The sequence below is a fragment of the Acinetobacter sedimenti genome, from assembly GCF_022601685.1.
GTDB lineage: Bacteria > Pseudomonadota > Gammaproteobacteria > Pseudomonadales > Moraxellaceae > Acinetobacter > Acinetobacter sedimenti.
The window spans coordinates 115343-206533 of the sequence record NZ_JAKUML010000002.1 but is presented as its reverse complement, the minus strand read 5'-3'; the positions used below and the strand labels follow the sequence as shown (position 1 = coordinate 206533).

The window sequence follows — 91191 nt, the reverse complement described above, 5'->3', positions numbered from 1 at the left end:
ATCCAGGTCTACGTTTTGCGATCCGTGAAGGCGGTCGTACAGTAGGTGCTGGTGTTGTTGCGAAAGTAACTGCATAAGTTACTGCTCGGATAATTTAAAGATATTTCAGGTCGGAAATGCGTTTCCGATCTGCTTTATAGGTCAGTAGTTCAATTGGTAGAGCGTCGGTCTCCAAAACCGAATGTTGGGGGTTCGAGTCCCTCCTGGCCTGCAAATGAGAATTTAAATCATTGATTTTAATAATTTTATATTTTTACAACCCTCATTAGTGCCCACATCAAAATTTGAATTGAATGGTTGCTATTAGGATAAAATAGAACAATTACTATGTAGCTTTTGCAGTTTGATCAATGCTTATATTGCAGAAATCACTCAACGTCTGAATCACCGCCCAAGAAAAAGACTCGGCTTTAAAAGTCCGAGTCAGGTATTATGGCAACAACATGGTGTTGCACTTCAATTGCTAATCTAAGAAATATAAATATAAAAAATAGATATCCCCTAAACAGGGGGTGTTATTTATTAATAATTACAATATAATAAAGTAATTAAACTTTTATAATACGATTCAAACCAAGATAGTACAGGGGACGACCATGAAAAAATCAATACTCAGCCTAGGAATTATGACATGTCTATGCGCAGGGCTTAGTCATGCAGGATTTTTAGATAATGCACTGAAAGTTGCTTCTGCAATTCAAAACAAAGATACAGCTTCAGCATTAAACCATGCAGCTAATATGGCTACAACACAGAAAGAACAGCAGCAAACTGCGCAAGCAACGAACCAGTATCAAGCAGCTATGGATGTTGCGCCATTGAGCGTTTCTCAATTAAGTGGTATGGATTGCGCTGCATTGGCGGTGACGGCTGCAGCTGCGGATCGCGAAAAGAAAAGTTTGGTATCACAAGCTGAAACATATGACAACCTCAATACACAAGCACAACAAGAAGCGGCAACAAGCAGCAATAAAAAAATGCTTGGTGGTCTGATGTCTTTCGCTGGTAAAGTCATGGCAGAAACAGGTCGAGGTTCTGAATATTCAAATACTTTGGCGAATGTTGGTAATAACTTATCTAACTCACAGGCAGAAATTCAATTGCAAGGTATGGATGCGCAACAAATTGTTGCAATGCATAAAAAGCATGATACTGATTTAGAAAATATCAAGATTTATCAAAAAGCAAAATCTTGCAAATTCTGAGTGTAATATTTAGGCGCATTTGAGTTGCTACAGAAATAACTTTTTAAACCACTTTAAAGACTCCAGCTTTAAGGTGGTTTATTATTTTTCGACTTTGATAATGGTGTTGGTGAGTACATTCATCAGGACATAGCGATCTTTGACTTTGACCCATTGTTGATAGCGTGATGGCTCAGAGAGGTTTTGACCATTTTTAAAATCAACACGTTCTGCATTGCGAAACTCTTCGGGTAATGGCATACCTGCTTTTAATCGTCCATCACCACGGTGACGCTTTTTCTCTTTAGATTTTCCTTTTTCTTGCTGATATTGTTCGTGTTGCATCTGTTCTGATGCCTCATCATGTTGATGTTTTTCATGTGGCGCAGCATGGCTCACATTGACCGCCAATAAGGGCAATACAATCAAAATCATTCCAGCAAGTTGTTTCATGAAGCAACCTATCTCTTTTCTATTTACGCAGATCTCTAATGAACAGCATCATAACCGATGCTTGCTGACGAGTGATGAATTTGGCTTTAGTTTTACGTGAAAACTATGTAGAAATAATGGATTTCGCATTTTTCTTACATATTCAGTCGTTTTACGCTTTGATTAGGCGTTTTCGATAGACCTGTGAATTACGTTGATAGTTGTACATGGCTTGACGCACGCTCGGCAATTCGCTGAGTTCAACTTTTTCAAAGCCTTGCTCCATAAACCAATGCCCTGTATGTGTAGTCAGCAAATACAGGTGTTGAATGCCTTGTGCTTTGGCACGTTGCTCAAGGAATTGTAGCACTTGTACGCCACGATTGGACTTGCGATAGTCTGGATGCACGGCGACACAAGCGATTTCCGCTGATGTTATTCCAGTTGCTGTTTTATTTTCACTTTCATTGTCGAGCGGATACAGCGCAGCGCAGGCAAGGATCATACCATCACGTTCGATCACGGCAAAATGTTCAATCTCATCTTCAAGGCGTTCACGTGAGCGATAGACCAAAATGCCTTGTTCTTCGAGTGGACGCAGTAAGTTCAATAATCCGCCGACATCATTAATCGTTGCTTGACGTACTGCTTCATAGCCCATCGCTGTGACTAGCGTACCTAAACCATCACGTGTAAACAGCTCACCGAGTAACGCACCATTTTGATGATAAGACAATAAATGACAACGATTAACCCCAGCACGGCAAGCTTGTACCGCACCTGATAAATGCAAATATTGTTCACTATTTGCCGAGTCGATATGACTTAAATAGTGTTGCGCTTGCTGTGGATTCAGTTCACGGACTAGGCGTTGATCGCTATCGAGGAAGCCACGTTGCTCACCGAGGAAAATCAATTTATCCGCTTCTAAATCTATGGCAGCACGTGTCGCCACTTCTTCGGCACGCAGGTTAAACACTTCGCCAGTAGTTGAGTAGCCTGTTGGACCTAGCAAAGCGATTTGACCATGTTGTAGATTGTGATTGATCGCATCGCTATCAATTGCACGTACTTCACCTGTCAGTTGAAAATCGACACCTTCGTGGATTCCAAAAGGTTTTGCGGTGACGAAATTACCCGACACCACATCAATGCGTGCGCCGTACATTGGCGAGTTTGCCAAGCCCATAGAGAGTAAGGCTTCGATCTGCAAACGAATCGAGCCCACTGCATTGAGTACCGCAGGCAAAGACTCACGAGTGGTAATGCGACGATGTTTTAAAAATGGCGTGTCGAGATTGAGCTGTGCGAGATTATGATTAATCTGCGGACGGGCACCATGCACCAGTACTAGACGAATTCCAAGCGCATGAAGTAGTGCAATATCATGAATAATATGCTGAAAATTATCAGACTGGAGTGCTTCACCGCCAAACATCAGGACAAATGTTTTGTTTCGATGCGTGTTAATGTACGGTGCGGCATGACGAAACCAATGGACATAGCTAGGTGTGGAAGAATCAGGCACAGATGACTGTCCAACAGAAGCATTGATCTGTAAAAGATTTTCTTGTGTATTGGCTTGAACTTGTTTTGTCACGACTTGTCCTAACTCTAGCGTGGTATTTAACTTTCCAAGCATATCAAAAAGCGATTAGGATAAGTAATAAATCATCATGTGGTTATTTGCAAGGGTGCGATTTGCGGTGAATATTTTAATTTTAGGCTGTGGACAGATTGGTCAAGCATTGGCTGAGCAACTTACTCAAGACACTTACAATAATGATCAAGCTCAGCATCAAATCATCTGTGTCAGTCGAACAGCAAAAACATTTTCCTACGATAATATTCAACATCTTGCGCAAGACATTCAAAGTTTAAATTTTCAAGATTTAGATCTATCCCATCAGCCGAGCTTTGATTGGGTTTATGTAATCGTTTCCCCTGATGAACGAAATGTGGATTCCTACCAACGGATTTTTATTGATACTGCTCGCTCAGTATTTCAGGCATTGCAACATCATCCTGTGCAGAAAGTCATTTTTATCTCATCGACAAGAGTTTATGGCGAAGATCAAGGGCAATGGATTAATGATGAAAGCATTCCGAATACAGATGATTCTATTGGTCAGACCTTGATTGCAGCAGAGCAACTGTGGTCAGCCTATTGGCAAGAAAAATTAACCATCATCCGCCCGAGTGGTTTATATCGGGAGCATAGTGGATTTCTAAAAAAGAAAGCTTTGGAAACCCATCAGCTTCACGAAAATCATTGGACGAACCGGATTCATCGCACGGATTTGGTCGGTTTTTTACAGCATTTAATTTCGGTAGAAAATATCGAATCAAGCTATATCCTGAGCGATCAACGTCCGACTTTACAGCACGAATTATTCAATATAATCCGTGCAGAAAATCTGTTTGAACCGCTAAGAATTCATCCTGATGCAAAGACAACAGGCAAACGACTACGTACGGAACGTTTTACGCAGTCAGGCTATAAGCTGAAATATCCTGCGCATCCTTTATTGACCAAGACAATTCCCACCTAGCCTTAATGCCAGTCAGTTAAGCATTTTTAATCCTCCCCAGCCCTCCTTTTTCAAAGGAGGGAGTATTTCGACATTCAATACAGTGTTGAATTCAATGGTATGCCCCTCTTTTCAAAGATGAGAAACATTGTTTCGCAAGGGGGAGATTTATCAATCAGTAATAATGAAATTCCGCTTAACTGATCAGCATTATATCTTAAACCTGTTTTTTCATTCGCTCACGGATAAAGGTAATGATCGCAGGTAAAATACTCAGGAAAATAATACCGAAGATGACGAAGGTGAAATTGTCTTTGACCGCAGGAATATTACCGAATAGATAACCCAAAGTAATAAACGATGCCACCCAACAAATCGCACCGATCACGTTATAACTTAAAAAATATTTATAATTCATCGAGCTGACTCCAGCAACAAAGGGTGCAAAAGTCCGTGCAAAGGGAATAAAACGTGCGAAAATAATCGTTTTTCCGCCATGCTTTTCAAAGAAAGCTTGGGTTTTCAACAAGTATTCTTTATTGATCCAACGTGACTCGATGTTAAAGACACGAGGGCCGATATATTTACCAATATGATAGTTCAAGGTGTCGCCAAGTACAGCAGCGATAAACAATAAAAAAGTCAGTAAAAATGGATCCATTGCCCCTGTAGCAGCAAGCGCGCCCGCAGCAAACAGCAAGCTATCACCCGGTAAAAATGGCATGACGACTAAGCCAGTTTCGACAAAGATGATCAGAAATAATATGCCGTAAATCCATACGCCATAATTGGTGACGAATTCGACCAAGTGTTGATCGACATGCAAAATAAAATCGAGCAAATACATTGCGGTTCATTCAAATAAAAATTTGCCTAATGCTAGCAGGTGTAGCGTGCGCTTGCATTAGACAATCTGTGATTTTTTATGAATCGTCAAAGTACTTCAAATCTGCTACATCGTTAGCCTCGTTCGCAGTACAACTCGGACACCTTCACTCGTTTGCCTTGTATCAGAAGTCAATGACTTCGACGATATTTCTGAGTTTATCCCGTATTACGTAATCCTGCCGCAATCCCAGCAATAGTCACCATCAGCGCATGATCGATGGGTGTCTGCTCTAACCCTTGTTCAAGGTATTGCCGACGACGGCGCATCAGCTCTGCTTGTAATAGATGTAATGGCAATAAATAGGTTTTGCGCACACGCATGGATTGATCAAAATTGTCTTTATCATTTTTGAGTGCAGACTCAGATTTAAGCTGTAATAAAGTCTGCACAGCCTTATCAAGTCGATCACGTAGAGTTTGCCCTAGTTCGATCAACGCAGGATCATTAGTCAGATGAGCCTCGTAATATTGTGCAATACGTGGATCAGCTTTTGCCAAGACCATTTCCAACATATCAATCAAAGTGTTGAAATAAGGCCACTTTTCCAGCATGGTCAATAGCGTGTCTTTTTGTTGTGCATCGAGTGCATGTTCAATCGCAGCACCTGTGCCAAGCCATGCAGGGAGCATCAAACGGATTTGCGTCCATGCAAATACCCACGGAATCGCACGTAAAGACTCAATGCCACCACCGACTTTACGCTTCGCAGGACGTGAGCCCAACGGTAACATTTGAAGCTCTAATTCTGGCGTGACTGTACGTAGATAACGCACAAATTCGGGATGTTCACGCACCGTTTTACGATACAATTGCACTGATTCTGCGGTCATCGTGTGCATTAAATCTCGCCAAGCAGGCTCAGGCTTTGGCGGTGGTAGTAAGGTCGCTTTGAGGGTTGCAGCACAATAAATTTCTAAATTCTGAATGGCGATTGGCTCTAAACCAAATTTAAAACGGATCATCTCGCCCTGTTCGGTGACACGAATAGCACCTTTGATCGAACCTGGTGGCTGTGCATAGAGGGCTTGATGAGTTGGCGCACCACCACGACTGATTGAGCCACCACGACCGTGAAATAAGGTCAATTGAATGCCGTGCTTTTGCGCAACTTCTGTGAGCTGTTCCTGTGCACGGTATTGCGCCCAGTTTGCCGACATAAAGCCCGCATCTTTGGCAGAATCCGAATAGCCAATCATCACCTCATGTTTGCCTTGAATGCGTTGTTTGTACCACGGAATATTCAGTAATTGGTCAATACTTGATGCGGCACGATCAAGGTCATCTAAAGTTTCAAAGAGTGGCACGACACGTAGCGGTTTCGTTACGCCAGCTTCTTTTTGCAGTAGCATCACAGCCAGTACATCACTTGGATATTCTGCCATCGAAATGATATATGCGCCAAGTGACTCATGTGGTTGTTGTGCCAACATCTTCACAGTAGCCAAGACTTCCTGCACTTCATCATTGGCGAGGGCATCATCTTTGCTAATTTCGAGCTGATGCGGAAGTAACGGACGTTTATTGGCAAGTTCCTGTATCAACCAAGTTTGCTTCGCTTGTTCGCTCCAAGTAGAAAATTCACCCAAACCAAGAAAAGCAGTAATCGCACTCACAGCTTGACGATGACGAGTGGATTCCTGGCGAATGTCTAACTTTAACAGTTCAATGCCAAAACAATTGGCACGACGAATCACATCAAGTAGAAAGCCATCTGCGATATTTTGCATTTTACTATCTACAAGCGATTGATAGCAGTCGTGTAAAGGCTCAAGCAACTCAGATGTAGACTGCAAAACGCCTGTGTCATCTAAATTGCTTTGTCCATGCAGTCGTGTGTCTAACCATTTCAAAGTGAGTTGCAAGCGATCTCGTAGATCACGTAAACGCTCACGATACGGCTCAACATGGTGATTTACTTTCTCTGCGAATTCCTCCGTGCATTGTTGCATGGAGAGCTCCCAACGCAGATTTTCAATATCTTTTAAAAATAAATCCGCTGCTTTCCAACGTGAAAGTAATAGCACTTCTTCGGTCACTCTGTGCGTGACATTCGGATTGCCATCACGATCGCCACCCATCCATGAAGCAAAGCGAATCGGCGCACTATCCAGTGGCAAACGCTCTCCGCAGTGCTTCAATACCAACTGATCAAGTTCACGGATGAATTTCGGTACAGCCGTCCAAAGGGTTTGTTCGATAGTGGTAAAGCCCCATTTCGCCTCATCGACAGGTGTAGGGCGCTTCTGACGAATTTCATCGGTCTGCCAAGCAGCGGTGATTTCTTGTTGTAACTCGGATTCGAGCTGTGCTTGCTCAATCGGCGTGAGTTTGCGTTGATCGAGTTCTGCAAGACAACGGCTAATATCATCATATTTCTGAATCAGCGTGCGTCGGCTGACTTCAGTTGGATGTGCTGTCAATACCAGTTCAATATGCAAATTACAGATGCTGTCAAATAGCGTTTGCTTATTAATATTTTCAGATTGAGTGAGTTTAAAAAGTTGTTGTAAGACGTTGCTTTGATTGAGCATATCGCCATCTAAATCAAATTGATTACGACGACGCTGACGCACACCATGATACTGCTCAGCGATATTGGCAAAGTTGAGAAAATGAGTAAAAGCACGGCTCAATGGGAGTGCGTCTTCATCACTTAAATGTTGTAAAAAATCTTCAAGCTCTTGCTGAGCTTGCGCATCGCCATCTCGTGCGCCTTTGGCATATTTGCGAATATGTTCGACCTGATCATAGAGTGTCTGTCCGACGTGTTGTTTTAATGTGTCACCCAAATAAGTTCCCAGTAAACGCACATCATCTCGTAGTTCAACATCTATTTCGGATTGACTCATGATCTGGTTAGCTCCTCAAAGTTTGGGTAAAAATCTCAACAAACGCTTTGCTTTAATGTACTTACTAATCTACTTTGTTTAATTTACTTGGCTTAGTCTACTCGCTTTGGTGATCTTGCCACAAATCTGTCCTGCTAAAGTCTGATATAGATTGTATGTAAAAGTGTACGACGTGACCGAAAACGATTGTTGACGTCAGCTCTTCAAGGATGTGAAAGCAAAAAGTATGCAATGTTGCAGGAGGAAGGGATAAAGAAATTTAATGCAAAGGATAAACTTTAAAAAAGATGCTTAATTGCTTTTTAATTTTGGCTTGGATTTGTTCATGATTCGGTACAGGATCAATCCCCCAAATAACCCGATCATGATGGACATCGGTCATTAGACTGCAAAACAAATCAATGGCAACGGATTCATCATCCATTTCGATCAATTGATGTTGTTGAAATTGTTGAAATAACGAGAGCAAGTTCGTACGAGTTTGTTGTGGTCCTGCATTATAAAATAAGCTTACCAATTCAGGGGCTTGGCTCGCTAGACTGGTCAACAGTTGATGCAGTTTGATCGCCTCTTCACTATAAAGCATCTTTAAAAATGCCACTGCCAAATCCGTTAAATGCGCTTCGACCGACTTGTTTGGATCAAGTTGATAAAAATGTTTAGGCAATCGTTGATCGCAAACCATCGCAATCGCTGCACCGAACAATTGCGCCTTATCTTGGAAATGATTGTATACCGTGAGTTTGGATACACCTGCTTGCTTGGCAATGCTGTCCATGCTTGTGCCTTCATAGCCAGTACTTAAGAAGCTTTGTGTGGCAGCTTCCAAAATGGCTTGGCGCTTTTTCAAATCTTTAGGACGACCAACTTGAGGTTGCATGTTGAACATTTCTCAAATACAGCAAAAATAAAATCGGAGTTTTTACACAACAGGGCACAGTTACATAATTGACTGTACTGCCGTGAAAAAAGCTCTAGCTTACAATAGCAACAATTATTATACTCTATAGTATAGAAATTGCGAAGCATTGTGATAAAACATCGCTCGCATGGAATCGCAAAAGCGTGGATCGACGCGGAAATAAAGAGTGCAAAACATGAAAAAACGACAGCATTTTGGGGCTTGGACAACGACCAGTATTGCAATATTGCTTAGCTTGGTTATGGTTGGGTGCAATAAACAAGAGCAAGAACCCGAACAGCTTAAAATCGTCATGGTGACTCAGCCAAAAACCAGTAACCAACAGCTACACAGCTATGCAGGCGAAGTCCAAGCACGTCAACAAACCAATCTTGCATTCCGTGTCGGGGGGCAAATTGTTGAAAGATCGGTGGATATTGGCGATCGTGTGAGTGTCGGGCAAGTGCTCGCTCGCTTAGATGTCAAAGATGCCAATCTTGAGTTGAATGCTGCTCGGGCACAGTTAGAACAGGCACAATCTGCATTGGCAAATGCACAAGCGGAGCTCAAACGATTTGGACAATTACTGCCTGCAAATGCGGTGAGCCGTTCACAATATGATAGTGTTGAAAATCAATATAAATCGGCACAGTCGAGCTTAAAACAAGCCCAATCCAACTATGCCATGGCGCAAAACCAAAGCCAATACAATCAACTTCGTGCCAACAAAAATGGCGTGATTACCAACCGTGAGATTGAAGTTGGGCAAGTGGTTGCTGCGGGTCAGACGGCGTATCAGCTTGCGTTAGATGGCGAGCGTGAAGTGGTGATCGGTGTTGCAGAAAATGCGGTGCGTGATTTGCGTGTCGGTCAGTCGGCAACAGTTAGCTTATGGTCTGCGCCTGATCAGCGTTATGATGCGTATGTGCGTGAGATTTCTCCTGCTGCGGATCAAAGTCGTACTTTCCAAGTCAAAGTTGCATTGCGCGATCAAAGCCAAGCGATTCAACTTGGACAAAGTGCGAGGGTCTTCTTTCAAACTTCACAAGATGCACAGCTAAGCATTCCATTATCAAGTGTATCTGCGATTGATGAAAAACCGTATGTGTGGGTGATCAACCCCAATCAAACTTTAAAGCGGACGTGGGTGCAACTGGGCGAATATAAGCATGATCGTGTGCCTGTACTTGCAGGTTTAAAGCCTGATCAATGGGTCGTGGTTGGTGGGGTGCATTTGCTCCGTGAGAAACAAAAAGTACGTCTAGTTGATGTCAATAACAGACCAGTTTCTCTTGAAGATAATACAATACAGCAAAGCAATAATCAGACACAAACCAGCCCAATTCAGAAAGCATCAGCTTCGACTCAAAAAACCATATCGGAGGGTTAAATCATGTCATTTAATCTTTCAGAGTGGGCACTGAAAAATAAAGGCTTAGTCTTTTATTTTATGGTGCTTTTGGCGGTTTTAGGTTTTATTTCTTATTCCAATCTATCGCAAAGTGAAGACCCACCGTTTACCTTTAAGGTGATGGTGGTGCAGACCTATTGGCCAGGTGCAACGGCTGAAGAAGTGTCCCTACAGGTCACAGATCGTATCGAAAAAACGCTGATGGAAACTGGCAAATATGATCGTATCACGGCGTATTCACGTCCCGGTGAGTCGATGGTGACTTTTGTTGCCAAGGATTCCATGCGTTCGGCGCAGATCCCTGACGTATGGTATGACGTGCGCAAAAAAGTCGGTGATATGAAACATGAATTACCGCAAGGCGTACAAGGACCATTTTTTAATGATGAGTTCGGAGATACCTACGGCAATATCTATGTGTTGACTGGTGCAGACTATAACTATGGCGTCTTAAAAGAATATGCAGATCGCTTACAACTTCAGTTGCAACGTGTGGCGGATGTTGGGAAAGTTGAACTGGTTGGTTTGCAAGATGAAAAAGTTTGGGTAGAAATTTCCAATACCAAAGCGGTCAATATGGGGATTCCTGTCACTCAGATTCAACAAGTTTTAAATGCACAAAACAGTATTAATTCAACAGGTTATTTTGAAACGGGTTCGGATCGCATCCAGCTTCGGGTGAGCGGTGAAATCAATTCGGTGGATGAACTTCGTGAAATGCCACTTTTGGTTGGTGATCGTACGATTAAGCTCGGTGATGTGGCTGAGGTTTATCGTGGTTTTAGCGAACCTGCACAACCTCGTATGCGCTTTATGGGTGAGAATGGTATTGGTATTGCGGTATCCATGCGTAAAGGTGGGGATATTCTTGCTTTAGGGGAAAATCTTGAAGCGGAGTTTGCTCGCCTACAAGATACCTTGCCAGTTGGTATGAGCCTGAGCAAAGTATCGGATCAACCTGTTGCGGTTGAGCGTAGTGTCAATGAGTTTATGAAAGTATTGGCAGAAGCGGTGATTATCGTTTTGCTTGTGAGTTTCTTCTCTCTAGGCTTTCGTACTGGCTTAGTGGTGGCATTTTCTATTCCTCTGGTCTTAGCGATGACCTTTGCAGGCATGAATATCTTCGATGTGGGATTGCATAAAATCTCACTGGGCGCACTGATTCTTGCGCTCGGGCTTTTGGTCGATGATGCCATTATCGCTGTGGAAATGATGGCGATCAAAATGGAGCAGGGCTATAGTCGGCTCAAAGCAGCAGGCTATGCATGGACGAGTACAGCATTTCCAATGTTGACAGGGACACTCATCACTGCAGCAGGCTTCTTACCGATTGCGACTGCGCAATCAGGGACTGGCGAATACACACGTTCGATCTTCCAAGTGGTGACTATTGCTTTGGTGGTGTCTTGGGTTGCAGCGGTCATATTTGTGCCTTATCTCGGTGCAAAACTATTGCCTGATTTTCAGAATATGCGTCAGCAAGCGCCGTGGTATCAACGTCTATGGGCAAAATTACGTAAACAGCCTGCACCGCAGGCTGTTGAGCATAATGAGGATCACGACCCATACCAAACTAAGTTTTACCAACGCTTTCGTGAGATGGTCAATGCTTGCGTTGAGTATCGCAAAACAGTGATTGTGGCGACTATCTTAGTGTTTGTCGGCTCTTTGGCTTTATTTAAAACTGTGCCACAGCAGTTCTTCCCGCCATCTAACCGTGCAGAGATTTTGATTGATCTCAAGCTTGAAGAAGGTGCGTCACTTAAAGCAACAGAACAAGCAGTACAAAAAGTTGAGCAATTCTTAAAAACTCAAGATGGTATTGATAACTATGTGGCGTATGTCGGTACAGGGTCGCCACGTTTTTATCTACCGCTTGACCAGCAGTTACCTCAAGCCAGTTTTGCACAATTCGTAGTGCTTGCGACGACCTTGGAAGAGCGTAATGAAATTCGTCAAAATCTAGATAAGCAATTGCGTGAAATCCTACCGCAAGTCCGTACACGTGTGTCTTTGCTTGAGAATGGCCCTCCTGTTGGCTATCCAGTGCAATATCGTGTGTCAGGTGAAGATGTCGGTGAGGTGCGGAAGTGGGCACAACAGCTTGCTTCAACATTGGGTGAACAAGCAGACGTCACCAATGTACACCTTGATTGGGGCGAACCAAGTAAAATCATTTATCTCAATGTTGATCAAGATCGTGCACGTCAGATGGGTGTAAGTAGTCAGAACTTGGCAAACTTCCTGAGTAGCTCATTGACAGGCAGTGTGATTGATCAGTATCGTGAAAAGCGTGAGTTGATCGAAATCCGTATGCGTGGTGAAGCTGATGAGCGGATTGATGTTGGTGCATTGGCGAGTCTTGCCGTGCCAACCAATAATGGTGGTAGTGTGCCATTGGCGCAGATTGCCAATATCGAATATCGCTTTGAAGATGGGTTAATTTGGCATCGCAACCGCTTGCCAACCATTACCGTGCGTGCAGATATGCGTACCGAAAAGCAACCTGCAACATTCATTGCAGAAATGACTGAGCAAGTTGATGAACTCCGTCAGCAAGTGCCAAATGGATACTTGATCGAAGTCGGTGGTACAGTCGAAGAGTCAGCACGTGGTCAAAAGTCTGTAAATGCAGGCATGCCATTGTTCTTGGCAGTAGTATTTACCTTGTTAATGCTACAGCTGAAGAGTATTTCTCGCTCGATCATTGTGTTGCTCACCGCACCATTAGGCATAATCGGTGTCACAGTATTCTTATTGCTCTTTGGCAAGCCATTTGGTTTTGTGGCGATGCTCGGGACGATTGCGTTATCAGGTATGATCATGCGTAACTCATTGATTCTGATTGATCAAATCGAAAAAGATATTGCGACAGGTTCTGATCGGTGGACTGCGATTATCGAATCAGCAGTACGTCGTTTCCGACCGATCATCTTGACGGCGTTGGCTGCAGTATTGGCAATGATTCCACTGTCTAGAAGTATTTTCTTTGGACCAATGGCGGTTGCGATTATGGGTGGGTTGATTGCGGCAACTGTGCTGACACTATTCTTCTTGCCTGCGGTCTATGCAGCATGGTTCAAAGTCAAGAAAGACGAACATATCGAAAATAGGGCGTAGTATGCAAAAACTACTATCTTCTCTTGCCGATATGTAGTATTTTTGCAATACATTTAGGTCTGTTAAGGTTGCATTAACGCTCGTTTAATGTTGCTACAGACCTTGTAGAGCATTCTATACAACGTGGTATGGACTAGAAATAACGCTCGCATATTGAGGTAGAGATGGGTCAGGAACAGCAAAAACGACAGCAAAAGCAGATATTACTTGCTTATGTGATGATGTTTCTGTCCGTGTTTACTTTTGTGTCGATTATTTTTGCGTACTTATTGGCGATGCGTCTAACACATACAGAAGATATCGAAGTTTGGCTCAATTCGCATGCGTTGTGGATCGTCAGAACTTTACTGATCTTTATCTGTATCGCACTATTTGCTGCACTTTGGTTTATTCCTTTATATTTTTTCATTTGGGATCAACATATATGGGTTACCGCTTGCACCATTGCAGGGGTGATTTTTACCATCGTCGCTTGGCTTTATTTGTTGAACGCTTGGTTGAAAGGCTTAATTAAGTTTTTTCAGCGCAAATCAGTTTACTAAACTTTTATTTTCCCTTTAATAATGCCAATACCTTGTAGGGCATTGGCACATTTATTTTGCAAAAATTTCTGATTTTTCCTTGTAAAAAACCAAATCGCCCCAATGATTAGCGCATTCGAATTGTAATTTTTCCATTTTAATCTTTCAGTATGAACAGTATGGATTTTCATGAACAGTGATTTTCGATATTGTTTTTCAGTATGACACGTGAGGAGTACCGCTGTTCATGGCAAAGCGTGACTATTATGAGGTTTTAGGTGTTGCTAAAACCGCCAGCGATGACGAAGTAAAAAAAGCCTACCGCAAACTGGCGATGAAATACCACCCAGACCGCAACCCTGATAATGCTGAAGCAGAAGAAAAATTTAAAGAAGCGACAGAAGCTTACGAGATTATTTCTGATCGTGAAAAGCGTAGCATGTATGACCGTATGGGTCACAGCGCTTTTGAAGGTGGTTTTGGTGGCGGTGGTGGCTTCGGTGGTGGTGGTTTTAGTGCTGAAGATATTTTTAGCCAATTTGGTGATATTTTTGGTGGTGCATTTGGTGGTGGCAGTCGTGGTCAGCAACGCCAACGTCGTGGTTCAGACCTTCGCTATGTGATGGAACTCAGCCTTGAAGAAGCGATCAAAGGCGTCAAGAAGACCATTACTTTCTCAGCGCCTGCACCTTGTAATACTTGCGATGGTAAGGGTGCCAAGAATCCAAATGATGTAGAAACGTGTAAAACCTGTCATGGTGCAGGTCAAGTACGCATGCAACAAGGTTTCTTTGCGGTACAGCAGACCTGTAGTACCTGTCGTGGCGTAGGTAAAACCATTAAAAACCCATGTAATACCTGTCATGGTAGCGGTATCCAAGATCGTCAACAGACCTTGGAAGTGACCATTCCTGCAGGTGTAGATAATGGTGATCGTGTCCGTCTAACAGGAAAAGGCGAAGCGATGCGTGATGGTCAGTCAGGCGATCTTTACGTGGAAGTGGTGGTACGTGAGCATGAAATCTTCCAACGTGATGGTGCAGACCTCTATATGGATGTGCCAGTCAGTATTGCTGATGCAGCACTTGGACGTGAGTTGGAAATCCCAACACTCGATAGTCGTGTGAGTTTAAAAATTCCAGAAGGAACGCAAACAGGCAAAATGTTCCGTCTACGTGGTAAAGGTGTTAAACCTGTACGTAGCACAATGGTGGGTGACTTGCTTTGTCGTGTTGTGGTAGAAACGCCAACCAATCTCAATGAAAAGCAACGTGAATTGCTCCGTGAATTTCAACAGACTTTGGGCGAAAACAACTTACAAAACGATACGAAGAAAAAGAAAGGTTTCTTTGACAAAGTTTCGGACTTGTTTGACTAAGCTCAGCGGTGTCTATCTTAAAATGCTTGCATCTTGCAGGCATTTTTTATGCAAGTTTCACACGGAGTTTGTGAAGAATGCTGAAATTCAACATAAAAATGCAGTGATGTATAGGATTTCACCTTTCAGCATGGCAAAGTTTTGTTATAGTAAAGCACAATTTTTTATCGATAGATTTTGATTCGAGGCAGTTATGGCAAATTCACCACGTATAGGCATTCTCGGTGCAGGTGGTCGCATGGGACGTACCTTAATTCAAGCGGTTCAACAAGCGGGCTATCAACTCGCAGCAGCAGTTGAGCGCCCTGAAAGTAGCTTGGTCGGGACGGATGCGGGTGAGTTGGCAGGTGTGGGTGCGCTCGGTGTCAAAGTGGTTGGCAGTATCGAAGAAGCCTTACCACAATGCGATGTAGTGATTGACTTTACCGTGCCTGCGGCGACAGAGCAGCATTTGCAAGCATGTCAGAAAGCGAATGTGGCGATGGTCATTGGGACGACTGGTTTTAATGATGCGCAAAAAGCCTTGCTTGATGAAACAGCGAAATCTATTCCTGTGGTGTATGCAGCGAACTACTCAGTTGGTGTCAATGTATCGATCAAACTCCTAGAGCTTGCGGCAAAAGCCTTTGGTGATACGGTGGATATCGAAGTGGTTGAAGCCCATCACCGTCACAAAGTTGATGCGCCATCTGGCACAGCGCTGATGATGGGTGAAGCTGTTGCAGGCGCACTTGGACGTGATCTCAAAGAAGTTGCAGTGTATGGCCGTGAAGGTATTACAGGTGCACGTGATCGCCAAACGATTGGCTTTGAAACCATTCGTGGTGGTGATATTGTTGGTGAACATAATGTGATGTTCATTGGGGAAGGTGAGCGCTTGGAAATCAAACACATGGCAACCAGTCGGATGAACTTCGCTGGCGGTGCTGTTCGTGCAGCGGCATGGGTGATTGGCAAGTCTGCGACACGCTATGACATGCTTGATGTATTGGATTTGAAATAAGACATCAATAGGTGGTTACAAAGACACCTTTTGTCATACATTTCTGCACAGCTTTAACAGAAATGTAGCGGACAAAGCAGGGCGGTTTATCTATACTGCTATGGGATGTTTAAACCGCCTCAGTAATAGTGTTGAGAAACATGGGCGATATAGGGCGACAACCCTGAAAACAAAAATGATCGTATAACGACAGTATTGGACAAGATTGGATCCCAAGGATATGTTAAAACACCTCAATGCAATTCTCATGTTGCTGTTTATCAGTAGTATGTTGCTCAGCACAGCAACCCATGCCAAAAGCAAAGAACGACTCGGTATAAACAAGCAAGGTATTAAAGTTTGGACATATCAAACCAAAGATAATCCAATGCTCGAATATCGTGCGGAAACTGTCTTAGACACGACTCTAGAGAATGCGACAGGTTTGATCTTGGATGTTGAGCGTGGCAAAAAGTGGGTGCCATATATGTCTGATATTCAAGTGATTGAACGTGATGATAAGGCGGGTGAGTTTATTATTTATTGCCGAATGGACTTTCCATTTCCGCTGAACGATCGTGACTTAGTCATTCAAGGCAATTACCGCAAAGACAGTAATGGTCGCATTATCATTAAGAATAAAGCGATCAACGATCCGCGAGTACCCATTAAAAACAATGTGATCCGCATTACCCATTATGAGGGAGATTGGATCATGACTAAGCTTGGCGCAAAACAGGTCAAAGTGACGACATCAGGCTTTGCAGATCCTGCAGGTTCGATTCCGACCAGCTTTGTGAATACCTTTGTCGAGCAACAACCGTATCAAATGTTGCAAAAAATGAAACAACAAATCAAAACGGTGAACTACACTGCAAAAGACTTACCGTCGATCTTGAAATGATGATTTTAAATAGACTATGACATTGGCATCTCCGAGAAAATGAGATGTCTTAAAGATATTGAGTAGATTCCGTTTTGAGCTTACAGTTCAAAACGGATTTTTTTAATCAATTAAGCTACATTAATCACCATGCCACTAAGGACGAGCGGAGCAACTGACATGAAAAGTATTGCACATTATCCATTATACCTCGCCAATAAAGCCGTTGAAACACAACAGCTTTTGGACGTCGATGATAAATATCAGCAACATGTCTTTGCCAAAGTCAGTCTTGCCGATGAGCGTATCGTAGAGCAAGCCATCGTTGCCGCTGTAAAAGCGGAATCCGCAATGACTCAGCTAAAGCCTTATCAAAAGCAAAGCATTCTATTGCACTGCGTTGAGCAGTTTAAAAAGCGTCGTAACGAGCTCACAGAAATTTTGATTCTTGAAGGTGGTAAGCCACTAAAAGCTTCGCAAGCTGAAGTTGAGCGTTTAATTAATACATTTCAATTAGCCGCAGATGCTACGACACAACTGAGTCAAGGCGATGTGATGCCTTTGGCGGTGACACCTGCTGCAGGGCAATATCGAGGTATGGTGCAACATGTGCCGATCGGTGCGATTGCCTTGATTAGTCCGTTTAATTTTCCTTTGAATTTGACTGCACACAAAATTGCACCTGCGATCGTAGCAGGTTGTCCATTTGTGCTTAAACCTGCGAGTCTAACGCCGATTAGCGCATTGATCATTGGTGAGATTTTGGCACAAACGGATTTACCTGAAGGCGCATTTTCGATCTTGCCAAGTACTCGTGATGCCGCAGATCAGCTTGTCACTGATGATCGCTTAAAACTACTTAGTTTTACAGGTTCGGATCAAGTCGGTTGGGACATGAAAGCACGTGCAGGACGTAAAAAAGTCACACTTGAACTGGGTGGCAATGCAGCGGTGATGATTGAACCTGATACGGTTATTGATGATGCGTTGATTGATCGTCTGATCACTGGTGGTTATGCACACGCAGGGCAGGTTTGTATCAGTGTGCAACGTGTGTTAATTCATCAAGATATTTATGCAGAACTAAAAAATAAACTGGTTGAAAAGCTTCGCAATATCAAAGCACAAGATCCAAAGCAAGATGACACCATCGTTGGGCCAATGATTAAGCACAAAGAGGCAAAACGCCTAAAACAATGGTTGGATGAAGCAACTGGCAAAGGTGCGACATTGCTATCTGGTGGTTCTTTGGATGGCGTGTTGTTTGAACCGTCGTTACTTGAGGGTGTGAGTCCTGACTGTCAAATTTATAAGGACGAAGCGTTTGGACCGGTGATGATTTTGGAGCCATATTTAGACTTCACTGCGGGCATTGAAAAAATCAATTCAAGCCGATTTGGTCTACAGGCGGGTGTTTATACACAGAATCTCAATAAAATGATGCAGGCATGGGACGAGCTTCATGTTGGCGGTGTGATCATTAACGATGTGCCGACGTTCCGTGTCGACAATATGCCCTATGGTGGTGTCAAAGATTCTGGGCTTGGACGAGAAGGCATTCAATCCGCCATTGCGGATATGCAGGAGCCACGTTTATTGGTGATCAAACAACCCAATTAATTAGGTCAAAAGCATCAGCACAAGTTATTCAAGACAAATGAATCAGAGCAAGTTAATCAGAAGTGAAAGGAAAATTTCAGTTTCAGTTTTGATTTTAAATTCAGTTAAACTATCGGAATCGTGTAATTAGGAACAACCTATGAAAAGTTGGAAGCAAATCAACACAGCACTGTTGATGTCAGGAGCTCTTAGTGGCTTGGCGCTACTCAGTACGACTGCACAAGCAGATATGCTTGGTGTATATGGCAGTGTGGATTATTGGAATCTGCAAGGTGAGTATAACGAAGCACCTCAAGATGCAAGTTTAAGAAGCGCAGATAGCTTGTCGCTAGATGACAAAGGGCAAGCACAAGTTTCATTGGCTTTTGAGCATCCAGTGCCATTGATTCCAAACGGAAAAATTCGTTATACAGGGATAGATGTTGATACTGAAGAACAGAACCTCGCAGGCGATGCACTCTATAATATTGATTTGGATTCAACAGATTTCATTTTGTATTATGAAATTTTAGACAATATCGTCAGCGTTGATGTGGGTGTGGCTGCGAAGCAACTTGAAGGTGATGTGACTTATAACAGTACCGTAGGTGCAGATAAGGTTGAGATTAGTGAAACTGCGCCGATGCTCTATGCATCAGCAGGTGGGAAACTACCATTTACAGGATTGAGTGCAAAGGCTGAACTGCTTGCAACCAACTATGATGATACGCAAATCACTGATGCATCAGCGGAAATTAAATATAACTTTGTTGAAAATCTATTAATCGATCTTGGCGCAAAAGCAGGCTATCGTATCTTGAATATTGAGCTCGATGATCAAGATGGCTTTGATACCAAGTTCGATTTTGATGGCCCGTATATTGGCTTAGAAGCACATTTTTGATTTTTTATAATTTAAAACCATGGTTTTGCACGTCACTGGCTAACGAAGATCAATTTAAAAAATGGATGCGAATGCATCCATTTTTTATTTTTCGGCTTGGTGTTTTGATATTACGTTCCACGTGAAACATTCAAGATCGCTTTAAGAATCGTTGCAAAATTATAATGTATTCCAAAATTGACGGAATGATTTTGCGGTATTGATCCAATGCTGTTTGGCAGACTGATGAATCGTCGTCATATTGATAAAGCCGTGTGGCTGATCTGCGATATTCACAAAATGGGTTTTTACCCCTGCATGTTTGAGTTTTTGTGAATACAGCTCGCCTTCGTCATGTAACACATCAAACTCAGCTGTCATCACGTATGCAGGTGCTAGGCCTTCGAGTTTACCAAATAGCGGTGAGATAATCGGATCATCAAGTTCAACTTCGTGTCGATCAGGATAAAATGCAGTGACATGATCGATATCTTCACCTGTCAGCACCAAGCCATCTTTATATTTGTAGAATGAAGAATAACGGCTTTTAAAGTCAACCGCAGGATAGATGAGAAGCTGTGATTGCGGTGCAAATGGTTGATCTTTTGTGACTTGTGCGACCACCGCACTGATGTTTCCACCTGCGCTGTCACCTGCAATCGCGATACGATTCGGTGCAATGTTAAATTCTTTTTGATGTTCAAAAGCCCATTGTAACGCTTCGACACAGCATTTGATTAATTGCTGTGGTGAATGCTCTGGAGCAAGCGGATAATCGATGCTCAGCACTTGTACATTGGCGTGTTTTGCTAGCAGTCGACAAGCCTCATCATGCGTATTTAATCCGCCAACCACAAAACCACCGCCATGATAGAACACGATCATCGGCAAAGTTTGTTTTGGATTAGGGTGATAATGTCGAGCTGGTGTCATGCCCGAATCAAGTGGTAAATGTAAATCTTTGACCTGGGCGATTTTGGTTGGGTTGCTTTGAAACGCAGTCATTTGATCGAGAAAAAGTTTTCGACTTTTTCGATAATCTGCTTTGACAAAACCCGAATGCCCTTGTTTGTGCTGTACGGCTAAAATACATTGATAAAACGGATGAAGTGCTGCAAATGGATAATGATAACCAAGCATACGGGCAAGTCTGCGTTGAACGGGTTTAGGTGCACGGTCAATGGCTTTGGCACTGTGTCCTTGCGTTTTTAGCATGAGCTTTTGCAGATCAAATAGCTTACTCATAATTACTCCATATTGCTGTTTTTCTTGTCATAAAATAGCTGTGCTCTACACTGTTTATCCATAGTTGCACAGTTCGGTAAATCTCGTTGCACAAGGCACGTCGATTCTATACAGAGCATCGCATATTGCGCTTTAAGCTTGAGATATAGTCAATACAATAACTTGAAAACTTGCATTGTCAAGTTTAAGTTTTATGAATTGATGAATAAAAAATAGGAGGAATGGCCATGTATAAGATCGTTTTGGTATCATTGGTCACTGCAATCTCAGCTGTAGGTTGTGTGGTTGCACCAACTGATTATGAACGCTATCCACGGTCAGGCGGAGTATATGGATATCCAGATCGCTACCCTGATGGACGTTATGATAACCGTAGAGAATATGAGCGCCAACGTCAGTACGAAATAGATCGTGCTCGTCAGCGTCAGATTGAATATCGAGAGCGTCAAGAGCGTCTTGAACGAGAGCGTGACCGTAAAAAGCATTATGAACAACAACGTCAACGTGCTGAATGGGAGTGGAAGCGTCGGGAACAACAGGCTCGTGAAGAACGTGCAAGACAAGATAAAGCTCGCTTAGAGCGTGAACGCCGAGATCGTCTTGAAGCACAGCGCAAAGCGCAAGCAGAGAAAAAGCGTTATCAAGAGCAACGTGAACGTGCAGAGCGAGAGCGTAAAGCACGAGAAAAAGCGAAGCATGAACATGAGCGAAAAGAACGTCTTGAAAGACAACGTGATCAAGCACGTGACAAAGCGGAAGAGCAACGCAAACGGTTGATCGAAGCGAAAGAACGGGCGGATAGAGCACGATTTGAACGAATCCACCGATAAGCTACGGTGAATCATTTGAAAAAATATTTGGTGCTAGTTTATTGAAATTAAATTAAAAAAATGATTGTTGCATAAAACTTAATCGACCATCATGTCCCTGATATTAAAAAAAATGTCGCAATTATGATAATCTGCGGCATTTTTTACAGTATGCTACAAATGAAGCATCGGAGATATAAGGGGATTTCTGTGACCAAACAACGTGAAAATCAGCGTGAAAATTGGTCTGCCCGATCTGGTTTTATTTTGGCTGCCATCGGATCGGCGGTTGGATTGGGTAACATTTGGCGCTTTCCATATGTAACTTATGAGAATGGCGGTGGTGCCTTTCTTATTCCATATTTAATTGCACTCTTCACAGCGGGTTTACCGCTTTTATTTTTAGACTATGCCATTGGGCATAAGTATCGTGGCGCTCCGCCAACAGCGTATAAACGTGTTGCAAAACCGATGGAATCTGTCGGTTGGTGGCAGGTCATGGTAACACTGGCGATTGGTGTGTACTATGCCAGCGTATTGTCCTGGGCAGGTAGCTATATTTTCCTCTCGTGGGGGCAGAAGTGGGGCGAAGATACCGAAGCGTTCTTCTTCAATACTTATCTGCAAACTGGAGAAGGCTTAGCATTTGGATTTGTACCGCACCTCTTTTTTGGTTTGCTCGTGGTATGGGCTGTAACGATGTTCATTCTGTATGGTGGCATCAAAAAAGGTGTAGAAGTTGCCAATAAAATTTTCATTCCATTATTGATTGTTTTATTTACGATTTTGGTGATTCAAGCATTACGTTTGCCAGGTGCAACGATTGGCTTAGATGCGTTATTCACACCAAACTGGGCAGCGATGGCAAACTATAAAGTATGGCTTGCAGCATATGGGCACATCTTCTTCTCGCTTTCTGTTGGTTTCGGGATCATGTTGACCTATGCGTCGTACTTAAAACCAAAATCAAATGTGACAGGTTCAGGCGTTGTGGTCGGGCTTGCCAATTCATCGTTTGAGTTACTTGCGGGGATCGGTGTCTTCGCTGCACTTGGCTTTATGGCGCAGAGTGCGGGTGTAGAGTTTAAAGAAGTGGTCAGTGGCGGTATCGGCTTGGCATTTATTGCCTTTCCAAAGTTGATTTCAAGCCTTGGCGCTGGTGCAGATTTATTCGGCTTCTTGTTCTTTACATCACTCGTTGTTGCAGGGATCACCTCAATGGTAAGTATCTTGCAAGTGCCGATCAGTGCGTTTCAAGATAAGCTAGGCTGGTCACGCAAAAAGTCTGTGACAATCATTGCAGGCGGTTCGGCAGTAGTTTCAATTTTGTTGTTCTCAACACATAGTGCAATCAAGTTTGTCGATATTATTGATCACTTTGCCAATAATATTGGTATCGTCTTTGGCGCATTGCTTTCGATCGTGATGATTACATGGTTTAAGCGTTCGAAATTGCCTGAGCTTGAGCAACATGTAAATGCAATTTCAAGTATTCAATTGGGTCAAGGCTGGCGTTTTATGATGACCGTTGTTACACCATTGACGCTTTTAGTTGCATTTGTATTGTCACTGATTGCGTTGATCACGACGGGTTATGGTGATTATCCAGTATTTATGCAACTCATCTTTGGTTGGGGTATCGTGCTGATGTTCATACTCGGTGCGCTTGCGCTTAGTCGATTGAAAGATCGTCAATAAGGGAAAAGGAGAGCATATATGTCTAGTATTGCATTGATTATGATGATTATTTCAATCGTTGTGTTGTGGGGTGGGCTGGCTTTGGCAATGATACATTTGGCGAAGCACCCTGATCCTGAAGATTGATTTGAAGCATTGATTTTTAAACTGATTTACTGATTTGTAAAATCGCTACTTCCTTCTACTTCTGAGGATTATGCGATAATGGTGATGAAAATTTCTAATCAAGGTTTTAAATGATAACTCTTATCATTTGTTGCTAAAGTGCGTTAGAATATGCCGATCTTAGGGTCGGTTAGCCATCACAATGTCAGATTTTTTTAGTACCAATGTACTCATTGCCTTTCTTGTCACAGTCTTGGCGAGTTTGGCAACCGTAGTCGGCGGTGCGTTGGTGTTATTCTTTAAGCAGCCGAGTCCTCGGCTGCTTTCTTTTGGGCTTGCATTTGCAGGCGGAGCGATGGTTTATGTATCGCTCACTGAGATTCTCACCAAATCGGTTGACTCATTTTCACAATCTTATGATTCACAAATTGGCTTTGCATTTGGCACTTTTGCTTTTCTTGCAGGGATTCTACTGGTCATTTTATTAGATCGTTTTATTCCCAATCCGCATGATGCTTTAGACAGTGCGCATTTGAGTGCTGAAAATGATACAGGGCTATACCGTACAGGTTTGCTGACTTTATTTGCCATCACAGCGCATAACTTTCCTGAAGGTTTAGCGACGTTCTTTGCGACTTTGGAAAATGCCACACTTGGCGTGCCACTTGCTGCTGCGATTGCGATTCACAATATTCCAGAAGGTATTGCCATCGCTGTACCTGTCTATGCTGCAACGAAAAGTAAATCAATGGCGTTGCTTGCCAGTTTTATATCTGGGCTTGCTGAGCCACTGGGTGCGTTGATTGGTTATAGCATTCTTGCACCATTTATGAATCCAGTCGTTTTCGGTACAGTCTTTGGGTTGATTGCAGGGGTGATGGTGTTCTTGGCGCTGGATGAGCTACTTCCTGCGGCGAAGCGTTATTCCAAAGGACATGAAACGGTGTATGGCTTAGTCACAGGCATGTCGATGTTGGCGATTAGTATGGTTCTATTTAAGTTTATGTAAATTAAGTTTATGTAAAATCGTCAGGCACTTTAATTTTGCTACTGCGTTAACTGCGCTCGAAGTACGCTTTGTACATCTTCGCTCAGTTGCCTTGTAACCAAATTAAATTGCACTCACTATTTCTGAAATGCAGATATGATGCAAAAAAGCATCGTTCATTGCAAACGATGCTTTTTGATTTTGAACAATTTTTCTTTAAACCTTTTGAACTTTAAATCTTTTCAATCAAGCTTTTCGATTAAGCCACTTTCTCAATCAAGCAATAGTAGAAACCGTCGCCACCACCTTGTTGCGGTAAAAGTTGACGACCATATTGCTGAGCAATCCCCCAATCGGCTTGGATTGTGATATGTTTGGCATCGGTATGTTGAGCAAAGAAATTTTGCATTTGCACTTCATTTTCCGCTTTTAAGATCGAACAAGTGATATAGAGCATTTGCCCGCCTACTTTAAGCTGTTGCCACATATTCTCTAAAATTTCAGTCTGTAGCGCAGTAGTTTGTGCAATATCTGTAGATTGACGAAGTAGGCGAATATCAGGATGACGACGCAATACACCAATCGCTGTACACGGTGCATCAATAATAATGCAATCAGCTTCGGTAGCATCCGATGATTCATTAATTTGCCATGCTGTTGCATCGGCACAGACGACGTTGACCTGTTCATCACGTGCTGATGATGTAAGCTGTAAACGGTTGAGATTTTCATGCACACGTAGTAGTCGCCTTTCAACATTATCCAGTGCAATGAGTTGCTGTGGACGATATTTCTCCAAAAGGTGTGCGGTCTTGCCACCAGGTGCGGCGCAGGCATCGACCACGACTTTACCGTTCAGATTCGGTAACAACGAAACGCAAAGCTGTGCGTGTTCATCTTGTACCGAAAACCAACCTTTGTCATAGCTTGGTAGGGCAGGAATACTGATGCTTTGCTCAAGGCGAATACCTACGTCTGAAATATGGCTTGCACTCGCATCAATCCCTGCAAGTTGCAGTTGTTTCAGATAGGCATCACGACCAATCTGACGGTGATTCACTCGGAGAAATAATGGCGCAGATTGACGTAAAGACTGCGCAAGCTCCGGCAGTTGCTCCGCCCAATCTTTATTTAATCGCTTATACAACCAACTTGGTAAGCCATGCGCTTGCTCTAGCTCGGTGGTGAGCTGTTCATGCTCACGAGTGGCACGGCGCAAGATGGCATTGATCACGCCACTCGCTGATTCAAAACCAAGTTGTTTGACTGCATCGACGGTTTCAGAAATCGCTGCATGATCGGCAATACGGGTATAAAACAGTTGATACAATCCCAAGTAAATCGCCACTTCTAGCTGTGGATCGCTCAGTGGTTTATTCAGCATCGGTAGACTAATGCTTTTTAGTGCATACCAATGACGAAGCACGCCAAAGCTCAGCTCATGCATCAAGCCACGATCTTTCTCATCGACCAATTCAAAATATTTGTCTTGAATCTCGGACAATGAACGACCTTGTTGCACTTGGGATAATAGTCGAATCAGTTGTGCACGTAGATTTAAGCGACTGCCTGCTTTTACACTGCTAATTTTACCATTGCCACGGTTTACAGCGTCTTGCGGTGTATTCTGCTGTTTGGTTTGGCTTTGCGGTTTTGCATATGTTTTATAAAAATTTGGTCTTGGACGCTGATTCATGAGAGGACTTGTCCAATGTTAAGTTTTTGAGTTTGCAGGATTTGTACGCTATTTAACGCCTTGCCACCTGCCCATTGCAAACTGGTCAAGCGAAGCACCGTTCCTGCACCGCAGGCAACTTCGACACCATGTTTATCCATCGCTATAATTTCACCATAACGCTGACTATGGCTTTGTTTGCTGACTTCGGCAGACCAAACACGCAGTGGCGGATTATTGGCATCGGTCTGGCAGAAACATACTGGCCACGGATTAAAGGCACGAATTTGACGATCAATAGTTTCTGCGGCTTGCGCCCAGTCGATTTTTGCTTCATTTTTCACGATCTTGTGCGCATAGTTGGTGAGCGCCTCATCTTGCACTTCACGTTTGGATTGATAGTTCTCTAAAGTTGATATGTCCGTGAGCACTTCACAAATCGCTTCTGCACCAAGTGTCGCCAAGCGATCATGCAAATTTGCCGAGGTATCCTTTGCGCTAATCTCAGTGCTGACTTTATACAGCATATCCCCTGTATCTAAGCCTTTTGCCATCTGCATAATGGTCACACCTGTTGACGCATCGCCTGCAAGAATCGCTCGCTGAATCGGTGCAGCACCACGCCAACGAGGAAGCAATGATGCATGAATATTCAAGCACCCGTATTTGGGCGTATCTAAAACCGCTTGAGGGAGAATCAAACCATACGCAGCCACCACCATCACCTCAGCATTGAGCTCTGCAAGTGCTTGCTGTGCTTCAATGCCTGCTTCTTCGCTACTTTTAAAATGTAAAGGCTGACGTACTAGCAAATTCTGCTCAAGTGCCAACGTCTTCACCGGAGATGCGGTGAGCTTTTGCCCACGTCCCGCAGGGCGGTCGGGCTGTGTATAGACCGCAACGATCTCATGATCAGTCTTGAGTAAAGCGGCTAGGGCTGCGGCAGCAAAATCAGGTGTGCCTGCAAAAATGATTTTCATGCGTATCCAAAAATAGGCGGATCAATAGATGAGATATTATAACGAAAATGTGGGGTGATAGGGGCGATCAATTCTAAGCGGTGATTAACAACACTCTATTATTCAAATCTTGAGTAAATGATGTATAAATAGCCTAGATAAATGAAAATTTTTTGGTATTCCGCATGGCAACAGAAAACGAAAAAGACTCCCCAACCATCGTTGTTGATGAAGATCATCCCGAGCAAGAAAAATACGAAGTCCTCAAAGAAAAACTACGCTACAAACAAGCCAAACGCGAAAATGCCAAGAAGATCGACCATAAACAAGTCCGTCTAAATATCCAAGCAGATGCTCTGCCGACCAAAACTTTTTTCATTATGAATGCACTCGCTGCAGTGATAGCTGCGTATGGTCTACTTGCAGACTCAGCAGCGGTAGTGATCGGGGCGATGTTGGTGGCAATGATGCTCGGACCGATTTCAGGTGTGGCATTGTCATTTATTGATAGTCGATGGATATTGTTTCGCACGGCGATGAGCACACTACTCATGGGTGTGGCAATGATCTTTGCGATTGGTGTGGTCATCGGGTTTATTCATCATGATATGCCGATGACTTCGGAGATTCTCTCTCGGACACAACCCACGATGATCGACCTGATGATTGCACTCGCAGGTGGTGCGGCAGGTGCATTTGCTTCGGTATCACCTCGACTTTCTGTAGCGGTGGTTGGTGTCGCTGTGGCGACTGCTTTAGTTCCTCCGCTTGTTGCCAGTGGGATTTTATTTGCGCATTTTCAATGGGCAAATTCAGGTAATGCGTTTTTATTGGCAGTGACCAACATGGTGGCGATTCAGATTAGCTCGTCATTAGTATTGTGGATTGCAGGGTTTCGTCGTGGTTCGGAAGAGGAGCTTCAAAGCAATGTCTTGGAATTCATTAAACGGAATATCTGGAGTTTATTGGTTTTAGTCATACTTGCGGTGTATTTAAGTTTTAATTTGACGCAACGTGTTCGTCTACAGCTCTATGAAACGTCGATTAGCCAAATTGTCAAAAATAATCTGAATGACGACAACAATATTATCAATGCGGTGGTTTTTGATCAGAAAGAAGATTACACCTTGGTACGAGTGGTGATTCGTGGCGATCATGAGCCGACACAAAAACAATTGGCAATGCTGAATCAGGAAATGAGTAAAGATAATCGAGGATTGCCAACGAAGCTTCAAATCCGCTTCATCCCTGTGAAGATTTTACAAACGAAAGGTGTTGAAGATGTGGAGCTGTCACCACGTCAGGCTCAGCATATCTCCATGAAAACTGCTGAGTAGTGTTGATCAAGCATGTGATTTTCTCAAAAAAATAATTCTGAAGATGTGGTGGTCACATTCAAAATTATTAAGACAGTTGCGGGTTAATGTTGAATAGCGCTACACTAGCGACGATTAGATTAAGTCTATGAAATTGGAATTCCTGCTTTATGCAGGAGGAATTGTTCTATATAATTAGTCGCGAAATTTACGACGAGTAAAAAAATGTCGAATGATAAATCGAATGACGCGTCTAACGGTGCGCCGATCCCTCAGCGTAATAACCCTGCGGAATTAGTCAAGAATGGTTCACCTTTTGATGTGATTTTGTGGATCATTGCTTTGGCTTTATTGATTGGTGCGAGTTTGGCAAATCAATACTTGCCACAATATTGGGCAACTGCAAGTGATGTGTGGGTTCGCATTGGTGTGATTGCTGCTTGTATTATTGTGGCAATCGGTTTAATATACGCCACCCACCAAGGCAAGGGTTTTGTTCGCCTATTAAAAGATTCACGCATCGAGCTTCGACGTGTGACATGGCCAACAAAGCAAGAAACCATCACCACTTCATGGCAAGTGTTGGTTGTTGTTATTGTAACTTCGATCGTATTGTGGTGTTTCGACTATGTATTGGGTATGTTGATTAAGTTATTTATCGGATAAGTTGCTATGAAACGTTGGTATATCGTTCATGCCTATTCTGGCTATGAAAAACAAGTCATGCGTTCGTTGAATGAACGTATTGCACGTAGCACAGTTGCCGATAGCTTTGGTGAAGTCCTTGTTCCTACTGAAGAAGTAGTGGAAATGAAGGATGGGAAAAAACGCAAATCGGAGCGTAAATTTTTCCCGGGTTACGTATTAGTTGAAATGGATATGAATGACGATACTTGGCATATCGTCAAAGAATGTCCAAAAGTTTTGGGTTTTATTGGTGGTACACCTGAGAAGCCAGCGCCGATCACGCAGAAAGAAGCGGATGCGATTTTGGCTCGAATTAATAATACAGGTGAGGCACCTCGTCCGAAGACCATGTTTGAACCAGGTGAAGAATTGTTGGTGACCGATGGTCCATTTACAGACTTCAAAGGTGTGGTTGAGGAAATTCAATACGAAAAATCTCGCTTGACCTTGACGATTAATGTCTTTAATCGCCCAACTCAAGTTGAATTAGAGTTTCGTCAAGTAGAAAAAGCCAACTAGTTTTTTCTGCTGTATAGTTGCCCGATAAGTTCTTTTGAATGATTCGGGCTTTGTTATTTTGTATTTGTCGTGTTTTTTTTGTGGCAGATACATGCAATTTGGGGAGCCTGGCGGCGTTTGTACCCAAGAGGTAATTGAACATGGCTAAGAAGATTGACGGCTATATCAAGCTGCAAGTTCCAGCTGGTAAAGCAAATCCATCTCCACCGATCGGTCCTGCACTTGGTCAACGTGGTGTGAACATCATGGCATTCTGTAAAGAATTCAATGCTGCGACACAAAAAGTTGAACCAGGTCTTCCGATTCCTGTTGTGATCACTGTGTACAACGATAAGTCGTTCACATTCATCATGAAAACACCACCAGCTTCTATTCTTTTGAAGAAAGCTGCGGGTATCCAAAAGGGTTCATCTGTACCAAACAAAACTAAAGTTGGTAAGTTGACTCGTGCTCAGTTAGAAGAGATCGCTACGACTAAAGAGCCAGATTTAACTGGTGCTGATTTAGACGCGCGTGTGCGTACCATTGCTGGTTCTGCACGTTCTATGGGCTTGGAAGTGGAGCTATAAGACATGGCAAAGTTAACTAAACGTCAAAAAGCCATTGCTGCAGCTGTTGAAGCAAACAAAGTCTACACTTTGGAAGAAGCAGTAAAAGTACTTAACAGTCTTCCTGCTGCAAAATTCAAAGAGTCTTTGGATGTTGCGGTAAACCTTGGTGTTGATCCACGTAAATCGGATCAAGTGGTTCGTGGTGCAACAACTCTTCCTGCGGGTACTGGTAAAACTGTACGTGTTGCAGTGTTTGCACAAGGTGCTGCTGCTGAAGCTGCAAAAGCTGAAGGCGCTGACATCGTTGGTTTTGATGATCTTGCAGAATCAATCCAAGCGGGCAACCTTGACTTTGATGTCGTGATTGCTGCTCCAGATGCAATGCGCGTTGTTGGTAAGTTGGGTACGATTTTGGGTCCACGTGGCTTAATGCCAAACCCGAAAGTCGGTACAGTGACGCCTGACGTTGCTGGTGCTGTGAAAAATGCTAAAGCTGGTCAAGCACGTTACCGTGTAGACAAAGCAGGTATTATCCACGCTGCGATTGGTCAAGTTGGTTTTGAAGAAACTGCTGTACGCCAAAACCTTGAAGCATTGGTTTCTGACTTGAAAAAAGCAAAACCTGCGACTTCTAAGGGTGTATACATCAAAAAGATCACTTTGAGCTCTACGATGGGTCCTGGTTTGATCATTGATGTAAACAACGTTTCTAACTAATTTGTTAGTAAGCGTTAGCGCTGAAACAGTTTAAAAAATTTTAAAGTCTTAAAATTTTCACGAGTCTTTGGGTGATTGGAAATTTTAAGCACGCTTTGAATTGATGGGTGCAAACCTGTCAGCGTCAAAGACCTCAGGTGAAAGCGTGTGTTTACACATTATTTCTTAATCCTACCTGAGTAGACGCGGTGGTGTGATTGATGTCCTCCTCCGCGTGTGAGTCAAAAGACTTACAAATTGGGAGTGCACTTATACAAGTGCATAAGTCACCTTAGGAGGTTTTACAATGGCTCTTCTTATCGAAGACAAAAAACAGATCGTAGCAGAAGTCAACGAAGTTGCTTCTAAAGCGTTCTCTGCCGTTGTTGCAGACTATCAAGGTTTGAATGTAGAGCAATTGACACAATTACGTGTTGAAGCTCGTAAGCTTGGTGTAACGACTCGTATTGTTCGTAACACTTTGGCAAAGCGTTCATTCGAAGGTACGCCATTCGATATTTTGAATGACAACCTAGTTGGTCCAACAATTCTTGGTTTTTCAACTTCTGAAGACGACATGGGTGCAGCTGCACGCTTGTTCGAAGAATTTGCAAAATCGAACAAGGCATTTGAACTCAAAGCCGCTGCATTTGATGGCAAGGTTTATCAAGGTACTGAAGTAAGCGTAATCGCAAATCTTCCGAACCAAGAGAAAGCGCTTACTATGCTTGCATCTGTTCTTCAAGCTCCAATTTCGAAATTGGGTCGCCTCATGACGGCGCTCAAAGAGAAAAACGAGCAAGAAGCTGCATAAGCTTAAATTTAATCAATCACTTACACCATTTAATATCCATTTGGAGTTATTCTCATGGCTTTAACAAACGAAGAAATCTTGAATGCAGTTGCTGAAAAAACTGTACTTGAACTTGTTGAATTGATCTCTGCTTTCGAAGAGAAATTCAATGTATCTGCTGCAGCTGTTGCTGTTGCTGCTGCACCTGGTGCTGGTGGCGCTGCTGCTGCTGAAGAGCAAACTGAATTCACTGTTGAGTTGGCTAGCTTTGGTGCGAACAAAGTTGCTGTAATTAAAGCAGTTCGTGAAGCGACTGGTCTTGGTCTTAAAGAAGCGAAAGATCTTGTTGAAGGCGCTCCTTCAGCAGTTAAAGAAGGCGTTTCTAAAGAAGAAGCTGAAGAGCTTAAGAAGAAACTTGAAGAAGCTGGTGCTGAAGTTAAACTTAAGTAATGGCTTGGGGGGTTGGTTTTTTTTAAATCAGCTCCAAAAAACGGCTGATGACTCTTGGGTCATCAGCCTTTTTGCGTTACAATAATCGGCTCGCTTTTTAATGAAGTCTCATTTTTGCGTCGATAATGTGATGTGATTGAATGTTTAGCAATGTTTTTCTATTTATTTTTCAGTAATTTGAAAGATCGTAGAGGATATTGCTAAACATTTTATTGTCGCTTTTGGTTTTTTTGCAGCTTTGAAAAGCGACGGTCAGCCTTGACCTGTTGATAACTTCTGCTCCATCTCGTACTGCAGACGAGATGAGTTTAATGTCCGAGGAATCCAGATGGCATACTCTTATACCGAAAAGAAACGGATCCGCAAAAACTTTGGTAATTTGCCGAATATCATGGATGTTCCTTACTTGCTCGCTATTCAAGTGGACTCGTATAGAACATTCTTGCAAGATGGCAAAACACCAAAGAACCGTGATGATATTGGCTTGCAAGCCGCATTTCGTTCCGTATTCCCTATTGAAAGTTATTCAGGGAATGCGGCTTTAGAGTTTGTCGAATATAATTTGGGTAAGCCTGAGTTTGACGTACGTGAATGTATTTTGCGTGGTTCGACTTATGCTGCACCGATGCGAGTCAAAATTCGTTTGATTTTGCGTGATCGTGATACCAAAGCGATCAAAGATGTACGTGAACAAGAAGTCTACATGGGTGAAATGCCTCTGATGACTGATAACGGTACGTTCGTCATTAATGGTACTGAGCGTGTGATCGTATCTCAGTTGCACCGTTCGCCAGGCGTATTCTTTGATCATGATAAGGGTAAAACCCACTCTAGCGGTAAAGTGCTCTACTCAGCACGTATTATTCCTTACCGTGGTTCATGGTTGGACTTTGAGTTTGATGCAAAAGATTTAGTTTATGTACGTATCGACCGTCGCCGTAAGTTGTTGGCGTCTGTGATTCTACGCGCTTTAGAATATTCAACTGAGCAAATTCTTGGTTTGTTCTTTGAAAAAGTTCCTGTTTATGTTGATGCGTCGAGCTATCAAATTGACTTGGTTCCAGATCGCTTACGTGGTGAGATGGCACAGTTTGATATCGCTGGCGAAGATGGCAAAGTTATTGTTGAGCAAGGCAAGCGTATCAATGCACGTCACGTACGTCAGATGGAAGCTGCGAATTTAACAAAGCTTGCAGTACCTGATGAATATTTGTACGAGCGTATTACTGCTGAAGACATTAGCCTAAAAGATGGCGAAGTGCTGCCTTCCAATACGGTGATTTCTCACGATATCTTGGTGAAAATCGCTGAAGCGGGTGTGAAGCAATTTAACATTCTATTTACCAACGACATTGATCGTGGTTCTTATATCGCCGATACATTGCGTGCTGACATTACACGTGATCGTGATGAAGCGTTGGTCGAAATCTATAAAGTAATGCGTCCAGGGGAGCCACCGACTAAAGAAGCTGCTGAAAACTTGTTTGGCAACTTGTTCTTTAGTCCAGAGCGTTATGACTTGTCACCAGTTGGTCGTATGAAATTCAACCGTCGTTTGGGTCGCCCTTACGAAGTTGGTACAGATCATAAAACACGCCAAGTCGAAGGTGTGTTGTCAAATGATGACATCATTGATGTATTGCGTACATTAGTTGAAATTCGTAACGGTAAAGGTGAAGTCGATGATATCGACCACTTGGGTAACCGTCGTGTGCGTTCAGTTGGTGAAATGACTGAAAACCAATTCCGTGTTGGTTTAGTCCGTGTTGAACGTGCTGTAAAAGAGCGTCTTTCTCAAGCGGAAACCGACAATTTGTCACCACAAGATTTGATCAATGCTAAGCCAGTTGCTGCGGCGATCAAAGAATTCTTTGGTTCAAGCCAATTGTCACAATTTATGGATCAAAACAATCCATTGTCTGAGATCACGCACAAACGTCGTGTTTCTGCACTTGGACCAGGTGGTTTGACCCGTGAGCGTGCAGGCTTTGAAGTACGTGACGTACATCAAACCCATTATGGTCGTGTATGTCCAATTGAAACGCCTGAAGGTCCAAACATTGGTTTGATCAACTCGCTGTCTGTATATGCTAAAACGAATGATTTCGGTTTCTTAGAAACCCCATACCGTAAAGTGGTCGATGGCGCAGTGACAGATGAGATCGAATACCTTTCTGCGATCGAAGAAGTTGGTACCGTGATTGCACAAGCGGACTCTGCGGTAGATGCTAAAGGTGCATTTACTGATGAAGTGGTATCTGTCCGTCATCAAGGTGAATTCGTGCGTATGCCACCTGAAAAAGTGACACATATGGACGTTTCACCACAGCAGGTTGTTTCTGTGGCGGCATCATTGATTCCATTCCTTGAACACGATGATGCCAACCGTGCATTGATGGGTTCAAACATGCAACGTCAGGCTGTACCGACACTTCGTGCAGATAAACCACTTGTGGGTACAGGCATGGAACGTCACGTTGCACGTGACTCAGGTGTGTGTGTGATCGCAAATCGTGGCGGTAAGATCGACTATGTTGATGCTTCTCGTATCGTAATCCGTGTTAACGAAGATGAAATGGTTGCTGGTGAAGCAGGTGTAGATATCTACAACTTGATTAAATACACCCGTTCTAACCAAAACACCTGTATCAACCAAAACATTATTGTGAATTTGGGTGATGAAGTTGCACGTGGCGATATCTTGGCTGATGGCCCATCAACTGATATGGGTGAATTGGCACTTGGTCAAAACATGCGTGTCGCATTCATGACTTGGAACGGTTATAACTTCGAGGACTCGATTTTATTATCAGAACGTGTAGTGCAAGAAGACCGTTTGACTTCGATTCACATCCAAGAATTGTCATGTGTCGCACGTGATACCAAATTGGGTGCGGAAGAAATCACTGCCGATATTCCAAACGTCGGTGAAGCGGCACTGTCTAAACTTGATGAGTCAGGTATTGTCTACATCGGTGCGGAAGTGACAGCGGGTGATATCCTTGTTGGTAAAGTGACACCAAAAGGTGAAACACAACTTACCCCTGAAGAAAAACTGCTTCGTGCGATCTTTGGTGAAAAAGCGGCAGACGTGAAAGATTCATCTTTACGTGTACCGTCAGGCACTAAAGGTACAATTATTGATGTACAAGTCTTTACTCGTGATGGCGTGGAAAAAGACGAACGTGCATTGGCAATCGAAAAAGCACAGCTTGATGCGTATCGTAAAGATTTGAAAGAAGAATTCAAAATCTTCGAAGAAGCTGCTCGTGAGCGTATGATCCGTCTACTTGATGGTCAGACTTCAAACGGTGGTGGTACAACCAAGCGTGGTGATAAGCTGACTGCGGACGTGTTGTCTGGTCTAGAGTTCGTTGATTTGAAAGAAGTTCAAGCCAATGACGAAGATGTTGCTGAGCGCATGAATCAAATTTTGGCATTCTTACAAGAGAAGAGCCAAGAGATTGATGAGAAATTTGCTGAGAAAAAACGCAAAATCGCACAAGGTGATGAGTTGACGCATGGCGTACTCAAAGTCGTTAAAGTCTACTTGGCTGTGAAACGTCGTATCCAACCGGGTGATAAGATGGCGGGTCGTCATGGTAACAAAGGTGTTGTTTCGAACATCTTGCCAGTCGAAGACATGCCACACGATGCCAATGGTGTGCCTGTAGATGTGGTGTTAAACCCACTGGGTGTACCATCACGTATGAACGTGGGTCAGATTCTTGAAACGCATCTGGGTCTAGCTGCAAAAGGCTTGGGCGAACAAATCGACAAGATGATCAAACAACAACGTGCGATGACTGATCTACGTGACTTCTTAGACAAGATCTACAACAAAGTTGGCGGTACGCAAGAAGATCTCAACAGCTTGACTGATGAAGAAGTGCTAAAACTTGCAGGCAATTTGCGTGGTGGTGTACCACTGGCAACGCCTGTATTTGACGGTGCAGAAGAAGGTCAAATCAAAGAGTTACTTGAGCTTGCAAACTACTCACGTACAGGTCAAGTCGAGTTGTTCGATGGTCGTACTGGTGATAAGTTTGATCGTCCAGTGACTGTGGGCTATATGTACATGCTCAAACTTAACCACTTGGTGGATGACAAGATGCATGCACGTTCGACTGGTTCTTACTCATTAGTAACGCAACAACCACTTGGTGGTAAAGCACAATTCGGTGGTCAGCGTTTCGGTGAGATGGAGGTCTGGGCACTTGAGGCTTATGGCGCTGCGTACACTCTTCAAGAGATGTTGACAGTCAAGTCAGATGACGTCGAAGGTCGTACTCGTATCTATAAGAACATCGTTGATGGTAACCATTATATGGATCCAGGTATGCCTGAGTCATTCAACGTATTGACCAAAGAGATCCGTTCTTTAGGTATCAACATTGAACTGAAAAATGGTGACTAAGAAATCTCCCCCAGCCCCTCTTTATTAAAGAGGGGAGCAAGTCCCCCTTTACAAAGGGGGATTTAGGGGGATTAGAGATTCCCAATTTCAGTTAAGAAACAATATTTGTGACCCAGTTGTGAAGTGTAAATCTCCACAACACACGGAGAAAAAAATTGAAAGACTTGCTCGATATCATGCGTAAAAAAACGGATAACGATGGTCAAACACCATTTGAGTTTGATCGTATCCGTATTGGCTTAGCATCACCTGAAGTGATTAAATCATGGTCGCATGGCGAAGTGAAAAAGCCAGAAACCATCAACTACCGTACGTTTAAGCCTGAACGTGACGGCTTGTTCTGTGCCAAAATCTTTGGACCAGTCAAAGATTACGAATGCTTGTGTGGTAAATACAAGCGTATGAAATACAAAGGCGTCATTTGTGAAAAATGTGGTGTTGAAGTCACCACTGCAAAAGTACGTCGTGAGCGTATGGGTCACATCGACCTCGCGTCACCAGTTGCACATATTTGGTTCTTAAAATCATTACCATCCCGTATCGGTCTATTGCTTGATATGACGCTACGTGATATCGAACGTGTATTGTATTTCGAATCTTATGTCGTGACTGATCCAGGCATGACTACGCTTGAAAAGTACCAATTATTAACTGACGAAGATTATTACAATGCGCTTGAAGAGTATGGTGATGAATTCGCAGCGAAAATGGGTGCTGAAGCGGTTCAAGATTTGCTTAAAGATATTGATCTTGAAGCAGAAATTGCTCGTTTACGTGAAGAAATTCCACAGACATCTTCTGAAACTAAACTCAAGAAAATGTCTAAACGCTTGAAATTGATGGAAGCGTTCAAAGATTCAAACAACAAACCTGAGTGGATGGTAATGAATGTATTACCAGTACTTCCACCAGATTTGCGTCCGTTGGTTCCACTTGAAGGTGGTCGTTTTGCGACTTCGGATTTGAACGATCTTTATCGTCGTGTGATCAACCGTAACAACCGTTTGAAACGTCTTCTTGATTTGTCTGCACCTGACATCATTGTGCGTAACGAAAAACGTATGTTGCAAGAATCTGTTGATGCCTTGCTCGACAACGGTCGTCGTGGTCGTGCAATCACTGGTTCGAACAAACGTCCATTGAAATCTTTGGCTGATATGATCAAAGGTAAGCAAGGTCGTTTCCGTCAGAACTTGCTCGGTAAGCGTGTTGACTATTCTGGTCGTTCGGTAATTACTGTCGGTCCTACACTACGTTTGCACCAATGTGGTCTACCGAAGAAAATGGCACTTGAGCTATTCAAACCATTTATCTTTGCCAAACTACAGTCTACTGGTCAAGCAACAACCATTAAAGCTGCGAAGAAAATGGTTGAGCGTGAAACGCCAGAAGTTTGGGATGTACTTGCACACGTGATTCGTCAGCATCCTGTGATGTTGAACCGTGCGCCTACACTTCACCGTTTGGGTCTACAAGCGTTCGAGCCTGTATTGATCGAAGGTAAAGCGATTCGTCTACATCCCTTGGTATGTACTGCATTTAACGCCGACTTTGACGGTGACCAAATGGCGGTACACGTTCCATTGACACTTGAAGCACAGCTTGAAGCACGTGCCTTGATGATGTCGACCAACAACATCTTGTCACCTGCCAATGGTGAGCCGATCATCGTGCCTTCTCAGGACGTGGTCTTGGGTCTGTACTACATCACTCGTGATGCAGTGAATGCCAAAGGCGAAGGCATGGTGTTTGCAGATACTCACGAAGTCAACCGTGCACTTGCAACTGGTCAAGTGGCTATGCACGCTCGTGTCAAAGCTCGTGTGCATCAAACAGTGATCAGCGAATCAGGCGAACGTCATCAAGAAACTTTGGTTGTTGATACCACACCAGGTCGTTGCTTGCTTTGGGAAGTGGTACCTGCGGGTCTGAGCTTCGCTGAAATCAACGTGGAAATGACCAAGAAAAACTTATCCAAGTTGATCAACTCTTGCTACCGTAAACTCGGTTTGAAAGATACCGTGATCTTTGCCGATCAATTGATGTATTTGGGCTTCCGTCAAGCGACTCGCTCAGGTGTATCTGTTGGTATGGAAGACATGGTAATTCCACCGACTAAAGACCAAATCATTGACAAAGCAGAAGCAGAAGTCCGTGAAATCGAACAACAGTTCGAACAAGGTTTTGTAACGGCGGGTGAGCGCTATAACAAAGTGGTCGATATTTGGGCACGTACCAACGATCAAGTTGCTAAAGCGATGATGGACAACTTGTCATTTACCACTGTGAAAAACAAACAGGGTGAAGACGAGAAGCAAAAATCATTTAACTCGATCTACATGATGTCTGACTCAGGTGCCCGTGGTAGTGCGGCGCAGATTCGTCAGCTTGCAGGTATGCGTGGTTTGATGGCGAAACCAGATGGTTCGATCATTGAAACGCCGATTAAAGCGAACTTCCGTGAAGGTTTGACGGTACTTCAGTACTTCATCTCAACTCACGGTGCACGTAAAGGTTTGGCGGATACCGCACTGAAAACTGCGAACTCAGGTTACTTGACTCGTCGTCTCGTTGACGTAGCGCAAGACTTGGTGATCACTGAGCCAGATTGCGGCACTTTAGATGGCTTAGTCATGACTCCACTCATTCAAGGTGGTGACGTGATCGAGCCGTTACGTGACCGTGTACTTGGTCGTGTGATTGCAGAAGACGTAATTGTTGATGGCGAAGTGAAATTCCCACGTAACACATTCATTGATGAACAAATGGCAGCACGCTTAGAAGAAGCGGGTGTCGATGAAATGAAAGTGCGTTCAGTGATTGCTTGTGAAGCAGACTTCGGTGTTTGTGCGAAATGTTATGGTCGTGATCTTGCACGTGGTCATATCGTCAATCCGGGTGAGTCCGTCGGTGTTATGGCAGCGCAATCGATTGGTGAGCCAGGTACACAGTTGACGATGCGTACATTCCACGTTGGTGGTGCAGCGAGCCGAACTTCGGCAGCCAACAGCGTGCAAGTACGTAACAAAGGTACTGTACGTTTCCACAACATCAAGACTGTACAACATGCCAAAGGTCACTTGGTCACGACTTCTCGTTCTGGTGAGATTGGTATTGCTGATGAGATCGGTCGTGAGCGTGAGCGTTATAAAGTGCCTTATGGTGCGTCGATCTTGATCAAAGATGGTGAAGCAGTAGAAGCTGGCGGTATCGTGGCAACATGGGATCCGCATACGCATCCACTCGTGACCGAAGTTGCGGGTAAAGCACGTTTCAGCCAAATCGCTGATGGTGTTACAGCAACCTCTAAGACTGATGATGCAACAGGTATGAGCACAGTAGAGATTCTACCTGTGACTTCACGTCCTGCATCTGGTAAAGACTTACGTCCTGCAGTGGTCTTGGATACTGTAGATGGCGAAGAGCAATTCTACTTCTTGCCACAAAATACCATCTTGACCGTACGTGATGGCGAAACCATCGGTGTCGGTGATGTAATTGGTCGTGTACCACAAGAATCGTCACGTACACGTGATATTACCGGTGGTCTACCACGTGTAGCTGACTTGTTCGAAGCACGTAAGCCAAAAGAGCATGCAATCCTTGCAGAAATCTCTGGTGTGGTGAGCTTTGGTAAAGAAACCAAAGGTAAAAACCGTTTGGTGATCACGCCTGATGATGGTTCTGAGATTTATGAAGAATTGATTCCAAAATGGCGTCAAATCAACATGTTCGAAGGTGAGCGTGTAGAACGTGGTGAAGTGGTGTCTGATGGTCCACAAAACCCGCATGACATCTTGCGTCTGAAAGGTGAAGTGGCATTGACCAACTACATCGTGAATGAAGTGCAAGACGTTTACCGCTTACAAGGTGTAAAAATCAACGATAAGCACATCGAAGTGATCGTCCGTCAGATGCTCCGTAAAGTAGAAATTACCGATGGTGGTGATTCGAGCTTTATCAAAGGTGAGCAAGTCGATTACATCCGTGTGGTGGGTGAAAACCAAGCATTGTTGGCGCAAAACAAATTCCCTGCGAAATTTGAACGTCAATTGATGGGTATCACCAAAGCATCGTTGTCTACTGACTCGTTTATCTCTGCGGCATCGTTCCAAGAAACGACTCGTGTCTTGACTGAAGCTGCGGTAACAGGCAAAGAAGATGATCTACGTGGTTTGAAAGAGAATGTAGTGGTGGGTCGTTTGATTCCATCGGGTACAGGTCTTGCTCATCACTTGGAGCGTCGTCGTCAAGAAGCTGAAGACGCTGAACAAGAGCTTGTGAATGACTTCTCTGAAGTGGATCAAGCCTTGAGTCAAGCATTCAATGAAGAGCAGTTCTAAGCACGATTCATTGGAATAAAGTATTGAAATAAAAAGAGTCCTTCGGGGCTCTTTTTTGTTGGTTATGGAAACGCTAAGATGTTGATAAATTGAAGGAGTGTTGAGATGCAATTTAAAGCAACAGTAGTTTCATTATCCGAAATAGACGAAAATGAAATTACGATAAGCATTAATAACGAAATTTTAGTATGCTTTTTAGCATATTACCCAAACACTTTAGAGCTAGGTCAACAATACGAAGTCGAGTTGTCATTATTTTTCATAGATGATAGTAATATTGATATTTCAAGACACACTAAAATGAATGATTCATTTTGTAGAATAGGAAATATATACGGATACCAAGTTTTTGGAATACTTTATGATAATAAAATTAGAACAAATACAATTATTTTAGAAGACGATGTTTTCAGGAACTATTCAGGTTTTGAGAGTGAAGATGTTTGTTTGAAAGTAGATCGTATTAATTTAGCGATAGTTTAAAATTTGAAAAGCATTAAAATTTTAAAGTAAGGAGTCATATATCATAAAAAGCAACCCGAAGATTGCTTTTCATTGTTTGATACTTAAAGTTTGGTACTTAAAAATTTTCGTATTTAAACTTTACCACGTGAGATAAAGCCAACGATAAACAAGATCACAGCAACCACTAAGAAAATTACTGCAAAATCTTTAGATAGACCCGCAACACCACCGAATCCTAAAACACTTGCAATCAAAGCGACTACTGCAAAAATAATTGCCCAGCGAAACATAATCATACTCCCTATAAAAATTTTTGTAGGTTCATCATAATGTCATTATGTGGTTGTATCTGTTGAACTTTGGTGGCTAATGTAGTTGATCTGAAAACAAATCGTATAAAAAGTGTTCGCTTATATTTTATGATTTTTAATGATATGAAAAGTGTGGAAATGAACAATAGACAAGACATTTACATCATTTTCACTTGTGCAGTATTCATCAATTCAGGCTTCAAGCTGTTACAATTAGCTGTCAAATCTTAAAATGATTTTCCCCTATGTCGATTACCCCTCAAGACTCATCAAATAGCACGGCCGAACTCCGTCCAGAGTTTTGGCGTCACTATGCGATTGATCAGCTCAATCGTACAGAGTGGGAAGCGTTGTGTGATGGTTGCGGACAGTGTTGTTTGATCAAACTGGAAGATGAAGATACAGGAGAGGTTGCCTATACGTCGGTATCGTGCAAACTTTTGGACTGTTCGACAGGGGCGTGTAGCGATTATCCAAATCGACGTGATTTTGTACCTGATTGTATTCAGCTTACCCCTGAATTATTGCAGCAAATCAAATGGCTTCCATCCACTTGTGCATATCGTCGTGTCTATGAGGGTAAGGATTTACCACGTTGGCATTATTTGCTTACAGGGGATCGTCAGAGTGTGATTCGAGCGAAGAAATCAGTTGCGCATCGTTGTATCTCTGAAACGGAAGTAGATGAAGATCATGTTGATGAATATGTGATTCGTTGGGTGCGATAGGATTTCAAAATCTTGAAAAGCTGAAATAAAAAAATCAGATCGGCGCAACATGAAGAATTGATGAAATTGTCGCATTACAGGGCGACTAGACTTGCAGTTGAGAATCATTAAACTATAATGCGATTCATTATTATTTATAAAATTTTTGAGTGCTATGGCTGAACTGAAGTCGGAATCGACTACTCCACCATCTGAAAGCAACCTGTCATCGAAGCAAAGCGATAAATCATCGGCGAAGCAATCGAACAAACAATCTAGCAAGCAATCACCATGGTATCGTGCGAATTTGTGGATTCACCGCTGGATCAGTTTGATTGTGGTGATTCCTTTTGCGATTTTGTCGATTACAGGGGTGATTTTGATCTTCCATGAGGAGATTGATCATGCACTCGGGCATGGGCCAGAAGCTTCGATTAGTGTCAATGGTGAACATCGTCCATTCTCAGACTCGATCAAAGCAGCACAGCAGGCATATCCGAATGAAAAAGTGATTATGACTTCGGTGGATGAAGATCATCATCCCGGTGTGATGCTGATTGGTATGGTTGAAGAGGGTAAAGGCATTCGTGATGCACGTTGGATCTATGCCGATGTGCCTGCGGCAAAACTGGTGGAAGCGCCAAACTCTCGGGAAACGCTGACAGGATTTTTACTTGAGCTCCATGCAGAATGGTTTATGGGCTTTATTGGGCAGTTGATCGGCGCATTGATTGCTTTGTTGGTTTTTCTGTCGTTAATTTCAGGTTTGGTGGTGTATGCGCCTTATGTGAAGAAGTTTTTATTTGGCATCATTCGACGACAAAAAGGCTCACGGATTTTTCAGCTTGATCTACATAATTTGATCGGTTCGGCGGTACTGGGTTGGGCATTGGTGGTGACCATTACAGGATTTTTACTGGGCATTGGTACAGTGGCGATTGGTGTCTGGCAGATGACGGAATTGCAACGCTTGCAACAGACTTATGCAGAGGCAAAAACCATCAATCCGAATGTGCAGATTGATCAGGTTTACCAAGCAGCAGCATCAGGCTCGCAAGGTTGGCACCCGACTTCGGTGTATTACCCAACCTCAGAATACTCGACGCAGGGGCACTATTTGGTCTTGCTACAAGGTCATGAGGGGATTCAGGAAAAACTGTTAAGAATCGCTTTGGTCGATGCAGGAACTGGTGAACTCACAACGGTTGAAGATATTCCTGTGTATTTGAAAGCGATATTCCTGTCGCAACCGCTCCATTTTGGTAACTTTGGTGGATTGGCCTTAAAGCTATTGTGGACACTGTGTACGCTGATGACTTTGTTTATCACGGTGAATGGGGCGTGGCTGTGGTGGGTACGTCGTAAACAATAGGGAACTTCGAAAAACCACCTGTGTCGGCAAATTTCTGCGTTGCTCCTTGCTCGCAATCCTCATGTACGCCAAGTACACTGTGGTTGCTGTGCGAGGTGCGCCTTGAAATTTACGCTACTCGCTAGGTTTTTCGAGATTCCCCAAAGTCTATTTAAATGTATGGTGACATCATGAATCTTTGGAATAATTTAAATACATTATGGTTGCTATGTGTGGTGAGTATGGCAGGCATCATCGGGATGATTTTGGTTGATGGTGTTTGGGATATTGTCTTGCTCATCATCACCGCCTTACCGATCATTTTGGCAATCTATCGGGCGAATAAGCTTAAAGAAAAGTAAGTTAACATGGCGAAAGCTTTATCGAGTTTTCGCCATTAACACAGCCTTCATATTCAAACTTTATAAAATCCCTTATGCTGATTCTATTGTTGAAGAAATTTAAGGAAGGCAGAAGATGATGGATAAAGTGAAAGGTAATGATGTTAAAGGTCGTAAAACTAAACGGACATGTACAGTTTTGGCTTTAGCTTGTACGGTTTCATTTTCTGTATTTTCACTTTCGGCATGTTCCTCGCCAAACTCCTCAACAACGACGGCACATCAAGAAGCTACAGAAAGTAGTACAGATTCAACGAAAATCAATCAAACGTATCGAGTCGAAGAAATCGCAACCTTTGATGAGCCGTGGGCGATCACTAAGCTTCCTGATGGAAAACTCTTAATCACTGAAAAGCAAGGCAAGCTCAAATTATTCGATCCTGTTACTCGGCAAAGTGTTGATGTGCAAGGCGTGCCCAAAGTTGCTTATGGTGGGCAAGGCGGTTTGGGCGATGTGGTGATTCATCCACATTTTGCTGAAAACCAATGGGTTTATCTGAGTTATGCAGTACAAGGTCAAGGTGGTTATGGGGCGGAAATTTCCAGAGCAAAATTAGACCTCAGCAATCCACGACAACCGAAATTAACGGGTTTAGAAAAAATATGGGAACAAGTGCCGAAAATGTCAGGGCAAGGGCATTATGGGCATCGCATGTTGTTTGATTTTGAAGATCAGCTTTGGGTGGCTTCTGGGGAGCGTCAACACTTTGACCCTGCGCAAGATATGAATAGCAATCTTGGGAAAATTCTACGTCTGCATGATGATGGTACACCTGTCGAAGATAATCCTTTTTCTAATCAAGGTGATGTTGCAAAACAGATTTGGTCGCTTGGACATCGCAATCCACTCGGTATGGCACTTGATCTTGAAGGGCAACTTTGGGTGGTTGAGATGGGACCTGAAGGTGGTGATGAGCTGAATCTCATCAAAAAAGGGGCGAATTACGGCTATCCGATCGTATCTAATGGTGATCATTACGATGGGCGAGATATTCCAGATCATGACACACGCCCAGAGTTTCAAGCGCCTGCGATCAGTTGGACACCTGTGATTTCACCGTCGAGTATGATTATTTATCAGGGTGAGCAATTTCCACAATGGCAAGGCAAAGCGATCATTAGCGGACTATCTTCTAAAGCCATTGTCATCGTTGATATGAGTCAAGCCAAAGACAATATTGCTAAGGAAGTACAGCGTTTGGATATGGGCGAGCGGATTCGTGGGGTGATCTCTGCCAATGATGGTAGTCTGTGGGTGATTGAAGATGGTTCAAATGGTAAGCTTTTACACCTCACTTCAAAGTAATGAAATCTTGTTGTTGGAAGTTGCTGAAACTGTTTGTAAATATCTGCGTCATCGCTGACAATGGATATATTCAATTTTATGAATTTAGCCCAACAATCCTGACAAAATCATCCTGAGTAGTTTGCATGTCGAATAGCACCATTCCTTTACCCGAACGTATCCGACCACGGAGCTTAGATGAGATCATCGGACAAGATCATCTCTTGGGAGAAGGTGCGCCTCTACGTCAGATGATTGATCAGGGACATCTGCCATCAATCATTTTTTGGGGACCGCCAGGTGTGGGGAAAACCACCATTGCATTGCTCCTTGCACAAGCGGTCGATCGTCCTTTTGTTAGCTTATCTGCACTCAATACTGGGGTGAAAGAGCTCCGTGAAGTAATCGCAGAAAGTGGTGATTTGCTCACGCCAGTAGTGTTTATTGATGAGATTCATCGCTTTAATAAATCACAGCAAGATGCGCTCCTCGGCGCAGTGGAAAAAGGCAAAATTACTTTAATCGGTGCAACCACTGAAAATCCTTCTTTTGAAGTGAATAGTGCGCTTCTGTCACGTTGTCAGGTGTATACGCTGAATGCCTTAGATCATGAAGCGATTCAACAACTGATTGGTCAAGCATTAACACAAGATCAATTTTTAAAAAGTCGTGCGATGCGCATTGATGAATGGGATGCGTTGATTCAGTTTGCCGCTGGTGATGCACGAAAAGCTTTAAACCTGATTGATTTAGTCGCTAGTACTTTACCTCCTGCGGAAGATTTGGAAGAGCGTCAGAACAATGTAGTCAATGATGCTTTAGTGGTCAAAGTCGCTCAACAGAATATTGCTCGCTACGACAAATCAGGTGAACAGCATTACGATTTGATCTCTGCTTTTATCAAGTCGATTCGAGGCAGTGATCCTGATGCGACGCTGTACTGGATGGCTCGCATGCTCAAAGGTGGCGAAGACCCTGTGTTTATTGCACGGCGCATGTTGATTGCCGCCTCGGAAGATATCGGCAACTCCAATCCGAATGCGCTGCTCATGGCAGGCGAGTGTTTTCGTTCGGTGCAAGCGATTGGTATGCCTGAGGCTCGCATTGTCCTTGGGCAATGTGCGGTCTATTTGGCAACCAGTGCAAAAAGTAACAGTACCTATATGGCGATTAATCGTGCTCTTGCTTTGGCAGAAAAAACGGCTCAATTGCCTGTACCACTTCATCTTCGTAATGCACCGACCAAACTGATGAAACAACAAGGTTATGGTGTGGATTATCTCTATCCACATGATTATCCTGAGCATTTTGTCATGCAGGACTATTTGCCACCCGAGCTTAAAGGTACAGTGTTGTATCAACGTGCGCTCAATAAGCGAGAAGTGGAATCTGAGCGTTTACAACAACGTCGTTGGCAACAAACGCAATCACAGCAAAATCAGTAATCACACCATTTAATTTCATGGATATTGATAAGGAAAAAATATGCTGACCCTACACCATTTACAATTTTCACGTTCGATTCGGATTCTTTGGGCACTCGAAGAGTTGGGCGTCGACTACGACATGCAATATTACAAACGCTTGCCAAGCATGTCTGCACCACCTGAGCTGAAAAAAGTACATCCACTGGGTAAAGCACCTGTGATTACTGATGAAGGTTTAGTGGTTGCTGAGTCCGCTGTGATTCTAGATCATCTACAAGCCAAATATGATACGGACAGTCAATTTAAACCGCAGAGCGCAGAAGGCATCAATCAATATAATTACTGGATGCATTATGCCGAAGGTTCATTAATGCCGTTGTTGGTATTTACTTTGGTGGTCAGTCAGTTAGGTAGCAAAAAAGTGCCGTTTCTAGCCCGTCCGATCACCAATGCGATTGGTGAACAATTACAAAAACAATTTTCAAAACCACGTTTAAAAGAACATGTTGCCTTTCTCGAACAGCATTTGGCGCAGCATGACTATTTTGCAGGCGATCAATTTAGCTTTGCCGATATTCAAATGATTTTCCCATTAGAAGGTTTATGCTCACGTCAAAGCGAACTGTCATTGCCGAATGTGGAAAAATATCTCGCCCGAATCAATCAACGTCCTGCTTTGCAACGTGCCAAGCAAAAAAGCCCTGACGGTGGCAAGGCGATGAGCGTTTAAGAATTTAAGCTTTTTAGAAATTAAGGTGAGTTGGAAACTTTATGTCAGGCATTATTCAGTCCTTACTCGACACCGATCTGTATAAATTCACCATGTTGCAAGTGGTGTTACACCAATTCCCGCAAGCAGATAGTGTCTACCTGTTCCGCTGTCGCAATAGCAAAGAAGCCGCCTATCCACTGCGAGAATTAAAAGCAGACTTAGACCGAGAGCTGGACGATCTGTGCACGCTGAAATTTAGTGCCGAAGAATTACAGTTTTTACGCCAGTGGCGCTTTATCAAAAGTGATTTTGTTGATTATTTAGAATTGTTCCAACTTAAGCGCCGTTTTATCGAAACCACAGTCGATGATAATGGTGAATTGGTGATTCGCATCGAAGGACCAATGGTGCAAGCCATGTGCTTTGAAATTTATGTGCTCGCAATCGTCAATGAATTGTACTACCGACGCTTGGATGTGGACGATGCGCATATCGAAGGTGAAAAGCGCCTACAAGCCAAAGCTGAGCTTTTAAAAAGCTATGCGGATCAACAAGTAAACGGCGAGCCACCATTTTTGGTCTCCGACTTTGGCACACGTCGTCGCTATAGCTATGCGTGGCAAAAACATGTGGTGGAAACTTTAAAAGCTGCTGCACCGAATGTGCTTCGTGGTACCAGTAATGTCTATCTGGCGATGCAACTGGGCATCACCCCGATCGGGACGATGGCGCATGAATTTCTACAGGCATTTCAAGCCTTAGACGTGCGTTTGCGAGATTTCCAAAAAGCGGCACTGGAAGCATGGGTGCAAGAATATCGGGGTGATCTCGGCATTGCCTTGACCGATGTGGTCGGTATGGATGCTTTCTTGCGAGATTTCGACCTGTATTTTGCCAAGCTGTTTGATGGTCTACGACATGACAGTGGCGACCCGTATGAGTGGGGCGACAAAGCCTATGCACATTATAAAAAGTTGAAAATCGACAGTCGTACCAAGATGCTCACCTTTAGCGATGGCTTGGATTTAGAAAAGGCGTGGGATTTGCATCACTATTTTAAAGATCGTTTCCAAGTCAGCTTTGGTATCGGGACAAATCTAACCAATGATATGGGACAAAAAGCATTAAACATTGTCTTAAAATTGGTGGAATGCAATGGTCAGTCGGTGGCAAAAATCTCGGATAGTCCAGGAAAAACCATGACTGATAATGATACGTTCCTTGCTTATCTGCGCCAAGTATTTGAAATACCCGATGCTCAAGGTTGATATTATATTCGTTTGTTGTGAGATTTCATTGTTCAGCGTGGTCGTATTAAAAGGTTAGAAATATGAATGCAGTTGTGCCGTTTGGCTTATTGGTTGAGCCAGAACAGTTTGCACCGTTTTTAGATGATCCGAAATTTCGGATTGTTGACTTGAGTCGTGAGTCGGTGTTTGAACAATTGCATTTGCCCAATGCCATCTCGGTACGTCCAAGTGAGTTGGTGCGCCATCATGAGTTTGCTTCAGGACTCTTACCCGAAGCGGAAAAATTACAAGCCTTATTCGACCGACTGGGCATTACCGCAAATCATCATGTCATCGCCTATGATGATGAGGGCGGTGCTTGGGCAGGACGCTTGATTTGGAATCTGCACTGTGCGGGTTTTTATCAAACCAGTTTACTCAATGGTGGCATTCACGCATGGCTTGCTACAGGATTGCCGACTTCGATTGATCACTATCAAATAGAGCCGACTGCAGATATTTTCCAAGTGGATTTAAGTGCAAAGCAAGACGATCAAGTTGAATATGAAGAACTTGCGCAAATCGTCGCTGAACACAGCATTACAGCACAAAGCATACAACTTTGGGATTGCCGAACTGAAGATGAATATACCGGTGTGTGCTTGGCTGCACGCCGTGGCGGTCATATCACAGGGGCAAAATGGTACGAATGGAGTACTGCCATTAATCGCCAAGATCATTTAAAATTGCATCCATTATCACGTATTCAACAGCAATTGGAACAACGTGGATTTGACCTCTCTAAACCTGTGATTGTCTATTGTCAGTCCCATCATCGTTCAGGTTTGGCCTATATCATTGGGCGATTGCTGAACTGGAATATCCGCGCTTATGATGGTGCATGGAGTGAGTGGGGCAATCGCATGGACAGTGCTGTAGTAAAAGGAGAACATCCTGTTGAACAAGCCTAATGCGAAAAGATTCAAATCCAAAACCAAGCGCAATCTGCAAACAGAAGCCAAATTTAAAAAGTCTAAAACCATGATTGATCAAGCATTTATTCGTCTACAGAAAATCATTCCGCAACATGCACTCAGTCGTCTTGTGGGTAAAATCGCAGCCAGTGAGCAACCACTGCTCAAGACTGCGGTGATTTATGCCTTTAAACAAAAATATGGCATTGATCTCTCGATCGCCGAAGCAGAAGAAATTAGCCGTTATCCATCGTTTAATGCCTTCTTTACTCGTGCGCTCAAAGACGGTCAACGTCCGATTGATCACAATCCAAAGCATGTGGTCAGTCCTGCCGATGGAGCAATTTCACAACTCGGTAAGATTGAACAAGGCAAAATTTTCCAAGCCAAAGGGCAAAGCTATACCGTAGAGCAACTGATCGCTGATCCAAATCTCGCTGAACCATTTCAAGATGGTGAATTTATTACCGTGTATCTGTCACCCAAAGACTATCACCGTGTACATATGCCATATGGTGGAAAATTGACGGAAACCTTGTATGTCCCAGGTGAATTATTCTCGGTGAATCAAGTCACGGCGGAAAATATCCCAGAACTATTTGCACGTAATGAGCGCATGGTGTGTTTGTTTGATACTGAGCTTGGACGTATGGCAGTAGTTTTGGTTGGGGCGATGATCGTTGCAGGCATTGAAACTGTAGCGACAGGACAAGTTAAGCCAAACGGTCGTATCGAGCTACAAGAGCATGAGATGACTTTGGAAAAAGGCGATGAGCTTGGTCGATTCTATCTTGGCTCGACAGCGATCGTGTTATTTGAAAAAGATAAAGTGAATTGGGATAGTCATTTCAAAGCCAATAGTGCGGTGCAAATGGGGCGTCCACTTGGGAAGACGAAGGGTTAACTTTCCTCATCATAAGAAAAAGGGATAAAGCATGACTTGGTTGATTGTCTTTGTAGTTTTAGCTGTCCTCATTGGAGCATTCTTTTCAAGCACGAAAATTAATTTTGACAAGCGTGGCACACGCAATCCGATCAAAGCAAAGCGTGTATTGACCATGAATGAACAGCCGACATTCTTGCGGTTAAAGGAGGCTTTACCTGAACATCACGTACTTGCACAAGTTTCTTTTAACGCATTTCTGACTGCAAAAGGCTATGCCACACGAAACTTATTTAATCGAAAAGTTGCTGATTTTGTGGTTTTGGACAATAAGTTTAATGTAGTTGCTATCGTGGAATTAGATGATTCAAGTCACAAGGGCAAAGAGGGTAAAGATGCCGAACGAGATGCGCTCATCGCAGAAGCAGGCTATAAAGTGATTCGCTATCAACGCACCCCTGATATTGAAAAAATTAAGATTGATTTTGGTATTCAGCGAGAAGAAGTCGTGCAAGAAAGCATAGCGCAAGAGATTAAAGCTGAAGAACCAAAAACCAAATTAATCGGCGATGCGATTATTATTCAAACTGATCAAGATCTACCAAAACAAAGTGAGAACAATAGTTCAGCGAGTAATGCTCAATAATTTACGTTAAAAATTTGGTGAATAAATAAGGAATATAACAATCATGGAACTGATTAAAACACACGTCGAGTTTCGCTCTGATAGCTTCCCTATTACGGATAAAGAAAAAGAAGAATGGGATGGACAAGTATGGGGTTACTTACTGGCAGAATTTATTTCAAAAGAATTAACTCGTTGTGGTGTACATGTTTATGGATTTTTGCAGGAAGATTGGGGCTATTGGATTGAATTGGGTGGTGAGTTTGAAGACCTAAATTTGTGTTGTAATCATTATGAAGAATTTGAGAATGGTTTTTTGGTGTTTATGGATCCGCATAAACCAATCATTCGCAAAGGATTTCTAAAATTAAAGAAAGTTGATATATCAGATCAACAGACCAAATTATCAAATCTACTAGAGCAAATTTTGCAGAATCATTCAGATATTACCGATATACGCTGGTGGGATGAGTCTGATATGAAATTGATAGGTGGATAGTTTTTCGAACCAAATAATGCAAAAAGCCCATATCACAGAATATGGGCTTTTTAGAATTTGGCGTCCCTACGGGGATTCGAACCCCGGTTACCGCCGTGAAAGGGCGATGTCCTAGGCCTCTAGACGATAGGGACTAATATGAGGCATGTTCCGATTTAGAAGATTTAACTTCTAAAACACTTTAATCATTTATCTGTATTAAAGTGGCGTCCCTACGGGGATTCGAACCCCGGTTACCGCCGTGAAAGGGCGATGTCCTAGGCCTCTAGACGATAGGGACGCAGAGTACAAGAGATTGCCATGATTAAAGACATGACATGAATCTGCTTGCTTAGAACGAGGTGCATTGTAATGGCATATCTTTGATGATGCAAACGATTTCAGAAGTCTGCATCGCCAATCGCATTATTTTTATACGGTGTTTGTCTAAGAATTATGCAATGTGCTGGCGTTCTGAAAAACACATTGGGTTTTCAAAAATCAACCGTATTTAAAAATGATGCTTATTGCTTATAAATACTACATGAAAAATGATTGCTTTCTTGTTCCAAACGGCTTTTCTTACGGTGTTCCGCCGCTTCAAAACGACATTGTTGCACGGCATTTTCAATGACTAAAGGCGGAATTGCTTTAGGTTTACGACTTTCATCAACGGCTACCATCGTGAAATAACAGGTATTGGTATGGCGAATGGTGCGTTGTTGAATATTTTGCGCTTCGACACGGATGCCAATTTCCATTGAAGTTTTACCAACAAAGTTGACACTGGCAAGGAAAGTCACCAATTCTCCGACATGGATCGGTTCTTTAAATAATACTTGATCGACGGAAAGTGTGACCACATAGCTACCACTGTATTGACTGGCACAGGCAAATGCCGCTTGGTCAAGCAATCTTAAAATCGTACCGCCGTGAACATTTCCCGCAAAGTTTGCCATATCTGGCGTCATCAACACAGACATTGAAAGCTCGGTCTGTAGATTGGCTTGAGTGACTGGATCAAGAGGGGACATATTTTACTTTCCTTATCATCTTGGCGCATAGCTTGGGATAAGGTTGATCTTTGAGAACAACGCTTTTTAACATCAATGCGTTAACCACATTTTTTACTCAAGGTGGTTGAGCGCATCGCTGTGACTTGATTATACGCCTAAAATAAAATACAGGCTGAAAAAATATTACAGTGATTGCAGATGCGCTTGGCGCACTCATAAATTTCAGATGGCTAAAATGAGAAAAGACACGGCTTGTCGTGCACATTTCGATAACACTTGCCGAAATAAGCATTGCGATTTAGCATAGCGAAACATTGATAAAATAATTTCACTAGGAATACATCCATCACATGAGTAGCCTTGTCCATCACGCCACTGAAAACCGCTCTGTTGCTGAGTTTACCGAACAAGCCTATTTGAACTACGCCATGTACGTGATCATGGATCGTGCATTGCCACATATCAGTGATGGTCTGAAGCCTGTACAGCGTCGAATTGTTTACGCGATGAGCGAACTTGGGCTAAAAAATTCAGGTAAACCAAAGAAATCTGCTCGTACCGTCGGTGATGTGCTCGGTAAATATCATCCGCATGGCGATAGCGCATGTTATGAAGCGATGGTGTTGATGGCACAGCCGTTTAGCTATCGTTATCCATTTATCGAAGGTCAAGGCAACTGGGGATCTCCAGACGATCCAAAATCTTTCGCAGCGATGCGTTATACCGAAGCCAAATTGTCCAATTATAGTGAATTGTTACTGAGTGAACTTGGTCAAGGCACCTGTGAATGGCAAGACAACTTTGATGGCAGTCTAAAAGAACCTGTCACCATGCCTGCACGTGTACCGAATATTTTACTCAATGGTACGACAGGGATTGCGGTTGGTATGGCAACCGATATTCCACCGCACAATCTACGTGAAGTGGTCAAAGGCACGATTGCTTTGATTAAAAATGAAAATCTAACCGATGAAAAATTACAAACCATTATCCCCGGTCCTGATTTACCGACCCATGCAGAGATCATTACTCGCCCTGAAGAACTCTTAAAAATCCAAACCACTGGACGTGGTAGCTACCGCATGCGTGCCGTTTATACGGTTGATAAGCAAGCGGATAAACACGAAATTGTGATTCAGCATCTGCCCTATCAAGTGTCAGGCTCGAAAGTATTGACACAGATCGCTGACCAAATGCAAGCGAAAAAGTTGCCATTTGTTACTGATCTTCGGGATGAATCTGACCATAAAAACCCAACGCGTTTGGTAATCGTACTGCGTTCAAATCGTGTCGATGTCGAAGCGATCATGAGTCATCTATTTGCCACGACGGATTTGGAAAGTAGTTATCGGGTCAATCTAAATATGATTGGTGCGGATGGTCGCCCACAGGTCAAGTCGATTCGTCAGATTCTGCTGGAATGGATTGAGATTCGTACCGAAACCATTACCAACCGACTGCGTTATCACCTGAATAAAATCGAAAAACGCCTACATATCTTGGCGGGCTTACTTATCGCCTATCTCGACATAGATACCGTCATTAAAATTATCCGTGAAGAAGATAAGCCAAAGCCTGTATTGATGGCGCATTTTGGCATTGATGATATTCAAGCCGAAGCGATTTTAGAACTCAAGCTACGTCATTTAGCACGCCTTGAAGAAATGGAAATTCGCAGAGAGCAAGATGAGTTGGCGGCGCGTGCTGCGGTGATTCGTGAACAATTGGAAAACCCTGAATCACTGAAAAAACTCATGATCGAAGAGCTGACAGAAGATGCCAAAAAGTTTGGTGATGATCGTCGCTCTGAAATCGTCTTGCGTGAAGACGCAGTGCAAATTAAAGAATCTGACCTCGCACCTGCGGAAACAGTCACCGTCGTAATCTCTGAGGCAGGTTGGATTCGTATGGCAAAAGGCGAAGTCGATGCCACGCAGCTCAACTATCGTGCAGGGGATAAATATTTAGACTCCACCACAGGCAAGTCCAATCAAAAAGTATATCTGCTTGACCATACTGGACGAAGTTACGCATTGGCGGCAAATGGCTTACCGTCGGCACGAGGGCAAGGTGAGCCACTGACTTCAAAATTGAATCCTGCGACTGGTGCACAGTTTATCCAAGTGATCATGGGCGCAGATGACGCAGCAACTGTGACTTTAAGCTCGCAGGGCTATGGATTCTTATCTGAGTTAAAGCAACTCGATACTTCTGCCAAAGCGGGTAAAAATTATTTATCTGTAACAGAAGGTTTCAAAACTATGCCGATTGCGTTTGCTCAAGGCAAATCACATTTGGCATTGCTCAGTCAGCAAGGTCGATTGCTCATTATAGATCTTGATTCTTTACCAAAGCTCAATAAAGGCAAAGGAAACAAGATGATGCAACTTGATAAAGAAGATGAACTACTTGGTCATATTGCTCTGAATTTGAGCGAAGATGTGTTAAAAATACAGGTTGGTAGTCGATTCTTGAGCCTAAAAGGAGAAGACTTGAAAGCCTATTTGGGTAAAAAAGCGACCAAAGGCAAACTTTTACCTCGAGGCTACCAAAAAGCACAGCGATTATTACTTGATATCTGATTCGGTATCAACGTATAGTCAAGGTATGCGGTAGATGTTTTTAAACATTTAAACAATAGCCATGGACAAGGTGAATTATTAATCTCTTGATCAAAATCTCCTCCATCAAAAAATTAGGCAGTTTGATGAGGCATCATTTGATTAAGCAAAAATTATTAGCATAACTTTGTCCATTGCACAGTAAGTAATCATATCTAGACAGATTGACTGGAAATACACAGTCTGACTTGATGCAGGGAAATATTTTTGGGAGTAGTGGGTACTATGGACAAAGTTTGGTTAAAAACGTATGAGAAATTTGGAATTCCAGCAGATATTTCCATGCCAGCAGAAAATACATCTTTAATTGATATTTTCGAACAAAATTTTAAAAAATATGGTTCACGTGATGCGTTTATTTTCATGGATAAAACCATGTCTTTCGCTGAACTTGAAGATCATAGCCGTCGATTTGCAGCATATTTACAAAGCTTGAATTTGCCAAAAGGCTCTCGCGTTGCGGTAATGATGCCGAACGTATTCCAATACCCGATTGTTCAAATCGGTGTATTCCTTGCAGGTTTGGTCTTGGTCAATGTCAACCCACTGTATACAACTCGTGAGCTAGAGCATCAATTGAATGACTCAGGTGCGCAGGTTTTGGTTGTCGTTGAAAACTTTGCCAGTGTCTATCAGCCGATCCACGGTAAAACAACGGTCAAACACGTTGTTGTGACTGGTGTGGGTGACATGCTTGGTATGCTCAAAGGTACATTGGTTAACTTCGTACTGCGTAAAGTACGTAAGCAAGTGCCAGAGTGGAGCATTCCTGGTCACGAATCATTCAAATCTGCATTGTCAAAAGTGGCAGCAAGTAAATATCAACGCCCAACGGTGAGCTTAAGCGACACAGCGGTACTTCAATACACTGGTGGTACTACGGGTGTGTCTAAAGGTGCAGAGCTTACGCATCGCAACCTCGTTGCAAACTTGCTTCAATGTGAAGGCATTTTCTCTTCAAAATTTGGTGAAGGTGATGCCGCAGAGGGTGATAAGATCGTTTGTGCGCTTCCGCTTTATCACATCTTTGCATTCATGGTGTGTGCTTTATACGGTATGTATAAAGGTCAAACTAACATCTTGATTCCAAACCCACGTGACCTACCTGCGGTGGTTGGTGAGCTTCGTAAATACAAGCCATCATTTTTCCCTGCGGTCAACACATTGTTCAATGCTTTGGTCAACAATGAAGAGTTTAAACAACTCGATCATAGCAACTTGAAAATGGCAATGGGTGGTGGTATGGCTGTATTGCCATCGACTGCGGATGCTTGGAAGAAAGTAACAGGGACAACGATCATCGAAGGTTATGGTTTGTCTGAAACTTCTCCGGTTGCGACTGCAAACCCACCGATTAACGAAGACTTCACAGGTACGATTGGTGTGCCATTACCTGCAACTGAAGTGGCGATCTTGGATGACGAAGGTAATCCGATTGCGCTAGGTACATTGGATGATGAAGGCAATCCACAATCAGGTGAAATCTCAATCCGTGGTCCACAGGTCATGAAAGGCTATTGGAACCGTCCTGAAGAAACTGCAAAAGTCATGACGAATGATGGTTACTTCCGTACTGGTGATATCGGTATCATGAATGATGAAGGTTACTTCAAGATCGTCGATCGTAAGAAAGACATGATCTTGGTATCAGGCTTCAACGTCTACCCAAGTGAGATCGAAGAAGTGGTGACGCAACATCCAAAAGTATTGGAAGCGGCTGCGATCGGTGTACCTGACGAAAAATCAGGCGAAGTACCAAAACTGTTCGTTGTGAAAAAAGACGAAAGCTTAACAGCGGAAGAAGTATTGGCATTCACCAAGCAAAACTTAACAGGTTATAAGCAACCACGTTATGTTGAGTTCTTACAAGAATTGCCAAAATCGAACGTCGGTAAAATCCTCCGTAAAGATTTGCGCAAGTAATCTGCTTAAGCAAAATCAAGACAATAAAAAAGCAGCTTCGGCTGCTTTTTTTAGGGGCGGAGTTTATAAATTGGTGGTACAAGTAATACAGGGATTTCGATAACTCTGACTAATATAAATTGAGGGAATCTAAGTTGAACGATGAAAAATATCACAAATATAAAAAGATACTAAAAGTACGAAATACTTTTTACTATTTAGTTGGATTGCTTTTTTTAGGCTTATTTTTATTCGCAACATTCATTGATTTTGATCATCAATATTTTTTGTATATTTTTCTTGGAATGCTCATTGTATTGCACTTTTATGGATACTATTTTGAAATGAAAACGATTTGTCCGTGGTGTTCACACGGATTCTTTTCAGATAAAAAAGGGGTTCCAGTTTTGTTTGAGATATTTTATAACCAATGCGCATGTTGCGGTGAGCCAAGAGCTCAAAAAGATGATGGGCAAAGCACGGATTCTTAAATAAATATTTCAAAAAATCGAAACAAAGGGTTACTTTATTTCTGCTGGCGATTCATCATTGCACGTTCAAACATTGGGCGTGACAGTCCAATCAGCGAGATAAATAAAACCATCGAAAGCAACTGACGCTTTAACCCGCCGACATTGAACTGCATGCCATAACTCAAATAATTATCCACCAAGCAATATAACAAAACGACCGCTAAAGTGATCGTCAGCGACTTCTTCTTAATCCCCACCATGACAAAGCTGATACAGAGCACAAACGCCGTGCCGATAGTTGACCAAATATTCCAATTCGCAAACACCACACTTAGCAAGATCGCTAAGATAGGTAGGACGTACCAAAGAATACGGTCAAGTTGCTGACTATGCTTTTGCTGTGAAGCAAGTGCCTTTTCAAGCACTTCTTGATGACTTTGTTGATCTACTTGTTTTGAGTGCTTTGCTTGAGCATGCTGTTGAGGGTTTTGTTTAGTCATAGAACTTAACCATAGAAGATGAGTAGCGAGCGAGAAATGTTAATACAGAAAATAAATATCGAAAAATCGAGATCATGGTATCATGCCTCGATTGAATCGGTCACTGATTCACATTGAAATTCAAAACAGATTCTTGAGGATAGACATGCACAGCTTAAATATCGTGATATTGATCATTTTAGTTGCATGTTTATTGCCTTATGTTTTTGCATTTATTGCACGATCCACATCGAGCTATGATCCAAAAATTCACGATAGCCACCGCCAAGTGGTAGAGCAGTCGCAAGGCATCACCAAGCGCGCCGATGCCGTTCAGAAAAATAGCTATGAAGGCTTGCCGTTATTTATCGCTGCGATGTTGATTGCAGATTATTTGGTTGTGCCTGATATTTTTGTCGTGACGTTGGGGATTGCATACCTGATCTTGCGTATTATTTATGGGCTATGCTATTTGGCGAATTTTAACCGTCTGCGCTCGGTATTTTGGGTGCTTGCAACCTTATGTCCAGTCAGCCTTTTGATTATTTGCATACGACTTTAAAGACATTTTCGATGCAATAAAACATGACAATTCTTCGATCAATTCACAGCGCAATAGATTGAGATTTAAGTATAATAGGGCGACTAAAAATTTTAGGTGATAATGTTCTGCAATTCTCGAAATCTGATGATTGCAATGTGTTATCGCAATTTAATTCACCAAACAGAAAGAGTGAGCTATGAGTTACAACAATATCCCACCGGGTAAAGATGCACCAAACGACATCTACGTGATCATTGAAATTCCTGCGAATGCTGCACCGATCAAATATGAAATTGATAAAGATTCTGATGCACTGTTTGTAGACCGTTTCATGGGTACAGCGATGTTTTACCCTGCAAACTACGGCTATGTGCCAAATACTTTGTCAGAAGATGGCGATCCTCTAGACGTGTTGGTGGTTACACCGCATCCTGTGGCAGCAGGCTCCGTGATTCGTTGCCGTCCAGTGGGCAAATTGAACATGGAGGATGACGGTGGTATTGATGCGAAATTGATCGCTGTACCACACGAGAAACTTTCTCCACTGTACAAAGATGTGCAAGAATATACTGATCTTCCGCCATTATTGATCAGTCAAATCGAACACTTCTTCTCTCACTATAAAGATTTAGAGCCTGGTAAATGGGTAAAAATCAGTGGTTGGGAAAATGCTGACGTGGCAAAAGCTGAAATTTTAAAATCAATTGAAGCTGCGAAAAAATAAGCGAATTGAATGTCGTAAAAAGACCGTAAATGCGGTCTTTTTTATGGGCTTAACTCAGTGATTTATTGTTGGTTTCAATCTTTTGGCAAATCTTCGGGTGTATTCAACTCTTGACGCTCAAGTTGAATATTTTGGAAGTCTGCACCCGACGGTGCTTGATAAGCCCGCAAACCAAATTCACCGATGATGGCAAATAAGTGGTCGAAAATATCCGATTGAATATCCTCGTAAATATTCCAGTTAATGGTATTGGTGAAGCAATATAGCTCGAGTGGTAAGCCTTGCGCAGTCGGTTGAAGTTGGCGCACTAAGAGCGTTTGATCTTGAGCGATGCCTTCATGCTTTTGCAAATAGAGCAGCATATAAGCTCGGAAAGTCCCAAGATTGGTCATACGGCGTTGATTAAATAATTCTTTGACACTGCTATTCCATTCTGCCAGCTCATGGCTCTTTTTATCGATATAGTTTTCAAGCAATAAAAAATTTTTTAAACGAGCGATGTCATCATTAGACAAAAAGTGCACACTACTTTGATCGACATAGAATGCACGCTTAATGCGACGACGACCAAGATCGGTCATACCACGCCAGTTTTTGAAGGTATCCGTCACCAGTTTATTGGTCGGAATCACGGTATAGGTTTTATCAAAGTTTTGAACGGTGACGGTGTGCAGTGCAATATCAATCACCGTACCGTCTGCGCCGAGACTTGGCATCTCAATCCAGTCGCCAATACGAATCATGTCATAAGAAGAGATTTGTACACTTGCGACCAGTGACAAAATGGTATTTTGAAAAACCAACATCAATACCGCAGCCATCGCACCGAAGCCAGCAAGTAAGGTGAATACATCTTTTTTCAAAAATGTACCGATAATCATCAAGCCACATACAATATAGATGATCAGTTTGATCAATTGCAGATAGCCTTTAATCGGCTTATTGGCTGACTTTGGATTGTGTTGATAAGACAAATTAAAAATATTTAAAAAGTCGCTAATTGCTAAGGCAATCGTTAAGAAAATCCAAGCTTGAGAAAGCATTTGTACCAATTGTACGACTTTCTCTGAAAGATGAGGTACAGCGCCTATGCCGTTGATGATGACAATGGCAGGGACGATATTGGCAACACGTCGAATCACGCTATGTTTTTGGAATGCTTCACTATTTTTGGCAAAAGAAAATTTGGAAATCAGCTTGCGCAGTCCAACCACCACAATTTTTTTGCTAATCAAATACGCAACTGTAGTGATCAAAATCAAAATTGCCAAAGAGTTCAACATCTCTAACCACGGATATTGATCAATCCAGTCTTGCAATTTCAGCCAAATCTCTTGCACAGCACACTCCACATTACGAATTCTTATCACGATTTAAATTCAATCGAAAATCCGATAAACACACATTTCATCAAGAAGTCGTATAGCTTAAACGATCTCTGTGTGAGTCCGATAATATTTGTCAAAAAGCAACATAAAAAAACAATATAAAAAAACTCTAAAGCTAAATAGCACTACTGGCAGAGCATGCATTGCATGGAAAATGTGAATTTTAGCTATACCTCAGCGCAGGGTTCAGGCACAATCAATATCAGTCAAATTCATGTTTTTATTAATTTTTAGGAGCTCTAAATGACTGCGCAATCTGTCATTTTGCCGCTCCCATCGGATCATGCACGTTTTATTGTGATTCGTTTGGGACAACTGACCATAGAACAACTCAAACAGCAACTCAATGATCTGATTAATACCCGAGATCGTCTGATCACCCAGCATGCAAATGCTGACATTAAAACTGCGATCGCATTTTCACCGTCGCTTTGGCAACAAATTCATGATCAAACACCAAAGAGTTTTCATCAACTTGAGCCGATCCAAGGTGCTTTTGAAATGCCTGTCGATGCAGGCGATGTGTTGATTCACTTGGCGAGTAGCAAGGCAGATATTTGCTTTGTACTGAGCCAAGCCTTCTTTCACGGTATTCGTAAGCAAGTGGAAGTGCTTGAAGAGCGTACCTGCTTTAAATATTTGGATAGCCGTGATTTGACGGGCTTTATTGATGGCACGGAAAATCCGCAATTTAAAGATGACCGTGAAGAAGTGGCACTACTGGGTAAAGACGCAGGTATTTTTGCCGACGGTAGTTTTGTTTTTGCACAGCGTTACGTGCACGATTTGGATAAATTTAATCGGCTAAAAGTCGATGCTCAGGAAAATGTTTTTGGACGATCAAAACTTGAAAGCATCGAGATGGAAGACGATGTGAAACCTGATAATGCGCATATCGCTCGTGTGGTGATCGAAGATGATGAGGGTGAAGAGCTCGAAATCGTGCGTCACAGTTTGCCCTATGGCGATGGTCATGGTGAGCAAGGTTTATTCTTTATCGCCTACACCAAAGATTTAAATATTATTGATCAGATGCTTGAGCATATGTTTGGTACGACAGGGGATCATATTCACGATCGTTTGTTGCATTTCACCACAGCAGTCAATGGTGGCTATTATTTTGCACCATCAGATGAATTGCTTGCTGAAATCATTGATGAAGATTGATTTTTAATTCACTGATAAAAATTTAAAAAAGCGTAGTTCAGTTGAATTGCGCTTTTTCATTTTGGCGTTAAAAGCTGAATTTAGTGATTTTTAAACTTTATAGAAATCAACCAAGCGTGCGGTAATGCGACGCACAATCGGTAATAAAATCAAAACCGCAGGGAAGGCGATACACCATGAAAAAAACCATGCCGAAATCCAAACTGCCGCAAAATGCTCTACAAAACCAATATTGTGAATAATATTAATCATAGAAATCAGCCCACTCATCATAAATGACAATATGAACGGAATCACCACCGCAGCATATTTGGCAGGCAGTTTTGGCACGTTGCCAAAGATATAAGGAGATTGAGACATAATGCGGATCAAATCAAAAAGATGGGCTATTCTAACCATATTTACAAATTTAGCCAAAAAATAACCAGAAAAAAACCACCTCAAATACTGATCGCATGCTCTTCACTCTCCCTTTGTACTGCAAAATTTGCTATATTTGCTTTCTTTTTTGGCAATATTCCGAGCGGTTATGAACACGGCAATCCAAAATGCACTGACGCAAGCAGTGACAGCACTTCAATCAGAAAATATTCTCCCACAAGATTGGCAAAATAACAGTGTGTTGACCCGTACCAAAGACCGTAGTCATGGCGATTTTGCCTCGAATATTGCCATGGTAGCGTCCAAAGTCTCAGGTATGAAGCCACGTGATTTGGCAGAAAAAATTCTAGCAAATCTACCAACTGTTGCTGACATCAGTAAGGCTGAAATCGCAGGACCTGGCTTTATCAATTTCTTTTTAAATGCAGATCAACGCTTTGTGGTACTAGACACCATTGCGACACAAAAAGATCAATACGGTCGTAGTCAAGTCAATCAAGCTGAAAAAATCCAAGTCGAGTTTGTATCTGCCAACCCAACATCGAGTTTGCATGTCGGGCATGGTCGTGGTGCTGCCTATGGGATGACCGTGGCGAATTTGCTCGAAGCCACAGGGGCGACCGTTGACCGAGAATATTATGTCAATGATGCAGGGCGTCAGATGGACATCTTGGCGACTTCGACCTATTTGCGTTATTTAGAAGTATGCGGTCAAACGCTGGTTTTCCCAAAAAATGCTTATCAAGGCGACTACGTCAAAGAAATCGCACAAAGCATTATTGATATCGATCAGAGCCAAGATAAAAATCATTATGTTCGGGATGTTGCGGATGTCTATGCGCAAGTCCCTGAAGATGTGCAATATGCTGAGGAGCTTGATGCAGAAGGCAATAAAGTCGTGCTGTCTGGTGATAAAGAAAAGCATATCGACGGTTTGATTGCCAATAGCCAAAAGTTGCTTGGCGCAGATTATGCCGTGTTCCACCAAGCAGCGTTAAAAGCCATTTTGGATGATATTCAAGATGATTTGGCGGATTTCGGTGTGACTTTTGCCAAGTGGTTTAGCGAAGTTTCACTGATCGAGAAGATTGATGAAGCCTTAGCGGTGCTCGATCAACGTGGTTTTCTCTATGAAAAAGACGGCAATATTTGGTTTAAATCGACTGAATTCGGCGATGAAAAAGACCGTGTGGTGAAACGTCGTAATGGTCAAACCACCTATTTTGCCTCAGATATTGCTTATCACTTGGATAAGCTACAACGTGGTTATACCCATATCGTCGATATTTGGGGATCAGACCATCACGGCTATATCGCTCGGGTGAAAGCGGCGATAGATGCACTCGGCTATGATTCATCAAAATTGACTGTGCTTTTAGTACAGTTCGTTAGCCTATGGCGTGGCGGTGAAATGGTGCAAATGTCCTCTCGTTCAGGGCAATTTGTGACTTTGCGTGAGCTTCGTCAGGAAGTTGGCAATGATGCGGCACGTTTCTACTATGTGATGCGCAAATCTGAGCAACACATTGATTTCGATTTGGATTTAGCAGTTTCGCAAAGCAAAGATAATGCGGTGTATTACATCCAATATGCCCATGCTCGGGTCAATAGTATTTTGAGTAAAGCACCTGAGAAAAATATCAGCTTTGATCAAGCTACAGCTCGTGAACATTGTGAATTACTGACTTTGCCGATTGAGGAAGAAATTTTGGCGAAATTGGCAGCCTATCCAGAGATTGTGATTCGTGCGGCCAATGCCTATGAACCGCATCAGATTGGTAATTATCTCAAAGACTTGGCGGCATCATTCCACGGTTGGTATGCGCAAGATGGCGTAAAATTCTTGGATGAAAGCCATATTGAACTGTCACAAGCACGTTTATTACTCTCTGTGAATGTACAGCAAGTCTTAAGAAATGGCTTAGCTGTATTGGGTGTCAGTGCGCCTGAGGCAATGTAACAAAATATTTTACTTTGCACGAAATCTCCGGGACTTCTGTAATATAGGCGATAAGTCAAATTTGATTAGACTTCTGTGAATAATGCAATAGCTAGATTTTCCAAAGGTTTAATTTTTTGAATTGTATTGATGGGGTTGTGATTACTCGATTTGAGTAGATACATGTTTTGAGAAGCAAGTAAAAAATAGAGGATAGTCAGTGTTTGGTAAAGCCCCTCGTGGAGTATCGCAACGCCCGAAAGCACGTGAAAACAGCCAAGCGATTCCATCGTGGCTATGGCTTGTGGTTTTGGTTTTGGCGGGAATTTGTGTTGCCATTTTCTTATCGCTATGGAGTCCGTGGAAGCCTGTTGAGCGTAAAGGTGCGACGCAAGGACCAATGGCGGTCAATGATCAAGATACCAATAAAGACTACCGCTTCTATGACATGCTACCACAGCAACAAGTGACACCAATTCCAGATCAAGCAGTCCCTGAGCATCAAGTCGAACAGCCAGTAATTGTTGTTGAAGCACCGGCACCAGCCCAAGCGGAGCCTACTGAAGAAGCGGTCACTGATCCTTTTGATGAAAATTATCAAACAGCAACCATCACCGCTGCACCTCGTTTTATCTTGCAAGTGCGAAGCTATGAAGATCCTGATAGTGCTGATGCACGTCGAGCTGAGATTGTCCTGAATGGTTTGTCTGCTGAAGTAGTAATGACCAATGAAGGCGATCAAGTCTGGTATCGAGTGATTTCAGGACCATATGAGTCGAAAGAGTCTGCACATATTGCACAGCAGACTTTACAACATGCAGGCATTGATTCGATCATTGTGAAGCAACCGATTCGAGCGAGTCATTAAAAATTCTACTTTATCGAAATAAAAAGAACCCTGCCGAAGCAGGGTTTGCGAAAACGGTTATCGGATTCTTAATTCCATCATTCTTTTTAATCTATTCAAACCATCTTTATTCGATATAAATATTAAGCATTTAACATGCCAAGTCGTATTTAGAACCAATTCTCCATAAAAAAATCCTGCCTTTAAGTAAGACAGGATTTTTTTATCACAAGGCTAATTTTCTAGCCTATGGTATTTACAACTTAGAATGCTTTAGTAATTGTAAATACAGCACCAGTGTCAACAATACGCTTGCTTGCATGATCTAGACCGTCAGTATCAATGTCTGTACCAACAGCAGCAAGTTCAGCTGTTAAACCTTCTACAGATTTAAAGCCATAAGTTGCGCCAAGTTTCCAATCTAGATAATCGTTGCTACCTTCAGCATCGTATTCGTAATCAGAAGTTGTTGTATAACCTAAGCTTGCTACGCCACCAAAACCAGTGTTAGCGATAGGGAAAGAATATACGGCATTGAGGTACCATTGGTCGCCTTCTGCATCATCACCCAAGAAGTCATTTGCATAGTTCACATTGGTGTACAAGCTGTCGTCAGCCATAAATACTGAGCCAAATGTCAAACGTGCATAGTATTCTGCCCAGTTTGAATCAGATGAACTTGGGTAACCGTAATACCACACACCAACATCTAATGTAGGCTTAGATGCAAGAGAAGAAAGCTCAGTGCTATAACCTAAATATGGGTCTAATTCTAAAGAGTTTGCAAAACCAACATTAGAGCCCCAAACACCACCGTAAACACCAGAAGCATGTGCTAAAGCGAAGCCTACTTGTACAGCAGGATCATTTTCCGTTTGTGAAATACCACGATAGCGGTAATCAGTTGTCATCGCAGCTGTACCAGAGAATGATACATCGCTTTCAGCTGCCATAGTCAAGCCACTTGCACAAGTGAGTAAAGATGCAGCCACTAATGTAGAAAGTTTAAAGTTCATGTTGGTATTCCCCCAAGCTGTTTATTACAAATGTTCAAATCGAAATGATTTGACTCTGAACTTGTTATTGAAATAGCAAAGGGCGTGCCAACTTTATTAAGTTACTGTTTTATCTTATTTCTTTGCAATAAAACTGCAATAACTTACAAAACCAACTTTGAAGCATTATTGTATTGCACAAATATTGGGCGATTTATTGATTTTGCACCAAAACAAATCAAACTGTATCAAATTGTTTGTAAATAGGAATTATTCTTATACAGTTTATATTCTGCACGATGCAATAAAAAAAACCAACCGCAGTTGGTTGGCTTTTTAAGTATTTTCTTCTGAGCAAAGCATGGAAAATTATTTTTCCATATTTGATAGGATTGATGTTCTGACATCATCCAATGTGGCATTGATGGTGAGCATCACGGCATCGGCACATTGTTTGATTGCAGTGTCAGGATCTTTTAGACCGTTACCCGTCACTGTACACACAATCACTGAACCTTCGACGATTTTACCTGCTTTAATATCACGGATTGCACCGCCGATTGAAGCTGCCGATGCAGGCTCTACAAACACACCTTCATACATTGATAGCATGCGCTGTGCATCTAAGATTTCTGCATCAGTTAATTCATCAAACCAACCATTTGAGTCACGTACCACGGCTTTGGCATGATTCCAACTTTGTGGATTACCAATACGGATCGCCGTTGCGACAGTTTCAGGTTGTTCCACTGGTGCACCACGTAAGAACGGCGCAGCACCTGCAGCCTGATAGCCAACCATGGTTGGACGACCTTCAGGTTTTGGTCCTGTGAATTGATCAGTAGCTGCATCATAGATGACTTGTTCAAATTGATCCGCAGACTGGTTGGCAACCGCTTCGGTGTAGCCCATCCAATGCGCAGTGATGTTCCCTGCGTTACCGACAGGTAGGCAGTGATAATCTGGTGCACGACCAAGCTCATCGACGATCTCATAAGCAATGGTTTTTTGACCTTGCAAACGATACGGGTTAATTGAATTCACGATGGTTACAGGTGCTTGATCTGCAACTTCTTTCACCAAGCGCATACCATCGTCAAAGTTGCCGCGGATTTGCATGGTGATCGCACCGTACATCATTGACTGTGCCATTTTACCCATAGCAATTTTGCCTTCAGGGATCAATACATAGGCTTTTATACCAGCACGTGCCGCATAAGCTGCAGCTGCAGCAGAGGTATTACCAGTCGATGCACAGATAATCGCTTTTGAACCTTCTTCAACGGCTTTGGTCACCGCCATGGTCATACCACGGTCTTTAAATGAACCTGTTGGATTCAGACCTTCGTATTTGACATAAATCTCGACATTTTTGCCAATCAAACGTGGAATATTCTCAAGTTTGATCAAAGGCGTGTTGCCTTCACCGAGGGAGATAGCACGAGTAGTAGCAGATACAGGCAAACGATCACGATAGCGATCAACTAGACCAGTATAACGATTGGCATTCGACATGATGGTGTTCCAATGAGTGGCTTTGAGTCATTGAGGCGGTTTTCAACGATCTCGCCTCGACTTGGTGTGTAATAAACGAATAAATTAAATTTCTAAAGATTCTAAACGAATTCGCACAATTTCGCCATGAATCGCAGGTAAGGCTTGGATTTGTGCAAGGGCTGCATCCATGATCGACTCTTTGATTGGATCGGTCAAAATCACGATCGGAATTAAATCTTTTAAGCGAGTTTGTTGCATGATCGCATCAATACTAATCCCTGCACGGCTCAAGATCGTGGTGACATCTGCAAGTACACCAGTTTCATCTTCGGCATTGACACGGATGTAGTAACCAGTGGTCATTTCTTCACGGCTAAGGATAGGCAAATCTGACAAGGCTTCAAAAGCAAAGTGCGGAATTGTCCCCGCACCATCTTCGGTATAGCTAATATCACGAACGATATCAATAATATCAGCAACGACGGCAGACGCTGTAGGTCCTGCACCTGCGCCCGCGCCATAATACAGTGTTGGACCAACGGCATTTGACTGGACGAGCACGGCATTTTTAACACCATTCACATTTGCCAAAAGTTCTTCTTCAGGAATCAGTGTTGGGTGTACACGAAGCTCAATGCCTGTTTCAGCACGACGTGCAATACCTAAGTGTTTGATACGATAGCCAAATTCTTCGGCATATTTGACATCTTGTGCAGTGATTTTGCTAATGCCTTCGGTGTAGACTTTGCTAAATTGCAGTGGCATACCAAATGCAATCGAAGCAAGCATGGCAAGCTTGTGTGCTGCATCAATGCCTTCCACATCAAAAGTCGGATCAGCTTCTGCATAGCCAAGCTCTTGTGCTTCTTTGAGCACATCGGCAAAAGCACGACCTTTTTCACGCATTTCTGTCATGATAAAGTTGCCTGTGCCGTTGATAATCCCTGCAACCCAATCAATGCGGTTTGCAGCCAAACCTTCACGGATCACTTTGATGATGGGAATACCACCTGCAACCGCCGCTTCATAAGCGATTTGCACGTTATTGTCATCCGCCGCTTTAAACAGTTCATTACCATGTTCTGCAAGTAATGCTTTATTTGCAGTGACAATATGCTTACCGTTTTTAATCGCTTCCAATAGCACTTCTTTGGCAGGATGAATACCGCCCATGACTTCGATCACGACATCCACATCAGACTGACGTGCGATATGAAGTAAATCTTCAGATTGTTGAATGCTTGGATCAAGATTTAAATCTGGACGAGGACGACGTGTGCCGACATGGGTAATTTGAATTTCTCGACCTGTGCGGCGTTTAATCTCTGCGGCGTTGATTTGTAATAATTCAAGAACGCCACCACCGACGGTACCCAAACCAAGTATAGCCAGACGAACTGGTTTCACGTCATACTCCAAAAAATTATTTAAAAATTGTTGAAATAATAGCGAAAAAGCGACCTAGACTCTAGCTTTAGATCGCTTTAGTTGCATTATTTTTTAGAAAGCTGATTTTAAAAATCAGCTTAGGAAAATTAGCGTTTTTCATTCAAGCGCTGTAACAGAGCATCAGGCTCAATGTAGCCTGCCAAATAACGGCCATCTTCACTGTAAATCGCAGGCGTACCATTGACCCCGATCTTCGTACCGAGCTGATACTGTGCCATCACAGGGTTTTGACACTCATTTGCCACGACTGGTAATCCTGAAATAACTGCATTAAATGCTGATTTACGATCTTCGCTACACCAAATGCTTTGCATCGTTGGGAAAAACTGCTCACCACGAGGCCAAGCGATATAGCGGACTTCCACGCCTTTGCTGTTAAATTCATCCATATGCTCATGCAACTTATGGCAATACGGACAGCTTGCATCGGTAAAGACATAGATCACATGCTTGGTTTTGCCTTTGGCAGGGTAGACGATTAAGTCTTCTTTTTTCAGTTTGGCAAATTCAGCTTTGTTATCACCTGCTTGCAAGTCTTCGCTGACATTATGAATTGCACTTTCACCAAGTCGAATCATGTCACCTTGAAAGATATATTTGCCATCGCTACTTGCTAACACCGCAGGGAAACCTTCTAAGGTTACCCAAAACCAGTTTGGAATCTCAGTGGCTTTGACATTGATGATTTTTGCTTTTAAGCCTGCTTTGTCAAAGTTGGCTTGTAAAGTGGTGATAAAGCGTTGTTGTGCATTGCGCTCAGTCAAAGTCGAGGCTTCGCCTGAAACAGGAGTAGTTGCGGTAATTTCATTATTACTAGACGACTCGGCATCTTTTTTTGAGCATGCCGTTACACTGAACAAGCTACCCATCAATACTGCGCTGAGCGCAAATTTCAACAATTGCATAAATTGCCTATGAATCAAATTCAAATTGGAATGACCGCATAATATAGCAAAAAGCAAGATCACTGCCTAGCAAATATACGATGTGAGAATGTGTGAGATGTTAACAGGCTGTACCTTAACCACGTGGGTGATGTTGTTTGTGCAGTTGTTGCATACGTGCCTGAGCAACATGGGTATAAATCTGAGTTGTAGATAAATTGGCATGCCCCAAAAGCATCTGCACCACCCGCAAGTCTGCACCATGATTGAGCAAGTGCGTGGCAAAGGCATGACGTAAAACGTGCGGTGAAATGTCTTGTTGAATATTGGCTTGCAGGGCATAGCGTTTGATTGCATACCAAAAGTTTTGGCGTGACATCACACCGCCATGTTGGGTGAGAAAGAGTGCATCGGTGGAATGTTTGTAAAGTTCAGGTCGTGCGTTTTGTAGATATTTTTTAATCCAATCAATGGCAATTTCACCAAGTGGCACAAGTCGCTCTTTGTTGCCTTTGCCTTTGATACGGACAAAGCCTTGCTCCAGATTCAGCATTTGGGTTTGCAAGCCAATCAGTTCACTGACACGGAGTCCACAGGCATACAACACTTCAAGCATGGTGCGGTCACGCAGTCCTAAAGCCGTTGAAGTGTCAGGCGCATCAATGAGTTGTTCGACTTCAACATTAGATAAATTTTTTGGTAATGGTCGCCCTTGACGTGGTGTTTTTTGCTCAGCCAATGGATCATCTTGGCGAATACCTGTTTCACGTAAAAACTTAAAAAACTGTCGTAATGCGGACATGGCACGTGCAATCGAACGAGGGCTTTTGTCTTGTTCGGTCAATTTTAACAAAACGGCTTGAACGTGTTCTGCGCTCCAATCAGGAATTGCCACGTCACTACATTTTGCACAGAGAATCAGATCAGATAGATAAGCATTACGAGTATGTACACTACTGCTATGGCTGATTAGATAATCCCGAAAACCCTGTAAATAGCTAAATTCTTGTGGAATGCTAACAGGGGTTGGTGTACGGACTTTTTTAGCATTCAGCATAATTGATTCAGCATAAAATAGTGTTCAATCGGAAAAATGAAGCGTATGAAGAATTGAGCGATGTAAAAAGTGTTCACTCAAAAAAAACAGGTTAAGAGAAAGTCAGAGTTAGTGCAATTCAAAATTTAAAAATTGCTTTTCACATTGAATAAAAACAAAGTGCATCAAAATTGTGCAAAAAAAGCAAGCATTCTTTCTCAAACTGTAATGGAAAAAATTCTCATTTATATTTATACTGTGTGATTAACATTTTACATCCATCCAAAAGGCTGTGCCGTGCGTTTATCTCAACTCAAATCCAATCAAATTGCTCGAATTACCCAAGTGCATCATCACTTGGTTCAAGAAGTTGCTGACGAAAAAGATGCGATCGCAACGCGTCTAACCAGTTTGGGCTTTGTTACAGGCGAAAAAGTTGAGGTGCTGACTCGTGGTATTTTTGGTGGAGAGCCATTGCTGATCAAGATCGGATTTACCCGATTTGCACTACGCAGTAATGAAGCAGAACGTATCGAAGTGGAATTAGTTTAAGGAACACGAGCATGAGCGAACAAACCATGAATGACATGCTACGTGTCGCCTTAGTCGGCAACCCAAACTGTGGCAAAACCTCACTCTTTAACCAACTAACAGGCACACGTCAGAAAGTCGCTAATTACGCAGGTGTGACGGTTGAGCGTAAAGAAGGGCATTTTAGTCTACCATCTGGTCGTAATGTGCGGGTTTTGGATTTGCCGGGTGCGTATAGCTTGGAAGCGACCAGTCCAGATGAGGCGATCACTCGTGATGTCTGTCAAGGCGTGCTGAAAAGTGAAGCCGAGCAAGATGCGCTATTAGTGGTCATTGATGTGACCAACTTAAAATTGCATTTGAATTTATTATTAGAAGTCGTGGCATTACAACGCCCAATGTTGATCGTCTTGAATATGATGGATGAAGCTCGTCGTCGTGGCATGCAGATTAACGCGCAAGCACTGTCTGAAAAGCTGGGTGTCAGTGTGGTTGAAACGGTTGCTGTACGCACAGGTGGCGTGCAAAATCTTTTAAATTCTTTAGATAAAAGTGACTTTAAAGTCCCGACCTATCAAGTACAGTCGAGCATTCACGATTCGATTGATGAGCTACTTGGCGTGACCGTGACTTCTGCTGTACAAGAAGATAGTCGCACCACGTTCCTCGACAAATTATTTTTACATCCTGTGTTGGGTTTGCTCAGTCTTGCAGTGCTGATGTTTGTGGTGTTCCAAGCGGTTTTTGCTTGGGCAGGTCCATTTATGGATGCCATTGAAACTTTCTTTGGTTGGCTTGGCGAAGTGATAGGTGCAAATATTTCGCATCCATTATTACAAAGTTTGGTGGTTGATGGGATTATCGGCGGTGCAGGTGGCGTGGTCGTATTCTTGCCACAGATTTTGATTTTATTCTTCTTTATTTTGATTTTGGAAGAATCGGGCTACTTGCCACGAGCTGCATTTCTGCTAGATAAGTTGATGTTTAAAGCAGGTTTAAGCGGTCGTGCCTTTATTCCATTGTTATCAAGCTTTGCCTGTGCGATTCCTGGGATTATGGCGACACGAACGATTAGTGATCCACGAGATCGTTTTACCACGATTTTGGTTGCACCGCTGATGACGTGTTCGGCACGTTTGCCTGTCTATGCCTTGTTGATCGCTGCATTTATTCCACAGCAGATGGTGGCAGGGATTTTCAATTTACAAGGTTTAGTGCTGTTTGGTCTGTATATGGCAGGCATTGTCAGTGCGTTGATTGTCAGTTATGTCGTCAAGTTGTTCCGCCGAGATAAGTCTGAGCATGCCTTAATGCTTGAGCTACCGAGCTATCGTATTCCTGATTGGAAAAATATTCTGATCGGTGTCTATGAGCGCGGCATGATCTTCTTAAAGCGTGTTGGTGGGATCATTTTTGCCTTGTCGATTTTGCTGTGGTTTTTGTGTACTTTCCCACAACCGCCTGCCGATGCGACCATGCCTGCGATTGATTATAGTTTTGCAGGGATGCTTGGACATTGGATGCAACCGTTCTTTGCGCCGATTGGTTTTAATTGGCAGATTTGTATTGCCTTGATTCCTGCGATGGCGGCACGTGAGGTTGCAGTGGCGGCACTCGGTACGGTGTATGCACTTTCAGGTGATGAAGATGCACAGGCAGAAGGTTTGGCAGCACTGATTAGTGCCGATGGTTCAGGTTGGTCATTGGCGACAGGTTTGGCATTGCTGGTGTGGTTCGTCTATGCACCACATTGTCTAGCGACCTTAGCAACGGTACGTCGTGAAACAGGCTCATGGCGCAATGTGGCGGTCATGACGGTGTATTTATTCGGTTTGGCATATTTGATGTCGTTCTTTGTTTATCAAATCGCCGTGCGTGTTTTTAATTTAGGTTAATTGGAAGTGAAAACTTTCACAGTACGATTTACCTAAACTCTGTTTGGAGAATGGTCATGGGAGAAAAATCATGATTGAGATGCTGATTATTACGCTACTGGTATTGTGGAGTGTGTTGGTCGTATTTAAAAAAGTTTTTCCAAATACGGCAAAGAAAACATTTTCTGCGCTTTCCAACTTTAGTCAGAATCGAGGATGGTCTACCCTTGCAAAATGGCTTGCACCTAAAGCGCCCGTTGGCTGTGGTGGCGGGTGTGGTTGTGATACCGAGAACGATCCAAGTGATGGAAAATCAGCCCAAAAAATTGAAATCCAAACGGTAAAATGGAAGTAGTTTTTGCAAATCTGTGAAAATAATCACAGATTTGTTTTGCACATTTCCTAATCTTGTTTACAATCTAAGCACTCTGTTGTGTTCACCTATAGCGAATCGTTGCGCTGAATTTCACCGACGATATAAAAAATTTGACATGAAAAAACTGCCACTGATCTTGATTATGATGAGTTTGTTCATATTCCAAAGTGCTTGGAATGTGGCAGCGGCATTTTGTCAGCATGAATCTGTCGATTTTTCACAAGTTCATAAAACGCATTTTGGGCATCATCAAGTCTTAGAAGAATGCCTAAGCCATACAGATCAAAGCCATTCGCATGATCAAGCCAAGCAGAGCAATGATACGCAAAACAAGCTCAGCGAAAATCAGCTGAACCTTTCCCAAGATCATCACGATCACTTGCCGTCGATGAATCATATTTTGATCCAAGACACACTTGCAGAGATTGTGCAGTCGAATGCGTTTCAGATGAGCCGTACACCACAGTTTGTTTGGAACAATCTATATCAATCTCCTGATCTAGGTTCGATCACGCCACCACCGCTTTCATCCCCGCTATAGGTGGGGTAGCCTCAACATTCCCACCACGACGTTTTTAACCGAGTTAAAAGCAGTTTCGTATTAAAAATAGTGGGAATACATATGAAAGTTTTCAAAGATCAAAGTCAAACCTATTCTTTAAAGGCATTGTGCATGGCTATGGCTGTAATCTGTGCATCGAATACTTATGCAGATAATACAGAGATACCAAGCGATTCGACGAAGAATCAATCCATTCAAGCTTCAATTTCAAATCAAAATGAACAGACTCATAGTCTGAGTCAGGCAATAGATCAAACACTACAATATCAGTTGCAAACAGGGTTATGGCAAACACAACAACAGATTGGTCAAGCCAATCTTGCACAAAGTCAACTGTGGCAAAATCCAAGTCTGAGCATTGAACAAACTGGTTTTGCTAATGATCAAGAACGTGAACTGAGTATTGGTATTGCTCAGCCTTTGGATATTTTCGGCGTGCGTCAGGCGAGACAAAATCTTGCAAAACTATCCAATGCGCAAATCGAACTCCATGAAAAGATCTATCGTGCCAAGCTCGAATTGATCGTCAGTTATCTCTGGTCGCAGGTGGTGATTGGCGAATTAGAGCATCAACTCACCGAGCAACAACTTGCTACCAGTCGTCAAATCTTGGATGCCACGCAAAAACGCTATCAAGCAGGCGCAATTGCGCAAGTCGATGTTGATCGTATCAAAATGAGTGTGCTTGCGGATGAACGTCAGGCACAGCAAGTTGCCCAGCAGTTGCAGACAGCCAAGCAGAATTTATCCGCACTTTGGGGCGAGCGATCTCTCGGTCAAAACATGATGAATGCTTCTGCATTATCTGTGGAAAATATCTTCCCAAAATGGTCGGAAGATCAAGTCCTAGCACAGTCGAAAAACAATTGGCTCACGCAAAATCTGCAACTGCAAAGCAAGCAAAGTTATGCCGAGCTTGCCATGCTCAAGTCAGCGGCTCGTCCTCAGCCCACTTTGCTATTGGGTATGACCCAAGACAAATCGCCTGAGCAAGAGAGCAACACTCGGCTCAATGTGGGCGTGGAAATTCCGCTGAATCTGTTTAATAGTAATCAGTATAAGTCAGCGATGGTGCAGGCAAAGCAAACTAGTCTTGCGCAACAACAACGCTATCAGCTTGAGCAAGCTGAGTTGAAGCTTCAAAGCTTGCTTGATCAGCTTGATGGATTGTCAACGCAATTTCAACAAATCGATCAAGTGCAAGTGCCTTTGGCAGAGCAAGTACAGCAGAAAGTGATGCTTGGCTTCCGAGCAGGAAAACTCTCCGTCACCGACGTACAGCAAGCGACGCAACAGTTACAACAAACCCGTCTGCAAAAAATCGATGTGCTTGGTCAAGCATGGCAAAGCTATATCGAACTGCAAAGTATCAGCCAAGGCTTTGCGTTGGAAGAAATCACCCAAGCCGATGCGCTACACAACATGAATCAAGCCTTTTGGCAGGCGATTCAAAATAATGAACTGATTGGGGCGGGAGAATAACAATGGAAATTCAAATGAAAAATTTAAACATGACAGCAAAAACATCGCAGTTTGGCAAAGTCTCTCAAGCGCTACTCATTGTACTGGTGATCGGCTTAACCGTGGCTGCGATTAGCGCATTTTTGTTATTTTCAAAACCTGACACCGCCTCAGAAGATAGTCATGGTCATGGTGCAGAAGAGGCGCATGCCGAAGAAGGACACGCTGACGAAAATCACGATGAAGAAGGGCATTCTGAAGGTGAAAATTCAGAAGATAGCCATTCAGGAGAATCGGCGACCGAAGAAGGGCATAGTGAAGGCGCAATCGAACTCACGACACAACAACTCCAACAGCAAGGTGTAACGATTGCCAGAACGAGCGTTGGTGTGGTGAATGAGACCACGACGGTACCTGCCATGCTGGTGACCAATACTGACCAACAAGCGCACGTTTCTTCGATGTTTTCAGGGCGTGTTGAATCGGTGAATGCTAATCTTGGACAACGTGTGGGCAAAGGTCAACGTTTGGCCACCATTGTGTCGCCTGATTTGGTTGGGCAACAGTCAAATGTACAACTGGCACAAAGCAATCTGCAACTTGCTCAACAAGAATACAACCGTGAAAAACAACTGTGGTCACAAGGTGTCTCGGCAAAGCAAGACTATCAACGTGCTGAAAACGCCTATCGTAAAGCGCAGATCGAGTTAAAAGTTGCGCAAAGTCAGATACAGGCATTAGGCGGGGCAAAAAGCTCGAATGGTCGCTATACCTTGACTGCGCCAATGTCTGGGGTGATCTCGAATAAAGACATTATGGTTGGTGAATACGTGCAACTTGCAGATCAACTCTTCGTGATTGATGAGCTGAGTCAGCTGTGGCTTGAGTTTGTTTTACCATCACAGCAAAACATTCAACTTGCGCCAAATCAGCAGATTGAATTTACTGCATTACAAAATGGTCAGACGTATCAAGCTCGGATTCAAACACTTGCCAGTCAAGCCGATCAAGCCACAGGGCGCTTACAAGTTCGTGCGGTGGTGTTGTCAAAAGACATGGCACTGCGTCCAAATCTGAAAGTCAGTGTGAATCTGCCGACCTCATCGAGCAAACAAGTGCTACGTGTACAGAAGCAAGCGGTACAACAGATTGATGGTAAAAATGTGGTGTTTGTAGCGACACAGCATGGAGATAATGTGGAGTTTTATCCACAAGAGATAGACTTAGGGAGCTTATCTACAGCACAGCAGTCAAGCGATCAACAATGGGTTGAAGTGCGTAAAGGATTAACAGCAAATCAAAGCTATGCCAGTCAAGGTAGCTTCTTGCTGAAATCTGAATTGGAAAAAGGAGAGGCGGCGCATGCACACTAATCCTGACTCCGAAACTCAAGACAAGAAAGCAATTCAAGATCAGCAAAAATCTAAAGATGACTTTCACGATTTGCCAATAGAAGGTTGGTTTGATCGGCTGATTGAATTTTCCATCAATAATGCCATTTGGGTAATGCTCTTTGTCGTAGTGTGGATCGTGGTCGGGGTATGGAGTTATCAAAAACTCCCGATCGATGCTGTACCTGACATTACCAATACCCAAGTGCAGATCAATAGCCAAGCGAATGGGTTTACTGCACTAGAGATGGAGCAACGGGTCACCTATCCGATTGAAACCGCCATGGCAGGCATGCCAAAGCTGGAATATACCCGCTCGATTTCACGTTATGGTTTGTCGCAAGTCACCATTGTCTTTGAAGATGGTACGGATATCTATTGGGCAAGACAGCAAATCAATCAACGTCTACAAGAGGCGCAGGGTGATTTGCCTGAACAAGTCGAAACCAAAATGTCACCGATCTCCACAGGATTGGGTGAGATTTATCAATGGGTGTTACTCGCAGAGCCTAATGCGAAAAAAGACGATGGCACACCATACACGGCGATGGATTTACGAGAGTTGCAAGATTGGGTGGTGCGTCCACAGCTACAACGTGTTGAAGGTGTGGCGGAGATCAACAGCATCGGTGGCTTTAATAAAACCTATGTGGTGTCGCCAGATTTTAATACCATGCAACAACTGCAAATCAGTCTTGACGATTTGCAAACTGCGTTGTCAGACAATAATGAAAATCGTGGTGCAGGCTTTATCGAGGAAAATGGTCAGCAAATTACCGTGCGTGTACCGGGGGCATTGGGCTCGGTCGAGGATATTGCAAATGTGGTGGTGAGTGAGCGTCCGGGTGTGCCGATTCGAGTAGCTGACATCGCCTCGGTGTCGATCGGTCATGATCTGCGTACAGGTGCTGCAACCTACAACGGTGAAGAAACCGTGTTGGGTGTGGCAATGATGATGATGGGCGAAAATAGCCGTAGCGTCGCCATTGATCTCGATCAAAAAGTCAAAGAAATTCAACAGTCTTTACCCAAAGGCGTGAGGATCGAAACGGTCTATAACCGTACCACACTGGTGGAAAAAGCCATTGCAACGGTGCAGAAAAACCTTGTCGAAGGGGCGATCTTAGTCATCGTCATTTTGCTTATTTTCCTTGGGAATTTCCGTGCAGCATTAATTACCGCCTGCGTGATTCCACTGTCGATGCTATTTACCTTAACAGGCATGGCAGAGCAAAAAGTCAGTGCCAACTTAATGAGTTTGGGCGCACTGGATTTCGGGATTATCGTCGATGGTGCGGTGGTGATCGTGGAAAACTGTATCCGACGACTCGCAGAACAGCAAAAGCATCTTGGCAGAATCCTGACACGACAAGAGCGCTTTAAAGAAGTCTTCCTCGCTGCAAAGCAAGCTCGCCGTCCGCTGATCTTTGGTCAAACCATTATCATGGTGGTGTATTTGCCCATCTTCGCTTTGACAGGTGTAGAGGCCAAACTGTTCCACCCAATGGCATTTACCGTGGTGCTTGCGCTACTTGGTGCGATGATTCTTTCTGTGACTTTCGTCCCTGCGGCGGTGGCATTATTCGTCACAGGTGAAGTGAAAGAAAAAGAAAGTCGTTGGATGGCGTGGTTAAAAAATCGTTACTTGGCGATTTTGGACTGGGCGTATCAATTTAAATATTTCGTCGTGGCGACCGTGAGCTGTGTACTGGTTTTTACCGCAGTGCTGTTTAGCCAAATGGGCAGTGAGTTTGCACCGCAGTTGCAAGAGGGCGACTTTGCGGTACAACAATTGCGTGCGCCAAGTACAGGTTTAGATCAGTCCTTGATCATGCAGGAAAATACTGAAAAGTTGCTCCTGAAAGAATTTCCTGAAATCAAAGCCGTATTCTCTCGCACAGGGACGGCAGAAGTCGCCACTGACGTGATGCCACCGAATATTTCTGATGGTTTTATTATCTTAAAACCAAAGTCTGAATGGGAAAATTCGAAACAAAGCCTCGATGATTTACGCAATCGGATGCAGGCTTTCCTTGCCACTTTGCCGGGGAATAATAGTGAATTTTCACAGCCGATTGAGCTACGTTTTAACGAGTTAATCTCAGGTGTGCGTAGTGATATTGGGGTCAAACTATTTGGCGATGATATGGAAGTGCTTGGTACAGAGGCAGAGAAAATCGCTGATAAAATCAAGCAAATCTCAGGTGCATCAGCGGTCAATGTTGAGCAAATATCGGGTTTACCACTACTCAATGTGGCGGTGAATCGTGATCTCGCAGGGCAGTACGGACTATCGAGTCGTGATATTCAAGACATCGTATCGGCAAGTATTGGTGGTGAAAATGTCGGGCAAATGCTACAAGGCGATCGCCGTTTTGACCTCGTGGTGCGCCTTGATGATGCACAGCGCACTGTGGCGCAATTGGCGCAACTACCGATTGCATTGCCGAATGGTGGTTTAATCCAACTGCAAGATGTGGCAGAGGTCGAAAATATCATGGGTATCAACCAAGTCAGTCGTGAAAATGGTAAAAGACGAATTGTCATTACAGCCAATGTCGAAGGACGTGATCTCGGTTCATTTGTGGCAGAGATACAAAGTACCTTATCCAAGCAAGAGTTGCCGTCAGGCTATTGGCTTGAGTACGGCGGTCAGTTTGAAAATCTCGCTTCGGCAAAAGCTCGCATGCAGATCGTGATTCCATTGGCATTGATCATGATCTTTGTTTTGCTCATGGCGGTATTTTCCAATGTCAAACAAAGCCTATTGGTCTTTATGGGCGTACCGTTTGCCTTGACTGGGGGTGTGGTGGCGCTGTGGCTTCGTGATATTCCGCTCTCCATGTCGGCAGGTGTTGGCTTTATCGCCTTGTCAGGTGTGGCGGTGCTGAATGGTTTGGTGATGCTCAGCTTTATGCGGGAGCTTCGAGAGCAAGGCATGTCGATCGTTGAGGCAACGTGGCAAGGGGCAATCCTGCGCTTACGTCCTGTGTTAATGACGGCGTGTGTGGCATCGTTTGGCTTTATTCCGATGGCGATTGCCACTGGGACAGGTGCAGAAGTTCAGCGACCATTGGCAACGGTGGTGATCGGGGGAATTATTTCCTCAACCTTACTGACTTTGGTGGTGTTGCCTGTGTTCTATCGTTGGATGAATACTAAAAAACATAGCAAGGAAACTTTATAAGACCAAATCCACCTTGCGAAGAATGTTAAATTTCTTGCAAGGTGGAGCTAGGAATAAATTTAAATAACTTGAAATAAAATAATGATTTGTTAAATCTGAAGGAGATGTTATTTTACTGGGTAGGTTCATACAGAAACAGTCTGAATACGGTTTTCTAACTCCTATACATACTTAGTGAAGTCAAAAAATTATAAGGTGATCTTGAAATGACTGAAGTAAAAATATTTTTAAGTTATTGTCATGAAGATGATGAGTATAAAAATAAATTCTTGAAGTATATAAAACCAATTTTAAGTAGCTATCAAGTTGAACTTTGGCATGACGGTGAAATTTTAACAGGTGAGTCTTTAAACGAATCTATACGAAATGCACAAGAAAAAAGTTCTATATTTGTATGCCTGATTAGTTCGGATTATTTAGCATCAGATTACTGTATTGAAAAAGAGTTAAAGTATGCATTGGATCAACGTCAAGTTGGAAAAGCAAATATATTTCCAGTGATTTTGAGAAAGTGTAACTGGGATCATACGGTCTTTTCAGATTTAAAATGTCAACCAAAAGATGCTCAACCTATAGTCAAGTGGGATGATGAAGATGATGTTTATACCGATGTTTCTGACGAGTTGGCAAAGTTAATAAAAAATATGCAACATGAATTAGAAAAAAAAAATTCATTTAGCGTGGTCACTAAGAGTGTAGAAACAACTTCGTATCAAAGCTATCTAAATGACTTAGGAATAGTTATTAAGCATGCAAAAAAAGACTTTTTAAGTTTGAATGATATTTTTATTTATCCTGATATAAAATGTGTTGATGATAATAATGCAATAAATAAATATAAGTGGAGTGTTAAAGAGATAGTTGAAAAATATGATTTTTTATACTTTCTAGGGGGGGAGGAGTCAGGCAAGACATCTTTGATGAAGAGGCTAGCAAGTGATTATTTGGACAGTGGTTACTATCCAGTCACAGTGAATTTTGAAAATAATAGAACAACTGAACTTGAAAAACTGATTAGTATATTTAATGAAAAATATGGCTTAAATTTTCAATTGAGTAAAGAAAAAACAATTTTATTGATTGATGATTTTTCAAAATTAAACTTAAAAGACTCATATTTGGATGATTTCTTAAGAAAAGTCACAGATTCCTGTTTTAAGGTTTTTATATTCGTAGATAAAAGTAAATTTTTTATGAATAGCAATAAGTATCTTAAATATAAATTTCAAGAAGTAGAAATACTCAATTTTGGATATGCAAAAAGAAACGAACTCTATAAAAAATGGTATGAAATAGGTGAAGACAATGAAATCATTAAAATAGATAATGTGATGTATAAGAAAGTTGATGCTTTGGCAAGTCATTTTGATACTTTAATGAAAAAAAACATCATGGATTCTAGACCAATTTATATTCTTACAATAATACAAACCCTAGAAAATATGAGTACTGGCAATAATTATCAGCTTACATCTTATGGTCAGTGCTATTATGTATTACTTACAGGGATGTTGAAGAAAGCAAAAATATCCTTAACAAACGATTTGGATGGAATTTTAAATTTTTTATCATATTTGGCATATTATTTGTTTTCTCATAATTTAGAGTATTTTTCGGATGAGGAGTTGAAAATAATAATATTTGAATACGATAAGAAGTATATATCTCCGAGAAATATTAAAGATGTTTTATTTGATTCTGGAGTTATTGTTTATGGGAATGATCTGAATATGAAATTCTCGCAAAAATACTTATATTATTTTTGCTGTGCAAAGCATTTAGCTGATAATGCTATTGAGTTAAACCCTGAAATAATTTCTTTATGCAAAAATATGCATAACGAAAATAAAGCTAATATATTGATATTTTTGGTTCATCACTTACGCTCAACAAACATCCTTCAAGAAATTCTTAGCCATGCTATATGTTTAATGGATGGTGTGAGATCATTTGATATGGATTTAGATGCTATTAAGGATTTTAAAGGTTTGCTTGGAGAGGAAATTCAAAAAATAGTATATGAAGATAAGAATTCAGAAGAGCAAAGAGAATTACTGTACAGAAAAATGGATGCAGATGAAGACTCTGATTTTATAAACTTCACATCTCATGAAGATAAAATTGAAATAACAAAAGATAGTCTAAGTGAATCTTTGGATTTTACACTTTTTCAACAAGCTACATCCTCTATCAAAAGTATAGAGGTATTAGGTCAAATTGCCAAGAATAGGCATTCTTCGATCAATAGAGATGATCTAAAAGATATTCTAATGGTTGGGTATGACAATGGGCTTAAAGTTCTTAACTTTTATTTAAATATTTTTAAAGATGCTGAAAGTGATTTAAAAGAATTTATAAAATCCATTATATCTGAGAAAGAAAAAATATCAGGTGATGATGCAGTAAAAATTGCAGAAAAAATAATACACCAAGTTTGTTTTAGTATTTGTATGTATATAATACAATTGGTTTCTAAATCTACAGCACATTCTCAATTATTAGAAATATCAGAAAACCTCGTAGATCAAAAAAATACACCTGCCTATAATCTAATAAATTTATATTCTAGATTAATTATACAAAAAGATATTCCAAAATCATTAATTAAGAAAATAAAAAAAGAAAATGAAAGCAACACCTTGGTTTATTCTTTAATGCGTCAATTGGTGGTTGGGCATCTGTATCTTCATGAGGTGGAATACAAAGATAAGCAGTGGATACAGGATAATTTAAATATTAAAGTCAGAGATCAAATCAGAGCTACAACAAACACCGCTTTAAAGCAAATAAATTAAACAATTATGAAGCTTCAATTTTATTAGTACTATTTTTGAGCGATGGTTTAATGTGTGTTCAACGTTAAGCGACGATGCAATGAAAATTGATTCAATGTAAATAATTGTAGGTAGAACTAGCGGAAACAATTCTTTTTATTGTATTTTATGGTGAACGACAAATACCCTTTTGTCGTCAGCTCTTTGGATGGAACCAAATTTTTCTATGAACATTCTCATTGTTGATGATCATCCCTTATTTCGACATGCTTTGATCCAAGCGGTTCGATATAATCTGCCACAAGCTTCGATTAGTGAAACGGCATCCGTTGCCGAGTTGTACCAACGCCTAGAAACAGGTGCAGAGCCTGATTTGGTGTTGCTCGATTTACATTTGCCGGGTGCATCGGGTTTTTCTGCTTTGGTGCATGTGCGTTCGCAGTTTCCGACGATTCCGATCATCGTCGTATCGGCACATGAAGAAGCCAATATTATTCAGCGTTCGATTGCGCATGGTGCGATGGGCTATATCCCAAAATCTGCGCCACCTGCCAATATTGGCGAAGCGATCAAAGCGGTTTTAGAGGGTGATATTTGGTTGCCACCAAACTTGGCGCATCATCCGAATGATCCACGTGCAGCCAGTGAAACCGAACTCGCTGATAAGATTCAGTCGCTGACGCCACAGCAGTTCCGTGTTTTGATGATGGTGGCGGAAGGTTTGTTGAATAAGCAAATTGCTTATGAGCTAGATGTATCAGAAGCGACGATTAAGGCGCATGTCACGGCGATCTTCCGTAAGCTTGGCGTACAAAATCGTACGCAAGCGGTTTTAGCGATTGGGGCATTGACCATCGAAGAGCCGAAGTTCTAAAAATATTCTTCGTATTTTTTTACTGTCATGGCTAAATGATATATTTAGATTAGTAAATTCAGTTGTTTATAAGCTTTATTCCCGTATTAAAAAACAACGCACCACCTTTGGCAGTGCGATGTTTTTTATGAGATTGGTGACTTCGTCCCCAAACCCCTTAACGCATTTAAATTCAATCATTCATTTAAACAAGGCAGCTTTTACACAAGATAGTCTTGTTTTGCACGTTGATCAGCACAGTTTAGCGGATTCATTGCACATTCCAGTTCGTCGATTTGCGCTTCAGTCACCAAGCCTTTTTCAATAAAGAATTGTGCCACTTGCTCATCTTGCATACTCAGGAACACTGGGTCATAGACACCAAGCTGACTAAACAATAGTGCCGTTTCTAAGCAGTTAAAACGATCCAAATACACGCTGTCTTCATAAATCAAGAATAAATGTTCATTCTTAGACTCGCTATCGACACGCAGCGCTTTGGCAAGCGTATCAGGTTTGGTTTTGATCCAAAGCAAGTCAGATAGCTCATCGAACTGTACAAGGTCAATGCCAAGCTGACCAGTTTTGACCAAGCCCAGCCACACTTTAAACACGAGCACCGCACCACCACGAAGCAACATGCTCCAAATCTGATGGCGTGTATCATGATCAAGGTCTTCGGCAGCATTGCTGAGAATTTCGATAAAGCGTTCTTCTTGTTTTGCCAGCTGATCAAATAGTCCTAAACCTTGTGGGTGAAATGCTGCAGGGGCAAACACATCAAAGTTGAGGCGTTTAAAGACGGTGAGTGCAAGTGGAATCGCACTTTGATAAATCGTATCTAATGCCGTGATTTGCGCAGGGGTGAGCTGTTGCTGTGCAGAGAGGCTCTGCCAGTCGATCGTCGGCAAGATTGAGTTTTCTGCATATTGACGTTGTAAGCTTTGCATTGCATCAGGGTGATGATTTGGAGAGATATACATGGGGTCGTCCTGCTAATCATAATGAATTGGATGTCTTAATTGTTGTGTTTGAAAAAAGTCAATAATATTAGACTAAAGTATGAACTACGTATTTTCGAGTATTTTAATATTTTGAAATCATTAACTTAGTATAATTGTAAGAAAGTGTACAATTGTTCACTTAAGTAAAGAAGCACTTTTGCCATATCTAAGCTTAAAAAATTGCTCAAACAACGGATTTGTTGATTGGATCGACAGAAGTGCTGAACAAAAATGTCATTACTCAGCACTTTTATCGATGATTCATGGATTTTGCAGTTTAATACTTGATAAGAATGCTCGAAGTGCAGCAGGTTTCAGTGGTTTTTTCAGTAAGGCAATGTTCATTGCTTTAAGCTTTTCAGGTAGATTAGGGTCACTATCTGCGGTGATCAGTGCCGTTGGAATATGCTTTTGCTGATGGCTTTGGATAAAGTCCAGTCCATATTGCTCATCATTGAGATGTTGATCAATCAGCCATACATGGATTTCATTGTTATTCATCACCTCTAAAGCTTGGGAAGTATCTAATGCGGTATAGACTTGATAGCCCCATTTTTGCAGTAAATTTTGCATACCATCTAATATGGTTGGATCATTGTCCAAGCATAAGATATTTAGAGATTTTTGTGGTGCGATGAAGTTGCTTGGCGTTGCTTGTTGTATCGCAGGTGCCACCACCGTCGGTACTTCTAAGATAAAGCTTGAGCCTTTACCGACTTGAGAGTTGACTTGGACTAGATAGCGCAGTTGATTGGTCATACGCTCGACGATGGCAAGCCCTAGTCCCAAGCCTTGCTCACCCCACGGTGATTCATGCCCACCACGTTCGAACTCTGTAAACAATTTATGCTGTTGCGCTTCAGGAATCCCAGGTCCTGTATCCCAAACCCCAATACGAATATGACCGTCTTGATTAGCACTGCGTAACACACCGACGACTACACGGCCTGAAGCTGTATAGCGCAAGGCATTGCTGACAAAGTTCTGTAATATACGACGTATCCACTGCGGGTCTGTATCAATCCAAAAGTGCGTATCATAAATGTGAAGCTCAATCTGACGTTGCTCTGCGATCGCACTGAACTGTAATCGCAGATCACTGAGTAAATCTTGCAGATTATAAGCACGTCGATTTGGCTTGATCGAGCCACCTTCGAGTTTGGCAATATCGAGCAGCGCAGAGAGCATACTTTCTGCACCAAACAAGGCACGATCGAGTTGTTCCAAAGTTTTTTGATCATCAGCGTGAAAAGCACTTTGTTCTAATGCTGCACTAAATAGTCGTGCGGCGTGCATCGGTTGCAAGAGGTCGTGACTTGCTGCCGCAAGGAAGCGACTTTTTGATTTATTGGCTTGGTCTGCTTGTTGTAGCGCAAGATGTTGTTCATCTAAGGCGTGTTCAAGCTGTGCAGTACGCTCACTGACACGTGCTTCAAGGATGGCTTCATTTTCACGGAAAGCGGTAATGTCTGCATAAGTGGTGACAAAGCCACCGCCTTGGATTGGATTACCTCGCATCTGAATGACTCGACCATCTTCTCGAATTCGCTCAAACTCGTGCGCACTGCCTTGTTTCATCCAGTTGATGCGTTTATTGACATGTTCTTCAACTTCACCTGGACCGCATTCTCCACGCTCTGCATTGTATCGAATCAGATCGGCAACAGGGCAACCGACGTAGACCAACTCTTTAGGATAATCAAACAGCGTCAGATATTGGCTATTCCATGCAACGAGGCACATATTGGCATCCACCACACTTACACCTTGCGTCATATGGTCGATCATGGTCATGATCAGATTTTGATTAAAGCGTTGCCACTGTGAAGCTTGGTCGAGAATATTCGCCACTTGTCCAAGCGCCAAACCATTATCTACCAGTGCCGTAGTCAACAGGGTACGTGCCGAAGCTGTACCAATCGCACTGGCTAAAAACTGCTCGCTAAATCGCCACCATATGCCATTGGCAAGTTGTTGTGGATCTAGGTAAAGCATTTGCTGTCGTGCGAATTGCTCAAAGGCGTTCTTGGTGCTTCGCTCCCCTGCGATACGAGAACACAGTGCGATCAGATCGGCGATTTTTAAACGAGAAACCTGTTCATTAGCGAGATATTTGAGATTCGATACGGTTTCTACCGCTGTACTATGCGTTGGTGCTGTGGGTACAGTTGGTAAGGGTTTTGCATCGTAGAAGAAAAAACTTTCCGCTTGGATTTGCTCTGCCACACTCGGACGATACCGCCGTGAGAATCTGTAGTAGCAAAACATATTTGCACCCAAAGACCACAGTACGCCATGCGTAAGCGGTGCAAGTGAGCTAAAACCAAATAAGGCTTCAGGTCGTAGCCACGCTTGATGATAAAGACCATGATCAAGAATATGCTGTCCCCAAGCAAGATATTCAGTTGGTAAACTGCGTAACACGGTTGGCATGAGTAGGGTATAGACCCAAACGGTAAAACCCACAATCAAACCGATATAAACACCTTGCTTACTACCACTACGCCAATAAAGACCACCAATCAATGCAGGAGCAAACTGTGCCACCGCACTAAAGGCAAGCAAGCCGAACACAGAGAGTTGATTGATATCTGCAAAGAAATGATAAAAAGAAAAACCGAGTAGCATCACAGCAAGAATGGATATTCGACGCACCAATTTCAACATCTGTGGCATACGTGGATCATGACGAGAGATGATGTTAAAACGCCACAACACAGGCATGATCAAGTCGTTACTGAGCATGATCGATAAGGCAACAGAAGATACCAGTAGCATCCCCGTTGATGCAGAAAATCCACCTAAGAATGCAAGTAAAGTGAGCCAATCATTACCATAGCTCATCGGGAGCATTAACACAGCAGCATCAGCAACAGGAAGTACATTGCTCGGTGCATGAATCGCCCAACTGGCAAGTGGAATAATCGCCAAAATGGTGAGAATCAAATACGCACCAAACCAATGCCGTGCGCCATTGATGTGGTTTTCATCTTTCAGCTCAACCACAGCGACGTGGAACTGACGAGGTAGACAAATCATTGCCAATGCAGCAAGTAGCGTCTGAATCCAAAAAGTATCAGGCACACCGACTTGTTGTACAAGATTGACCGTTTCAGCAACGTCACGACTGACTTGATGCAGATTGTCTTTTGATGCAAATAAAAAGAACACTGCCACAGCGATCAACGCAAATAGTTTGACAAAAGACTCGAACGCCACAGCAAGCATTAAACCGCCGTGTTGTTCGGTATTGGCGATGCGCCTTGTCCCAAACAACATGGCGAGAATGGCAAGCAGACCAGTCAACAGCAAGACGCTATTGGTCACAGCAAATGGGCTACTGTGTTGCTCAAGAATGATATTGGTACTCATGGCGATGGCACGCAGTTGCAATGCCAAATAAGGCAAAATTGCCAAGACCGCAAGTAAAGTCACCAATGTCGCAAGCGAGCCCATCTTGCCATAACGTGCTGCAATAAAATCGGCGATCGAGGTCACAGTATGATACTGACGGACACGTCCCAAACGTCGCCAGATATCATAGCCAAAAATCAAAAAAAGTAGCGGACCGAGGTAGATCGGCAGATAGATAATACCATCACGTGCAGCCGCACCAGTTGCGCCATAAAAGGTCCAAGATGAGCAATAGACCCCGAGTGTTAGACTAAAGAGAATCATCCGACCACGAGGGCTCAATCGACTGGCATGGCGTTCACCATAAAAAGCGCACGCAAATAAAATAAGTACGTAAATAGCTAATATGCCTAGAATTAATCCTGCATTCATCCGTGCTTCGCCGAGTCTGATTCCACTACATCATACCTGAAATTTGCACAAAAACGTGCCTGTATACTGTTGAAATCTCGACCAAAGTCTAAGTGAACAGTTGCTTAGCAGTTGCTAACGTGGCTTACATCAAAAAAACCAATGGCATTTGCCGTGAAGGAAAATTGACTAAGTTTTAGTCATACACGTTAGGAGAAATGAGATATGGATGATGCTCATGTACAGGAAATTTTAAGGAACCCCAAGTTCCAAGAGTTGGTGCAAAAACAGCGCAAGCTGAGTTGGGCGCTGACCATCTTAATGTTAGTGATTTATTTCGGCTTTATCTTATTGGTCGCTTATAACCCAGAGTTTTTGCATAGCTCATTTAGCGGTGTGATCACCTGGGGCATTCCGCTGGGTATCGGTGTGATCGTTGCATCATTTGTGCTGTGTTGGGTGTATTCTGTTGTATGTAATAAAGCATTTGATCGTTTGAACAGCGAAGCCATTCGCGAAGTGAATGAAATTTTGCATACGCAGAAGAATGCAACTTCACAAAACAGCGCGAACAAAGGAGCTGAATAATGATCAAGGTCAATAACACTTTGAAAATGATGCTCACCACAGCATCAGCAAGCATGATCAGCTTGAGCGCATTTGCAGCGCCAACGGTCGGTGAAACTGAAAAGCAGGCGACCAATTGGATTGCCATTATCATGTTTGTGCTGTTCGTAGGTCTGACACTCTTTATCACCAAATGGGCGGCAAAACGTACTCAATCGACCAAAGATTTCTATACCGCAGGTGGTGGGATTACAGGTTTTCAAAATGGTCTGGCGATCGCAGGAGACTTTATGTCGGCGGCATCCTTTCTTGGGATTTCGGCGATGGTGTTTAGCTCGGGTTACGATGGTTTGCTCTATTCACTCGGCTTTATGGTCGGTTGGCCAATCGTCCTATTCTTGATTGCAGAGCGTCTACGTAACCTCGGTAAATATAACTTCTCTGATGTGGCATCGTTCCGTTTGGAAGAGCGTCCAGTGCGTGCCATGGCAGCGGTCAACTCATTAGTTGTTGTCGCATTCTACTTGATCGCACAGATGGTTGGTGCAGGTCAGTTGATCAAATTACTATTCGGTTTGGATTATAACATTGCAGTCATAATCGTCGGTTTACTGATGATGGCATACGTGATGTTCGGCGGTATGCTTGCAACGACTTGGGTACAAATCATCAAAGCGGTACTGCTACTTTCAGGTGCATCATTCATGGCATTCATGGTGATGAAGCATGTTGGCTTTAGCTTTGCGGAAATGTTTAACCAAGCGATTAATGTGTTTGGTGAAGTGCATAACAAAACCACAGAAGAAGCCACCCAAATCATGGGACCTGGTGGTCTAGTCAAAGGACCACTTGATGCGATCTCGCTTGGCTTGGCATTGATGTTTGGTACAGCAGGTTTGCCACATATCTTGATGCGTTTCTTTACTGTAAAAGATGCGAAGGAAGCACGTAAATCTGTGGTCTTTGCCACTGGATTTATCGGTTATTTCTACCTATTGACCTTTATCATTGGTTTCGGTGCAATCTTACTGGTTGCGAATAACCCTGCATATATTGATCAAGCAAAAACTGCTATCACAGGTAGCTTGCAGTTGATCGGTGGTAGCAACATGGCTGCAGTACATTTGGGTCATGCAGTCGGCGGTAATATCTTCTTAGGCTTTATCTCTGCGGTTGCTTTTGCAACGATCCTTGCAGTGGTTGCAGGTTTGACTTTGGCAGGTGCGTCTGCGGTATCGCATGATTTGTATGCCAATGTCTTCAAACGTGGTCAAGTGACAGAGCAACAAGAGCTCAAAGTATCGAAAATGGCAACGCTTGGCTTGGCGATCTTCGCGATGCTACTCGGTATCATGTTTGAGAAACAAAACGTGGCATTCATGGTTGGCTTGGCATTTGCGGTCGCTGCATCTGCAAACTTCCCAGTATTGATCTTGTCAATGTTCTGGCGTGGTTTAACAACTCGTGGTGCAGTGATCGGTGGTTGGGCTGGTTTAATCAGTGCCTTGATCTTGATCTTCCTGACCAAAGCGGTTTGGGTGGATACCTTGAAGCTCGGCGAGCAAGCACCACTTGATATGAGTAATCCTGCATTGTTCTCGATGTTGATCTCATTCTTTGCATGTTGGTTCTTCTCGATCACGGATAAGTCTGCTCGTGCACAGCAAGAGCAAGCGAAATATGATGCGCAGTTCGTGCGTTCAATGACTGGTATTGGTGCATCAGGTGCTTCAGATCACTAAGTTTGATCAAATATCAGTGTAAAATTATTCAAATCATTAAGAAGCCGATCCATTGTGATCGGCTTTTTTCATAAATTGGCAGTTTTGAAAATTGTTTAAA

75 protein-coding genes, 3 tRNA genes and 1 pseudogene are annotated in these 91191 nt (G+C 42.7%); 57 read left to right on the top strand and 22 right to left on the bottom strand.

Annotated features, from left to right (window positions below; genetic code table 11):
* The 4 genes and pseudogenes from MKI79_RS02020 to MKI79_RS02010 all read left to right on the top strand — a co-directional run.
* Positions 1–77: EF-Tu C-terminal domain-related protein (locus MKI79_RS02020; protein ID WP_445585612.1), on the top strand; the 77-nt coding region annotated here is incomplete at its 5' end.
* A gap of 61 nt (positions 78–138) precedes the next feature.
* Positions 139–211, top strand: a tRNA-Trp gene (locus tag MKI79_RS02015).
* A 144-nt stretch (positions 212–355) separates the two neighbouring features.
* Positions 356–472: pseudogene (locus MKI79_RS11785) on the top strand (IS30 family transposase); the annotation flags it as partial.
* A gap of 124 nt (positions 473–596) precedes the next feature.
* Positions 597–1205, top strand: a complete 609-nt coding sequence (locus MKI79_RS02010; protein ID WP_241570393.1) for a hypothetical protein — start codon at positions 597–599, stop codon at positions 1203–1205.
* A gap of 81 nt (positions 1206–1286) precedes the next feature.
* Here the strand turns inward: MKI79_RS02010 and MKI79_RS02005 are convergent, their stop codons facing one another.
* Together MKI79_RS02005 and argA are read right to left on the bottom strand one after the other, a co-directional pair.
* A complete protein-coding gene (locus MKI79_RS02005; protein WP_241570392.1) occupies positions 1287–1637 on the bottom strand; it encodes an RcnB family protein in 351 nt (116 codons plus the stop codon).
* 151 nt (positions 1638–1788) lie between these two features.
* On the bottom strand, positions 1789–3144 hold the full coding sequence (gene argA / locus MKI79_RS02000; protein ID WP_241570409.1) for an amino-acid N-acetyltransferase: 1356 nt from the start codon (positions 3142–3144) through the stop codon (positions 1789–1791).
* A gap of 178 nt (positions 3145–3322) precedes the next feature.
* On the opposite strand from argA, the gene MKI79_RS01995 reads away from it, so the two are divergent.
* Positions 3323–4168 carry an NAD-dependent epimerase/dehydratase family protein gene (locus tag MKI79_RS01995; protein ID WP_241570391.1) on the top strand — a complete coding sequence of 282 codons (846 nt, stop codon included), beginning with the start codon at positions 3323–3325 and terminating at the stop codon, positions 4166–4168.
* A gap of 196 nt (positions 4169–4364) precedes the next feature.
* On the opposite strand, the gene MKI79_RS01990 is transcribed toward MKI79_RS01995, so the two are convergent.
* The 3 genes from MKI79_RS01990 to MKI79_RS01980 all read right to left on the bottom strand — a co-directional run bounded on the left by MKI79_RS01990 (position 4365) and on the right by MKI79_RS01980 (position 8765).
* The gene (locus tag MKI79_RS01990) at positions 4365–4994 is read right to left on the bottom strand and encodes a DedA family protein (protein WP_241570390.1); all 630 of its coding nucleotides are present in this window, start codon (positions 4992–4994) and stop codon (positions 4365–4367) included.
* Positions 4995–5191: 197 nt separating this feature from the next.
* Positions 5192–7885 (bottom strand): phosphoenolpyruvate carboxylase, encoded by a 2694-nt coding sequence (gene ppc, locus MKI79_RS01985; RefSeq protein WP_241570389.1) that lies wholly within the window; start codon positions 7883–7885, stop codon positions 5192–5194.
* Positions 7886–8144: 259 nt separating this feature from the next.
* Positions 8145–8765, bottom strand: coding sequence for a TetR/AcrR family transcriptional regulator (locus tag MKI79_RS01980; RefSeq protein WP_241570388.1), 621 nt, complete (start codon positions 8763–8765; stop codon positions 8145–8147).
* 217 nt (positions 8766–8982) lie between these two features.
* Between MKI79_RS01980 and MKI79_RS01975 the strand changes: the two genes are divergently transcribed.
* The 8 genes from MKI79_RS01975 (at position 8983) to MKI79_RS01940 (ending at position 19584) form a co-directional block, all read left to right on the top strand.
* A complete protein-coding gene (locus tag MKI79_RS01975; protein ID WP_241570387.1) occupies positions 8983–10176 on the top strand; it encodes an efflux RND transporter periplasmic adaptor subunit in 1194 nt (397 codons plus the stop codon).
* A 3-nt stretch (positions 10177–10179) separates the two neighbouring features.
* Positions 10180–13317 (top strand): efflux RND transporter permease subunit, encoded by a 3138-nt coding sequence (locus tag MKI79_RS01970; protein ID WP_241570386.1) that lies wholly within the window; start codon positions 10180–10182, stop codon positions 13315–13317.
* A gap of 164 nt (positions 13318–13481) precedes the next feature.
* Positions 13482–13859 (top strand): hypothetical protein, encoded by a 378-nt coding sequence (locus MKI79_RS01965; RefSeq protein WP_241570385.1) that lies wholly within the window; start codon positions 13482–13484, stop codon positions 13857–13859.
* Positions 13860–14085: 226 nt separating this feature from the next.
* The gene (gene dnaJ, locus MKI79_RS01960) at positions 14086–15216 is read left to right on the top strand and encodes a molecular chaperone DnaJ (protein WP_241570384.1); all 1131 of its coding nucleotides are present in this window, start codon (positions 14086–14088) and stop codon (positions 15214–15216) included.
* A gap of 193 nt (positions 15217–15409) precedes the next feature.
* Positions 15410–16219: a 4-hydroxy-tetrahydrodipicolinate reductase gene (dapB, locus tag MKI79_RS01955; protein ID WP_241570383.1), complete on the top strand. Its 810-nt coding sequence runs from the start codon at positions 15410–15412 to the stop codon at positions 16217–16219.
* A gap of 220 nt (positions 16220–16439) precedes the next feature.
* Positions 16440–17102: an START domain-containing protein gene (locus MKI79_RS01950; RefSeq protein WP_241570382.1), complete on the top strand. Its 663-nt coding sequence runs from the start codon at positions 16440–16442 to the stop codon at positions 17100–17102.
* 159 nt (positions 17103–17261) lie between these two features.
* A complete protein-coding gene (locus tag MKI79_RS01945; protein WP_241570381.1) occupies positions 17262–18701 on the top strand; it encodes an aldehyde dehydrogenase family protein in 1440 nt (479 codons plus the stop codon).
* Between the two features lie 175 nt (positions 18702–18876).
* The gene (locus MKI79_RS01940; protein WP_241570408.1) at positions 18877–19584 is read left to right on the top strand and encodes a TIGR04219 family outer membrane beta-barrel protein; all 708 of its coding nucleotides are present in this window, start codon (positions 18877–18879) and stop codon (positions 19582–19584) included.
* 159 nt (positions 19585–19743) lie between these two features.
* Here the strand turns inward: MKI79_RS01940 and MKI79_RS01935 are convergent, their stop codons facing one another.
* Positions 19744–20808 (bottom strand): alpha/beta hydrolase, encoded by a 1065-nt coding sequence (locus MKI79_RS01935; RefSeq protein ID WP_241570380.1) that lies wholly within the window; start codon positions 20806–20808, stop codon positions 19744–19746.
* Positions 20809–21035: 227 nt separating this feature from the next.
* Between MKI79_RS01935 and MKI79_RS01930 the strand changes: the two genes are divergently transcribed.
* The 4 genes from MKI79_RS01930 (at position 21036) to zupT (ending at position 24429) form a co-directional block, all read left to right on the top strand.
* Positions 21036–21638, top strand: coding sequence for a hypothetical protein (locus tag MKI79_RS01930; RefSeq protein ID WP_241570379.1), 603 nt, complete (start codon positions 21036–21038; stop codon positions 21636–21638).
* A gap of 189 nt (positions 21639–21827) precedes the next feature.
* A complete protein-coding gene (locus tag MKI79_RS01925; RefSeq protein ID WP_241570378.1) occupies positions 21828–23315 on the top strand; it encodes a sodium-dependent transporter in 1488 nt (495 codons plus the stop codon).
* 18 nt (positions 23316–23333) lie between these two features.
* Positions 23334–23441 carry a methionine/alanine import family NSS transporter small subunit gene (locus MKI79_RS01920; RefSeq protein ID WP_241570377.1) on the top strand — a complete coding sequence of 36 codons (108 nt, stop codon included), beginning with the start codon at positions 23334–23336 and terminating at the stop codon, positions 23439–23441.
* A gap of 181 nt (positions 23442–23622) precedes the next feature.
* On the top strand, positions 23623–24429 hold the full coding sequence (gene zupT / locus MKI79_RS01915; RefSeq protein ID WP_241570376.1) for a zinc transporter ZupT: 807 nt from the start codon (positions 23623–23625) through the stop codon (positions 24427–24429).
* A 238-nt stretch (positions 24430–24667) separates the two neighbouring features.
* On the opposite strand, the gene rsmB is transcribed toward zupT, so the two are convergent.
* A complete protein-coding gene (gene rsmB, locus MKI79_RS01910) occupies positions 24668–25996 on the bottom strand; it encodes a 16S rRNA (cytosine(967)-C(5))-methyltransferase RsmB (RefSeq protein ID WP_241570407.1) in 1329 nt (442 codons plus the stop codon).
* 104 nt (positions 25997–26100) lie between these two features.
* Positions 26101–27063, bottom strand: a complete 963-nt coding sequence (gene fmt, locus MKI79_RS01905; protein WP_241570375.1) for a methionyl-tRNA formyltransferase — start codon at positions 27061–27063, stop codon at positions 26101–26103.
* A gap of 164 nt (positions 27064–27227) precedes the next feature.
* On the opposite strand from fmt, the gene MKI79_RS01900 reads away from it, so the two are divergent.
* From MKI79_RS01900 to MKI79_RS01855, 10 genes are all read left to right on the top strand, one after another.
* The gene (locus tag MKI79_RS01900; RefSeq protein ID WP_241570374.1) at positions 27228–28379 is read left to right on the top strand and encodes a DUF389 domain-containing protein; all 1152 of its coding nucleotides are present in this window, start codon (positions 27228–27230) and stop codon (positions 28377–28379) included.
* A 204-nt stretch (positions 28380–28583) separates the two neighbouring features.
* A complete protein-coding gene (gene secE / locus MKI79_RS01895) occupies positions 28584–29024 on the top strand; it encodes a preprotein translocase subunit SecE (RefSeq protein ID WP_241570373.1) in 441 nt (146 codons plus the stop codon).
* Positions 29025–29030: 6 nt separating this feature from the next.
* Complete coding sequence (gene nusG / locus MKI79_RS01890) at positions 29031–29564, top strand: transcription termination/antitermination protein NusG (protein WP_241570372.1); 534 nt, start codon at positions 29031–29033, stop codon at positions 29562–29564.
* A 140-nt stretch (positions 29565–29704) separates the two neighbouring features.
* The gene (gene rplK / locus MKI79_RS01885; RefSeq protein ID WP_001074682.1) at positions 29705–30133 is read left to right on the top strand and encodes a 50S ribosomal protein L11; all 429 of its coding nucleotides are present in this window, start codon (positions 29705–29707) and stop codon (positions 30131–30133) included.
* Positions 30134–30136: 3 nt separating this feature from the next.
* On the top strand, positions 30137–30832 hold the full coding sequence (gene rplA / locus MKI79_RS01880; protein ID WP_241570371.1) for a 50S ribosomal protein L1: 696 nt from the start codon (positions 30137–30139) through the stop codon (positions 30830–30832).
* Positions 30833–31118: 286 nt separating this feature from the next.
* Positions 31119–31625 carry a 50S ribosomal protein L10 gene (rplJ, locus tag MKI79_RS01875; protein ID WP_241570370.1) on the top strand — a complete coding sequence of 169 codons (507 nt, stop codon included), beginning with the start codon at positions 31119–31121 and terminating at the stop codon, positions 31623–31625.
* 54 nt (positions 31626–31679) lie between these two features.
* Positions 31680–32054, top strand: coding sequence for a 50S ribosomal protein L7/L12 (rplL, locus tag MKI79_RS01870; protein ID WP_241570369.1), 375 nt, complete (start codon positions 31680–31682; stop codon positions 32052–32054).
* A gap of 328 nt (positions 32055–32382) precedes the next feature.
* Positions 32383–36471, top strand: coding sequence for a DNA-directed RNA polymerase subunit beta (gene rpoB / locus MKI79_RS01865; protein ID WP_241570368.1), 4089 nt, complete (start codon positions 32383–32385; stop codon positions 36469–36471).
* Between the two features lie 155 nt (positions 36472–36626).
* Entirely contained in the window at positions 36627–40814 is a 4188-nt protein-coding gene (gene rpoC, locus MKI79_RS01860; RefSeq protein WP_241570367.1) for a DNA-directed RNA polymerase subunit beta', read from the top strand.
* 105 nt (positions 40815–40919) lie between these two features.
* Positions 40920–41297 carry a hypothetical protein gene (locus MKI79_RS01855; protein ID WP_241570366.1) on the top strand — a complete coding sequence of 126 codons (378 nt, stop codon included), beginning with the start codon at positions 40920–40922 and terminating at the stop codon, positions 41295–41297.
* Positions 41298–41410: 113 nt separating this feature from the next.
* On the opposite strand, the gene MKI79_RS01850 is transcribed toward MKI79_RS01855, so the two are convergent.
* The gene (locus tag MKI79_RS01850; RefSeq protein ID WP_092619960.1) at positions 41411–41569 is read right to left on the bottom strand and encodes a DUF1328 domain-containing protein; all 159 of its coding nucleotides are present in this window, start codon (positions 41567–41569) and stop codon (positions 41411–41413) included.
* Between the two features lie 266 nt (positions 41570–41835).
* On the opposite strand from MKI79_RS01850, the gene MKI79_RS01845 reads away from it, so the two are divergent.
* From MKI79_RS01845 to MKI79_RS01795, 11 genes are all read left to right on the top strand, one after another.
* Entirely contained in the window at positions 41836–42318 is a 483-nt protein-coding gene (locus MKI79_RS01845) for a YcgN family cysteine cluster protein (RefSeq protein WP_241570365.1), read from the top strand.
* 154 nt (positions 42319–42472) lie between these two features.
* Positions 42473–43669, top strand: coding sequence for a PepSY-associated TM helix domain-containing protein (locus tag MKI79_RS01840; protein WP_241570364.1), 1197 nt, complete (start codon positions 42473–42475; stop codon positions 43667–43669).
* A 170-nt stretch (positions 43670–43839) separates the two neighbouring features.
* Entirely contained in the window at positions 43840–44010 is a 171-nt protein-coding gene (locus MKI79_RS01835; protein WP_241570363.1) for a hypothetical protein, read from the top strand.
* Between the two features lie 118 nt (positions 44011–44128).
* On the top strand, positions 44129–45355 hold the full coding sequence (locus tag MKI79_RS01830; protein WP_407651529.1) for a PQQ-dependent sugar dehydrogenase: 1227 nt from the start codon (positions 44129–44131) through the stop codon (positions 45353–45355).
* 125 nt (positions 45356–45480) lie between these two features.
* The gene (locus MKI79_RS01825) at positions 45481–46779 is read left to right on the top strand and encodes a replication-associated recombination protein A (RefSeq protein ID WP_241570361.1); all 1299 of its coding nucleotides are present in this window, start codon (positions 45481–45483) and stop codon (positions 46777–46779) included.
* Positions 46780–46819: 40 nt separating this feature from the next.
* Positions 46820–47491 (top strand): glutathione S-transferase family protein, encoded by a 672-nt coding sequence (locus MKI79_RS01820; RefSeq protein ID WP_241570360.1) that lies wholly within the window; start codon positions 46820–46822, stop codon positions 47489–47491.
* Positions 47492–47532: 41 nt separating this feature from the next.
* On the top strand, positions 47533–48741 hold the full coding sequence (gene pncB, locus MKI79_RS01815; RefSeq protein WP_241570359.1) for a nicotinate phosphoribosyltransferase: 1209 nt from the start codon (positions 47533–47535) through the stop codon (positions 48739–48741).
* Between the two features lie 62 nt (positions 48742–48803).
* Positions 48804–49673 (top strand): sulfurtransferase, encoded by an 870-nt coding sequence (locus MKI79_RS01810; RefSeq protein WP_241570358.1) that lies wholly within the window; start codon positions 48804–48806, stop codon positions 49671–49673.
* A gap of 70 nt (positions 49674–49743) precedes the next feature.
* Positions 49744–50580, top strand: a complete 837-nt coding sequence (gene asd, locus MKI79_RS01805; RefSeq protein WP_241570406.1) for an archaetidylserine decarboxylase — start codon at positions 49744–49746, stop codon at positions 50578–50580.
* A gap of 31 nt (positions 50581–50611) precedes the next feature.
* Complete coding sequence (locus MKI79_RS01800; protein ID WP_241570357.1) at positions 50612–51205, top strand: DUF2726 domain-containing protein; 594 nt, start codon at positions 50612–50614, stop codon at positions 51203–51205.
* A 43-nt stretch (positions 51206–51248) separates the two neighbouring features.
* Positions 51249–51683, top strand: coding sequence for a hypothetical protein (locus MKI79_RS01795; RefSeq protein WP_241570356.1), 435 nt, complete (start codon positions 51249–51251; stop codon positions 51681–51683).
* 58 nt (positions 51684–51741) lie between these two features.
* Here MKI79_RS01795 and MKI79_RS01790 read toward each other — a convergent pair.
* From MKI79_RS01790 to MKI79_RS01780, 3 genes are all read right to left on the bottom strand, one after another.
* Positions 51742–51817, bottom strand: a tRNA-Glu gene (locus tag MKI79_RS01790).
* Between the two features lie 70 nt (positions 51818–51887).
* Positions 51888–51963, bottom strand: a tRNA-Glu gene (locus MKI79_RS01785).
* 223 nt (positions 51964–52186) lie between these two features.
* Complete coding sequence (locus MKI79_RS01780) at positions 52187–52696, bottom strand: acyl-CoA thioesterase (protein WP_241570355.1); 510 nt, start codon at positions 52694–52696, stop codon at positions 52187–52189.
* 332 nt (positions 52697–53028) lie between these two features.
* On the opposite strand from MKI79_RS01780, the gene parC reads away from it, so the two are divergent.
* From parC to MKI79_RS01765, 3 genes are all read left to right on the top strand, one after another.
* On the top strand, positions 53029–55260 hold the full coding sequence (parC, locus tag MKI79_RS01775) for a DNA topoisomerase IV subunit A (RefSeq protein WP_241570354.1): 2232 nt from the start codon (positions 53029–53031) through the stop codon (positions 55258–55260).
* Between the two features lie 264 nt (positions 55261–55524).
* Entirely contained in the window at positions 55525–57222 is a 1698-nt protein-coding gene (locus tag MKI79_RS01770; protein ID WP_241570353.1) for an AMP-binding protein, read from the top strand.
* Between the two features lie 134 nt (positions 57223–57356).
* A complete protein-coding gene (locus MKI79_RS01765; protein ID WP_241570352.1) occupies positions 57357–57692 on the top strand; it encodes a hypothetical protein in 336 nt (111 codons plus the stop codon).
* A gap of 35 nt (positions 57693–57727) precedes the next feature.
* On the opposite strand, the gene MKI79_RS01760 is transcribed toward MKI79_RS01765, so the two are convergent.
* Positions 57728–58174, bottom strand: coding sequence for a hypothetical protein (locus tag MKI79_RS01760; protein WP_241570351.1), 447 nt, complete (start codon positions 58172–58174; stop codon positions 57728–57730).
* 145 nt (positions 58175–58319) lie between these two features.
* Between MKI79_RS01760 and MKI79_RS01755 the strand changes: the two genes are divergently transcribed.
* Together MKI79_RS01755 and ppa are read left to right on the top strand one after the other, a co-directional pair.
* A complete protein-coding gene (locus tag MKI79_RS01755; RefSeq protein ID WP_241570350.1) occupies positions 58320–58715 on the top strand; it encodes an MAPEG family protein in 396 nt (131 codons plus the stop codon).
* A 178-nt stretch (positions 58716–58893) separates the two neighbouring features.
* Complete coding sequence (gene ppa, locus MKI79_RS01750) at positions 58894–59421, top strand: inorganic diphosphatase (RefSeq protein WP_241570349.1); 528 nt, start codon at positions 58894–58896, stop codon at positions 59419–59421.
* A 74-nt stretch (positions 59422–59495) separates the two neighbouring features.
* Here the strand turns inward: ppa and MKI79_RS01745 are convergent, their stop codons facing one another.
* Positions 59496–60704 (bottom strand): mechanosensitive ion channel family protein, encoded by a 1209-nt coding sequence (locus MKI79_RS01745; RefSeq protein ID WP_241570405.1) that lies wholly within the window; start codon positions 60702–60704, stop codon positions 59496–59498.
* Between the two features lie 348 nt (positions 60705–61052).
* Between MKI79_RS01745 and MKI79_RS01740 the strand changes: the two genes are divergently transcribed.
* Positions 61053–61976, top strand: a complete 924-nt coding sequence (locus MKI79_RS01740) for a Dyp-type peroxidase (RefSeq protein ID WP_241570348.1) — start codon at positions 61053–61055, stop codon at positions 61974–61976.
* 90 nt (positions 61977–62066) lie between these two features.
* Here the strand turns inward: MKI79_RS01740 and MKI79_RS01735 are convergent, their stop codons facing one another.
* The gene (locus tag MKI79_RS01735; RefSeq protein ID WP_241570347.1) at positions 62067–62336 is read right to left on the bottom strand and encodes a DUF2798 domain-containing protein; all 270 of its coding nucleotides are present in this window, start codon (positions 62334–62336) and stop codon (positions 62067–62069) included.
* A gap of 169 nt (positions 62337–62505) precedes the next feature.
* Between MKI79_RS01735 and argS the strand changes: the two genes are divergently transcribed.
* Both argS and MKI79_RS01725 read left to right on the top strand, forming a co-directional pair.
* Positions 62506–64317 (top strand): arginine--tRNA ligase, encoded by a 1812-nt coding sequence (gene argS, locus MKI79_RS01730; RefSeq protein WP_241570346.1) that lies wholly within the window; start codon positions 62506–62508, stop codon positions 64315–64317.
* 199 nt (positions 64318–64516) lie between these two features.
* A complete protein-coding gene (locus MKI79_RS01725; protein ID WP_241570345.1) occupies positions 64517–65164 on the top strand; it encodes an SPOR domain-containing protein in 648 nt (215 codons plus the stop codon).
* Positions 65165–65406: 242 nt separating this feature from the next.
* On the opposite strand, the gene MKI79_RS01720 is transcribed toward MKI79_RS01725, so the two are convergent.
* The 5 genes from MKI79_RS01720 to xerD all read right to left on the bottom strand — a co-directional run bounded on the left by MKI79_RS01720 (position 65407) and on the right by xerD (position 71025).
* The gene (locus MKI79_RS01720; RefSeq protein ID WP_241570344.1) at positions 65407–66159 is read right to left on the bottom strand and encodes a TorF family putative porin; all 753 of its coding nucleotides are present in this window, start codon (positions 66157–66159) and stop codon (positions 65407–65409) included.
* 348 nt (positions 66160–66507) lie between these two features.
* Positions 66508–67653: a threonine synthase gene (thrC, locus tag MKI79_RS01715; protein WP_241570343.1), complete on the bottom strand. Its 1146-nt coding sequence runs from the start codon at positions 67651–67653 to the stop codon at positions 66508–66510.
* Positions 67654–67737: 84 nt separating this feature from the next.
* Positions 67738–69042: a homoserine dehydrogenase gene (locus MKI79_RS01710; RefSeq protein ID WP_241570342.1), complete on the bottom strand. Its 1305-nt coding sequence runs from the start codon at positions 69040–69042 to the stop codon at positions 67738–67740.
* Between the two features lie 128 nt (positions 69043–69170).
* The gene (locus tag MKI79_RS01705; RefSeq protein ID WP_241570341.1) at positions 69171–69989 is read right to left on the bottom strand and encodes a DsbC family protein; all 819 of its coding nucleotides are present in this window, start codon (positions 69987–69989) and stop codon (positions 69171–69173) included.
* A 115-nt stretch (positions 69990–70104) separates the two neighbouring features.
* Complete coding sequence (gene xerD, locus MKI79_RS01700) at positions 70105–71025, bottom strand: site-specific tyrosine recombinase XerD (RefSeq protein WP_241570340.1); 921 nt, start codon at positions 71023–71025, stop codon at positions 70105–70107.
* A gap of 276 nt (positions 71026–71301) precedes the next feature.
* Here xerD and MKI79_RS01695 point away from each other — a divergent pair, with 276 nt between their 5' ends.
* The 9 genes from MKI79_RS01695 (at position 71302) to MKI79_RS01655 (ending at position 84034) form a co-directional block, all read left to right on the top strand.
* Positions 71302–71556, top strand: coding sequence for a FeoA family protein (locus MKI79_RS01695; protein WP_241570339.1), 255 nt, complete (start codon positions 71302–71304; stop codon positions 71554–71556).
* 26 nt (positions 71557–71582) lie between these two features.
* Positions 71583–73430: a ferrous iron transporter B gene (feoB, locus tag MKI79_RS01690; protein WP_241570404.1), complete on the top strand. Its 1848-nt coding sequence runs from the start codon at positions 71583–71585 to the stop codon at positions 73428–73430.
* A gap of 70 nt (positions 73431–73500) precedes the next feature.
* Positions 73501–73764 (top strand): DUF6587 family protein, encoded by a 264-nt coding sequence (locus MKI79_RS01685; protein ID WP_241570338.1) that lies wholly within the window; start codon positions 73501–73503, stop codon positions 73762–73764.
* Positions 73765–73900: 136 nt separating this feature from the next.
* Complete coding sequence (locus MKI79_RS01680; protein ID WP_241570337.1) at positions 73901–74326, top strand: cation efflux protein, CzcI-like; 426 nt, start codon at positions 73901–73903, stop codon at positions 74324–74326.
* Positions 74327–74458: 132 nt separating this feature from the next.
* A complete protein-coding gene (locus tag MKI79_RS01675) occupies positions 74459–75829 on the top strand; it encodes a TolC family protein (protein ID WP_241570336.1) in 1371 nt (456 codons plus the stop codon).
* Between the two features lie 14 nt (positions 75830–75843).
* Positions 75844–77181 carry an efflux RND transporter periplasmic adaptor subunit gene (locus MKI79_RS01670; protein WP_241570335.1) on the top strand — a complete coding sequence of 446 codons (1338 nt, stop codon included), beginning with the start codon at positions 75844–75846 and terminating at the stop codon, positions 77179–77181.
* Positions 77171–80386 carry an efflux RND transporter permease subunit gene (locus tag MKI79_RS01665; RefSeq protein ID WP_274619058.1) on the top strand — a complete coding sequence of 1072 codons (3216 nt, stop codon included), beginning with the start codon at positions 77171–77173 and terminating at the stop codon, positions 80384–80386. Before MKI79_RS01670 ends, MKI79_RS01665 begins: the two co-directional genes overlap by 11 nt.
* A gap of 206 nt (positions 80387–80592) precedes the next feature.
* The gene (locus tag MKI79_RS01660; RefSeq protein ID WP_241570334.1) at positions 80593–83181 is read left to right on the top strand and encodes a TIR domain-containing protein; all 2589 of its coding nucleotides are present in this window, start codon (positions 80593–80595) and stop codon (positions 83179–83181) included.
* 205 nt (positions 83182–83386) lie between these two features.
* Positions 83387–84034 carry a response regulator transcription factor gene (locus MKI79_RS01655; protein WP_241570333.1) on the top strand — a complete coding sequence of 216 codons (648 nt, stop codon included), beginning with the start codon at positions 83387–83389 and terminating at the stop codon, positions 84032–84034.
* Between the two features lie 200 nt (positions 84035–84234).
* On the opposite strand, the gene MKI79_RS01650 is transcribed toward MKI79_RS01655, so the two are convergent.
* Positions 84235–84996, bottom strand: a complete 762-nt coding sequence (locus MKI79_RS01650; protein WP_241570332.1) for a hypothetical protein — start codon at positions 84994–84996, stop codon at positions 84235–84237.
* Between the two features lie 282 nt (positions 84997–85278).
* Positions 85279–88803, bottom strand: coding sequence for a PAS domain-containing hybrid sensor histidine kinase/response regulator (locus MKI79_RS01645; protein ID WP_241570331.1), 3525 nt, complete (start codon positions 88801–88803; stop codon positions 85279–85281).
* A 204-nt stretch (positions 88804–89007) separates the two neighbouring features.
* On the opposite strand from MKI79_RS01645, the gene MKI79_RS01640 reads away from it, so the two are divergent.
* Both MKI79_RS01640 and MKI79_RS01635 read left to right on the top strand, forming a co-directional pair.
* Complete coding sequence (locus MKI79_RS01640; RefSeq protein ID WP_241570330.1) at positions 89008–89370, top strand: DUF485 domain-containing protein; 363 nt, start codon at positions 89008–89010, stop codon at positions 89368–89370.
* Between the two features lie 26 nt (positions 89371–89396).
* Positions 89397–91091: a cation acetate symporter gene (locus MKI79_RS01635; protein WP_241570402.1), complete on the top strand. Its 1695-nt coding sequence runs from the start codon at positions 89397–89399 to the stop codon at positions 91089–91091.
* Positions 91092–91191 lie beyond the last annotated feature (100 nt).

Excerpts from the sequence above, each read along its gene's own strand:
- MKI79_RS01665 (WP_274619058.1), top strand. The coding sequence starts at position 77,171 with ATGCACACTAATCCTGACTCCGAAACTCAAGACAAGAAAGCAATTCAA.
- feoB (WP_241570404.1), top strand. The coding sequence starts at position 71,583 with ATGAATGACATGCTACGTGTCGCCTTAGTCGGCAACCCAAACTGTGGC.
- MKI79_RS01685 (WP_241570338.1), top strand. The coding sequence starts at position 73,501 with ATGATTGAGATGCTGATTATTACGCTACTGGTATTGTGGAGTGTGTTG.
- ppa (WP_241570349.1), top strand. The coding sequence starts at position 58,894 with ATGAGTTACAACAATATCCCACCGGGTAAAGATGCACCAAACGACATC.
- MKI79_RS01990 (WP_241570390.1), bottom strand. The coding sequence starts at position 4,994 with ATGTATTTGCTCGATTTTATTTTGCATGTCGATCAACACTTGGTCGAA.
- MKI79_RS01830 (WP_407651529.1), top strand. The coding sequence starts at position 44,129 with ATGGATAAAGTGAAAGGTAATGATGTTAAAGGTCGTAAAACTAAACGG.
- nusG (WP_241570372.1), top strand. The coding sequence starts at position 29,031 with ATGAAACGTTGGTATATCGTTCATGCCTATTCTGGCTATGAAAAACAA.
- MKI79_RS01740 (WP_241570348.1), top strand. The coding sequence starts at position 61,053 with ATGACTGCGCAATCTGTCATTTTGCCGCTCCCATCGGATCATGCACGT.
- MKI79_RS01645 (WP_241570331.1), bottom strand. The coding sequence starts at position 88,803 with ATGAATGCAGGATTAATTCTAGGCATATTAGCTATTTACGTACTTATT.
- MKI79_RS01720 (WP_241570344.1), bottom strand. The coding sequence starts at position 66,159 with ATGAACTTTAAACTTTCTACATTAGTGGCTGCATCTTTACTCACTTGT.
- dnaJ (WP_241570384.1), top strand. The coding sequence starts at position 14,086 with ATGGCAAAGCGTGACTATTATGAGGTTTTAGGTGTTGCTAAAACCGCC.
- dapB (WP_241570383.1), top strand. The coding sequence starts at position 15,410 with ATGGCAAATTCACCACGTATAGGCATTCTCGGTGCAGGTGGTCGCATG.
- rplL (WP_241570369.1), top strand. The coding sequence starts at position 31,680 with ATGGCTTTAACAAACGAAGAAATCTTGAATGCAGTTGCTGAAAAAACT.
- rplA (WP_241570371.1), top strand. The coding sequence starts at position 30,137 with ATGGCAAAGTTAACTAAACGTCAAAAAGCCATTGCTGCAGCTGTTGAA.
- MKI79_RS01900 (WP_241570374.1), top strand. The coding sequence starts at position 27,228 with ATGGCAACAGAAAACGAAAAAGACTCCCCAACCATCGTTGTTGATGAA.
- MKI79_RS01930 (WP_241570379.1), top strand. The coding sequence starts at position 21,036 with ATGTATAAGATCGTTTTGGTATCATTGGTCACTGCAATCTCAGCTGTA.
- MKI79_RS01640 (WP_241570330.1), top strand. The coding sequence starts at position 89,008 with ATGGATGATGCTCATGTACAGGAAATTTTAAGGAACCCCAAGTTCCAA.
- MKI79_RS01970 (WP_241570386.1), top strand. The coding sequence starts at position 10,180 with ATGTCATTTAATCTTTCAGAGTGGGCACTGAAAAATAAAGGCTTAGTC.
- MKI79_RS01675 (WP_241570336.1), top strand. The coding sequence starts at position 74,459 with ATGGCTATGGCTGTAATCTGTGCATCGAATACTTATGCAGATAATACA.
- asd (WP_241570406.1), top strand. The coding sequence starts at position 49,744 with ATGATTGATCAAGCATTTATTCGTCTACAGAAAATCATTCCGCAACAT.
- MKI79_RS01835 (WP_241570363.1), top strand. The coding sequence starts at position 43,840 with ATGAATCTTTGGAATAATTTAAATACATTATGGTTGCTATGTGTGGTG.
- MKI79_RS01770 (WP_241570353.1), top strand. The coding sequence starts at position 55,525 with ATGGACAAAGTTTGGTTAAAAACGTATGAGAAATTTGGAATTCCAGCA.
- MKI79_RS01760 (WP_241570351.1), bottom strand. The coding sequence starts at position 58,174 with ATGACTAAACAAAACCCTCAACAGCATGCTCAAGCAAAGCACTCAAAA.
- thrC (WP_241570343.1), bottom strand. The coding sequence starts at position 67,653 with ATGTCGAATGCCAATCGTTATACTGGTCTAGTTGATCGCTATCGTGAT.
- MKI79_RS02010 (WP_241570393.1), top strand. The coding sequence starts at position 597 with ATGAAAAAATCAATACTCAGCCTAGGAATTATGACATGTCTATGCGCA.
- MKI79_RS01940 (WP_241570408.1), top strand. The coding sequence starts at position 18,877 with ATGTCAGGAGCTCTTAGTGGCTTGGCGCTACTCAGTACGACTGCACAA.
- MKI79_RS01745 (WP_241570405.1), bottom strand. The coding sequence starts at position 60,704 with ATGTTGAACTCTTTGGCAATTTTGATTTTGATCACTACAGTTGCGTAT.
- MKI79_RS01650 (WP_241570332.1), bottom strand. The coding sequence starts at position 84,996 with ATGTATATCTCTCCAAATCATCACCCTGATGCAATGCAAAGCTTACAA.
- rplK (WP_001074682.1), top strand. The coding sequence starts at position 29,705 with ATGGCTAAGAAGATTGACGGCTATATCAAGCTGCAAGTTCCAGCTGGT.
- MKI79_RS01975 (WP_241570387.1), top strand. The coding sequence starts at position 8,983 with ATGAAAAAACGACAGCATTTTGGGGCTTGGACAACGACCAGTATTGCA.
- MKI79_RS01780 (WP_241570355.1), bottom strand. The coding sequence starts at position 52,696 with ATGTCCCCTCTTGATCCAGTCACTCAAGCCAATCTACAGACCGAGCTT.
- MKI79_RS01965 (WP_241570385.1), top strand. The coding sequence starts at position 13,482 with ATGGGTCAGGAACAGCAAAAACGACAGCAAAAGCAGATATTACTTGCT.
- MKI79_RS01660 (WP_241570334.1), top strand. The coding sequence starts at position 80,593 with ATGACTGAAGTAAAAATATTTTTAAGTTATTGTCATGAAGATGATGAG.
- MKI79_RS01850 (WP_092619960.1), bottom strand. The coding sequence starts at position 41,569 with ATGTTTCGCTGGGCAATTATTTTTGCAGTAGTCGCTTTGATTGCAAGT.
- MKI79_RS01755 (WP_241570350.1), top strand. The coding sequence starts at position 58,320 with ATGCACAGCTTAAATATCGTGATATTGATCATTTTAGTTGCATGTTTA.
- MKI79_RS01735 (WP_241570347.1), bottom strand. The coding sequence starts at position 62,336 with ATGTCTCAATCTCCTTATATCTTTGGCAACGTGCCAAAACTGCCTGCC.
- MKI79_RS01980 (WP_241570388.1), bottom strand. The coding sequence starts at position 8,765 with ATGCAACCTCAAGTTGGTCGTCCTAAAGATTTGAAAAAGCGCCAAGCC.
- MKI79_RS01705 (WP_241570341.1), bottom strand. The coding sequence starts at position 69,989 with ATGCAATTGTTGAAATTTGCGCTCAGCGCAGTATTGATGGGTAGCTTG.
- MKI79_RS01820 (WP_241570360.1), top strand. The coding sequence starts at position 46,820 with ATGCTGACCCTACACCATTTACAATTTTCACGTTCGATTCGGATTCTT.
- MKI79_RS01680 (WP_241570337.1), top strand. The coding sequence starts at position 73,901 with ATGAAAAAACTGCCACTGATCTTGATTATGATGAGTTTGTTCATATTC.
- MKI79_RS02005 (WP_241570392.1), bottom strand. The coding sequence starts at position 1,637 with ATGAAACAACTTGCTGGAATGATTTTGATTGTATTGCCCTTATTGGCG.
- zupT (WP_241570376.1), top strand. The coding sequence starts at position 23,623 with ATGTCAGATTTTTTTAGTACCAATGTACTCATTGCCTTTCTTGTCACA.
- MKI79_RS01920 (WP_241570377.1), top strand. The coding sequence starts at position 23,334 with ATGTCTAGTATTGCATTGATTATGATGATTATTTCAATCGTTGTGTTG.
- ppc (WP_241570389.1), bottom strand. The coding sequence starts at position 7,885 with ATGAGTCAATCCGAAATAGATGTTGAACTACGAGATGATGTGCGTTTA.
- MKI79_RS01845 (WP_241570365.1), top strand. The coding sequence starts at position 41,836 with ATGTCGATTACCCCTCAAGACTCATCAAATAGCACGGCCGAACTCCGT.
- MKI79_RS01855 (WP_241570366.1), top strand. The coding sequence starts at position 40,920 with ATGCAATTTAAAGCAACAGTAGTTTCATTATCCGAAATAGACGAAAAT.
- MKI79_RS01810 (WP_241570358.1), top strand. The coding sequence starts at position 48,804 with ATGAATGCAGTTGTGCCGTTTGGCTTATTGGTTGAGCCAGAACAGTTT.
- MKI79_RS01840 (WP_241570364.1), top strand. The coding sequence starts at position 42,473 with ATGGCTGAACTGAAGTCGGAATCGACTACTCCACCATCTGAAAGCAAC.
- MKI79_RS01945 (WP_241570381.1), top strand. The coding sequence starts at position 17,262 with ATGAAAAGTATTGCACATTATCCATTATACCTCGCCAATAAAGCCGTT.
- rplJ (WP_241570370.1), top strand. The coding sequence starts at position 31,119 with ATGGCTCTTCTTATCGAAGACAAAAAACAGATCGTAGCAGAAGTCAAC.
- MKI79_RS01935 (WP_241570380.1), bottom strand. The coding sequence starts at position 20,808 with ATGAGTAAGCTATTTGATCTGCAAAAGCTCATGCTAAAAACGCAAGGA.
- MKI79_RS01825 (WP_241570361.1), top strand. The coding sequence starts at position 45,481 with ATGTCGAATAGCACCATTCCTTTACCCGAACGTATCCGACCACGGAGC.
- xerD (WP_241570340.1), bottom strand. The coding sequence starts at position 71,025 with ATGCTGAATGCTAAAAAAGTCCGTACACCAACCCCTGTTAGCATTCCA.
- MKI79_RS01655 (WP_241570333.1), top strand. The coding sequence starts at position 83,387 with ATGAACATTCTCATTGTTGATGATCATCCCTTATTTCGACATGCTTTG.
- rpoB (WP_241570368.1), top strand. The coding sequence starts at position 32,383 with ATGGCATACTCTTATACCGAAAAGAAACGGATCCGCAAAAACTTTGGT.
- secE (WP_241570373.1), top strand. The coding sequence starts at position 28,584 with ATGTCGAATGATAAATCGAATGACGCGTCTAACGGTGCGCCGATCCCT.
- argS (WP_241570346.1), top strand. The coding sequence starts at position 62,506 with ATGAACACGGCAATCCAAAATGCACTGACGCAAGCAGTGACAGCACTT.
- MKI79_RS01635 (WP_241570402.1), top strand. The coding sequence starts at position 89,397 with ATGATGCTCACCACAGCATCAGCAAGCATGATCAGCTTGAGCGCATTT.
- MKI79_RS01795 (WP_241570356.1), top strand. The coding sequence starts at position 51,249 with ATGGAACTGATTAAAACACACGTCGAGTTTCGCTCTGATAGCTTCCCT.
- MKI79_RS01950 (WP_241570382.1), top strand. The coding sequence starts at position 16,440 with ATGTTAAAACACCTCAATGCAATTCTCATGTTGCTGTTTATCAGTAGT.
- MKI79_RS01670 (WP_241570335.1), top strand. The coding sequence starts at position 75,844 with ATGAAAAATTTAAACATGACAGCAAAAACATCGCAGTTTGGCAAAGTC.
- pncB (WP_241570359.1), top strand. The coding sequence starts at position 47,533 with ATGTCAGGCATTATTCAGTCCTTACTCGACACCGATCTGTATAAATTC.
- MKI79_RS01800 (WP_241570357.1), top strand. The coding sequence starts at position 50,612 with ATGACTTGGTTGATTGTCTTTGTAGTTTTAGCTGTCCTCATTGGAGCA.
- fmt (WP_241570375.1), bottom strand. The coding sequence starts at position 27,063 with ATGAAAATCATTTTTGCAGGCACACCTGATTTTGCTGCCGCAGCCCTA.
- parC (WP_241570354.1), top strand. The coding sequence starts at position 53,029 with ATGAGTAGCCTTGTCCATCACGCCACTGAAAACCGCTCTGTTGCTGAG.